This window comes from Pseudomonas sp. FP2338 (assembly GCF_030687515.1).
Classification (GTDB): Bacteria; Pseudomonadota; Gammaproteobacteria; order Pseudomonadales; family Pseudomonadaceae; genus Aquipseudomonas; species Aquipseudomonas salomonii.
The window spans coordinates 6079040-6191297 of the sequence record NZ_CP117436.1 but is presented as its reverse complement, the minus strand read 5'-3'; the positions used below and the strand labels follow the sequence as shown (position 1 = coordinate 6191297).

110 protein-coding genes and 1 other RNA gene (1 of these 111 only partly in view) are annotated in these 112258 nt (G+C 60.5%); 67 read left to right on the top strand and 44 right to left on the bottom strand.

Going from position 1 to position 112258, the window contains the following annotated elements; translation table 11 throughout:
• Positions 1 to 68: 68 nt before the first annotated feature.
• The gene (locus PSH96_RS28185; protein WP_305456500.1) at positions 69 to 1046 is read right to left on the bottom strand and encodes an NADPH:quinone oxidoreductase family protein; all 978 of its coding nucleotides are present in this window, start codon (positions 1044 to 1046) and stop codon (positions 69 to 71) included.
• Positions 1047 to 1196: 150 nt separating this feature from the next.
• Here PSH96_RS28185 and PSH96_RS28180 point away from each other — a divergent pair, with 150 nt between their 5' ends.
• Complete coding sequence (locus PSH96_RS28180) at positions 1197 to 1604, top strand: flagellar basal body-associated protein FliL (protein ID WP_056860760.1); 408 nt, start codon at positions 1197 to 1199, stop codon at positions 1602 to 1604.
• A 97-nt stretch (positions 1605 to 1701) separates the two neighbouring features.
• On the opposite strand, the gene PSH96_RS28175 is transcribed toward PSH96_RS28180, so the two are convergent.
• The 4 genes from PSH96_RS28175 to PSH96_RS28160 all read right to left on the bottom strand — a co-directional run bounded on the left by PSH96_RS28175 (position 1702) and on the right by PSH96_RS28160 (position 7089).
• Positions 1702 to 2820 carry an ABC transporter permease gene (locus PSH96_RS28175; RefSeq protein WP_305456498.1) on the bottom strand — a complete coding sequence of 373 codons (1119 nt, stop codon included), beginning with the start codon at positions 2818 to 2820 and terminating at the stop codon, positions 1702 to 1704.
• Positions 2820 to 5537: a ribosome-associated ATPase/putative transporter RbbA gene (rbbA, locus tag PSH96_RS28170; RefSeq protein WP_305456496.1), complete on the bottom strand. Its 2718-nt coding sequence runs from the start codon at positions 5535 to 5537 to the stop codon at positions 2820 to 2822. Before rbbA ends, PSH96_RS28175 begins: the two co-directional genes overlap by 1 nt.
• The gene (locus PSH96_RS28165) at positions 5534 to 6499 is read right to left on the bottom strand and encodes an HlyD family secretion protein (RefSeq protein ID WP_305456494.1); all 966 of its coding nucleotides are present in this window, start codon (positions 6497 to 6499) and stop codon (positions 5534 to 5536) included. The genes rbbA and PSH96_RS28165 overlap by 4 nt, the downstream gene beginning before the upstream one ends.
• A 140-nt stretch (positions 6500 to 6639) precedes the next feature.
• Entirely contained in the window at positions 6640 to 7089 is a 450-nt protein-coding gene (locus PSH96_RS28160) for an EVE domain-containing protein (RefSeq protein ID WP_305456492.1), read from the bottom strand.
• 194 nt (positions 7090 to 7283) lie between these two features.
• On the opposite strand from PSH96_RS28160, the gene PSH96_RS28155 reads away from it, so the two are divergent.
• Complete coding sequence (locus PSH96_RS28155) at positions 7284 to 7433, top strand: hypothetical protein (protein WP_010207387.1); 150 nt, start codon at positions 7284 to 7286, stop codon at positions 7431 to 7433.
• A 9-nt stretch (positions 7434 to 7442) separates the two neighbouring features.
• On the opposite strand, the gene PSH96_RS28150 is transcribed toward PSH96_RS28155, so the two are convergent.
• The 4 genes from PSH96_RS28150 to PSH96_RS28135 form a co-directional block, all read right to left on the bottom strand.
• Complete coding sequence (locus PSH96_RS28150; RefSeq protein ID WP_305460194.1) at positions 7443 to 8072, bottom strand: 5-formyltetrahydrofolate cyclo-ligase; 630 nt, start codon at positions 8070 to 8072, stop codon at positions 7443 to 7445.
• Positions 8073 to 8130: 58 nt separating this feature from the next.
• A non-coding RNA gene (gene ssrS / locus PSH96_RS28145) (6S RNA) lies at positions 8131 to 8309 on the bottom strand.
• Between the two features lie 30 nt (positions 8310 to 8339).
• Positions 8340 to 8657 carry a cell division protein ZapA gene (locus tag PSH96_RS28140; protein WP_003213956.1) on the bottom strand — a complete coding sequence of 106 codons (318 nt, stop codon included), beginning with the start codon at positions 8655 to 8657 and terminating at the stop codon, positions 8340 to 8342.
• Complete coding sequence (locus tag PSH96_RS28135; RefSeq protein WP_003177365.1) at positions 8654 to 8863, bottom strand: TIGR02449 family protein; 210 nt, start codon at positions 8861 to 8863, stop codon at positions 8654 to 8656. The genes PSH96_RS28140 and PSH96_RS28135 overlap by 4 nt, the downstream gene beginning before the upstream one ends.
• Before the next feature lie 138 nt (positions 8864 to 9001).
• Between PSH96_RS28135 and PSH96_RS28130 the strand changes: the two genes are divergently transcribed.
• The 9 genes from PSH96_RS28130 to gcvH all read left to right on the top strand — a co-directional run bounded on the left by PSH96_RS28130 (position 9002) and on the right by gcvH (position 18443).
• Positions 9002 to 9559, top strand: coding sequence for a YecA family protein (locus tag PSH96_RS28130; protein ID WP_017135268.1), 558 nt, complete (start codon positions 9002 to 9004; stop codon positions 9557 to 9559).
• A 20-nt stretch (positions 9560 to 9579) separates the two neighbouring features.
• Complete coding sequence (gene pepP / locus PSH96_RS28125; RefSeq protein ID WP_305456489.1) at positions 9580 to 10902, top strand: Xaa-Pro aminopeptidase; 1323 nt, start codon at positions 9580 to 9582, stop codon at positions 10900 to 10902.
• Entirely contained in the window at positions 10899 to 12086 is a 1188-nt protein-coding gene (ubiH, locus tag PSH96_RS28120) for a 2-octaprenyl-6-methoxyphenyl hydroxylase (RefSeq protein ID WP_219269957.1), read from the top strand. Before pepP ends, ubiH begins: the two co-directional genes overlap by 4 nt.
• On the top strand, positions 12079 to 12564 hold the full coding sequence (locus PSH96_RS28115; protein ID WP_058421186.1) for a DUF4442 domain-containing protein: 486 nt from the start codon (positions 12079 to 12081) through the stop codon (positions 12562 to 12564). Before ubiH ends, PSH96_RS28115 begins: the two co-directional genes overlap by 8 nt.
• A gap of 9 nt (positions 12565 to 12573) precedes the next feature.
• Positions 12574 to 13791, top strand: a complete 1218-nt coding sequence (locus PSH96_RS28110; protein WP_305460192.1) for a 2-octaprenyl-3-methyl-6-methoxy-1,4-benzoquinol hydroxylase — start codon at positions 12574 to 12576, stop codon at positions 13789 to 13791.
• Between the two features lie 160 nt (positions 13792 to 13951).
• Positions 13952 to 14956 (top strand): extracellular solute-binding protein, encoded by a 1005-nt coding sequence (locus PSH96_RS28105; RefSeq protein WP_305456484.1) that lies wholly within the window; start codon positions 13952 to 13954, stop codon positions 14954 to 14956.
• A gap of 195 nt (positions 14957 to 15151) precedes the next feature.
• Positions 15152 to 16768, top strand: a complete 1617-nt coding sequence (locus tag PSH96_RS28100; protein ID WP_065931838.1) for an iron ABC transporter permease — start codon at positions 15152 to 15154, stop codon at positions 16766 to 16768.
• 156 nt (positions 16769 to 16924) lie between these two features.
• A complete protein-coding gene (gene gcvT, locus PSH96_RS28095; RefSeq protein ID WP_305456483.1) occupies positions 16925 to 18007 on the top strand; it encodes a glycine cleavage system aminomethyltransferase GcvT in 1083 nt (360 codons plus the stop codon).
• Positions 18008 to 18059: 52 nt separating this feature from the next.
• Positions 18060 to 18443: a glycine cleavage system protein GcvH gene (gene gcvH, locus PSH96_RS28090; RefSeq protein WP_177086709.1), complete on the top strand. Its 384-nt coding sequence runs from the start codon at positions 18060 to 18062 to the stop codon at positions 18441 to 18443.
• Between the two features lie 74 nt (positions 18444 to 18517).
• On the opposite strand, the gene PSH96_RS28085 is transcribed toward gcvH, so the two are convergent.
• The 7 genes from PSH96_RS28085 to PSH96_RS28055 form a co-directional block, all read right to left on the bottom strand.
• A complete protein-coding gene (locus tag PSH96_RS28085; protein WP_305456481.1) occupies positions 18518 to 19660 on the bottom strand; it encodes a DegT/DnrJ/EryC1/StrS aminotransferase family protein in 1143 nt (380 codons plus the stop codon).
• 159 nt (positions 19661 to 19819) lie between these two features.
• Positions 19820 to 20485 (bottom strand): outer membrane protein, encoded by a 666-nt coding sequence (locus tag PSH96_RS28080; RefSeq protein ID WP_305456479.1) that lies wholly within the window; start codon positions 20483 to 20485, stop codon positions 19820 to 19822.
• 160 nt (positions 20486 to 20645) lie between these two features.
• The gene (locus PSH96_RS28075) at positions 20646 to 20960 is read right to left on the bottom strand and encodes a DUF2388 domain-containing protein (protein WP_043046966.1); all 315 of its coding nucleotides are present in this window, start codon (positions 20958 to 20960) and stop codon (positions 20646 to 20648) included.
• Between the two features lie 69 nt (positions 20961 to 21029).
• Complete coding sequence (locus PSH96_RS28070) at positions 21030 to 21476, bottom strand: NfeD family protein (RefSeq protein WP_058421192.1); 447 nt, start codon at positions 21474 to 21476, stop codon at positions 21030 to 21032.
• 10 nt (positions 21477 to 21486) lie between these two features.
• Positions 21487 to 22407 carry an SPFH domain-containing protein gene (locus tag PSH96_RS28065; RefSeq protein ID WP_053258568.1) on the bottom strand — a complete coding sequence of 307 codons (921 nt, stop codon included), beginning with the start codon at positions 22405 to 22407 and terminating at the stop codon, positions 21487 to 21489.
• Positions 22408 to 22484: 77 nt separating this feature from the next.
• A complete protein-coding gene (locus PSH96_RS28060) occupies positions 22485 to 24188 on the bottom strand; it encodes a GspE/PulE family protein (RefSeq protein ID WP_305456476.1) in 1704 nt (567 codons plus the stop codon).
• A gap of 82 nt (positions 24189 to 24270) precedes the next feature.
• Entirely contained in the window at positions 24271 to 24609 is a 339-nt protein-coding gene (locus PSH96_RS28055; RefSeq protein ID WP_122527753.1) for a hypothetical protein, read from the bottom strand.
• A 127-nt stretch (positions 24610 to 24736) separates the two neighbouring features.
• Between PSH96_RS28055 and PSH96_RS28050 the strand changes: the two genes are divergently transcribed.
• Positions 24737 to 25207, top strand: coding sequence for an Lrp/AsnC family transcriptional regulator (locus PSH96_RS28050; protein WP_305456475.1), 471 nt, complete (start codon positions 24737 to 24739; stop codon positions 25205 to 25207).
• A gap of 85 nt (positions 25208 to 25292) precedes the next feature.
• On the opposite strand, the gene PSH96_RS28045 is transcribed toward PSH96_RS28050, so the two are convergent.
• Positions 25293 to 26660 (bottom strand): inorganic triphosphatase, encoded by a 1368-nt coding sequence (locus PSH96_RS28045; protein WP_305456474.1) that lies wholly within the window; start codon positions 26658 to 26660, stop codon positions 25293 to 25295.
• A 158-nt stretch (positions 26661 to 26818) separates the two neighbouring features.
• Here PSH96_RS28045 and argE point away from each other — a divergent pair, with 158 nt between their 5' ends.
• Positions 26819 to 27967, top strand: coding sequence for an acetylornithine deacetylase (argE, locus tag PSH96_RS28040; protein WP_065931829.1), 1149 nt, complete (start codon positions 26819 to 26821; stop codon positions 27965 to 27967).
• A 135-nt stretch (positions 27968 to 28102) separates the two neighbouring features.
• Positions 28103 to 29401, top strand: coding sequence for an amino-acid N-acetyltransferase (gene argA, locus PSH96_RS28035; RefSeq protein ID WP_058421195.1), 1299 nt, complete (start codon positions 28103 to 28105; stop codon positions 29399 to 29401).
• A 134-nt stretch (positions 29402 to 29535) separates the two neighbouring features.
• On the opposite strand, the gene tauA is transcribed toward argA, so the two are convergent.
• Positions 29536 to 30522 (bottom strand): taurine ABC transporter substrate-binding protein, encoded by a 987-nt coding sequence (gene tauA / locus PSH96_RS28030; RefSeq protein ID WP_305456472.1) that lies wholly within the window; start codon positions 30520 to 30522, stop codon positions 29536 to 29538.
• Positions 30523 to 30892: 370 nt separating this feature from the next.
• On the opposite strand from tauA, the gene PSH96_RS28025 reads away from it, so the two are divergent.
• From PSH96_RS28025 to PSH96_RS27990, 8 genes are all read left to right on the top strand, one after another.
• Positions 30893 to 32248, top strand: a complete 1356-nt coding sequence (locus PSH96_RS28025; RefSeq protein WP_056860739.1) for an OprD family porin — start codon at positions 30893 to 30895, stop codon at positions 32246 to 32248.
• Positions 32249 to 32540: 292 nt separating this feature from the next.
• The gene (locus PSH96_RS28020) at positions 32541 to 33179 is read left to right on the top strand and encodes a peroxiredoxin (protein ID WP_305456471.1); all 639 of its coding nucleotides are present in this window, start codon (positions 32541 to 32543) and stop codon (positions 33177 to 33179) included.
• 316 nt (positions 33180 to 33495) lie between these two features.
• On the top strand, positions 33496 to 34089 hold the full coding sequence (gene ssuE / locus PSH96_RS28015; protein WP_056860738.1) for an NADPH-dependent FMN reductase: 594 nt from the start codon (positions 33496 to 33498) through the stop codon (positions 34087 to 34089).
• Between the two features lie 93 nt (positions 34090 to 34182).
• Entirely contained in the window at positions 34183 to 35151 is a 969-nt protein-coding gene (locus PSH96_RS28010) for a sulfonate ABC transporter substrate-binding protein (protein ID WP_305456468.1), read from the top strand.
• 25 nt (positions 35152 to 35176) lie between these two features.
• The gene (gene ssuD, locus PSH96_RS28005) at positions 35177 to 36325 is read left to right on the top strand and encodes an FMNH2-dependent alkanesulfonate monooxygenase (protein ID WP_305456466.1); all 1149 of its coding nucleotides are present in this window, start codon (positions 35177 to 35179) and stop codon (positions 36323 to 36325) included.
• 9 nt (positions 36326 to 36334) lie between these two features.
• Complete coding sequence (ssuC, locus tag PSH96_RS28000) at positions 36335 to 37123, top strand: aliphatic sulfonate ABC transporter permease SsuC (protein WP_056860735.1); 789 nt, start codon at positions 36335 to 36337, stop codon at positions 37121 to 37123.
• On the top strand, positions 37120 to 37926 hold the full coding sequence (gene ssuB, locus PSH96_RS27995) for an aliphatic sulfonates ABC transporter ATP-binding protein (RefSeq protein ID WP_056860734.1): 807 nt from the start codon (positions 37120 to 37122) through the stop codon (positions 37924 to 37926). Before ssuC ends, ssuB begins: the two co-directional genes overlap by 4 nt.
• Before the next feature lie 19 nt (positions 37927 to 37945).
• Complete coding sequence (locus tag PSH96_RS27990) at positions 37946 to 38161, top strand: molybdopterin-binding protein (RefSeq protein ID WP_003213899.1); 216 nt, start codon at positions 37946 to 37948, stop codon at positions 38159 to 38161.
• Between the two features lie 136 nt (positions 38162 to 38297).
• Here the strand turns inward: PSH96_RS27990 and PSH96_RS27985 are convergent, their stop codons facing one another.
• Positions 38298 to 38927 (bottom strand): TetR/AcrR family transcriptional regulator, encoded by a 630-nt coding sequence (locus tag PSH96_RS27985; protein WP_056860733.1) that lies wholly within the window; start codon positions 38925 to 38927, stop codon positions 38298 to 38300.
• 251 nt (positions 38928 to 39178) lie between these two features.
• Positions 39179 to 40555 (bottom strand): glutamine synthetase family protein, encoded by a 1377-nt coding sequence (locus PSH96_RS27980; protein WP_003213894.1) that lies wholly within the window; start codon positions 40553 to 40555, stop codon positions 39179 to 39181.
• Between the two features lie 278 nt (positions 40556 to 40833).
• On the opposite strand from PSH96_RS27980, the gene PSH96_RS27975 reads away from it, so the two are divergent.
• The 8 genes from PSH96_RS27975 (at position 40834) to PSH96_RS27940 (ending at position 50064) form a co-directional block, all read left to right on the top strand.
• The gene (locus PSH96_RS27975; RefSeq protein ID WP_305456464.1) at positions 40834 to 41613 is read left to right on the top strand and encodes a gamma-glutamyl-gamma-aminobutyrate hydrolase family protein; all 780 of its coding nucleotides are present in this window, start codon (positions 40834 to 40836) and stop codon (positions 41611 to 41613) included.
• Positions 41614 to 41652: 39 nt separating this feature from the next.
• Positions 41653 to 43011 (top strand): glutamine synthetase family protein, encoded by a 1359-nt coding sequence (locus PSH96_RS27970; protein ID WP_017139534.1) that lies wholly within the window; start codon positions 41653 to 41655, stop codon positions 43009 to 43011.
• A gap of 58 nt (positions 43012 to 43069) precedes the next feature.
• On the top strand, positions 43070 to 44434 hold the full coding sequence (locus tag PSH96_RS27965; protein ID WP_305456462.1) for an aspartate aminotransferase family protein: 1365 nt from the start codon (positions 43070 to 43072) through the stop codon (positions 44432 to 44434).
• Positions 44435 to 44628: 194 nt separating this feature from the next.
• Entirely contained in the window at positions 44629 to 45723 is a 1095-nt protein-coding gene (locus PSH96_RS27960; RefSeq protein WP_058421218.1) for a polyamine ABC transporter substrate-binding protein, read from the top strand.
• A gap of 240 nt (positions 45724 to 45963) precedes the next feature.
• Complete coding sequence (locus tag PSH96_RS27955) at positions 45964 to 47058, top strand: polyamine ABC transporter substrate-binding protein (protein WP_305456460.1); 1095 nt, start codon at positions 45964 to 45966, stop codon at positions 47056 to 47058.
• A gap of 65 nt (positions 47059 to 47123) precedes the next feature.
• Positions 47124 to 48266, top strand: a complete 1143-nt coding sequence (locus PSH96_RS27950) for an ABC transporter ATP-binding protein (protein ID WP_003195240.1) — start codon at positions 47124 to 47126, stop codon at positions 48264 to 48266.
• A complete protein-coding gene (locus PSH96_RS27945) occupies positions 48263 to 49183 on the top strand; it encodes an ABC transporter permease subunit (protein ID WP_017139530.1) in 921 nt (306 codons plus the stop codon). Before PSH96_RS27950 ends, PSH96_RS27945 begins: the two co-directional genes overlap by 4 nt.
• Positions 49180 to 50064 carry an ABC transporter permease subunit gene (locus tag PSH96_RS27940; RefSeq protein ID WP_056860728.1) on the top strand — a complete coding sequence of 295 codons (885 nt, stop codon included), beginning with the start codon at positions 49180 to 49182 and terminating at the stop codon, positions 50062 to 50064. The genes PSH96_RS27945 and PSH96_RS27940 overlap by 4 nt, the downstream gene beginning before the upstream one ends.
• A gap of 132 nt (positions 50065 to 50196) precedes the next feature.
• Here the strand turns inward: PSH96_RS27940 and PSH96_RS27935 are convergent, their stop codons facing one another.
• The gene (locus PSH96_RS27935; protein ID WP_133075500.1) at positions 50197 to 50838 is read right to left on the bottom strand and encodes an HD domain-containing protein; all 642 of its coding nucleotides are present in this window, start codon (positions 50836 to 50838) and stop codon (positions 50197 to 50199) included.
• A gap of 255 nt (positions 50839 to 51093) precedes the next feature.
• Here PSH96_RS27935 and PSH96_RS27930 point away from each other — a divergent pair, with 255 nt between their 5' ends.
• Positions 51094 to 52059 (top strand): GlxA family transcriptional regulator, encoded by a 966-nt coding sequence (locus PSH96_RS27930; RefSeq protein WP_305456458.1) that lies wholly within the window; start codon positions 51094 to 51096, stop codon positions 52057 to 52059.
• On the opposite strand, the gene PSH96_RS27925 is transcribed toward PSH96_RS27930, so the two are convergent.
• Positions 52037 to 52390 (bottom strand): carboxymuconolactone decarboxylase family protein, encoded by a 354-nt coding sequence (locus tag PSH96_RS27925; protein WP_058421201.1) that lies wholly within the window; start codon positions 52388 to 52390, stop codon positions 52037 to 52039. The genes PSH96_RS27930 and PSH96_RS27925 overlap by 23 nt on opposite strands.
• Before the next feature lie 99 nt (positions 52391 to 52489).
• Here PSH96_RS27925 and PSH96_RS27920 point away from each other — a divergent pair, with 99 nt between their 5' ends.
• On the top strand, positions 52490 to 53398 hold the full coding sequence (locus tag PSH96_RS27920) for an AraC family transcriptional regulator (protein ID WP_305456456.1): 909 nt from the start codon (positions 52490 to 52492) through the stop codon (positions 53396 to 53398).
• A gap of 106 nt (positions 53399 to 53504) precedes the next feature.
• On the opposite strand, the gene PSH96_RS27915 is transcribed toward PSH96_RS27920, so the two are convergent.
• A complete protein-coding gene (locus PSH96_RS27915) occupies positions 53505 to 55859 on the bottom strand; it encodes a penicillin acylase family protein (protein ID WP_305456454.1) in 2355 nt (784 codons plus the stop codon).
• A gap of 157 nt (positions 55860 to 56016) precedes the next feature.
• Between PSH96_RS27915 and PSH96_RS27910 the strand changes: the two genes are divergently transcribed.
• Positions 56017 to 57123, top strand: a complete 1107-nt coding sequence (locus tag PSH96_RS27910; RefSeq protein WP_305456452.1) for a GNAT family N-acetyltransferase — start codon at positions 56017 to 56019, stop codon at positions 57121 to 57123.
• On the top strand, positions 57120 to 57998 hold the full coding sequence (locus tag PSH96_RS27905) for a hypothetical protein (RefSeq protein ID WP_305456450.1): 879 nt from the start codon (positions 57120 to 57122) through the stop codon (positions 57996 to 57998). Before PSH96_RS27910 ends, PSH96_RS27905 begins: the two co-directional genes overlap by 4 nt.
• Here PSH96_RS27905 and PSH96_RS27900 read toward each other — a convergent pair.
• From PSH96_RS27900 to PSH96_RS27885, 4 genes are all read right to left on the bottom strand, one after another.
• On the bottom strand, positions 57976 to 59193 hold the full coding sequence (locus PSH96_RS27900) for a DegT/DnrJ/EryC1/StrS family aminotransferase (protein ID WP_305456448.1): 1218 nt from the start codon (positions 59191 to 59193) through the stop codon (positions 57976 to 57978). The two genes, PSH96_RS27905 and PSH96_RS27900, sit on opposite strands and share 23 nt — an antisense overlap.
• The gene (locus PSH96_RS27895; protein ID WP_305456446.1) at positions 59190 to 59603 is read right to left on the bottom strand and encodes a multidrug efflux SMR transporter; all 414 of its coding nucleotides are present in this window, start codon (positions 59601 to 59603) and stop codon (positions 59190 to 59192) included. The genes PSH96_RS27900 and PSH96_RS27895 overlap by 4 nt, the downstream gene beginning before the upstream one ends.
• Entirely contained in the window at positions 59603 to 59959 is a 357-nt protein-coding gene (locus PSH96_RS27890; protein ID WP_026013873.1) for an EamA family transporter, read from the bottom strand. Before PSH96_RS27890 ends, PSH96_RS27895 begins: the two co-directional genes overlap by 1 nt.
• 94 nt (positions 59960 to 60053) lie before the next feature.
• A complete protein-coding gene (locus tag PSH96_RS27885) occupies positions 60054 to 60632 on the bottom strand; it encodes a DUF6436 domain-containing protein (RefSeq protein WP_305456444.1) in 579 nt (192 codons plus the stop codon).
• A 99-nt stretch (positions 60633 to 60731) separates the two neighbouring features.
• Here PSH96_RS27885 and PSH96_RS27880 point away from each other — a divergent pair, with 99 nt between their 5' ends.
• Complete coding sequence (locus PSH96_RS27880) at positions 60732 to 61673, top strand: alpha/beta hydrolase (protein ID WP_305460189.1); 942 nt, start codon at positions 60732 to 60734, stop codon at positions 61671 to 61673.
• A 103-nt stretch (positions 61674 to 61776) separates the two neighbouring features.
• Here PSH96_RS27880 and PSH96_RS27875 read toward each other — a convergent pair whose 3' ends face one another.
• Positions 61777 to 62529 (bottom strand): DUF2059 domain-containing protein, encoded by a 753-nt coding sequence (locus PSH96_RS27875; protein WP_058421207.1) that lies wholly within the window; start codon positions 62527 to 62529, stop codon positions 61777 to 61779.
• Positions 62530 to 62660: 131 nt separating this feature from the next.
• Between PSH96_RS27875 and PSH96_RS27870 the strand changes: the two genes are divergently transcribed.
• The gene (locus PSH96_RS27870; RefSeq protein WP_305460188.1) at positions 62661 to 63293 is read left to right on the top strand and encodes a 2OG-Fe(II) oxygenase; all 633 of its coding nucleotides are present in this window, start codon (positions 62661 to 62663) and stop codon (positions 63291 to 63293) included.
• A gap of 2 nt (positions 63294 to 63295) precedes the next feature.
• Positions 63296 to 63778, top strand: coding sequence for a DUF523 domain-containing protein (locus tag PSH96_RS27865; RefSeq protein WP_305456442.1), 483 nt, complete (start codon positions 63296 to 63298; stop codon positions 63776 to 63778).
• 119 nt (positions 63779 to 63897) lie between these two features.
• Here the strand turns inward: PSH96_RS27865 and PSH96_RS27860 are convergent, their stop codons facing one another.
• Positions 63898 to 64371, bottom strand: coding sequence for a transporter substrate-binding domain-containing protein (locus PSH96_RS27860; RefSeq protein ID WP_305456441.1), 474 nt, complete (start codon positions 64369 to 64371; stop codon positions 63898 to 63900).
• 133 nt (positions 64372 to 64504) lie between these two features.
• Between PSH96_RS27860 and PSH96_RS27855 the strand changes: the two genes are divergently transcribed.
• On the top strand, positions 64505 to 64945 hold the full coding sequence (locus tag PSH96_RS27855) for a DUF4399 domain-containing protein (RefSeq protein WP_305456440.1): 441 nt from the start codon (positions 64505 to 64507) through the stop codon (positions 64943 to 64945).
• A gap of 63 nt (positions 64946 to 65008) precedes the next feature.
• Here PSH96_RS27855 and serA read toward each other — a convergent pair whose 3' ends face one another.
• Entirely contained in the window at positions 65009 to 66238 is a 1230-nt protein-coding gene (serA, locus tag PSH96_RS27850; RefSeq protein WP_065902258.1) for a phosphoglycerate dehydrogenase, read from the bottom strand.
• Between the two features lie 205 nt (positions 66239 to 66443).
• Between serA and PSH96_RS27845 the strand changes: the two genes are divergently transcribed.
• From PSH96_RS27845 to PSH96_RS27830, 4 genes are all read left to right on the top strand, one after another.
• A complete protein-coding gene (locus PSH96_RS27845; RefSeq protein ID WP_065912281.1) occupies positions 66444 to 67838 on the top strand; it encodes an FAD-binding oxidoreductase in 1395 nt (464 codons plus the stop codon).
• Between the two features lie 21 nt (positions 67839 to 67859).
• Entirely contained in the window at positions 67860 to 68525 is a 666-nt protein-coding gene (locus PSH96_RS27840; RefSeq protein ID WP_305456439.1) for a fumarylacetoacetate hydrolase family protein, read from the top strand.
• A 212-nt stretch (positions 68526 to 68737) separates the two neighbouring features.
• Entirely contained in the window at positions 68738 to 69661 is a 924-nt protein-coding gene (locus tag PSH96_RS27835; protein ID WP_305456438.1) for an SdiA-regulated domain-containing protein, read from the top strand.
• Between the two features lie 119 nt (positions 69662 to 69780).
• Positions 69781 to 70689 carry an SdiA-regulated domain-containing protein gene (locus PSH96_RS27830; RefSeq protein ID WP_305456437.1) on the top strand — a complete coding sequence of 303 codons (909 nt, stop codon included), beginning with the start codon at positions 69781 to 69783 and terminating at the stop codon, positions 70687 to 70689.
• Here PSH96_RS27830 and PSH96_RS27825 read toward each other — a convergent pair whose 3' ends face one another.
• Together PSH96_RS27825 and rpiA are read right to left on the bottom strand one after the other, a co-directional pair.
• On the bottom strand, positions 70690 to 72636 hold the full coding sequence (locus tag PSH96_RS27825) for an autotransporter domain-containing protein (protein ID WP_305456436.1): 1947 nt from the start codon (positions 72634 to 72636) through the stop codon (positions 70690 to 70692). It lies immediately after the preceding gene.
• A gap of 364 nt (positions 72637 to 73000) precedes the next feature.
• Positions 73001 to 73672, bottom strand: coding sequence for a ribose-5-phosphate isomerase RpiA (gene rpiA / locus PSH96_RS27820; protein WP_005792336.1), 672 nt, complete (start codon positions 73670 to 73672; stop codon positions 73001 to 73003).
• A gap of 137 nt (positions 73673 to 73809) precedes the next feature.
• On the opposite strand from rpiA, the gene ilvA reads away from it, so the two are divergent.
• The 4 genes from ilvA to PSH96_RS27800 are packed head-to-tail and all read left to right on the top strand — an operon-like array spanning position 73810 to position 77535.
• A complete protein-coding gene (gene ilvA / locus PSH96_RS27815) occupies positions 73810 to 75324 on the top strand; it encodes a threonine ammonia-lyase, biosynthetic (protein WP_056857657.1) in 1515 nt (504 codons plus the stop codon).
• A gap of 40 nt (positions 75325 to 75364) precedes the next feature.
• Positions 75365 to 75778: a DUF2269 family protein gene (locus PSH96_RS27810; RefSeq protein ID WP_056857658.1), complete on the top strand. Its 414-nt coding sequence runs from the start codon at positions 75365 to 75367 to the stop codon at positions 75776 to 75778.
• 4 nt (positions 75779 to 75782) lie between these two features.
• Positions 75783 to 77036: an SDR family oxidoreductase gene (locus PSH96_RS27805; protein ID WP_305456434.1), complete on the top strand. Its 1254-nt coding sequence runs from the start codon at positions 75783 to 75785 to the stop codon at positions 77034 to 77036.
• A 31-nt stretch (positions 77037 to 77067) separates the two neighbouring features.
• Positions 77068 to 77535: a DUF2269 domain-containing protein gene (locus PSH96_RS27800; RefSeq protein ID WP_017139502.1), complete on the top strand. Its 468-nt coding sequence runs from the start codon at positions 77068 to 77070 to the stop codon at positions 77533 to 77535.
• 112 nt (positions 77536 to 77647) lie between these two features.
• Here the strand turns inward: PSH96_RS27800 and PSH96_RS27795 are convergent, their stop codons facing one another.
• The gene (locus tag PSH96_RS27795) at positions 77648 to 78304 is read right to left on the bottom strand and encodes an HAD family phosphatase (protein ID WP_305456433.1); all 657 of its coding nucleotides are present in this window, start codon (positions 78302 to 78304) and stop codon (positions 77648 to 77650) included.
• 143 nt (positions 78305 to 78447) lie between these two features.
• Between PSH96_RS27795 and PSH96_RS27790 the strand changes: the two genes are divergently transcribed.
• Both PSH96_RS27790 and ptsP read left to right on the top strand, forming a co-directional pair.
• Entirely contained in the window at positions 78448 to 78927 is a 480-nt protein-coding gene (locus PSH96_RS27790) for an RNA pyrophosphohydrolase (protein ID WP_003176750.1), read from the top strand.
• 22 nt (positions 78928 to 78949) lie between these two features.
• Complete coding sequence (gene ptsP, locus PSH96_RS27785; RefSeq protein WP_017139499.1) at positions 78950 to 81229, top strand: phosphoenolpyruvate--protein phosphotransferase; 2280 nt, start codon at positions 78950 to 78952, stop codon at positions 81227 to 81229.
• A 97-nt stretch (positions 81230 to 81326) separates the two neighbouring features.
• Here the strand turns inward: ptsP and PSH96_RS27780 are convergent, their stop codons facing one another.
• Positions 81327 to 82073, bottom strand: coding sequence for an NRDE family protein (locus tag PSH96_RS27780; protein WP_305456431.1), 747 nt, complete (start codon positions 82071 to 82073; stop codon positions 81327 to 81329).
• A 229-nt stretch (positions 82074 to 82302) separates the two neighbouring features.
• Between PSH96_RS27780 and lgt the strand changes: the two genes are divergently transcribed.
• Together lgt and PSH96_RS27770 are read left to right on the top strand one after the other, a co-directional pair.
• Positions 82303 to 83115 carry a prolipoprotein diacylglyceryl transferase gene (gene lgt, locus PSH96_RS27775; RefSeq protein WP_056857664.1) on the top strand — a complete coding sequence of 271 codons (813 nt, stop codon included), beginning with the start codon at positions 82303 to 82305 and terminating at the stop codon, positions 83113 to 83115.
• A 53-nt stretch (positions 83116 to 83168) separates the two neighbouring features.
• Positions 83169 to 84002, top strand: coding sequence for a thymidylate synthase (locus PSH96_RS27770; protein ID WP_017139496.1), 834 nt, complete (start codon positions 83169 to 83171; stop codon positions 84000 to 84002).
• A gap of 139 nt (positions 84003 to 84141) precedes the next feature.
• Here the strand turns inward: PSH96_RS27770 and cadR are convergent, their stop codons facing one another.
• Entirely contained in the window at positions 84142 to 84591 is a 450-nt protein-coding gene (gene cadR / locus PSH96_RS27765) for a Cd(II)/Pb(II)-responsive transcriptional regulator (protein ID WP_305456430.1), read from the bottom strand.
• An 85-nt stretch (positions 84592 to 84676) separates the two neighbouring features.
• On the opposite strand from cadR, the gene PSH96_RS27760 reads away from it, so the two are divergent.
• From PSH96_RS27760 to PSH96_RS27700, 13 genes are all read left to right on the top strand, one after another.
• Positions 84677 to 86983 carry a heavy metal translocating P-type ATPase gene (locus tag PSH96_RS27760; protein ID WP_305456429.1) on the top strand — a complete coding sequence of 769 codons (2307 nt, stop codon included), beginning with the start codon at positions 84677 to 84679 and terminating at the stop codon, positions 86981 to 86983.
• A gap of 16 nt (positions 86984 to 86999) precedes the next feature.
• Positions 87000 to 87863, top strand: coding sequence for a LysR family transcriptional regulator (locus PSH96_RS27755; protein WP_305456428.1), 864 nt, complete (start codon positions 87000 to 87002; stop codon positions 87861 to 87863).
• A gap of 135 nt (positions 87864 to 87998) precedes the next feature.
• On the top strand, positions 87999 to 89063 hold the full coding sequence (locus PSH96_RS27750) for a putative 2-aminoethylphosphonate ABC transporter ATP-binding protein (RefSeq protein ID WP_017139492.1): 1065 nt from the start codon (positions 87999 to 88001) through the stop codon (positions 89061 to 89063).
• Position 89064: 1 nt separating this feature from the next.
• Positions 89065 to 90789 (top strand): putative 2-aminoethylphosphonate ABC transporter permease subunit, encoded by a 1725-nt coding sequence (locus tag PSH96_RS27745; RefSeq protein WP_305456427.1) that lies wholly within the window; start codon positions 89065 to 89067, stop codon positions 90787 to 90789.
• 22 nt (positions 90790 to 90811) lie between these two features.
• Positions 90812 to 91837, top strand: a complete 1026-nt coding sequence (locus PSH96_RS27740) for a putative 2-aminoethylphosphonate ABC transporter substrate-binding protein (protein ID WP_138813431.1) — start codon at positions 90812 to 90814, stop codon at positions 91835 to 91837.
• A gap of 125 nt (positions 91838 to 91962) precedes the next feature.
• Complete coding sequence (locus PSH96_RS27735) at positions 91963 to 93096, top strand: TIGR03364 family FAD-dependent oxidoreductase (RefSeq protein ID WP_305456426.1); 1134 nt, start codon at positions 91963 to 91965, stop codon at positions 93094 to 93096.
• Entirely contained in the window at positions 93096 to 93662 is a 567-nt protein-coding gene (locus PSH96_RS27730; RefSeq protein ID WP_305456425.1) for a phosphonate degradation HD-domain oxygenase, read from the top strand. Before PSH96_RS27735 ends, PSH96_RS27730 begins: the two co-directional genes overlap by 1 nt.
• A 105-nt stretch (positions 93663 to 93767) precedes the next feature.
• The gene (locus tag PSH96_RS27725) at positions 93768 to 94319 is read left to right on the top strand and encodes a hypothetical protein (RefSeq protein ID WP_305456424.1); all 552 of its coding nucleotides are present in this window, start codon (positions 93768 to 93770) and stop codon (positions 94317 to 94319) included.
• 84 nt (positions 94320 to 94403) lie between these two features.
• The gene (locus PSH96_RS27720; RefSeq protein WP_305456423.1) at positions 94404 to 94937 is read left to right on the top strand and encodes a hypothetical protein; all 534 of its coding nucleotides are present in this window, start codon (positions 94404 to 94406) and stop codon (positions 94935 to 94937) included.
• 538 nt (positions 94938 to 95475) lie between these two features.
• Positions 95476 to 96024 (top strand): hypothetical protein, encoded by a 549-nt coding sequence (locus PSH96_RS27715; RefSeq protein WP_305456422.1) that lies wholly within the window; start codon positions 95476 to 95478, stop codon positions 96022 to 96024.
• Positions 96025 to 96144: 120 nt separating this feature from the next.
• Positions 96145 to 96735, top strand: a complete 591-nt coding sequence (locus PSH96_RS27710) for a hypothetical protein (RefSeq protein ID WP_305456420.1) — start codon at positions 96145 to 96147, stop codon at positions 96733 to 96735.
• Positions 96723 to 97256 carry a hypothetical protein gene (locus PSH96_RS27705; RefSeq protein WP_305456419.1) on the top strand — a complete coding sequence of 178 codons (534 nt, stop codon included), beginning with the start codon at positions 96723 to 96725 and terminating at the stop codon, positions 97254 to 97256. Before PSH96_RS27710 ends, PSH96_RS27705 begins: the two co-directional genes overlap by 13 nt.
• Positions 97257 to 97288: 32 nt before the next feature.
• The gene (locus tag PSH96_RS27700) at positions 97289 to 97864 is read left to right on the top strand and encodes a hypothetical protein (RefSeq protein WP_305456418.1); all 576 of its coding nucleotides are present in this window, start codon (positions 97289 to 97291) and stop codon (positions 97862 to 97864) included.
• Positions 97865 to 97905: 41 nt separating this feature from the next.
• Here the strand turns inward: PSH96_RS27700 and PSH96_RS27695 are convergent, their stop codons facing one another.
• The gene (locus PSH96_RS27695) at positions 97906 to 99273 is read right to left on the bottom strand and encodes a DUF3482 domain-containing protein (protein ID WP_305460186.1); all 1368 of its coding nucleotides are present in this window, start codon (positions 99271 to 99273) and stop codon (positions 97906 to 97908) included.
• A gap of 4 nt (positions 99274 to 99277) precedes the next feature.
• The gene (locus PSH96_RS27690) at positions 99278 to 100657 is read right to left on the bottom strand and encodes a DUF2868 domain-containing protein (RefSeq protein WP_305456417.1); all 1380 of its coding nucleotides are present in this window, start codon (positions 100655 to 100657) and stop codon (positions 99278 to 99280) included.
• 69 nt (positions 100658 to 100726) lie between these two features.
• On the opposite strand from PSH96_RS27690, the gene PSH96_RS27685 reads away from it, so the two are divergent.
• Positions 100727 to 101239, top strand: coding sequence for a dihydrofolate reductase (locus tag PSH96_RS27685; RefSeq protein ID WP_305456415.1), 513 nt, complete (start codon positions 100727 to 100729; stop codon positions 101237 to 101239).
• Positions 101240 to 101359: 120 nt separating this feature from the next.
• On the opposite strand, the gene PSH96_RS27680 is transcribed toward PSH96_RS27685, so the two are convergent.
• On the bottom strand, positions 101360 to 102751 hold the full coding sequence (locus PSH96_RS27680) for an L-cystine transporter (RefSeq protein ID WP_305456414.1): 1392 nt from the start codon (positions 102749 to 102751) through the stop codon (positions 101360 to 101362).
• A 241-nt stretch (positions 102752 to 102992) separates the two neighbouring features.
• Here PSH96_RS27680 and PSH96_RS27675 point away from each other — a divergent pair, with 241 nt between their 5' ends.
• Positions 102993 to 104051: a haloacid dehalogenase-like hydrolase gene (locus PSH96_RS27675; RefSeq protein ID WP_305456413.1), complete on the top strand. Its 1059-nt coding sequence runs from the start codon at positions 102993 to 102995 to the stop codon at positions 104049 to 104051.
• A 241-nt stretch (positions 104052 to 104292) separates the two neighbouring features.
• On the opposite strand, the gene ilvD is transcribed toward PSH96_RS27675, so the two are convergent.
• From ilvD to PSH96_RS27660, 3 genes are all read right to left on the bottom strand, one after another.
• The gene (gene ilvD / locus PSH96_RS27670) at positions 104293 to 106134 is read right to left on the bottom strand and encodes a dihydroxy-acid dehydratase (RefSeq protein ID WP_017139479.1); all 1842 of its coding nucleotides are present in this window, start codon (positions 106132 to 106134) and stop codon (positions 104293 to 104295) included.
• Between the two features lie 331 nt (positions 106135 to 106465).
• Positions 106466 to 107626 (bottom strand): MFS transporter, encoded by a 1161-nt coding sequence (locus PSH96_RS27665; protein WP_305456409.1) that lies wholly within the window; start codon positions 107624 to 107626, stop codon positions 106466 to 106468.
• Positions 107627 to 107829: 203 nt separating this feature from the next.
• The gene (locus tag PSH96_RS27660) at positions 107830 to 109026 is read right to left on the bottom strand and encodes a class I SAM-dependent rRNA methyltransferase (protein WP_003213799.1); all 1197 of its coding nucleotides are present in this window, start codon (positions 109024 to 109026) and stop codon (positions 107830 to 107832) included.
• 296 nt (positions 109027 to 109322) lie between these two features.
• Between PSH96_RS27660 and PSH96_RS27655 the strand changes: the two genes are divergently transcribed.
• Together PSH96_RS27655 and mutM are read left to right on the top strand one after the other, a co-directional pair.
• On the top strand, positions 109323 to 110135 hold the full coding sequence (locus PSH96_RS27655; protein WP_305460184.1) for an HDOD domain-containing protein: 813 nt from the start codon (positions 109323 to 109325) through the stop codon (positions 110133 to 110135).
• 21 nt (positions 110136 to 110156) lie between these two features.
• Positions 110157 to 110969 carry a bifunctional DNA-formamidopyrimidine glycosylase/DNA-(apurinic or apyrimidinic site) lyase gene (gene mutM / locus PSH96_RS27650; protein ID WP_017139476.1) on the top strand — a complete coding sequence of 271 codons (813 nt, stop codon included), beginning with the start codon at positions 110157 to 110159 and terminating at the stop codon, positions 110967 to 110969.
• 123 nt (positions 110970 to 111092) lie between these two features.
• On the opposite strand, the gene PSH96_RS27645 is transcribed toward mutM, so the two are convergent.
• The 3 genes from PSH96_RS27645 to PSH96_RS27635 form a co-directional block, all read right to left on the bottom strand.
• The gene (locus PSH96_RS27645; RefSeq protein ID WP_029300613.1) at positions 111093 to 111344 is read right to left on the bottom strand and encodes a YfhL family 4Fe-4S dicluster ferredoxin; all 252 of its coding nucleotides are present in this window, start codon (positions 111342 to 111344) and stop codon (positions 111093 to 111095) included.
• A 226-nt stretch (positions 111345 to 111570) separates the two neighbouring features.
• A complete protein-coding gene (gene coaD, locus PSH96_RS27640) occupies positions 111571 to 112050 on the bottom strand; it encodes a pantetheine-phosphate adenylyltransferase (RefSeq protein ID WP_003195136.1) in 480 nt (159 codons plus the stop codon).
• 103 nt (positions 112051 to 112153) lie between these two features.
• Positions 112154 to 112258, bottom strand: the final stretch of a protein-coding gene (locus tag PSH96_RS27635; protein ID WP_305456408.1) for a GMC family oxidoreductase. Its footprint extends 1491 nt past the window's final position; only the last 105 of its 1596 coding nucleotides appear in the window; the start codon falls outside the window, past its right edge — the gene reads right to left on this strand; the stop codon is at positions 112154 to 112156.

The window sequence follows — 112258 nt, the reverse complement described above, 5'->3', positions numbered from 1 at the left end:
TATCATTTGCAGATGTGTGAGCTGACCCACCGCCATCGCAGGCAAGCCAGCTCCCACATGAACCGCATTCAGCGGGTCTGGACGACAATCTTGCCCACAGCCCTGCGTTGCCCCAGGTCATTGATCGCCTGCGCAGCCTGCTCAAGCGGATACACCTGCGACACCAACGGCTTCAACTTGCCCTCGCCATACCAGGTGAACAACTGCTGGAAGTTCGCCGCATTGTCCTGCGGCTGGCGCTGGGCGAACGAACCCCAGAACACTCCGACCACAGACGCGCCCTTGAGCAGCGCCAGGTTCACCGGCAGCTCGGGAATGCGCCCGCTGGCAAAACCCACCACCAGCAGGCGGCCGTTCCAGGCGATGCCGCGCACGGCCTGGTCAAACAGGTCGCCGCCGACGGGGTCGTAGATCACGTCGACACCATTGCCGTCGGTCAGGCGCTTGATTTCATCCTTGAGGCTGGCTTCGCTGTAGTTGATCAGTTCGTCCGCGCCGGCCGTTTTGGCTACGGCGAGTTTGTCGGCGCTGCTGGCGGCGGCAATCACCCGGGCGCCCATGGCTTTGCCGATTTCCACGGCGGCCAGGCCCACACCGCCGGAGGCGCCGAGCACCAGCAGGGTTTCGCCGGGTTGCAGGTTGGCGCGTTGTTTCAACGCATGCATCGAGGTGCCGTAGGTCATGCTGAAGGCGGCGGCGGTGTTGAAATCCATACTCGGCGGGATCGGCAGCACGTTGTAGCCCGGCACCGCGACCTGTTCGGCAAAGCTGCCCCAGCCGGTCAGGGCCATGACCCGGTCGCCGACTTTGAGGTGGCTGACCTTTTCACCCACTTCGCTGACCACCCCCGCCGCCTCGCCGCCCGGCGAGAATGGGAAGGGCGGTTTGAACTGGTACTTGCCCTCGATGATCAAGGTGTCCGGGAAATTTACCCCGGCCGCGTGCACGTCCAGCAGGATTTCGTTCTTCTTGATCGCGGGGCTGGCGATCTCTTCCAGCACCAGGGTTTCGGCGGGGCCGAAGGCTTTGCACAGCACAGCTTTCATCGGACTATTCCTTTTGGCGTCGTGGCCGATAAGTGTAGGAGGGTACGCCCGTGGGTCAACGAGCATGCCCGGCCCTGATAAGTCGCCATAAGCTTGTACTCAGCCTTGCTAGCGTTATGCTACCCGGCAACCGAATTCGAGGAATGAACTGTGAAAGCGTGGATCCTGTTGATGCTCGCCCTGACCTTGCCGATGGCAGCCCAGGCCGAAGAAGCGAAAGAAGGCGAGGCACCGAAGGTCAGCTACATCAGCCTGACCCCCCCCTTTGTGGGCAACTACGGCCTGGATGGCACGGCAAAACTGCGGGTCTACAAGGCCGACATCGCCCTGCGCGTGACCGGGCCTGAAGCGGCAGCGGCCGTCAAAGCCAACGACCCGCTGATTCGTAACCAACTGGTGGCGCTGTTTACCCAACAGACCAACGAAGCCATGAGCACGGTTGAAGGCAAAGAAAAGCTGCGCCAGGAAGCCCTGAAGCAAACCCAGCAAGTCATGAACGATGAGACTGGCAAGCCGGTGGTAGAAGACCTGCTCTTCAACAACTTGATTATCCAGTAAGTCGCTGCGCGACGATCGCGGGCAAGCCCGCTCCCACAGGTGAATGCATTCCAAATGTGGGAGCGGGCTTGCCCGCGATGGCGCCAGTACAGGCACTTCAGGACGCCAGGCTTTTACGAAACCTGGCCAACGCCACCGCAAAAAACACCAACCCGATTCCCACCAGCGCCAGCAAATCCGGCCACACCACACCCACGCCCGCATCACGAAACAAAATCGCCGCACTCAAACTCACAAAGTGCGTCGACGGTGAGCCCTGCATCACCCATTGCAACCACTCGGGCATGCTGTCCAATGGCGTGCTGCCGCCAGACAGAAGCAGCATCGGAATAATCACCGGAATTGCCAGCAACCCGAACTGCGGCGTCGAACGCGCAAGGGTGGCGAGGAAGATCCCCAGTGCCGTGCTCGCAAACAGGTACAGCGCCGTCACCAGCAAAAACAGACTCAGGGACCCGGCCAGCGGTACGCCGAGCAAGCCTTTGACTACCAGCTCCAGCGACAGCCACGTGCACAGCACCACCACCAGCATATTGCTCCAGATTTTTGCCAGCATGATTTCCAGCGCGGTCAGCGGCAGCACCAGCAAATGGTCGAGCGTGCCGTGTTCACGCTCGCGCAGCAGCGCCGTGCCGGTGAGCACGATGGCCAGGATGGTGATGTTGTTGACGATCTGGATCACCGCCAAAAACCAACCGCCTTCCAGGTTGGTGTTGAACAGCGCCCGTGTGGTCAGCTGCGCAGGCACCTTGCCCGCCGCGTCGGGTTGCCCGCCGTAGCGTTGCAACTCACGTTGGAAAATCCGGCCGATATAACCTGCGCCCATAAATGCCTGGCTCATCGCCGTGGCATCGACGTTCACCTGCACGCCTGGCTGGCGACCGGCCAACAGGTCGGCCTGGAAGTTGGCCGGTACATTGATCACGAAGGTGTACTCGCCGCTGTCCATGACCGTGTCCAATTGGTCGTAGGCCAGTGGGGCAGGCGGCTGAAACTCTGGCGGCTGCAGCGCCTCGGCCATCTGCCGCGACAGCGCGCTGTGGTCTTCATCGATAAAGGCCACGCTGGCGTTGTGCACGCCAATCACCGAACCGGCGGCGGGCATGTAGATCGCGACTGTGAAGGCGTAGGCCAGAAACAGCAGCAACACGCCGTCGTGACGCAGGCTGGTGAGTTCTTTGAGGCCCAGGCGCAGGATATGAGCGAGCTTGTGCATCAGGCCTCCTGCTTCTTGAGCATGATCAGGCTCAGCCCGGTGAACCCGACAAAAAACCCGAACAGCGCCAGGCATTGCGGCCACAACTGGCGCAGGTCCAGGGCCTTGGTGAAGGTGCCCACGGCGATATCCAGGAAGTGCCCGGCGGGGAACAACATACCCATCAGCGCGGCCGCCCCTTCCAGCGACGAGCGCGGTACGATCAACCCGGAGAACTGGATGGTCGGCAGGCTGGTGATGATCATGGTGCCGAGGATCGCCGCGATCTGGGTGCGAGTGAACGCGGAAATCAGCAGGCCCATGCTCGTCGTTGCGAGTACATACAACAGGCCGCCGACCGCCAGCGCCACGCCGCTGCCCTTGAAGGGCACGCCGAACAGCCAGCGGTTCATCGCCACCAGCAGCGCCAGGTTGACCAGGCTCACCGCCAGGTACGGCGCCTGTTTGCCCAGCAGAAACTCCAGGCGCGTCAGCGGTGTGGCGTAGAAGTTGGTGATCGACCCCAGCTCCTTTTCACGCACGATGCCCAGCGCGGTGAGCATTGCCGGGATAAACGCCAGGATCAGCGCCATCACGCCGGGGCCGATGGCGTTCACACTGACCACATCCTGGTTGTAGCGAAAGCGCGTTTCCAGCTTGGCGGCAGCTTGGGTGCTACGGGGCAGGCTGCTCAGTTCGGCCAGTTGTTGCAGATTGCCCTGGTGCACCGCTTCGACGTAGTTACGGCTGGTTTCGGCGCGAAACGGCATGCCGCCATCGATCCACGCAGCCACGGTGGGTTGGCGGCCGGCGTACAGGTCGCGGCCAAAGCCGGGCGGAATTTCCAGCGCCAGTTTGATTTCCGAACGTTGCAGGCGCCGGTGCAGTTCATTGGCATCGCGGATCGGTGCTTGTTCGGCGAAGTAGCGCGAGCTGCGGAAGGCTTCCAGGTAGGCACGGCTTTGCGGGGTCTGGTCCTGGTCGTAGACAGCGAACGCGAGGTTTTCCACGTCCAGGGAAATGCCGTAGCCGAAGATCACCATCATGAACATCGCCCCGAGCAGGGCGAAGGCCATGCGCACTTTGTCGCGCAGCAGTTCCTTGCCTTCTCGGCTGGCGACGGCCAACAGGCGCGCGATGCTGAAACCGCGTTTGCTGGTGGGCGGCGTGCTGCTTTCGCTGACGGTTTTGTTCGGCGCGGCAGGTTCGGGTTCGCCTTGGGCCTGCTCCAGACAGGTGACGAACGCGGCCTCCAATGTGTCGCCGTGGAATTGCTGTTGCAGTGCGTCGGGTGTGTCGCAAGCCAGCACTTTGCCCGCGTGCATCAGCGAGATGCGGTCGCAGCGCTGGGCTTCGTTCATAAAGTGGGTGGACAGAAAGATCGTCACGCCTTGCTCGCGGGACAACTCAACCAATAGCCGCCAGAAATCATCCCGCGCCGCCGGGTCTACGCCCGAGGTCGGTTCATCGAGGATCAGCACTTCCGGGCGATGCAGCACCGCTACCGCCAGTGACAGCCGCTGGCGCAGGCCCAGGGGTAACTCGCCGGAGGGTTGCTCGGCCACTTCACCGAGGTCGAAGCGCTGGATCAGCTCGTCAATACGCGGGCCGCTGTCGGCCTTGGGCAAGTCGAACAGTTGCGCATGCAGCACCAGGTTCTGGCGCACGCTGAGTTCGCCATACAGCGAAAAGCTTTGCGACATAAAGCCCACGCGCTTGCGCGTCGCCAGATCCTTGGCATTCACCGGGTTGCCCAGCAGCGTGGCACTGCCTTCGGTGGCCGGCATCAGCCCGGTGAGGACTTTCATGGTGGTGGTTTTGCCGCAGCCGTTGGAACCGAGAAAGCCGAAGATCTCACCGCGGCCAATTGCAAAGCTGACCTTGTTCACCGCCGTAAAATCCCCAAAGCGCAGCGTCAGGTCGTGGGCTTCGATGGCGATATCCGTGTTGCCACTTTCGCGCGGCGGGATCACCAACGGCTGGTTGTTGTGGGCGCTGTCACCCTGGAAATGAGTAAAGGCTTCATCGAGTTTGCCGCTGGGTGTAACGGCTGCCAGTTCGCGGCTCAGGCCGTCGGCGATCAGCTTGCCGCGATCGAGCATCAGGCAATGTTCGAACTGCTCGGCCTCCTCCATGTAGGCGGTGGCCACCAGCAGCGTCAGCTGTGGGCGCTCGCTGCGCACGGTGTCGACCAGCTCCCAGAAACGCCGGCGCGACAGCGGATCGACGCCGGTGGTGGGCTCGTCGAGAATCAACAAATCCGGGTCGTGGATCAGCGCGCAGCACAGGCCGAGCTTTTGTTTCATGCCGCCGGACAACTTGCCCGCCGGGCGTTCTGCGAAGCGCGCAAGGTCGGTGGCCAGCAGCAGGTTGTGCATGCGCTGCTCGCAATCGGCTTTGGACAGGCCGAACAGCGTGGCAAAGAAACGGATGTTTTCGCTGATGGACAACTCGGGATACAAGTTGCCGCCCAGGCCTTGGGGCATAAACGCGATGCGCGGGTACAGGCTATTACGATGGCGGCGATCTTCGATGGAGCCGCCGAGCACTTCGAGCTGGCCTGCCTGCAGTTTCTTAACCCCGGCGATCAGCCCCAGTAAACTCGACTTGCCCGCGCCGTCCGGGCCGATCAGCCCGCAGCGAGTGCCAGCCGGCAGGCTGAAGGCGATGTCGACCAGTGCTTGTTGCTTGCCGTAACGGTGGTGAATGCCGGTGGCGTGCAGCGCCATGCCGGTCATTGCAGGTTGGCCGGCCAGTCGATATCAGCCGTGCGCACATAACCCGCGCCGGGCATGCCCGGTTTGGCTTGCGGCACGGCGCTGGGTTGGGTCAGGCGCAGCTTGACGCGGAACACCAGTTTCTGGCGTTCGTCGCGGGTCTCCACCTCTTTGGGGGTGAATTGCGATTTGGCCGCGACGAAGCTGATTTTCGCCGGCAACGGTTGCTGGGGCAGGGCGTCGAGCAGGATGCGTGCGTCGCTGCCGACGGTGAGGCGGCCGGTGACGGAGGCGGGCAGGTACAGGTTCATGTACTGATCATTCGGGTCAATCAGCAGTAAAACTCTGCCGCCTGCGCCGAGCACTTCACCCGGTTCAGCCAGGCGCAATTGAATGATGCCGTCGATGGGCGCGCGCAGGCTGCTGTCGTCGATTTCGCTGGCGAGCTGGGCCACCTGGGCCTGGGCCGCGCCGATGGCCGCTTTCACCGCGTTGACCTGAGCCTGCGCTGCGATCACCGCGGCATTGCCGGTGTTCTGGCGTGCTTGCTGCTGGTCGATCAACTGGCTGCTGGCAAAGCCGCGCTTGTACAGCTCCTGGGTGCGTCTGAGTTCCTGGTTGGCCAGCAATTGCTCGCTTTGACGCAACTGCACGTTGGCCTCGGCGGCGGCGAAGTTTTCCTTGGCACGCAGCACTTCGGCTTCGGCCTGTGCGCGCTGGGCTTCGAGGGTGCGGGTGTCCATGCGTGCGAGCAATTGGCCTTTGAGCACCTTGTCGCCTTCATCCACGCGCACTTCGGCCAGGCGCCCGGGGATCTTGGCGGCGATCTGTACTTCGGTGGATTCCAGGCGGCCATTGCCCATGCTCAAGCCTTCGGGCAGGCGGTCCTGAGTCGATCGCCAATAACCGAACCCGCCGGCACCCAGCAACAAGGTGATCAGCGCAACGGCGAAAAGGCGCGACATAGTGTGATTCGTAGACATGACTGCATCCTGCGGCATTAGCATCCTAGTTTGACCGATACCGCCCGAAGGCTCTTGATACCGGTCAAATGAAGCGCAAGCCTAACCCTCTTGGCGTGAAGATGCTTGCATCACAGGTGTGACCGCAGGGTTCTGCCTTTTCAGCGCAGGGCGAGCACCGCTGCCCATTGTTCGGCCGTTACCGGCATCACCGACAATCGACTGCCTTTTTGCACCAGCGGCAATTCGGCGAGGGCGGTTTGTTGTTTCAGGTAGCCAAGGCCCAGCACCTTTGGAAATGTCTCGACGTGGGCCACGTTGATTGCCGTCCACGGGTTTTTCTCCGGCGTGGCTTTAGCATCGAAGTAGTGGCTTTCGGGCTCCAGCGCGGTCGGGTCCGGATAGGCTGCCTCGACAATTTTGCCGATACCGGCAATGCCCGGCTCAGGGCAGCTTGAGTGATAGAAGAAAAACTCATCACCAACGGCCATGGCTCGCAGAAAGTTGCGTGCCTGATAGTTGCGCACGCCGTCCCAGCGCGTTTCACCGAGCTTTTCCAGGCCTTTGATGGAGAGTTCATCGGGCTCGGATTTCATCAGCCAGTAGGCCATTTTTGGGCTCCTGAAAAAGGCATTGGGTAAGTTGTAAGGCAATTCCATGACAAACCGACAGTCGGTTGGCGTCAAGGTTTGCGTGTTGGGTCACGTTACCGCAGAATGCCCGCTTTTAAGCTTGGCGCAGCTGCAACGGACTACTTTGGAACGTTGTTGTCATCGTGTACGAGGTGCCTGAAGGGGGGCAATCGATGCAACGTAAACCGGATTTACTATGGATTTTGGTTATTTTGTTTGGTCTGGGCGTTGTGACCACCGGATATGCCCAGAGCTTGTGGTCGAACAAGACCGATGCACCGGTTGAACTGGCTCAGCAGCAGCCACAACCGTTCAAGCGTTAACACTTATTTTTAAAGCGTCGCTGGTTCCAGCGACGTTTCTGCGACATACCATTTTTTATCGGTGACCGTGCCAGCCAATGGCACATCCCAGCTCGCCTGCGCCAAACGTTCGACCTTCTGGCATTCATGGGCCAGGCCAAGCAACGTGGGCTTGCGCCAGTTTTTGCGCCGAGCCAGGTAGGCCAGGCTGCGGTCATAAAACCCACCGCCCATGCCCAGTCGTCCACCCACATCATCGAAACCCACCAGCGGCAACAGCACCAAGTCCAGCGCCCAGACGTTGCGCTGGCGGTTGGCATTGACGTGCGGCTCAAGGATGCGAAAACGGTTGGGCAATAACTTATCCCCAGGCCGCACGCGCTGGAACACCATCTTGGTGCGCGGCCAGGCACTGAGTACCGGCAGATAAGTGGCCTTGCCCCGGCGCTGGGCAGCGCGCAGCAGCAGGCGCGGATCGATTTCACCGTCCGTGGGTAGATATAAAGAGATATGTTTGGCCCGGCGAAACAGCGGGTGCTGTGCCAGTTGCCGATACAGGCCGTGGGCGGCCTTGCGCTGCTCGCTCGGCGTAAGCGCGCGGCGGGCTTTGCGCAACATGCGTCGAAGTTGCGGACGGGAAGGCGGCGCAGGTTCGGTCATGGTTGTTCGGCTCATAAAACAATGCCAGTCCTGAGACTGGCATTGAGTTTGGGAATTCAGGCTCCCCGACAGAGCCGCTGTCGACTTAGCCCTTGAACCCGAAAGTTCAAGGTGGAAGATGCAGTAGGCTTTAAGGCTTTCCGTCTAGCGGACATGCACACCAGCCCAACGTGCAACTTCCAGGGTAGTGCGAATCGGCTCAGGGACATCGCCGACTGGCAAACACGCCAGGGAGTGAGGCGAGTATACCTTAAACAGACGCGTCATTCAGCCCTTGGGTGGCTCTGGATCGGTAGAAAGTACCAGATCCACGCGTTCGAGCAGGTCACGCACCTGCTCGCGCGTCGAGCCGCTGGCCTGCACGTCAGGCCGTTCCTGCTTATGCAGCAGATCGTGGGTAATGTTCAGCGCGGCCATCACGGCGATACGGTCGGCGCCGATGACTTTGCCGCTGCTGCGGATTTCACGCATCTTGCCGTCCAGGTAGCGGGCAGCACTCACCAGATTGCTGCGTTCTTCCTGGGGGCAGATGATCGAATATTCTTTGTCGAGGATCTGCACGGTAACGCTATTGCTTGAACTCATGAGTCTTGCTCCAGGGCCTTCAGGCGCGAAATCATCGATTCGACCTTACGCCGGGCGATTTCGTTTTTTTCAATGAGGTGAGCGCGTTCCTCGCGCCAGGTCTTTTCCTGAGCTAATAGGAGTCCGTTTTGACTCTTAAGTTGCTCGACCCGATCAATTAGCAGTTCGAGTCTGGCCATCAGCGCTTGCAGGTCGGTGTCTTCCATTGGGTTCCACTGGATTTGTCTGATGAATGGCAACTTCAGGATAAACGATCTGACGCCCTCGATAGTCTTGGTACGTCTGCCGGTGCTAGGATACAGCGCTTCATTCTAGACATTGCGCCGTCTGGCGCCTAGCTCACCATGCCTATTCAGAACTCCCCGTACGACGCTTTTTCCAAACTGCTGAGCTCCAGCGGTCATCCTTGCTCGCCTGCCGAACTGCACGGCGTGCTGTTGGGCCGCAGCTGCACGGGTGTTGGCTTCGATGCCGACAACTGGCTGGCCGATGTGGCCGAGCTGCTGGAAACCGAACCTACCGAGAACGTGCGTAACGCACTGATCGGCCTGCAAGAGATGGTCAAGGGCGAACTGACCGGTGATGACGTCACCGTGGTCCTGCTGCTGCCGACCGACGACGCGCCGCTCACCGAGCGCGCCGCCGCACTGGGCCAATGGTGCCAGGGCTTCCTGCACGGCTTTGGCGTAAATGCCGGTGGCCTGGAGCTGAGCACCGACGCCAAAGAAGTGTTGCAAGACCTGGCTGCCATCTCCCAGGTGCAAGATGCCCTGGAAGAGTCCGAGGACGGCGAAGGCGACTATATGGAAGTGATGGAATACCTGCGTGTCGCGCCGCTGCTGCTGTTCACCGAGACCAAAAAATCCGCTGAGCCAGCCGCACCCAAGCCGTCGCTGCACTAAGCAAGGAAACCCATCTGCCCATGATTCATATCCCGAAAGCGGAATACACCCGTCGCCGCAAGGCGCTCATGGCGCAGATGGAACCCAACAGCATCGCGATCCTGCCGGCCGCCGCCGTGGCCATCCGCAACCGTGATGTCGAGCACGTCTACCGCCAGGACAGCGACTTCCAGTACCTGAGCGGCTTCCCTGAACCTGAAGCAGTGATCGTGCTGATGCCCGGTCGCCAGCATGGTGAGTACGTGCTGTTCTGCCGCGAGCGCAACGCCGAACGCGAATTGTGGGACGGCCTGCGCGCCGGCACCGAAGGCGCCATTCGCGACTTTGGCGCTGACGACGCGTTCCCCATCACCGATATCGACGACATCCTGCCCGGCCTGATCGAAGGCCGCGACCGGGTATATTCGGCCATGGGCAGCAACGCCGAATTCGACCGGCATGTGATGGAGTGGATCAACGTGATCCGTTCCAAAGCGCACTTGGGCGCCCAGCCACCGAACGAATTTGTTGCCCTGGATCATCTGCTTCACGACATGCGCCTGTATAAATCGGCGGCAGAAGTGAAGGTGATGCGCGAGGCCGCGCGGATTTCCTGCGCGGCCCACGTCAAGGCGATGCAGGCCAGCCGCGCCGGGCTGTATGAATTCAGCCTCGAAGCCGAGCTCGATTACGAGTTCCGCAAGGGCGGCGCGAAGATGCCGGCCTACGGCTCCATCGTCGCCGCCGGGCGCAACAGCTGCATCCTGCACTACCAGCAGAATGACGCGCTGCTCAAGGACGGCGACCTGGTGCTGATCGACGCCGGTTGCGAGATCGACTGCTACGCCAGCGATATCACGCGCACGTGGCCGGTCAGCGGCAAGTTTTCGCCCGAACAAAAGGCGATCTACGAGATTGTGCTGGCCTCCCAGGAAGCCGCCTTCGCCCAGATTGCGCCGAATAAACATTGGAATCAGGCCCATGAGGCGACCGTGCAGGTCATCACCGCCGGGCTGGTGAGGTTGGGGTTGTTGCAAGGTGACGTCGACGAGCTGATCGCCAGCGAAGCCTACCGTGCCTTTTATATGCACCGCGCCGGCCACTGGCTGGGCATGGATGTGCACGATGTGGGCGAATACAAAGTGGGCGGTGAATGGCGTGTGCTGGAAGTCGGCATGGCGTTGACCGTGGAGCCGGGGATTTATATTTCGCCGGACAACCAGCATGTGGCAAAGAAATGGCGTGGCATTGGCGTACGCATCGAGGACGACGTGATAGTGACCAAGCAAGGCTGTGAGATTCTGACCGGCGGCGTCCCCAAAACCGTCGCCGAGATCGAAGCGCTGATGGCGGCTGCCCGATGAGCCGGGTCAACCTGGCGATTATCGGCGGCGGCCTGGTCGGCGCCAGCCTGGCGTTGGCCTTGCAGGCCGGTGCCAAGGCGCGGGGTTGGAAGATCGTGCTGATCGAACCGTTCGCGCCGGGTGACACTTACCAGCCGAGCTACGATGCGCGTTCTTCGGCACTTTCCTACGGCGCCCGGCAGATCTATCAGCGCCTGGGTGTGTGGCAGGACATCTCCCGCCGCGCCGAGCCGATCAAGCAGATTCATGTGTCGGACCGGGGGCGGTTCTCCACTGCGCGCTTGTCAGCCATGGAAGAAGGCGTGCCGGCCCTCGGCTATGTGGTGGAAAACGCCTGGCTCGGCCAGTGCCTGTGGCAAGGCCTGGATAAAGAGGTGGTGAGCTGGCGCTGCCCGGCGGAAGTTACACGTATGGAGCCGCTGCCCGACGGCTATCGCCTGACCCTCAACGATGAAACCGTGCTGGAATGCGACCTGGCGGTATTGGCCGATGGCGGCCGCTCCGGTTTGCGCGAGCAGTTAGGTATTGGCGTGAAAACCCGCCCGTACAACCAGAGCGCGCTGATCGCCAACATCACCCCAAGCGAAGCCCACAACGGTGAGGCCTTCGAGCGTTTTACCGATGAAGGCCCGATGGCCCTGTTGCCGTTGCCGGACAACCGCTGCGCGCTGGTGTGGACACGCATCGGCATGGACGCCCAGCGTTTGGCCAACCTCGATGAGCGCAGTTTCTTGAGCGAATTGCAGGGCGTGTTCGGCTACCGCCTGGGCACCCTCAAGCAAGTCGGCGCGCGGCACCTGTACCCGCTGACGCTGGTGGAAGCTGAAGAACAAGTGCGCTCACACCTGGCGATCCTCGGCAATGCCGCCCACAGCCTGCACCCGATTGCCGGGCAGGGGTTCAACCTGTCCCTGCGCGATGCCAATGCCTTGGCCGAAGCCCTGCTGGCCGGGCCGGCGGTGCCGGGTGACTTGGCGACCTTGCAGCGCTACCGCGAAAGCCAGCATCTGGACCAGAAACTCACGGTGGGTTTCTCCGATCAAGTTACACGCCTGTTTGGCAGTGCCCAGCCGTTAGTGGCTTTGGGCCGCAACATGGGCCTGCTCGGCCTGGACCTTTTACCGCCAGCCAAACGCTGGTTTGCTCGTCAGGCCATGGGCCTGGGTACGCGCCCCGATGCGTAAGTGGTTGATCCAACGTTTGGGTAAAGCGCGGCTGTTGCGTTGGGTCATGACCCTTTATCCGCCCTATCTCGGGGCGGGGATAAGCGTGCAGCACATGAGCGCTGACTTTCGTCATGTCAAAGTGCGCATGGGCCTGGGTTGGTACAACCGCAACTATGTCGGCACGCAATTTGGCGGCAGCCTCTATTCGATGGTCGACCCGTTCTACATGTTGCTGTTGATGGAAAACCTGGGCCGCGATTACATCGTGTGGGACAAGGCCGCGAGCATCGACTTCGTGTCGCCAGGCAAAGGCCCGGTGTACGCCGAATTTTCCATCGACGACGCTTTGCTGGACGAGATTCGCCGGCAAACCCAAGGTGGCGAGAAGTACCTGCCCCACCTCAAGGTCGAGATTCATGACGGCTCCGGCACCCTGGTGGCGCGGGTCGACAAAACCCTTTACGTGCGGCGCAAGCCGCCAGCAAAGCAGGCTTAAAGCATGGACATGCGCGCAGATGTGCTGATTGTCGGGGCCGGAATGGTCGGAAGCGCCCTGGCGCTGGCGTTGCAGGGCAGTGGCCTGCAGGTGCTGCTGCTCGACGGCAGCCCGCTGAGCGTCAAGCCATTTGACCGTGAGGCGGCCTTCGAGCCACGGGTGAGCGCCTTGTCGGCCGCGAGCCAGCGCATCCTTGAGCGCCTCGGCGTGTGGGACGGCATTGTGTCGCGGCGCGCCAGCCCCTATGGCGAGATGCAAGTGTGGGACGGCAGCGGTACCGGGCAGATCCACTTCTCGGCGGCCAGTGTGCACGCCGAAGTGCTCGGGCATATTGTCGAGAACCGCGTGGTTCAGGACGCTTTGCTCGACCGCCTGCATGATTGCGACCTGGGCCTGCTGGCCAACGCCCGCCTGGAACAGATGCGCCGCTCCGGCGATGACTGGCTGTTGACCCTGGCTGACGGCCGTAAACTGCGTGCGCCGCTGGTGGTCGCCGCCGATGGCGCCAACTCCGCCGTACGCCGCCTGACCGGCACAGCGACCCGCGAGTGGGATTATTTGCATAACGCCATCGTCACCAGCGTGCGCAGCAGCCAGCCCCATCAGCGCACGGCATGGCAGCGGTTTACCGACACTGGCCCGCTGGCGTTTTTGCCACTGGTGCGCGATGGGCAGGAAGACTGGTGCTCGATCGTCTGGTCGACCACCCCGGCCGAATCCGAGCGCCTGATGGCGCTGGACGACGAGAACTTCTGCCGTGAGCTGGAGCGCGCCTTTGAAGGGCAGCTCGGCACGGTGATCAGCGCCGATCCACGTGTGTGCGTGCCATTGCGCCAACGACACGCCAAACGTTATGTGGCAGAAGGCCTGGCGTTGATTGGCGACGCGGCCCACGTGATCCACCCGCTGGCGGGGCAGGGCGTGAACCTGGGCTTCCTCGATGCGGCGGTGCTGGCCGAGGTGCTGCTGGCAGCCACCGAACGTGGTGAGCGCCTGGCTGATGTGAAGGTACTGAGCCGCTACGAACGTCGGCGCATGCCGCATAACCTGGCGCTGATGGCGGCCATGGAAGGCTTTGAGCGCCTGTTCCAGGCCGACCAGCTGCCATTGCGCTGGCTGCGCAACGCCGGGCTGAAAATGGTCGACCAGATGCCCGAAGCCAAGGCCGTCTTCGTCCGTCAGGCCCTCGGCCTGACCGGCGACCTCCCGGAACTGGCCAAACCCTGAGGGCGCCTGAGTTCCCTGTGGGAGCCGGGCTTGCCCGCGATGGGGCCATTGGCCCCAACACCAATCCCAGCCATGCAACATCTCGTAACGCCTCCACCAAGCGCTACCAAATGTGAGTCCTTATCATTTGCCCTCTTTTTGCAAATGAGAGACCGCACCCATGTTGGCACCCAAGCGCCTCCTGACTGCCCTGGCACTCACCCTTATCGGCAGCACCACCGTGCAGGCAGCCGACGAAGTCGTGGTCTACTCCTCGCGCATCGACGAACTGATCAAGCCGGTGTTCGATGCCTACACCAAAAAGACCGGCGTGCAGGTGAAGTTCATCACCGACAAGGAAGCCCCGCTGATGCAGCGCATCAAGGCCGAAGGCGAGAACGCCACCGCCGACCTGTTGCTCACCGTCGACGCCGGCAACCTTTGGCAGGCTGAACAAATGGGCATCCTGCAGCCATTCACCTCGGCGGTGATCGACAAGAATATTCCGCTGCAATACCGCTCCTCGAACCACGCCTGGACCGGCTTGAGCCTGCGCGCGCGGACCATCGCCTATTCCACTGCCCGTGTTAAGCCGGGTGACCTGACCACTTACGAAGCCCTGGCCGACAAACAATGGGAAGGCCGCCTGTGCCTGCGCACGGCGAAAAAGGTCTACAACCAGTCGCTGACCGCCACCCTGATCGAAACCCATGGTGCGGCGAAGACTGAGGAAATCGTCAAAGGCTGGGTCAACAACCTGTCCACCGACGTGTTTTCCGACGACATCGCCGTGCTGGAGGCGATCAACGCCGGGCAGTGCGACGTGGGCATCGTCAACACCTACTACTACGGTCGCCTGCACAAGCAGAAGCCGGACCTGGCGGTAAAACTGTTCTGGCCGAACCAGGGCGACCGTGGCGTGCACGTGAACCTGTCGGGCATTGGCCTGACTAAACACGCACCGCACCCGGAAGCGGCCAAGGCATTGGTGGAGTGGATGACCACGCCTGAAGCGCAGCAGATATTCGCCGACGTGAACCAGGAATTCCCGGCCAACCCGGCGGTGCCGCCATCGGCGGAAGTGGCGACGTGGGGCAAGTTCGTGGCCGATACCTTGCCGGTGGAAGTGGCAGGCAAGCGCCAGGCCGAGGCTATCCGCCTGATGGATCGCGCCGGCTGGAACTAACTACAATTTGCAGGCAAGCGCCGAACTAAATGTGGGAGCGGGCTTGTGTGGGAGCTGGCTTGCCTGCGACAGCATCACCTCGGTGCAACTGACACCCTGAGGTGATGCTATCGCGGCGGTGCGACGATTCGACAAGCCCGGCTCCCACATTGCTTTGTGTTCACCTTGAATGTTTACCACCCTGAGAGCTAGCCCTTGGCCCACCCCGCCCAACGCCGCTGGTACCTGCCGGTCTTCAGCGTCGCCGCCCTGGTGCTGCTGCCGCTGAGCGTGCTGTTGCTGTCCTGGCAAAGTATCGACGCGCAAATCTGGTCGCACCTGTGGGACACCCAGATGCCACGCCTGCTGGGCAATACACTCACCCTGGTGCTGGGCGTGGGAGTGGGGGTGACGCTGCTGGGCGTAAGCCTGGCCTGGCTGACCAGCCTCTGCGAGTTTCCTGGGCGGCGCTGGCTCGATTGGGCCTTGATGCTGCCTTTTGCCATTCCCGCCTACGTACTGGCCTTTGTGTTTGTCGGCCTGCTGGATTTCGCCGGCCCGGTACAAAGCCTGCTGCGTGAATGGTTCGGCACCGGCCTGCGGCTGCCGCGCGTGCGCTCCACCAGCGGCGTGATTATCGTGTTGGTGCTGGTGTTCTACCCCTACGTCTACCTGCTGGCACGCACGGCGTTTCTGGCCCAGGGTAAAGGCCTGATGGAAGCGGCGCGGGTGCTGGGGCAATCGCCCTGGCAGGCGTTCTGGCGCGTCGCACTGCCCATGGCGCGGCCGGCGATTGGAGCCGGCGTGGCCCTGGCCTTGATGGAAACCCTGGCGGATTTCGGCGCGGTTTCGGTGTTTAACTTCGACACCTTCACCACCGCCATCTACAAGACCTGGTACGGCTTTTTCAGCCTTTCCAGCGCCGCCCAACTCGCCAGCCTGTTGCTGCTGGTAGTGATGCTGGTGCTGTACGGCGAACGGCGTGCCCGCGGTGCCAGCCGCCCGAGCAATGAGCGGCCACGGGGCCAGGCGCTGTATCACCTGCGTGGGTTCAAGGCGGCAGCGGCCAGTACGTGGTGCGGTGTGGTGTTCGCCTGCGCCTTTGTCATCCCCCTGCTGCAACTGGTCGCGTGGTTTTGGCAGCGTGGCCGCTTTGACCTGGATGAGCGCTACACCGGCCTGATCGTCCACACCCTTTACCTGGGCGGCATTGCCGCGCTGATCACGGTCAGCGTGGCGCTGATATTGGCCTTTGCCAACCGGCTGGCGCCGACCCGGGCGATTCGCTCCGGTATCAGCCTGGCTAATGTCGGCTATGCGCTGCCGGGCTCGGTGCTGGCAGTGTCGATCATGTTGGCGTTCAGCTACCTGGACCGAGAGTTGGTGGTGCCGCTGTCGGGCTGGCTCGGCGGCGCGGGTAAACCCTTGCTGCTTGGCAGCCTGTCGGCACTGGTGCTGGCCTATCTGGTGCGCTTTCTGGCGGTGGCTTACGGGCCGTTGGAAAACAGCCTGGCGCGAATCCGCCCGTCGTTGCCGGAAGCGGCACGCAGTCTCGGGGTGAGCGGGCCACGACTGTTTTGCAAAGTGTATCTGCCGTTATTGCTGCCGGGCACGTTGAGCGCGGCGTTGCTGGTGTTCGTCGATGTGCTCAAGGAAATGCCCGCAACCTTGCTGATGCGCCCATTTGGCTGGGACACCCTGGCAGTTCGCATCTTTGAAATGACCAGTGAAGGAGAATGGGCACGAGCCTCGTTGCCGGCGCTGACCCTTGTGCTGGTGGGGCTGCTGCCGGTCATCGGCTTGATCCGCCGCTCTGCGCGGCAAATCGGTTAGGTGCCAGTCCTACGGCTTGCGGCTACAATGCGCGGCATTCGGTGCGCTTCGTCTTTCGGAGCGAGTCGCTGGGCGTGGCTGCAGGCCTTGTAATTCAAGGCGTTCAGCGCAAACAGCAGCTCCGCGCACCTTCGCCAAGCCCGGAAGGAGAAACCCATGGGACAGCGTACGCCTCTGTATGACCTGCATCTCGCCCTCGGCGCGAAAATGGTCGATTTTGGCGGTTGGGATATGCCTCTGCACTACGGCTCGCAAGTTGAAGAACACCATCAGGTGCGACGCGACTGCGGGGTGTTCGATGTATCCCATATGACCGTGATCGATGTCACCGGCCCTCAGGCCAAGGAATGGCTCCAGCACCTGCTGGCCAATGATGTCGACCGTTTGCATGGCTGCGGCCGTGCGCTCTACAGCGCCATGCTCAACGAGCAGGGCGGCGTGGTGGACGACATGATCGTCTACCGCACCGAAGCCGGTTACCGGCTGGTGGTCAACGCAGCCACCCGCGACCAGGACATGGCCTGGATGCAGGCGCAACTGGGCAGCTATTCGGTGCAACTGCAGGAGCGGTCCGAGTTGGCCATGCTCGCCATTCAGGGGCCCCATGCCCGGCAGAAAATCGCCGAGTTGGTCACCCAATCGCGCGGCACCCTGATTCATCAACTCAAACCCTTTGAAGGCCACGCTGACGGCGACTGGTTTATCGCCCGTACCGGCTATACCGGTGAAGACGGCCTGGAGATTGTCCTGCCTGCCGATCAGGCGCCGGGTTTTTTCAACGATCTGGTGGGCGCGGGTATTTCACCCATTGGCCTCGGCGCTCGCGATACCCTGCGCCTGGAAGCCGGCATGAACCTGTATGGCCAGGATATCCACCAGAAGGTTTCGCCCTTGGCGGCGAACATGGCCTGGAGCATTGCCTGGGAACCTGCCGGTCGCAACTTCATTGGCCGCAGCGCGCTGCAAGCAGAGCTGGCGGCGGGTGTGCAGTACAAATTGGTCGGGCTGGTACTGGAGGAGCGTGGGGTTTTACGCGCTCACCAAGTGGTTCGTATCGCCAATGTTGGCGAAGGGGAGATCACCAGTGGTAGTTTCTCTCCTACGCTGAGCAAATCCATTGCCCTGGCTCGCGTACCGACGGCCACTGCCGATCGGGCCGAAGTGGAAATCCGCGGCAAGTGGTACCCGGTTCGAGTGGTCAAACCGACCTTCGTACGCCATGGCAAAACCTTGATCTAACTATTTCCGGCAGGCCGAAGGCCGCTGACATTTCTTCTTGAGGACACAGATTATGAGCGATATCCCAGCTGACCTGCGTTTTGCCGAAAGTCACGAATGGGCCCGTCTGGAAGCCGACGGCACTGTGACCGTCGGGATTTCCGACCATGCACAGGAAGCGTTGGGTGATGTGGTGTTTGTTGAGCTGACGGAAGTGGGCAACGTATTTGCCGCAGCTGATCAAGCCGGTGTGGTGGAGTCGGTAAAAGCCGCCTCGGATATCTACTCGCCGATCGCCGGCGAAGTGATCGCAGTGAACGACGCCCTGAGCGGCGAGCCTGAGCTGCTGAACACCGACCCTTACGGCGCCTGGATCTTCAAGCTCAAGCCAAGCAACCCGGCCGATCTGGAAAAACTGCTGGATGCTGCGGGTTACAAAGCTGCCATCGGCGAGTAAACCCGGCACAAATCAATGTGGGAGCTGGCAAGCCAGCTCCCACAGTTGAATGTGGCAAGCCTGCGTTTTTTCGTTTAACCCGCTTTCAATACCGCTTTAACCGCCGCAACCGACCGCTCTACGTCCGCCTCTGTCATCGCTGTGAACATCGGCAACGACACGATCAAACGCCCAACACGTTCCGACACCGGGAACATGCCTTCCTTGAAACCCTGTGCCCGATACAGGCTCAGCAGGTGGATCGGCGGGTAGTGATAGCCAATACCGACGCCATGCGCCTGCATCTGTTCCATAAAGGTGGCGCGTGCCGGCTTGCCATCCTGACGCTCCGGCAACACCAGCTGGAACAGGTGCCAGTTGCTGTTTTCGAAGTCTGCCGGCGGCAGTTGTGCGCCGTATTGCGCTTCGAAATCACTGCCGAAGCATTTGAAGTAGTGGCGCGCCAGGTTCTGGCGGTTGGCGGTGATCTTCTCGATATGAGCGAACTGGCCCAGGCCGATGGCGGCGGCGATGTCGGTCATGTTGAACTTGCCGCCCAACACATCCACGTCCAGGCCGTCGAAACCCGTGCGGGTAACGCCCTGCAGGCGATATTTCTCGGCCAGTCGGGCTTCTTCGGCATTGTTCAATACCAGGCAACCGCCCTCGGAAGAGGTGATGTTCTTGTTGGCTTGGAAGCTGAAGGATACAAAGTCGCCGGTTGCGCCAATGCGTTCGCCATCCCAGCTGGAACCCAGTGCCTGGGCAGCGTCTTCGACGATACGCAGGTTGTACTTGTTGGCCAGCGCATACAGCATCGGCATGTCCAGGGGCAGGCCCGCCAGGTACACAGGAATGATCGCCTTGGTACGTGGGGTGATTGCAGCTTCCACTTGGGCCAGGTCGATATTGCGGGTAACCGGGTCGATATCGGCAAATACCGGCGTGGCGCCGACTTCCAGAATCACGTTGGCAGTGGCGACCCAGGAGATCGGCGTGGTGATGACTTCATCCCCTGGGCCAATCCCGGCGATGCGCAGGGCAATTTCCATGGTGCAGGTGCCGGAATTGAACGTCCGCACCGGCCGGCCGCCAAAGTATTCCGACAGCTGTGCTTCGAACGCCTGCACTTTTGGCCCGCTGGTGATCCAGCCCGAGCGCAGTACGTCGCCGACCGCCGAGATGGTGGCTTCATCAATGGTAGGTTTGGAAAACGGCAGAAAGGGCTGTTGGCTCATAACGACGAAGGCATCCGTTTCAGATAGGCGATGAGTAATAAACGTATCAGTACCGCATGGTTGCACGGTTCGACTGAATATAGCCTGTCACACGTGAATGAATCGTCACGTTACGAGCAAAAAAATGCCGCTGCACAAAGCGGCATTTTCGTTGGTGCCTCAGAAGGACAAGCGGGCTTCAAGGAACACATTCTGCTCTTTGAGTTTGCCTTTGAGTTGCTCATCCTTGGCATTCGCCCGGTTGACGAAGGTGTTGTAGCCGGTCTCAACCTGGCCCATGTCCACATAACGCCAGCCGGTGCCCAGGGTGAGGTTTTGACTGACTTTGGCGTCCAGGCCCAGGCCCACGCTGTAGGCGAAGTTGTACTGACGGTTGCTGGCGAACTGACGGTTGGGGTTGCCCTGGTAACCCTCGGCATCAATTTGCGCCACACCGACACCGGCCATGCCGTAGAACGACAGCCAATCGTTGATCGGAATGTTCTTGTAGCCGTTGAGCATCCAGCGCTGGCTATCGACCTCCAGTCGATTGACGTTGGCATTGAAGGGCGCCCAATAGGAATCGAACGTCGAGCTGCTACGCGTGGTGTATTCACCCTCCAATCGCCACCCGTCGGCAAAGGCGTAACCTGCGGCGAATGAGCCGGTGAAGGCTTTGCTGCTGTCCGGCGCTTCGATCTGATTCGTTACGCGCGGGCTGGTCAGCAACGAGCTGGAAAGATTCTGACGGGCACTGTTGAGCTTGGCCGAGCCATACCAGCCTTCTGCCTGGGCATAAGGTGCTGCGATAGCGGCGAGCAGTAGAAGGGAAGACAGCTTTTGCATGGTGGTCGATTCGCTTGGTGAGAAGGAATCAATAGCTTGTTGCTGCCTTGGCGAAGTGGTCGATAGGACTTTTCCTGTTTAGTCACTCTTGTGGCGTCACCGTAGGTAAAAGCAGCGCAAAAAAATGCCGCTCTCAATGAGCGGCATTTTTATAAGCGCTTTACTCGGTCACAGCATTTTTGGCGAGGATAGCGTTGGCCAATTCCATGTCCGTGGCCTTGAGGCCTGGGTTGTCCGCGCGGACTTTCTGCATGGCGGCTTCCAGGTATGGACCGCGGATGCCGCCGTCGCTGGCAACAAAGCTGCCTGCGTCGTCCTGGGCGGCGACTACCAGCTTGTGGTCCTTGAAGGTCAGGTACGTCGAGCCGGTAGTGGCGCCCGATGAAATGACATTACGCCAAAAGCTGTCGGCCATGGCTGAACCGACAGGAAGGGAAAGCACAGCGAGGGTTGCGACAGCATATTTGAGACGCATGATGGGTGACTCCGACTGGGTTATCTGAACAGTTTGATTGTAGATAGCTCAGTCGAGTTCCATCACTGACTAAACAGTTTCGACCTGTAAAATCACGCCGTCCTGACCAATGACACGGACTTGAGCGCCTACGGGGCTGTCCGGGCCAGTCGCCATCCACACGCCATCACCGACTTTTATCTTGCCCCGGCCATCGACGATGGCCTGATGCACCACAAACGTACGGCCAACCAGCTCCGAGCCACGCATGTTCAGCCCCGGCTGGTCACTGACCTTGGCACTGCTGCGCTGGCGTTTCCACCAATAGACGGCGGTCAAAATCGACAGCACGGCGAACAACAGCAGTTGCCATTCCAGCCCGAGCGGCGGCACCAGGAACTTGATCACGCCTACAGCGGCAGCGGCGATGCCCATCCATAACAGGTAACCGCCGGCGCCGAATACTTCAAGAATCAACAGTACCGTGCCCAGTGCCAGCCAATCCCAGAACGACAGATGCTGCAGGAAATCCCACATGGCAGTTGCCTCAGCCTTTCTTGTTGTCGAAAGTTGCCTTGACGATTTCGCCGATGCCGCCGACGGCGCCAATCACCTGGCTGGCTTCCAGCGGCATCAGAATGACTTTGCTGTTGTTGGCCGATGCCAGCTTGCCCAAGGCATCGATGTATTTTTGCGCGACGAAGTAGTTAACCGCCTGCACGTTGCCCGACGCGATGGCCTCGGAGACCACTTGTGTGGCACGGGCTTCGGCCTCGGCCTGACGCTCACGGGCTTCGGATTCCAGGAAAGCCGCCTGGCGACTGCCCTCGGCCTCAAGGATCTGCGCCTGTTTTTTACCTTCGGCCGTCAGGATCGCCGATGCCCGCAGGCCTTCGGCTTCCAGGATTTGCGCGCGTTTGATCCGCTCGGCTTTCATCTGGCCAGACATGGCGGCCATCAGGTCGGCAGGCGGGCTGATGTCTTTGATCTCGATGCGGGTGATCTTGATGCCCCACGGCGCTGTGGCTTCATCCACGGTGCGCAGCAGTTTTTCGTTGATGCCATCCCGTTGGCTCAGCATGGCATCCAGCTCCATGGAGCCAAGCACGGTGCGGATGTTGGTTTGCAGCAGGTTGCGGATGGCGTGCTCGAGGTTGTTGACCTCGTAGGCGGCCTGGGCGGTGTTGACCACCTGGAAGAAGCACACGGCGTCGATTTGCACGGTGGCGTTGTCGGCGGTGATCACTTCCTGCGGTGGAATATCCAGCACGCTTTCCATCACGTTCATTTTGCGACCAATGCGGTCCATGATCGGAATAATGATGTTCAGGCCAGGCTTGAGGGTGTTGGTGTAGCGGCCGAAACGCTCGACAGTCCACTGGTAGCCCTGGGGCACGACTTTAAAACCCATGAACAAGATGGCAACGGCCAAACCCACGAAAAGAAGCAGTACGGTTCCGATCTGCATAGCGATTCCCTATCTGATGGTGTCAGTGATACGACGTATGGCCGATTGTAACGGCCCAGTCACGGATAAGGACGGTTTCACGGGCCAACAATCAAATCATTTGTTTCTGAATCCCCAAGACCTCCAGGCGTTACCCGTAATACCTCTGCCAGGGTGGTCAGCCCGGCGTTCACTTTGTCGACACCGGCCATGCGCAGGCTGCGCATGCCTTGCTCCACTGAGGCCCGGCGTAGAGCCTGCACGTCGGCACCTGGGGGGATCAGTGCCTTGAGCGCCTCGTTCATCGGCATGATTTCGTAGAGCCCGGCGCGGCCTCGATAACCACTGTCACGGCATTCTGCGCAGCCGACAGCTTCATGCGCGGTGCCCGGCGCGCCCACCGCGCGTTTGCAATGAGGGCATAAAAGCCGCACCAAACGCTGCGCCATCACCCCTATAAGGGTAGCTTTGATCAAATAATGAGCAATGCCTAGCTCCTGCAACCGGCTGATGGCACTGGGCGCATCATTGGTGTGCAGCGTCGACAGCACCAGATGCCCGGTCAACGCGGCCTGAATCGCCATTTCTGCGGTTTCCCGGTCACGGATCTCACCGATCATGATGATGTCCGGGTCCTGGCGCAGCAGGGCGCGCACGCCGCTGGCGAACGTCAGGTCGATGTTGTGCTGCACCTGCATCTGGTTGAAGGCCGGTTCAATCATTTCGATCGGGTCCTCCACTGTGCACAGGTTGACCTCGCGGGTTGCCAGTTGCTTGAGCGTGGCGTAGAGGGTACTGGTCTTGCCGGAGCCGGTTGGCCCGGTGACCAGGATGATGCCGTTGGCCTGACCGGTCATGGCGTGCCAGCGCTGTTGGTCGTCGTGTGATAAACCCAACTGATCGAAATCCTTGAGCAGCACCTGTGGGTCGAAAATCCGCATCACCAGTTTTTCACCAAACGCCGTGGGCAAGGTCGAAAGGCGCAGCTCCACCTCAATGCCTGCCGGGCTTTTGGTCTTGACCCGGCCGTCCTGGGGTTTGCGTTTTTCCGCCACATTCATCCGGCCCAGGCTCTTGAGGCGGCTGACCACCGCCATCGTGACCTGAGGCGGAAACTGATACACATCGTGCAGCAGCCCGTCGATGCGAAAACGCACGCGACCCTGATCGCGGCAGGGTTCGACATGGATATCACTGGCCCGCTGCTCGAAGGCGTACTGCAACAGCCAGTCGACGATGGTGACGATATGCGCGTCATTGGCATCCGGCTCCTGATCGCTGGTGCCGAGGTTGAGCAGTTCGACGTTGCCGGCCACCGTCGCTTTTTGATCGGCGCCGCTGACGGATTTGGCCAACCGGTAGAACTCGCCGATGCAGCGTTCAATAGCCGTGGGGTTGGCGACCACGCGCTTGATCGAGCGCTTGAGCACCTGCGCCAACCCGGCTTCCCAGTCGCGGACATGGGGCTGGGCGCTGGCGACGGTGACGGTCTGCGCATCCACGGCCACCGCCAGGATCCCATGGCGCTGCGCAAAGGCATGGGACATCAGCGGCACCACGGTGGCCACGTCGATCTTGAGCGGGTCGATACGCAGATACGGCTGCCCGACGTGCGTGGCCAGCCATTGCGTCAGGGTTTCCAGGCACAGCCCATGGGCTGCAATGCCTACCAGAGGGTGTTGCCGGGTGGCGGGCGCCGTCGACAGTGAATGCGCCATCTCTGTGGTTATCAGCCCTTGCTCGAGCAGCGCCGGCAGCAACTGATGCAGTTCCAATCGGTGAGTGTGCAAGGCGGTAGGCATGGGTATTTCCTGGCAGGCGTCGGGTGTAAACCCAGGCTAGCCTGCCCCCGAACATCCACCTGCCCCGGAGTATTGCCGGCTTTTACAGGCTGGCCGCCGTCATCGCTGCAGGCCGCAGAGAATCAGCCCGCCACACCTCCAGCGAGCAGACGCTGATCAGGTTTCTAAGCTTTTCACCGATCACCTGGGCGCGGTGCCAGCTCAAACCGTCCATGACGATATCAATGTTCAACAGGTCGTCTTCACGGCTCACATTGACCTGTTGCGGAGTCAGGAACTGCAGAGCGAAATAGTTGAGCACCCGGCACAGCACGTCCGGCTCGGCCTCGGCGACGATCTGATAATGCGCCTGGCAATGGGCACTGTTGACAGCCCAGGCATCGACGCGTGCGCAGGTGTGAGTGGTTTCGACGGCGTGCATGCTGACTCTCCAAATTCGACTGGAGAAATTTTTACATTCGTCACGGGAGATTTCTTATCTAAGATGGGCTCTATCTGCGATTTATTGAATAGATCAATTCAGAATAAGCACATTCAAAGGTATTTTTATGCACAGTGAATTGGACGCCTATGACCGCCGCATCCTGGCCCTGCTGCAAGAGGATGCTTCGCTGTCCAGTGCGCAGATCGCCGAACAGGTGGGCCTGTCCCAGTCGCCGTGCTGGCGGCGTATCCAGCGGCTCAAGGAAGAAGGGGTGATTCGCGGCCAGGTCACGCTGCTGGACCGCAAGAAGATCGGCCTCAATACGCAGATTTTTGCCGAGGTCAAACTCAATGCCCACGGCCGTTCCAACTTCACCGAGTTCACCGAGGCGATTCGCGGGTTTCCGCAAGTGCTGGAGTGTTATGTGCTGATGGGCGCGGTGGATTTTCTGCTGCGGATTGTTACGTCGGACATCGAGGCGTATGAGCGGTTTTTCTTCGAGAAGCTGTCGATGGTGCCGGGGATTCAGGAGGTGAACTCGATCGTAGCCTTGTCGGAGATCAAATCCACCACCAGCCTGCCAGTCTTGCGCTGACAGGGCCTGCCTCATCGCAGGCAAGTCCGGCTCCCACATTGGAATGCATCCCCTGTGGGAGCTGGGCTTGCCCGCGATAGCGATCTTACAGGCGCAGTAAAGTCTTCCAGGCGCGGTTCTGATACACCGCAATCGCCTGGTGCATACGCGCATCCAGCGATTCATCGGTGATCGGCTGGTTGGCCAGCAGCGCCAACTTGTTCAGCTCGCCGTACAAGCGGTCCAGCTCCGGGATGTCCACCACCTGACGTGCGTTGTGCAGCCAGGCCTGGATGCGCTCGATGCGCGGCAGTTGCTCGGCCAGGTCTTCCGGTTGCTGCTGGTAGCGCTGCAATTGCAGGGCGACGGCGTCGTCGGCCAGCAGGCGTGGCAGCCAGTTGGTGATCTGCGCGGCGCCCTGGCGGTTGCCACGCACGTTGCGGTCGGCGGTCCAGGTGCGGGCCAGCAGCCAGCGCGAGGTGTTCAGCGAGAACAGGCCCCAGCGCACGTCTTCGAGTTCTTCGGCGAACTGTTCCGGCGCGGCTTTGCGGATGTCTTCATCGTCATCGCCAGCCTGCACCAGCGGGCGCCAGTCTTCCAGCAACGCGTCCAGCGCACTGCGCAGTTCGCTGGTGGATTGACGCGGCGCGGCCTGGCCGAGGCTGCCGATCAGGGCGCGCAGTTCGCCGAGGTTGTCGACCCAGTCCTGCAACAGGCGCCAGTGGCCATTGAAACGGTATTGCTCAGCCAGACGCTGGCTGCTGCCGAGCAGGTGCCACATGATCGCGGCGAAGGCATCGTCCAACGGCATTTCGGCGTGGACCTGCGGGGCCGGCAGGCTCAGCGAGTAGCTGCTGGCGTCGTACAGGCGGTAGCCGCGCTCGGCCTTGCTGATATCGCACGGCATCAGTGCCAGGGTCGCGGCCAGTTCGGCGGCCAGTTCCAGCAGGGCAGCCGGTTCGCCTTCGCGCAGTTCCAGTTCCAGCTCGCAGATTTCTTCTTTCTGCTTGCCGACCACCACATGGCCCAGGTCCAGGGCGGCTTCGATCACCACCTTGGCCTTGCCACGGCCCCAGGCGATTTCGGCGCGCTCACGCACGAAATCGGTGGTGAAAATCGGCTTGAGGGTCTTTTTGTCCAGCTCGGCCAATTGCTCGGGCCAGCACTCGCCGTCGAGTTTCTTCACATCGAGCTTGGCTTTGGGCAGGTCCCAGTTGTATTCGTTGCGTTCCGACAAGCCGGCGACGCTTTGGCCACGGGTCTTGAGGGTCTGGATGATGTCGTCACCGTCCTTGCGCAGGCGCAGGGCGACTTTGGCCTGGGCCAGGTCGCGCTCGGGGGTGTCGAAGTACTGGTTCATCAACTCACGGCGTTCCCAGCCACTTTTGTTGCGCTTTTTCAGTAGCGGGTGCTCACGCAGCGCGGCGAGGGTTTCGCGGCTGACGCGGAGCTTGATTTCGGTTTCTTTCTGCATGGCCGGAAAATCCAGGATCGGGAGCGCAGCCGGGGAAATGTGTGGCTGCCAAGGTCGTGCAGTGTACAGGACTGAGCCCGGCAACGCGCCGCAACGGTTTATTGTGTCGTGCAGATGGTTCTATAGTGGGGCTCATCCGGGAAGTTGAGAGGCTGCGCATGCCGTTACCGTCCATGAAAGAGCAATTCGCCGCATTGATTGCCGCGCCGTCGGTCAGTTGCACCCAAGCGTCTCTCGACCAGACCAACCGCCCGGTCATCGACCTGCTCGCCAGTTGGTTGGGCGACCTGGGTTTTGCCATCGATATCCAGCAAGTCAGCCCCGGCAAGTTCAACCTGCTGGCCAGTTTCGGCAGTGGCCCTGGCGGGCTGGTGCTGGCCGGGCATAGCGATACCGTGCCGTATGACGCCGCGCTGTGGAAGACCGATCCGCTCAAGCTGACGGAAGTCGACGGCCGCTGGGTAGGCTTGGGCAGCTGCGACATGAAGGGTTTTTTTGCCCTGGCCATCGAAGCCGTGCTGCCCTTGCTGGACCAACCGTTCAAACAACCTTTGCTGATCCTCGCCACCTGCGATGAAGAAAGCTCAATGTCCGGCGCTCGTGCACTGGCCGAGGCCGGGCGCCCGTTGGGCCGTGCGGCGGTGATTGGTGAGCCGACGGGGCTCAAACCGATCCGCCTGCACAAAGGCGTGATGATGGAGCGCATTGATATTCTGGGCCAAAGTGGCCATTCGTCGGACCCAAGCCTGGGCCACAGCGCCCTTGAAGCCATGCACGACGCCATCGGCGAACTGCGCGGCCTGCGCCTGGCCTGGCAGCGTGAGTACCGCAACCCGCAATTCAGCGTGCCGCAACCGACCATGAACTTTGGTTGCATCCATGGCGGCGACAACCCCAACCGTATCTGCGGCCAATGCTCGCTGGAATTCGACCTGCGGCCGTTGCCGGGCATGGACCCACAGGTGCTGCGCGCCGCCATCCGCCAGAAGCTCGAACCCTTGGCCGAGCGCCATAAAGTCAAGATCGACTACGCGCCGCTGTTCCCCGAAGTGCCGCCGTTCGAGCAGGCCGAAGACGCCGAGCTGGTGCGGGTGGCGGAACGATTGACCGGTCATCGTGCGCAAGCAGTAGCGTTCGGCACCGAAGCGCCTTATCTTCAGCGCCTTGGTTGTGAAACCCTGGTGCTTGGCCCCGGCGATATCGCCTGCGCCCACCAGCCGGGTGAATACCTCGAAATGTCACGCTTGACGCCTACAGTGCGTCTATTGCGGGAACTGATCGAACATTACTGCCTGAAACCTGCATAAATTAACCCCTGCCTATTCGTACATAGAAGGAGAGCGAGCGTGTCGCCAAGCCTGTTCCGACGATAACCATCAGCCCGCTGTGCGCTTTCACGATTCATCCTTTTTTGGCTGCTTTTTATTACAGGCCCAGGTTTTATGCCCGAATACGTCAATTGGCTTCGTCATGCTTCGCCTTACATCAACGCCCACCGCGACTGCACCTTTGTGGTCATGCTGCCCGGCGATGGCGTGGAACACCCTAACTTCGGCAATATCGTCCACGATCTGGTGCTGCTTCACAGCCTGGGTGTGCGGCTGGTGCTGGTGCACGGTTCGCGCCCGCAGATCGAAACCCGCCTTGAAGCACGCGGCCTCACCCCGGCTTACCACGAAGGCTTGCGCATCACTGATGCGGCGACCTTGGAATGTGTGATCGACGCGGTTGGGCATCTGCGCATTGCTATCGAGGCGCGCCTGTCCATGGACATGGCCTCGTCGCCGATGCAGGGCTCGCGCTTGCGCGTGGCCAGCGGCAACCTCGTCACTGCACGGCCGATCGGCGTGCTCGAAGGCGTGGACTACCACCACACCGGCGAAGTGCGCCGGGTCGACCGCAAAGGCATCAATCGCCTGCTGGACGAGCGCTCCATCGTGCTGCTGTCGCCATTGGGTTATTCGCCCACTGGCGAGATCTTCAACCTGGCCTGCGAAGACGTCGCCACCCGCGCCGCCATCGACCTGGGCGCCGACAAGCTGCTGCTGTTTGGCGCCGACCTCGGTTTGATCGATGAGCATGGCCGCCTGGTGCGTGAGTTGCGCCCGCAACAAGTGCCGGCGCACCTGCAACGTTTGGGCAACAACTATCAGGCTGAATTGCTGGATGCCGCCGCCGAGGCTTGCCGTGGCGGCGTAGGGCGCAGCCATATCGTCAGTTATGCCGAAGACGGCGCGCTGCTCACCGAGTTGTTCACCCGTGACGGCGGCGGCACCTTGGTGGCCCAGGAGCAATTCGAACTGGTGCGCGAAGCGGCGATTGAAGACGTCGGTGGCTTGCTCGACCTGATCAGCCCGCTGGAAGAGCAGGGCATTCTGGTGCGGCGTTCGCGTGAGGTGTTGGAGCGCGAGATCGAGCAGTTCAGCGTGGTCGAGCGCGAAGGCATGATCATCGCCTGTGCGGCGCTGTATCAGATCGCCGATTCGGATGCCGGTGAGCTGGCGTGCCTGGCGGTCAACCCGGAGTACCGTCACGGCGCACGCGGTGATGTGTTGCTGGAGCGCATCGAGACCCGCGCGCGGGCCCAGGGTTTGAAGACTTTGTTTGTCCTCACCACGCGTACCGCCCACTGGTTCCGCGAGCGCGGGTTTGTGCCGAGCAGCGTGGACCGCCTGCCGTCGGCGCGGGCCTCGCTGTACAACTATCAGCGTAATTCGAAGATTTTCGAGAAGGCGCTCTAACAAAACACTGAGCTGGCTTATGTGGGGGCTGGCTTGTGTGGGAGCTGGCTTGCCTGCGATGCGGGCACCTCGGTCTGTCAGGTAAACCGAGGTGATGCCATCGCAGGCAAGCCAGCTCCCACAGGTGATCGCATTTATTCAGGGATGAATTTATCGGTCACAAAGGCCGAGTAGTCCGGCAGCACCGTTTCAACCTTCCCCTGTTCCTTCAAAAACTTCGCCGTCTCCCCGATTGCCTTTGCCGTGCCGCCTTTAAGCAGCGCCTCGGTTTGCTGCGCCTGGGCATCCGGGAAGGTGGTGCCGGCCAATAGTTCAGGGATATCGGCAGCATTCGAGCCTGTCAATTTGGCGATTTTCTGCACCGGTTCGGAATCGACGGTCCAGCGGCCTTTATGGGCCGCATAGTCAGCAAAGGAATCCAGCGTGACCTTGGCAAACTTGGCCACTACGTCAGGATGTTTTTGCGCGAAATCCTTGCGCGCCACCCACACTTCGAACGTTGGCGCGCCCCACTGACCCACCTGGGCTGCGTCTGTCAGGGTTTTGCCGGTCTTGCGGATTTCCCCCAGCGCCGGTGACCACACGAACGCGCCGTCGATATCGCCACGTTTCCACGCAGCAGCAATTTCTGCTGGTTGCAGGTTCACCACTTTGACTTTTTGCGTGTCCAGGCCCCAGTGCTTCAGCGCACCAAGCAGGCTGTAATGGGAGGTCGAGACGAACGGGGTGGCGATGGTTTTACCCACCAGGTCTGCAGGTTTGTCGATGCCACTGCCAATACGCACCACCAGGGCTTCAGAAGTGTTGATCTGCGCCGATACGATAAACGCCACGATCGGTAGATTGCGTGAAGCCGCTGCTGCAAGGGGGCTGGAACCGAGATTGCCGATCTGCACATCGCCGGAGGCGATAGCGGTGACCACTTCAGGGCCGCTGTTGAAACGGCGCCAAGCGATTTTCTCGCCGATGGCCTTTTCATAGAGGCCGTCAGCCTGGGGGACTTTGCTGGGGTCGATGCCGGTTTGATAGCCGATGGTCAAATCGGCGGCTTTGACACCAAAAGAAAGTATTAGTGACACAAAAACTGTAACAAATTGACGGGAGGATGTGCGTTTGGCCATGATGGCGTCGCCTTTTTGATCGTGAGTGACGTATGCAACCGTACGTCAACACTAATCGATCTAAAAAAAGGCTGGTAAATACCCTTTAGGAATTAGCTTATGGAGCGGTTGATCTATGCTGATCAGCTCGCTGCCCGCCAAGGCTTATTCCTGAATCGTATGAAAAAGAATGAAACAATTCTTTTTGGGTGTATGAAAAACTCATTACCCTGCAGGGACCAAATCAACTGCGATTAGACGAAGGTAGTAGACACACAAGGTTACGATTGACTTGGTAGTCACTATCTGGCGCTAATCGCGCATCTGTGGATCGAGGGCGTCAGACCCGAGACCAAAGAAATACAAAAATTAGAAATGAGAGGAGCGGTACATGAAGAAGTCCACCTTGGCGTTGGCTGTGACCCTGGGCGCAATCGCTCAGCAAGCAGGCGCTGCCGGTTTTATCGAAGACAGTAAGGCCACACTGGGTCTGCGTAACTTCTACATCAACACGGATAACCGTGATGGTGCTGCAGACCCGTCCAGGAACGAAGAATGGGGCCAAGGCTTCGATCTGCGGTTCATTTCGGGCTATACCCAAGGCACGGTTCAGTTCGGCGTTGACGCAATCGGCTTGTACGGCGTGCGCCTCGATTCTGGCCGCGGCACCAGCGGTAACATCACCGGTACTTCGTCCGGCGGTACTGTGTTCCCAAGCGACGGCAATCGCGCGGTTAACGATTTCGCCAGCCTCGGTGTGACCGGTAAGGTGAAGATCTCCCAAACCGAATTGAAACTGGGTACGTTGCAGCCTAAGTTGCCAGTTATCGTGACCAACGATGGTCGTATGCTGCCGCAAACCTTCCAGGGTGGCCAGATCACTACCAACGACATCAAGGATTTGACCCTGGTTGCCGGTCAGATTGAGCATGCCAAAGGCCGTAACTCCAGCAACAACGAAGGTTTGTCGCTGGGTGGTGCCAACGGTGGCTCGAACTACACCGCAGGCAAGTTCGTCAACAAGTTCTACTATGCCGGTGGTGACTACAAACTCACCAAAGATCTGACCGCACAGTACTACTACGGCAACCTGGAAGACTTCTACAAGCAGCACTTCCTGGGTCTGACCCATAACTGGTCGATCGGCCCGGGCGTATTGAAGTCTGACCTGCGTTATTTCAACAGTTCCGACGACGGCCTGAACGGTAATACGTCTTCGTACTACACCAGCGGTAACTACAACGGTTTCCGTGCCGGTAAGGGTAAAGTCGACAACAACCTGTACAGCGGCCTTTTCCTGTACTCCGTGGCCGGCCACACCTTTGGTGGCGGTTACCAAGTCAGCAATGGCAGCAGCGACTTCCCTTGGCTGAACCAAGGTGACGGCTCGTCGGCTTACATCACTACCGACATGCAGATCCAGAAGTTCGCCCGTGCTGGCGAGCGTACCTGGCAAGCTCGTTACGCTTATGACTTCGCCAAGGTTGGCGTACCTGGCCTGACCGCTGGCGTTGTGTACCTCAAAGGTAGCAACATCGACACCATCGCGAACACTAACGCACGTACTGAAACCACCGGCCAGTCCGAGTGGGAACGCGACATCACCGTTGCCTACGTGATTCCAGAAGGCCCGCTGAAAAACCTCGGCGTTGCCTGGAAAAACGCAATGTGGCGTACCGACCTGGCGAACACCCGTTCCCAGGACGAAAACCGTCTGATCGTCAGCTACTCGCTGCCACTGTTCTAGTCGCGTGAAGCTGTTGTAAGACTGTAAACCTTGCCCGGCGCAACGCCGGGCAAGGTGTCTTGCTTTTCAAGTCGGGCTCAACCCCCGCAAGCCCTTCCTGAAACCCCTCTTTTTACAGCGTCTCAAGGCCTTCTCGAACCTTGAAACCGATGTTGATCCTCGCCCGTTCCCAAGTCCAATGAACAGATTTTTAATATTCCTTTATCGTCTAGATAAATCGATATTTATTCTTTTTAAATAATCGGCAACCCATGCACAGTGGGCTCCATAAGCACTCACCAGGAGCCACACCATGAGCCTACGATTGGGCGACATCGCCCCCGACTTTGAACAGGATTCCAGCGCCGGCAAGATTCGTTTCCACGAATGGCTGGGCGATAGCTGGGGCGTGTTGTTTTCCCATCCGGCGGACTTCACTCCGGTGTGCACCACGGAGCTGGGCTTTACCGCCAAGCTCAAGGACGAATTCGCCCAGCGCGGCGTCAAGGTCATTGCCCTGTCGGTCGACCCGGTGGACTCACACCACAAATGGATCGAAGACATCAACGAAACCCAGAACACTGTCGTCAACTTCCCGATCCTGGCCGATGCCGATCGCAAGGTGTCGGACCTCTACGACCTGATCCACCCGAATGCCAGTGACACGCTCACCGTGCGTTCCTTGTTCGTGATCGACCCGAACAAGAAGATCCGCCTGACCATCACTTACCCGGCCAGTACCGGCCGTAACTTCCACGAAATCCTGCGGGTCATCGACTCGTTGCAGCTGACCGACAACCACAAGGTCGCCACGCCCGCCAACTGGCAGGACGGCGATGAAGTGGTGATTGTGCCGTCGCTCAAGGACGAGGAAGAGATCAAGAAGCGCTTTCCGAAGGGTTACCGTGCGGTGAAACCGTACCTGCGCCTCACCCCACAGCCCAATCGCTGAAGCTGAGATCGCCATCGCGGGCAAGCCCGGCTCCCACAGTTGACCGCATTCCCCTGTGGGAGCCGGGCCTGCCCGCGATGGCGATGGTGCATGCGCCACAGAACCTGAGTTGAAACCGAATCACATAGCAGGGGTTTTCAGGCCGTTTCGACGGCCTTTTTTTTCGCCTTGAGATTAATAATCTACATATGCATTTATAGAATAAACAAATGAAAAAATAAGATTTAAAGATATATAAATATGCTGATAGGGTCTGTTCCATCTTGGCGACATCGCCACCCAGCGAACCGCCGACACTTGCCCAAGGAATACCTGCATGCTGGTCGTAACACTTGGAGGCAGCCCCAGCCAGCGTTCGCGCTCCGGGGTCTTGCTGGAAAAAACCCGTCAGTGGCTGCAAGACAAAGGCGTGGAAGTGGTGAGTTATCAGATACGGGACTTCCCGGCCGAAGACTTGCTGCACGCCCGCTTCGACAGCCCCAAAGTCATCGATCTGTTGCAGCAAATCGCCAATGCCGACGGCTTGGTCATCGCCACGCCGGTGTACAAGGCCTCGTTTTCCGGCGCGCTGAAAACCGTACTCGACCTGCTGCCCGAACGCGCCCTGGCCCACAAGATCGTGTTGCCGATGGCCACCGGCGGCAGCATCGCCCACATGCTGGCGGTGGACTACGCCTTGAAGCCGGTGTTATCGGCCCTCAAGGCCCAGGAATTGCTCCACGGTATCTTTGCCGAAGACAGCCAGATCGCTTACGCCGAAGGCAGTGCCCAGGCGCAACTGGTGCCGGTGCTTGAACAGCGTTTGCACGAGGCCCTCGAGACGCTCTATGGCGCCATGGCCCGTCGCCCCAAACCGCTGGACCCGAATGTGTTGAATGAACGTTTGTTAAGTGCTCGCTGGAGCATTTAGCCGTATCGGAATTTGTAGTACTCACCTTACTCAGCCGCCAACGGCCAAGCAGGTGCAGCCAACCCCCTCATCGCATTATTTGGAGAGAGCGCCATGCGCACTGTCATCTTGCGTCGTGGTCTGGTCGCACTGTTTGCTGCGGCTGTGTCCTTCGGCGCCATTGTTCAAGCCCAGGCCGCCGAGACGCTGCGGATCGGTTATCAGAAGTACGGCACGCTGGTGCTGCTCAAAGCCAAGGGCTCGCTGGAAAAACGCCTGGCCGCCCAGGGCGTGCAAGTGCAATGGACCGAATTCCCCGGTGGCCCGCAGTTGCTCGAAGGCCTGAACGTCGGCGCGATCGACTTTGGCGTCACCGGCGAGACTCCACCGGTGTTCGCCCAGGCGGCGGGCGCAGATTTGCTCTACGTCGCCTACGAGCCGCCCGCGCCGACCAGTGAAGCGATCCTGGTGCCCAAGGATTCGACGATCAAATCGGTGGCCGAGCTCAAGGGCAAGAAAATCGTGCTCAACAAAGGCTCCAACGTGCACTACCTGTTGGTACGTGCCCTGGAAGATGCCGGCCTCAAATACACCGACGTGCAAACCATCTTCCTGCCACCCGCCGATGCCCGCGCCGCGTTCGAACGTGGCAGCGTTGACGCCTGGGTGATCTGGGACCCGTACCAGGCCGCCGCCGAGAAACAGCTGCAAGCCCGCACCCTGCGTGACGGCACCGGCATTGCCGACAACCATCAGTTCTACCTGGCCACCAAGCCTTACGCCACGCAGCACCCGGACGTGATCAAGGCGCTGGTGGAAGAAGTGCGCGCCGTGGGCGAGTGGTCCAAGGCCAACCCCCAGGAAGTGACCGAACAAGTCGCACCACTGCTCGGCTTGCCGGCGGACATCACCCTGACCTCGGTCAAGCGCCAAGGCTACGGCGCGCTGTTCCTGACCCCGGAAGTGGTCGCCGCCCAGCAGAAAATCGCCGACACCTTCTACCAGCTCAAATTGATCCCCAAACCCTTGAGCATCAAGGACGTGATCTGGACTCCATCCGCCGCCGTCGCCAAAGCGCCGTAATCCGACTTCTTCAGGAGACAACTCCATGAGCCTCAATATTTTCTGGTTTCTGCCTACCCACGGCGACGGCCATTACCTTGGCACCGCCGAAGGCGCCCGCGCCGTCGACCACGGTTATCTGCAGCAAGTGGCCCAGGCGGCTGACCGCCTGGGTTTCGGCGGAGTGCTGATTCCTACCGGCCGCTCCTGCGAAGACTCGTGGCTGGTGGCCGCCTCGCTGATCCCGGTAACCCAGCGGCTGAAATTCCTTGTCGCGCTGCGCCCCGGCATCATCTCCCCGACGGTGGCGGCGCGTCAGGCCGCGACCCTGGACCGTTTGTCCGGCGGGCGCGCTTTGTTCAACCTGGTCACCGGCGGTGATCCGGAAGAGCTGGCTGGCGATGGCTTGTTCCTCAGCCACGAAGAGCGCTACCAGGCCTCGGTGGAATTCACCCGCATCTGGCGCCGCGTGCTGGAAGGCGAAACCGTGGATTACGACGGCCAACACATCAGCGTCAAAGGCGCCAAATTGCTCTATCCGCCGATCCAGCAGCCACGTCCGCCGCTGTACTTCGGTGGCTCTTCTGAAGCCGCCCAGGACCTGGCAGCCGAACAGGTGGAAATGGTGTTGACCTGGGGCGAACCACCGGCCGCCGTCGCGGAAAAAATCGAACAGGTGCGCGCCAAGGCGGCAAAACTTGGACGCACTGTGCGCTTCGGTATTCGACTGCATGTCATCGTGCGCGAAACCAACGAAGAAGCGTGGAAAGCCGCCGACAAACTGATTTCCCATCTGGATGACGAAACCATCGCCCGCGCCCAGGCATCCCTGGCGCGTTTCGACTCGGTTGGCCAGCAGCGTATGGCCGCTTTGCACGGTGGCAACCGCGACAACCTCGAAGTCAGCCCTAACCTGTGGGCCGGCGTCGGCCTGGTGCGCGGCGGTGCCGGCACCGCACTGGTGGGTGACGGCCCAACCGTGGCGGCGCGGGTCAAGGAATACGCGGCGCTGGGCATCGACACTTTTATCTTCTCCGGTTACCCACACCTGGAAGAGTCGTATCGGGTTGCCGAACTGTTGTTCCCGCACCTGGATATCGAGCGTCCCGAGCTGCCGAAAAGCGCCGGTTACGTCAGCCCGTTCGGCGAAATGGTCGCCAACGACATTCTTCCCAAAGCTGCGTCGCAGAGCTGAGGCGTAGCCATGAACTATGAAAAATTAAGCCATCGCGTTGCGCCTTGGGTGCTGCCGATTCTGTTGTTGGCGGTGTGGCAGCTGTCGGTGTCGGCGGGCTGGTTGTCGACGCGCATTTTGCCGGCGCCCAGTGCGGTGATTGAAGCTGGGGTCAACCTGGTACGCAGCGGTGAGATCTGGACGCACCTGGCCATCAGCGGCTGGCGTGCGGGCCTGGGCTTCGTGATCGGTGGCAGCATCGGTTTGGCCCTGGGCTTTATCACCGGCCTGTCGAAGTGGGGCGAGCGCCTGCTGGACAGCTCGGTGCAGATGATCCGCAACGTGCCGCACCTGGCGCTGATTCCGCTGGTGATTTTGTGGTTCGGCATTGATGAGACGGCGAAGATTTTCCTGGTCGCCCTCGGCACGCTGTTCCCGATCTACCTGAACACCTACCACGGCATCCGCAACGTCGACCCGGCGCTGGTGGAAATGTCGCGCAGCTATGGTCTGTCGGGTTTCAGCCTGTTCTGGCAAGTGATCCTGCCGGGCGCTTTGCCTTCGATTCTGGTGGGCGTGCGCTTCGCCCTGGGCTTTATGTGGTTGACGCTGATCGTGGCGGAAACCATCTCGGCCAGTTCCGGCATCGGTTACCTGGCCATGAACGCCCGCGAATTCCTGCAAACCGACGTGGTGGTACTGGCGATTGTGCTGTACGCCATCCTCGGCAAGCTCGCCGACCTCGCGGCGCGTGGCCTGGAACGTGTGTGGCTGCGCTGGCATCCGGCTTACCAAGTGAATAAAGGAGGTGCGGCATGACCGCTCAACAACCTCCGCGCCTGCTCAAGGGCATCCCGCTGGCGGTGCGCAAATTGCGCAAGGCCTTTGGTGCGCGGGAAGTACTCAAAGAGATTGATCTGCACATTCCGGCTGGCCAGTTCGTGGCCGTGGTCGGCCGCAGCGGCTGCGGCAAAAGTACCTTGCTGCGTCTGCTCGCAGGCCTGGATAAAGCCAGTGGCGGCGAGCTGCTGGCCGGCTCCGCGCCGCTGAACGAGGCGATTGAAGACACGCGGCTGATGTTCCAGGAAGCGCGTCTGCTGCCGTGGAAAAAGATCATCGACAACGTGGGCCTTGGCCTCAAGGGCAACTGGCGCCCCAAGGCGTTGGAAGCGCTGGAAGCGGTGGGTTTGGCCGAGCGTGCCAATGAATGGCCGGCGGCCTTGTCCGGCGGCCAGAAGCAGCGTGTGGCCCTGGCTCGCGCGTTGATTCACCAGCCGCGCCTGCTATTGCTCGACGAACCTTTGGGCGCGCTGGACGCACTGACCCGCATCGAGATGCAGCAACTGATTGAAAACCTCTGGCAGAAGCACGGCTTTACCGTGTTGCTGGTCACCCACGACGTCAGCGAAGCCGTGGCGATTGCCGACCGCGTGATCCTGATCGAAGACGGCGAAATCGGCCTCGACCTGATCGTCGATCTACCGCGCCCACGCGCCAGGGGCTCACATCGCCTGGCCGCGCTGGAAGCCGAAGTGCTTAACCGGGTGCTGTCGCTGCCAGGCTCGCCGCCGGAACCTGAACCTGTTTCACCGCTGCCTACGCAATTGCGTTGGGCTCAATAACTCATAGAGGAAAACCACCATGACTATCAAAGCCATCAACGTACGTAACCAGTTCAAAGGCACCATCAAGGAAATCGTCGAAGGCGACGTGCTGTCGGAAATCGACGTGCAGACCGCGTCCGGCATCGTGACTTCGGTGATCACTACCCGCTCGGTCAAAGAGCTGGAACTGGTGATCGGCAGCGAAGTGATTGCCTTTGTGAAGTCCACCGAGGTGTCGATCGCCAAGTTGTGATCGAATTCTGCGGTGCTCTTGATGCCGCCTTCGCGAGCAAGCCCGCTCCCACATTTGACCGAGTTCCAACTATGGAATGCATTCAAATGTGGGAGCGGGCTTGCTCGCGAAGAGGCCGGTGCAGCCACCACAAGGCTCAGCGCTTAGGCAAATACGCCGGCAAATAAAGCCCCACATACGCATCAAACACCCTCATCCCTTCCTCGGCCATGCGCGGCGTAATCTGCCCATGCTGATGCACCGAACGCGCGTACACGCGGTCGCTCAACTCCAGCGCCAGCGCGAACACATCGACGTCGGTGGGCAAGGTCGGCACTTCGAAGTGGCGGTTGAACACTTCAAGCATCAAATCCCCCAACTCCAAATCATGCTGACGGTCCGCCTGGGTCACTTCGGCAAGCCCGTGTTGCGCCAGGATCAACTGACGTGCAGCCGCGTCGTTGCTGTAGATGCTGAGCATGCGCTGCTCGACGATAGAGGACAGGTCGCGCCACACCTTGAGTGAATCATGCTCGATAGGCGCCTGGATCGCGGCGCGAAAAGCCGCATGTACATCGGCAGTCAGCGCTTCCAGCAATGCCGGCACGCTGGCGAAAAAGTGATACACCGACGACGGCGGGATCTGCGCCCGTTCGGCCACGCTGTAGATCGACAAGCTCGCCACACCTTCGCTCGCCAATAATGTGCGAGCGGCGTCGAGGATCGCATCGATCCGGGCCTGGCTGCGGGCGCGGGGTTTGCGAGGGGCGGCGGGGCGGGTGGGCATGGAAGTCTCCTACAAGGCAGAGCGCATTGTACGCAGAGCCACTGGATGATCCATACCTTGTGGCGAGGGAGCTTGCTCCCGCTGGGCTGCGCAGCAGACCCAAAACCATCGCCCCCGGTTCTGCCTGGAGGAACTCGGTGATCTTATTGGGGCCGCTTCGCTGCCCAGCGGGAGCAAGCTCCCTCGCCACAACAGCCAAAAAAAATGCCGCAGGCCATAAAGCCTGCGGCATTCTTTAAAACTGCAACTGCTTACACAGTATGCAGGTACCAGTTGTACTCAAGGTCGGAGATGGAGTGTTCAAACTCTTCCAGCTCACTTTCCTTACAGGCGACGAAGATATCGATGTACTTGGGATCGATGTACTTGGCCATCACCTCGCTGTCGTCCAACTCACGCAATGCATCACGCAGGTTGTTCGGCAGGCTCTGTTCGTTCTGCTCGTAGCTGTTGCCTTCCACCGGAGCACCAGGCTCGATCTTGTTGGTCAGACCGTGGTGCACGCCCGCCAGGACCGAAGCCATCAGCAGGTAAGGGTTGGCGTCGGCACCGGCCACGCGGTGTTCGATACGCACGGCATCGGACGAGCCGGTGGGTACGCGAATCGCCACAGTGCGGTTGTCCAGGCCCCAGCACGGCGAGTTCGGCACGTAGAACTGTGCGCCGAAACGACGGTAGGAGTTGACGTTGGGGCACAGGAACGCCATTTGGGCGGGCAGGGTCTCGAGCACACCGCCGATCGCGTGACGCAGTGCGGCGTTCTGCTCGGGATCCTCGCTGGCAAAAATGTTCTTGCCGTCCTTGTCCAAAATGGAGATGTGTACGTGTAAACCGTTGCCTGCCTGGCCTGGGTAAGGCTTGGCCATGAAGGTGGTGTCCATCTCATGGTCGTAGGCGATGTTCTTGATCAGGCGCTTGAGCAGTACCGCGTAGTCGCAAGCCTTGATCGGGTCGGCGACGTGGTGCAGGTTCACTTCGAACTGCGCCGGGGCACTTTCCTTGACGATGGCGTCAGCCGGGATGCCTTGCTCTTTGGCACCTTCCAGAATGTCCTGGAGGCAGTCGACATATTCGTCGAGGTCGTCGATCAGGTAGACCTGTGTCGAGTGCGGGCGTTTGCCGGAGATCGGCGAGCGGGGCGGTTGTGGGCGGCCGTTCACGTTCTCCTGGTCGATCAGGTAGAACTCAAGCTCGAAGGCGGCGCAGATGGTCAGGCCAAGATCGTCAAATTTGCTTACAACTTGGCGGAGCACTTCGCGAGGATCGGCGAAGAAAGGTTCACCTTCAAGTTCGTGCATGGTCATCAGCAGTTGCGCGGTGGGGCGCTTTTGCCAGGGTTCATTGCACAGGGTGTCGGGGATTGGATAACAGATTCGGTCAGCATCACCGATGTCCAGACCCAGGCCGGTGCTTTCCACCGTCGAGCCGTTGATATCCAGGGCAAATAAAGAGGCAGGCAGGTTAATGCCCTTCTCGTAAACCTTGTGGAGGCTGGTGCGTTCGATGCGCTTACCGCGCACCACACCATTCATATCCGCAATTAGAAGGTCTACGTACAGAACCTCAGGATGATCCTTAAGGAACGCGTTCGCTTCGTTAAGCTGAACGGCACGCGGGGGTACCGACATGATGCAACACCTTTGTTGTTAAAAATATCAATCATTGATCTTTTCTGGTTTCAGTCAACCCGAACGGCATGCCGAAGTCAAGCAAGGCCTTTTTTGCCCTAAAAAAGCGCCCTGAGGCCTTTTTTGGGGCTTTTTGGGGCGGTTTTTTGGGTTTAGAGGGCTTGGGACTAGCAGGCTAAAGCGGGCCGTGTTGTATTTTTTACGGGGGTGTTGTGTAAAAAAATGAACAAGGCTAAGCTCGATTCAAACCCATAACAGCAATAATACCGGGGTGCTTCATGTCTCGCCTGCCGTTAATCGGCGTCACCGCCTGCTCCAAACAGGTCGGTTTGCATGCTTATCACATCAGTGGCGACAAGTATGTCCGTGCAGTCGCAGTCGCTGCCAAGGGCTTGCCATTGATCATTCCATCCTTGGGCGATCTGCTCGACCCGGCCAATATTCTTGACGGCCTGGATGGCATTCTCTTTACCGGCTCCCCCTCCAATATCGAACCCTTTCACTACGACGGTCCGGCCAGTGCGTCCGGGACTGCTCATGATTCTGCACGCGACCAGACCACATTGCCGCTGCTGCGTGCCGCGATTGCGGCAGGCGTGCCGGTGCTGGGCATCTGCCGTGGCTTTCAGGAAATGAACGTGGCCTTTGGCGGCAGCCTGCACCAGAAGGTTCATGAAGTGCCGGGCATGATGGATCACCGCGAAGACGACACCCAGCCGCTGGACGTCCAGTACGGCCCGGCGCACGCCGTGGCGATTACCCCCAATGGGGTATTGGCAGGTCTGGATTTGCCGCCGACGATTCAGGTCAACTCGATTCATAGCCAGGGCGTTGACCGCCTGGCGCCGGGTATGCAGGTCGAAGCGACCGCACCCGATGGGTTGATCGAAGCTTTTTCTTACACGTCGGGCAAGGCTTTTGCTTTAGGAGTGCAATGGCACCCCGAATGGCAGGTAAGCTCTAACCCGCACTACCTCGCGATCTTCCAGGCCTTTGGCTCGGCTTGTCGAAAGCGGGCGATGCAACGCGACGCGGATGCTGCGTCAACCAACGCCTGACCTTTAATGGATGTCAGGAAACACAGCCCAGAGGCATTTATGAGTAACAACCTCGACCAGCTCACCGATTGGTTGAAAGACCACAAGATCACAGAAGTCGAATGCATGATTGGCGACCTCACGGGCATCACCCGGGGCAAGATCTCGCCGACCAACAAGTTCATCGCCGAAAAAGGCATGCGCCTGCCCGAGAGCGTTCTGTTGCAGACCGTGACCGGCGACTATGTCGAAGACGACATCTATTACGAATTGCTCGACCCGGCCGACATCGACATGATCTGCCGCCCCGACCAGAACGCGGTATTCCTGGTGCCTTGGGCCATCGAGCCCACCGCCCAGGTGATCCACGACACCTACGACAAGCAAGGCAACCCCATCGAGCTGTCGCCGCGCAACGTGCTCAAGAAGGTACTCAAGCTCTATTCCGACAGGGGCTGGCAGCCGATCGTGGCGCCGGAGATGGAGTTCTACCTGACCAAGCGCTGCGAAGACCCGGACTTCCCGCTGCAACCGCCGATTGGCCGTTCCGGTCGCCCGGAAACCGGTCGCCAGTCCTTCTCTATAGAAGCCGCCAACGAATTCGACCCGTTGTTCGAAGACGTCTACGACTGGTGCGAACTGCAGGAACTGGACCTCGACACCCTGATCCACGAGGACGGCACGGCGCAGATGGAAATCAACTTCCGTCACGGCGATGCCCTGTCCCTGGCCGACCAGATCCTGGTGTTCAAGCGCACCATGCGTGAAGCCGCGCTCAAGCACAACGTGGCTGCCACCTTTATGGCCAAGCCGATGACCGGCGAGCCGGGCAGCGCGATGCACTTGCACCAGAGCATCATCGACATCGCCACCGGCAAGAACGTCTTCTCCAATGAAGACGGGACCATGAGCCAGCTGTTCCTCAACCACATTGGCGGCCTGCAGAAGTTCATCCCTGAATTGCTGCCGCTGTTTGCCCCCAACGTGAACTCGTTCCGCCGCTTCCTGCCCGACACCTCGGCGCCAGTGAATGTGGAGTGGGGCGAAGAAAACCGCACCGTCGGCCTGCGCGTACCGGATGCCGGCCCGCAGAACCGCCGCGTCGAAAACCGCCTGCCGGGCGCCGATGCCAACCCGTACCTGGCGATTGCCGCCAGCTTGCTGTGTGGCTACATCGGCATGGTCGAAGGCCATAACCCCAGCGCACCCGTGGTGGGCCGTGGTTACGAGCGTCGCAACCTGCGCCTGCCGTTGACCATCGAAGACGCCCTGGAGCGTATGGAAAACAGCAAGACCATCGAGAAGTACCTGGGGCAGAAATTCATCACAGGCTACGTCGCGGTCAAGCGGGCCGAGCATGAAAACTTCAAGCGCGTGATCAGTTCGTGGGAGCGGGAATTCCTGCTCTTCGCCGTCTGATGCGCCGGGCGCGTGGGGCAACCCACGCGCCCTTCACCGAAAAGTCTAGGAGACCGGTATGTCCAGCAACAACCCGCAAACCCGTGAATGGCAAGCCTTGAGCAATGATCACCACCTGGCGCCGTTCAGCGACTTCAAGCAATTGAAAGAGAAAGGCCCACGGATCATCACCAAAGCCCACGGCGTTTACCTGTGGGACAGCGAAGGCAACAAGATCCTCGACGGCATGGCCGGCCTGTGGTGCGTGGCGATCGGTTACGGTCGCGACGAGCTGGCTGACGCCGCCGCCAAACAAATGAAAGAACTGCCTTACTACAACCTGTTCTTCCAGACCGCGCACCCGCCGGTGCTGGAGTTGGCCAAAGTCATTGCCGATGTTGCGCCTGCCGGCATGAACCACGTGTTCTTTACCGGTTCCGGCTCCGAAGGCAACGACACCATGCTGCGCATGGTCCGCCACTACTGGGCGGTCAAAGGCCAGCCGAACAAGAAAACCATCATCAGCCGCAAGAATGGCTACCACGGCTCCACCGTGGCCGGCGCCAGCCTGGGCGGCATGACTTATATGCATGAACAGGGCGACTTGCCGATCCCGGGCATCACCCACATCGCCCAGCCGTACTGGTATGGCGAAGGCGGCGACATGAGCCCGGAAGAGTTCGGGGTCTGGGCTGCCAACCAGCTGGAGGAAAAGATTCTGGAGTTGGGCGTGGACAACGTCGGGGCCTTTATTGCCGAGCCGATCCAGGGTGCCGGTGGCGTGATCGTGCCGCCTGAGACCTACTGGCCGCGCATCAAGGAAATCCTCGCCAAGTACGACATCCTGTTCGTCGCCGACGAAGTGATCTGCGGTTTCGGCCGTACCGGCGAATGGTTTGGCAGCGATTTCTACGACCTCAAGCCACACATGATGACCATCGCCAAGGGTCTGACCTCGGGTTACATCCCCATGGGCGGCCTGATCGTGCACGACGACGTGGTTGCCGTGCTCAACGAAGGCGGCGATTTCAACCACGGCTTCACCTATTCCGGTCACCCGGTGGCCGCCGCCGTGGCCCTGGAAAACATCCGCATCATGCGTGATGAAAAAATCATTAAGCGTGTGCACGAAGAAGCGGCACCGTATTTGCAAAAGCGTCTGAGGGAACTGGCTGACCACCCGCTGGTGGGTGAAGTGCGCGGTGTGGGCATGCTCGGGGCGATTGAGCTGGTGCAGGACAAGGCCACGCGCAAACGTTACGAAGGCCGTGGTGTGGGCATGATCTGCCGCACGTTCTGCTTCGAGAATGGCCTGATCATGCGCGCCGTGGGCGACACCATGATCATTTCGCCGCCGCTGGTGATCAGCAATGCGGAAATCGACGAGCTGGTGACCAAGGCTCGCCATTGCCTGGACCTGACTTTGGCGGCATTGCAGGGCTAAGTGCTAGGCTCAGAACGCAGCGGCTTTCGGGCGCTGCATTCTGAGCAGCTATAAATGAGGCTTTGGTTGAAAGCCGGCCTCGGAACTTGCCAGACTGTCGCCCTGTTTTGTTGCCCTTTAACGGGCCGCTTAACACTGTAAGAACGTGGCCCAAAAAAGAAAAATTGGAGCATCACCAAATGAAGGCATTAGGTTTGAAGAACGCTGGCAAGACCCTCCTCGCCTTGTCCCTGTTGGGCGCAATGGCGGGCGCGGCCCAGGCAGACGATAAAGTCCTGCACGTGTACAACTGGTCCGACTACATTGCACCGGACACCATCGCCAACTTTGAAAAAGAGTCCGGCATCAAGGTGGTGTACGACGTTTTTGACAGCAACGAGACCCTCGAAGCCAAGTTGCTGGCAGGCAAGTCCGGTTACGACATCGTCGTGCCGTCGAACAACTTCCTCGCCAAGCAGATCAAGGCCGGTGTCTATCAGGAGCTGGACAAGTCCAAGCTGACTAACTACGACAACCTGAACAAATCCCTGCTTAAAGCCGTGTCCATCAGCGACCCGGACAACAAGCACGCCTTCCCGTACATGTGGGGCTCGATCGGCATCGGCTACAACCCGGAGAAGGTCAAGGCTGCACTGGGTATCGACAAGATCGACTCGTGGGACGTGCTGCTCAAGCCTGAGAACATCGCCAAGCTCAAAAGCTGTGGTGTGAGCTTCCTTGATTCGCCCACCGAAATGCTGCCGGTGGCACTGCACTACCTGGGCCTGCCGACCGACACCCAGAAGAAAGCTGACCTCAAGCAAGCTGAAGACCTGTTCCTCAAGCTGCGCCCATCGATCGGCTACTTCCACTCGTCCAAGTACATCTCGGACCTGGCCAACGGCAACATCTGCGTAGCCGTGGGTTACTCGGGTGACATCCAGCAGGCCAAGTCCCGCGCGGCTGAAGCCGGTGGCAAGGTCAAGGTTGCCTACGACATTCCGAAAGAAGGTGCCGGTAGCTTCTTCGACATGGTCGCCATCCCTAAAGATGCCGAAAACGTCGACGCCGCCTACAAGTTCATGAACTACCTGCTCAAGCCGGAAGTCATGGCCTCGATCACCAACAGCGTGCGTTTCCCGAACGGTAACGAGAAGGCTACCGCGCTGGTCGACAAAGACATCACCAGCGACCCGGGCATCTACCCGCCAGCCGATGTGCAGGCCAAGCTCTACGCCATTGCTGACTTGCCGGCTGCAACCCAGCGTGAAATGACACGCAGCTGGACCAAGATCAAGTCTGGTAAGTAAGCCTTAAAAGCTGTGGGAGTGGCTTGTGTGGGAGCGGGCTTGCTCGCGAAGACGGTGTGTCAGCCAGCGGATGTATCAACTGATACTCCGCTTTCGCGAGCAAGCCCGCTCCCACATAGCCCGTTCACACAAATTAAATGACAGAAAGTTTTGCCGGATCGGTTTATCGAGGGTAAGTTGCGCGCCGGTTTTGTTGCCGGGCAACAACTTTAAGGCCCAACTATTTAAGAGGACCTCCACTTGCCAATTTCTTTATTTCGCAAAGCCATGCTGGTGGGTGCAGGTATCACGCTGGCTGTGAGCGTGCAGGCCGCACCGACGGTGCATATTTATAACTGGTCGGACTACATTGGCCCGGACACCCTGGCCAATTTTGAAAAGGCGACTGGCATCAAGCCCGTGTATGACGTGTTTGATTCCAACGAAACCCTGGAAGGCAAGTTGCTCGCCGGTCGTACCGGTTACGACGTGGTGGTGCCGTCCAACCACTTTCTCGGCAAGCAGATCAAGGCCGGGGCGTTCCAGAAGCTCGACAAATCATTGCTGACTCACTATTCCAACCTGGACCCGGTGCTGCTCAAGCGCCTGGAAAAGAACGATCCGGGTAACCAGTACGCCGTACCGTACCTGTGGGGCACCAACGGCATCGGTTACAACGTCGACAAAGTCAAAGAAGTGCTGGGCGTCGACCATATCGACTCCTGGGCCATGCTGTTCGAACCGGAGAACATGAAGAAGCTCGCCACCTGTGGCGTTTCGTTCATGGACTCGGCCGATGAAATGCTGCCGGCGGTGCTCAACTACATGGGCCTGAACCCCAACAGCACCAACCCCGAAGACTACAAGAAGGCCGAAGCGAAGCTGCTCAAAGTGCGGCCCTACGTGACCTATTTCCATTCTTCCAAATACATCTCGGACCTGGCCAACGGCAACATTTGCGTGGCGGCCGGTTTCTCCGGTGATGTGTTCCAGGCCAAGGCCCGTGCGGCCGAGGCTGGCAAAGGCGTAAACATCGCCTACACGATTCCCAAAGAAGGCGGCAATTTGTGGTTTGACGTGCTGGCGATCCCGGCGGATGCCACCAACGTCAAAGAGGCCCACGCCTTCATCAACTATTTACTGCAACCTGAGGTGATCGCTCAGGTCAGTGATCAAGTCGGTTATGCCAACCCTAACCCAGGGGCGGACAAGCTGATGGAGCAATCGATACGCACTGACGCAGCGGTTTACCCACCGCAGGCGGTTCTCGACCGGACGTTCGTCAACTTCGAGCTACCCCCGAAAGTGCAGCGTTTAATGACCCGTAGCTGGACCAAGGTCAAGACGGGCAAGTAAAGCTCAAACTATCCAAGGTTTCGCCCGTCTTGGGCGAACCTCAAATTTTGTTGGGAGTTTCGTAAATGGCAGTTGCCTCCGGCGCCTATAAGAAAGCCCTCGAGGGCGACCAGACACCGAAAAAGGTGTTGGTCAAAATCGACCGGGTCACGAAGAAGTTCGACGAGACGATTGCCGTGGACGATGTGTCCCTGGAAATCAAAAAAGGTGAGATCTTCGCCTTGCTCGGCGGCTCGGGTTCGGGCAAATCCACCCTGCTGCGCATGCTCGCAGGCTTCGAGCGCCCAACGGAAGGTCGCATCTACCTCGACGGTGTGGACATCACCGACATGCCGCCCTACGAGCGGCCGATCAACATGATGTTCCAGTCCTACGCCTTGTTCCCACACATGACCGTGGCGCAGAACATCGCCTTCGGCCTGCAACAGGACAAGATTCCCAAGGCTGAAGTCGACGCCCGCGTGGCCGAGATGCTCAAGCTGGTGCAGATGAGCCAGTACGCCAAGCGCAAGCCGCACCAGCTGTCCGGTGGCCAGCGCCAGCGTGTGGCGTTGGCACGTTCCCTGGCCAAGCGCCCGAAACTGCTGCTGCTCGATGAGCCGATGGGCGCGTTGGACAAAAAACTGCGTTCGCAGATGCAGCTGGAACTGGTGGAAATCATCGAGCGCGTGGGCGTGACCTGCGTGATGGTGACCCACGACCAGGAAGAGGCCATGACCATGGCCGAGCGCATCGCGATCATGCACTTGGGCTGGATCGCGCAAATCGGCAGCCCGATCGACATCTACGAAACCCCAACCAGCCGCCTGGTGTGCGAGTTCATCGGCAACGTCAATATCTTCGACACCCAGGTGGTGGACGACGCCGAAGGCCACGCGGTGCTCAAGTGCCCGGACCTGGACCGCGACATCTACGTGGGCTACGGCATCGCCACCTCGGTGGAAGACAAGTCGGTGACCTACGCGATTCGCCCGGAAAAACTGCTGGTCACCACCGAAATGCCGACCTGTGAACACAACTGGTCCAGCGGCAAGGTGCACGACATCGCCTACCTGGGCGGCCATTCGGTGTTCTACGTGGAACTGCCGAGCGGCAAGCTGGTGCAGTCTTTCGTGGCCAACGCCGAACGCCGTGGCCAGCGCCCAACCTGGGGTGACCAGGTGTACGTGTGGTGGGAAGACGACAGCGGCGTGGTACTTCGCTCATGAACATGAAGAAGTTCAAACGCCAGCTGCAACGAATAACACCCGGTGGCCGGCATGTGGTCATCGGGATCCCTTTCCTCTGGCTGTTCCTGTTTTTTGCGCTGCCGTTCTTCATCGTCCTGAAGATCAGCTTTGCCGAAGCCGACGTGGCGATCCCGCCTTACACCGAGATCTACACCTTCGTTGAGCAAAAGCTGCAATTGGTGCTCAACCTGGGCAACTACGCGATGCTCGGCGACGATGAGTTGTACATCGCCGCCTACCTGGGCTCGCTGAAGATGGCGTTTTTCAGCACGATTTTGTGCCTGTTGATCGGCTACCCGATGGCCTATGCCATTGCCAGCGCGCGCAAAGAGATGCAGACCGTGCTGGTGCTGCTGATCATGATGCCGACCTGGACCGCGATCCTGATCCGCGTGTACGCGTGGATGGGCATCCTCAGCAATAACGGGTTGCTCAACGGCTTCCTGATGTCCATCGGGCTGATCAACGAGCCGCTGCAGATTCTCAACACCAACATTGCGGTGTATATCGGCGTGGTCTATTCGTACCTGCCGTTCATGATCCTGCCGTTGTACGCCAACCTGGTCAAACACGACCAGAGCCTGCTGGAAGCCGCATCGGACCTGGGTTCGAGCACCTTCAACAGCTTCTGGAAAATCACCGTGCCGCTGTCCAAGAACGGCATCATCGCCGGTTGCATGCTGGTGTTTATCCCGGTGGTGGGCGAGTTCGTGATTCCTGAACTGCTCGGCGGCCCGGAAACCCTGATGATCGGTAAAGTGCTGTGGCAAGAATTCTTCAACAACCGTGACTGGCCGGTGGCGTCTGCCCTGGCGGTGGTGATGCTGGCGATCCTGATCGTGCCGATCATCCTGTTCAACCGCAGCCAAGCCAAAGAGATGGAGGGCAAGATATGAAGCGCTTCAGTTTCTCGAGTTTCATGCTGGTGGCGGGGTTGCTGTTTATCTACCTGCCGATGCTGATCCTGGTGATCTACTCGTTCAACGAATCCAAACTGGTGACAGTGTGGGGCGGTTGGTCGATCAAGTGGTACGTGGGCCTGCTGGACAATACCCAGTTGATGGGCTCGGTGGCGCGCTCGCTGGAAATTGCCTGCTACACCGCCGTTGCGGCGGTGGCACTGGGGACGCTGGCGGCGTTCGTGCTGACCCGTATCAGCCACTTCAAGGGCCGCACGCTGTTCGGCGGCCTGGTGACCGCGCCATTGGTGATGCCCGAAGTGATCACTGGTCTGTCGCTGTTGCTGCTGTTCGTGGCCATGGCGCAGATGATCGGCTGGCCCCAGGAACGTGGCATCGTCACCATCTGGATCGCCCACACCACGTTCTGTGCGGCGTATGTGGCGGTCGTGGTGTCGGCGCGCTTGCGTGAGCTGGACCTGTCGATCGAAGAAGCGGCGATGGATTTGGGCGCACGGCCCTGGAAGGTGTTCTTCCTGATCACCATCCCGATGATCGCGCCGTCGCTGGCAGCGGGCGGCATGATGTCGTTCGCGCTGTCGCTGGACGACCTGGTATTGGCCAGCTTCGTGTCGGGGCCGGGTTCGACTACGTTGCCGATGGAAGTGTTCTCGGCAGTACGTCTGGGGGTTAAACCCGAGATCAACGCCGTGGCCAGCCTGATTCTGCTGGCGGTGTCGTTGGTGACCTTCCTGGTGTGGTTCTTCAGCCGTCGGGCCGAAGAGATGCGCAAGAAGGCGATCCAACAAGCCATCGAAGAAGCGGCGGCGGACGGTTGGCAGCAACCGGACAAGCGCCGGGCGCCTGCACCGGTCTAACTGACGGAACGCGGTAAAAAATGTGGGAGCTGGCTTGCCTGCGATGAGGCCGTGCCAGTCGACTCATCTGTCGACTGATACACCGCTATCGCAGGCAAGCCAGCTCCCACATTTGATTGCATTTCAGGTCAACTATGCAGTCCAGGGCGATTTGCGAATCACCTCGACAAAGTTCATCGGCTTGAACCCCGGCTCCTGATCCACCAGCACATCGGTCTTCACGTTGCCAAACGTGGTCTGCGGACGATGGCGCAAGCCGTCGGCGAACGCGCAGATGATGCACTCCTTGAACCCTTCGCCGCGTGGATGCGCATGCACCACGGCTTCGCGCTGCACGCTGGAAAAGGCGGCGTAGTCCATGCCCAGCACGTCCATCTCAACGCCTGCAGTCACCAGTGCCACAGTCGGGCGCAAGTGCTGCGGCACGCCCGGCGTGGTGTGCAGGGCGATCGACAACCAGACTTGTTCGATATCGTCATCGCTCAGCCCGTAAGGCTTGAGGAACGCGGCCGCTGCGTTGGCGCCGTCCACTTCGAACCGCTCGTTGTCACTGCGATGGCCTTCGACCAGGCCCAGGTCGTGGAACATCGCGCCGACGTAAAGCAGCTCCGGGTTGTAGGCCAGTTGCTTGCGCTCACCGCTCAACGCACCGAACAGAAACACCCGGCGCGAGTGGTGGTAAAGCAAGTCGGACTCGACGTCGCGGATGTATTCGGTGGTGGCCTTGGCCAGGGCGCTGTCCGGGATCTGGATGCCGGCGATGGTGGTGCTCATGGTCGTTCTCCTCAACAAAGCGCCGGGGGTGGCGCCGATGAGTGAAGTCTGGTCGCGTGCCCGCGATGGGGCTATCGCGGCGAGGGTGCAATGTCGGCCAATGTGGCTCGATATCAAGCCACATGCGGTCAAATGTGGGAGCTGGCTTGCCTGCGATGCTGGCGACTCGGTCTGTCAGTTAGACTGAGGGGATGCCATCGCAGGCAAGCCAGCTCCCACAGGGCTTTGTGTTCCTCCAGTAGAAGGTGTGTGTTCATGGGCAAAACCGTCGCCATCCTGATCTTCCCCGGCGTCCAGTCACTGGACGTGACCGGCCCCATGGACGTGTTCTGCGAGGCCAACCGTTTCCTGCCGCCCGAAGAGCATTATCAGCTTGAAGTGATCGGCCTGGGCCACGGCGCCATGGCAGCCTCCAACGGCCTGGCATTGCAGGCCCATCGGCACTACCTCGACGCCCTGCAAGCCTATGACCTGCTACTGGTCGCCGGCGGCCCGCAGCTGCCCTTCGAGGATTTCGGCGCCCAGTTTGATGACTGGCTACGCGGCGCCGCCGCCCGCGCACAGCGTTTCGGCTCAATCTGCAATGGCGCCTTCATGCTGGCCCGTGCCGGATTGCTGGATGGCAAAACCGTCACCACCCATTGGAACGACGCCGCCGACCTGGCGCGTCTGTGCCCCTCGGCCCAGGTCGATGCCGACCGCCTCTACGTGCAGGACGGCAATCTCTACACCTCGGCGGGCGTCACGGCCGGCATCGACCTGTCGCTGTTCCTGCTGGCCCAGGACCACGGCCCGGAAGTCGCGCTGAGCGTGGCCAAGCGCCTGGTGGTGTTCACTCAGCGCTCGGGCGGGCAGTCGCAGTTCAGCCCGTTCCTCACGCCCCACGCCGAAAGCACCTCGGCGGTGGCGTTGGTGCAGTTGTACGTGCTGGCGAACCTGACCGGGGATTTGGGCATTGCCGATCTGGCCAGGGCTGCGAATATGAGTGCACGCAATTTTTCCCGGGTGTTTGCCCGTGAAGCGCGCATAACCCCCGCCGAGTTTGTCGAGCGAGCGCGAGTGGATGCGGCGCGGGTGATGCTCGAAAGCAGCCCCGCACCGCTGAAAACCGTGGCCTACCAATGCGGCTTTCGTGACGCCCAGCACATGCGCAGTGTGTTCAACCGCCGGCTGGGCGTGACGCCGCAACAGTTCCGGCTTAACTTTGCGGCGCCGGTGTGAGCGTGTCGTAGGCTTCCAGCGCGCGCAGCGAATAGATGTACGCAGCACCGGCATTCAGCGAGATGGCGGTCGCCAGGGTGGCGGCGACTTCTTCGCGGGTCGCGCCGGCCTTGATCGCCGCGTCGGCATGCGCGGCGATACAGCCGTCGCAGCGCGTGGTGATGGCCACGGCGATGGAAATCAGCTCACGGGTCTTGGCGTCGAGTACGTTGTTTTCCTCGGCAGCCTCGCCCAGCGCCATGTAGGCTTTGACCATCTTCGGGTTGCTCTTGCCCAGCGCGCCAAAGGTTTTATTCACGTTAGCAAGCAAGTTGGACCAGTTATTGAACATTGCGGTAACTCCTGAACGGGTTGGGTGTGAAGCCAGTGTGCGCGGTTCAGGTTTGGCGCTTTTGTTCGATCCACTCACCTTTTTGACCGATGCTCGCAAATGAACTCCATCGACACCCTGATTGCGTTGGCCAACCTGCGCGGCAGCCTGGACCTGCGCTGCCAGTTCCAGGGCGCGTGGGCCATGGACCACGAGCCTGAGCCGCTGGGCGTGGCGCCGTATCACATTGTGCTGGCGGGCACCTGCCATGCCGAGTTGTCGGGCGGCCAGCAGGTGACGCTGGCGGAGGGCGACATTCTGTTGATGCCGGGTGGCGCGACACACCTGGTGCGCAGCCAGGGCGCGCGGGTAAAACCGGTGGCGCAGACCGTCATCGAGGGCGGCCTGTTGCCGATCCACCGCCTGGGCGGTGAGCAACCGGACGTGGACATGCTCTGCGGCAGCTTTCGCTACAACCGCCAGTCGTTGTTGTTCGGTGCGTTGCCGGACTACCTGGTGGTGTCCAGCCGCCAGTGGCAGGGCGATGGGCAATTGGCAGCGCTGATTGCCTTGTTGCGCAGCGAAGCGGACGGCCAGCAACTGGGCGCACGCTCGTTTATCGACGCGCTGTCGCAGGCCTTGTTCACCCTGATCCTGCGCACCTGGCTGACCCGCCAGGCGCCGGTGGCGGGCACCTTCGCCTTGCTCGCCGACAAACGCCTGAGCAAAGCCTGGCAGGCGATGCTGGCCGAGCCCGGCCATGAGTGGACCATCGACAGCCTGGCGGCGGCAGCCACCATGTCGCGGGCCACCTTCATGCGGGCGTTTGTGAAAGTCGCGGGCGTGTCGCCGTGGGTGCTGCTGACGCAGCTGCGCATGGAGCTGGCGTTCAACCTGCTGCGCCAATCACGCCTGAGCCTGCTGGATATCGCGGCGCAGGTGGGTTACCAGTCCCAGGCGGCGTTCAGCAAGAAGTTCAAGGAAACCTACGGCGAGGCGCCAGGGCGCATGCGGGCGAACACAGACTAACTGCGATAGCATCAACTCGGTCTGCCTGATGGACCGAGTTGATGCTATCGCAGGCAAGCCAGCTCCCACACAAGCCAATTCCCACATTGATCGGGTTTACAGGCTGTTACCGGGCTGGCAACAGCTTCAGCGTGCCACGGGTATTCGCCGTCACCTCTTCCTCACTGAAATGCGCCTGCTCGTACCCGCCCTCGATATAGGTTTCCGCCTGGTCGCCATAGTGCGAATCAAGCGGCACTCCGCTTTGCCCCACAGGGTTGATGGTCAACGCATGGGCCGGGTCGGCGAAGTCGATCAGGCGCCGGGTCGACGGACCATAGGTCACGGGCCACGGCGCAGGGCCGATCATGGCCGATTGGTTATTCGGCACTTCGTGGGTGCCCGGCGCCGGGAACGGGCCGACGTTGAAAATCTTGTCCAACGGCTTCTGCATGCCCAGCGGGTGACCATGGGTCAGGGTGTGGGCCTTGCCCCACTGCCATTGCGACGGGTCATCGCCAAAGGTGGCCTTGAGGTGCGCCAGGCTGTTGTCCCAGGCGAGTTTTACCGTGTCGGCGCGCTTGCCGTTCCACCATGGCGAGTCCGCTGAGGCGGCCAGGCGTGGCAATGCGGCGTCGATCACCCGCGTGGTGATCAGGGTTTTGAACATCGCGTTGCCCAGTTTCGGGTGGAAGGCCGCGTCGGTGAGGTTGAACAGGAACTGGTTGAACAGCGTGGCACTGGTGGAGTCCAGCGGGTAGTCGCCTTTCCAGCTTGCGAGCTGCTCCACCAGTTTCAACTGCGCCGGGTCCTTGACCACTTCACGCAGCACCGGCAACAGCGGCGCCAGCAGGCGTGGGCCGTAGGCGGTGGTGGTACCCAATTGCAAGGCCTGACTGTTGTTCACGTCCCACTTCACGCTTTTGTCGCTCAACTGCGTGTTCAACTGCTGGCCGCGGTCGGCGAGGTTGTAGTAACCGGGGATCTCCATGCCAGTGGGCGAGGCCGGCTGGGCGTTGGCCGACACCACATAACCACGGGCCGGGTTTTCTTCCTGCGGGTTGGCGCTGAAGGGGTAGAAGCCCAGCTTGTCGGCCTGGGCGGTGCTGCCGTCGAGAATGAATGCCGGGTTGACGCCGGCCGGGCGGATTGGCAACTGCGCCGCCGCCCACCAGCCGATATCGCCCTTGGCATTGGCCCACACGATATTCAGGCCCGGCGCCGAAACCTTCGCGGCGGCGGCGCGCACCTTGGCCAGGGTGTCGGCGCGGTTGAGCTCGTAGAAACCTTCGAGGATAGGGTTTTCGGTGTCGAGGAACGCCCACCACATGGCAATCGGCGTGCTGCCGGCATTCTCGCCCAACACATCATTGATGATCGGACCGTGGGGCGACTGACGCAGGGTGAGCGTCACCGGCGCCTGGCCCTTGACTGCAATCTGCTGTTCGCTGCTGGTCAGATTGACCCATTGGCCGTGGTACCAGACCTGGTTGGGGTTGTCCGGGTTGACCTTTTCGGCGATCAAGTCGAGGTCATCGTTCTGGAACATGGTCAGGCTCCAGCCGAAATCCAGGTTGTGCCCCAAAAACGCCACCGGCACCAGTGCGTTGTGATAGCCGTACAACTCAAAGCCCGGCGCCGACAGCTGCGCCTCGTACCACACCGACGGCACCGAGAAACGAATATGCGGGTCGCCGGCCAGCAACGGCTTGCCACTTTTAGTGCGGCTGCCGCTGATGGCCCAGGCGTTGCTGCCTTCGAACTGCGGCAAGCCGTTATCGGCCAGGGCCTTGTCGCTCAAGGCGGCGAGGGCACCGAGGGATTTCCAGTCGCCGGCAGCCAGGTTGAGGGCGCCCTTGGGTTGCCAGTCGAGGTCGAAGACTTTCAGGTAGTCGCTGCCCAACTGGTCGCGCACGTAAGTCAGCAGCGGCTCGGTACGAAACGCGGCCGCAAAGCTGTAGGCCATATACCCGGCAACGCTGATGGTGTCCTCGGCGGTAAAGCGTCGTTTAGGGATGCCCAGTACGTCAAACTCCATGGGGCTGGCGTGGCTGTCCTGATATTGGTTGATGCCGTCCAGGTAGGCTTGCAAGGCCTTCCAGGCTGCCGAGTCGTGATCCATGTGCTCGACGTAACTCAAGGCGCGCTCGCGAATGCGCAGGCTGCGAAACAGCTTGTCGGTCTCCAGCACCTTCGGCCCCAGCACTTCGGCCAGCTCGCCACGGGCCAGGCGCCGCATGATCTCCATCTGGAACAGCCGGTCCTGGGCATGCACATAGCCCAGGGCGCGGTACAGGTCGGTCTCGTTCTCGGCGCGAATGTGCGGCACGCCACGGTCGTCATAACGCACCGTGACGGCGCCTTGCAGGTTGGCCAGTGTCTCGGTGCCCTGGCGGGTCGGTTGCTTGCTGTAGACATACCAGCCAGCGCCGGCCAAGAGGGCGGCAATCAGGATAGCGAGCACGGTCAGGCTGCGTTTCATGGACGGTCCTTGAGTCAGTCACCTTGAAGGTCAACGGAGTCTAATCGGTTTGGCGAGGGCTGCGGGAAATGCTGATATGCCGCAGCGACAGCCGAGGTTCAAGTGCAGAATGTGTCGAGTCGCTACTATTGCGCCGGTCATCTTTGAGCTTTTTTCCATGACTTGCGCCACGCCACCTATCCCAGACTCCAGCCGCGCCGAGGTTGCCTACGCGTGCTGTCTGGAAGCGCCCTCGTTGATCGGCCGGTTTTTGCAGCACCCGCCAAAGGGCTTTGACGCGCGGCTGTCCGCCCAGGGCCTGCCGTACTTCTTCACGCCATTCGACCTGCTGACGACGGCTGAAGACGAGTTCGTGAACCGTGTGCGCGGCTGGCCCGGGTTTGGTCTTTGGAATGCGTGGCTGCGCATCGACAGCTGCTTTGTCGGCACCACGGTCAGCGAATATTCGCCATTGCCCCGCAACGTACCGCCCCAGGACCTCGCGCAGTGGCTGCAAGAAGAGTGCGCACCGCAGCGCAAACTCATGGTCGTCAAAGATGTGCCCTGCGACTCGCCGCTGCTGAGCGAGGCGGATAACCGCTACGCCCAAGCCTTGATCGAGGACTGCACCCGGCGCGGCTTTATCAGCCTGGAAGGCCAGGCGCTGGCCTATGTGCCGATCAACTTCAGCAACATCGACGAGTACCTGGCGCGTTTGTCCCACAGCCGTCGGCGCAATATCCGACGCAAACTGCGCAGCCGCGAAGCGTTGCGGGTGGAAGTCCTCGACACTGGCGATGCGCGCTTTAACGATGAGGCGTGGCTTGCGCAGTTGTACGGCCTGTACAAGGCGGTGTACGACCAGAGCGAGATTCACTTTGACCTGCTCACCGCGGAATTTTTCAGCAGCCTGCTACGCGATGCGGGCAGCAGCGGGCGGGTGTTCTGTTACTGGCACTGCGACGAACTGATCGGCTACAACCTGTGCTACGTAGAGGGCGACAAGCTGCTCGACAAGTACATCGGGCTCAACTATCCGCAGGCGTTGGAGTTCAACCTGTACTTCGTCAGCTGGTTTGTGAACCTGGAATACGCCGTGGCCAATGGGCTGAAATTTTACGTGGCGGGCTGGACCGATCCGCAGGTCAAGGCCAGCCTCGGCGCCGACTTCACGTTCACCCGCCACTTGGTCTGGATCCGCAACCCGCTGCTGCGCAAGCTCGGCAACCGTTTCCGCCATTACTTTGAAAGCGATGCGCAGTGGCAGCAGGAGAAACCCGAATGAGCCAGGACCGCGCACCGCTGATCCTCGATTTCGACAGTGCCGTGAGTGACATTCCCGGCGCGATCACCCTGCCCATGCAGGCCTGGCAGGAAAAAATCCGCTTCGGTTGCCGCTGGGCGCAGTTCAAGGAACTGGAAACCGCCCTGCACACGCAGATGCCCAGGGATTATGGCTGTGTGTTCACCGGCAGCGGCGATTATCACCACCTCAGCCAACTGCTGCTGAACCGCCTGCCGACGCAGCAGAAATTTCAGCTGATCATCTGCGACAACCACCCCGACAACATGCGCTACCCGTTCGGCATCCATTGTGGCTCATGGGTTTACTGGGCCAGCCGCTTGCCCCAGGTCGAGCATGTGCATGTGCTGGGCATCGGTTCGCAGGATATCGGCCTGGGCCACGCCTGGGAGAATCACTGGTCGCCGCTGCTCAAACGCAAGTTGACCTACTGGAACGTCAACGTCGACACGCGCTGGATGAACTGGATCGGCGCCGGGCGCAGCAACCGTGCGTTCAGCAACGCCGATGAGCTGATGCGTGCGTTCCTGGCGCAGTTCGACCGTTCGCTGCCGGTTTACCTGTCCATCGACAAAGACGTGCTGAGCCCCGAAGTGGTCAACACCAATTGGGACCAGGGCGAGTTCCTGGAGCAGCATCTGAACGACCTGATCGACGCTTGCCAGCGCCGGATCATCGGTGCGGACATCACCGGCGATGTCTCGGCTTACCACTATGAGAGCAGGTTCAAACGCTGGTTGAGTGCCTCCGATGGCCAGGAAGAACTGCCGCCGGCGCAGGTGCAGATTTGGCAAGCACAGCAGAACGAGTTGAATGGCCGGCTGGTGGCCCGTATCAATCAGGGGTGGCGACAATAACTTTGAGCTGGGCGAATACGCGTTCGAAGTGTTCGTCCGTTAGCCAATGGCTGTTGCTGATCGACAGTGTGCGGCTGGCAAACGCCTGGGCCTGGCTAATGTCGCCGCCCGGTTGCAGCAAAGGGGCGACGGCGGGGTAGTCCGGCAAGGTGTGGATAAACAGGCGCGTCACGCCCAGCCCGGCCGTCCACAGTTGCGCCATGGCGGCATCACGCGCCTGTGCGGTCGGCATCAGCACCATCAAAAACGGCCAGGTGCCTTGCTGCCCCAGCCGGTCCATGATCACCGAGACGCCGGGCAAGTCATTCAAACGTGCTGCCCGGCGCAAGGCGCGGGTACGGCCTTGCTGCAAGTAGTCGGGCAAGCGCGCCAGTGCGGCGGCGCCGACCTTCTGCCGATAACCGCCGAGGCGGTGCAACGGGATATCGTTGATCGAAAAATCATCGCCCACGGCGCCTACTTCGTCGCCCTGTGCCAGCGCCGTGCGCAAGGCGTTGCCATACACGTAGTGCAAGCCGCGCGGTTGGTAAAGCAGCGCGTAAGCCCAGAGTTCGGCGCTGCGTTGCAGCTCCCGGCGCAGGCTGAAGGGCAGGTCCTGCGCGCACTGGCGGTGCAATGCCTGGTGCAGCACCGGGTCGCGGCTGAACAGCACGCCGCCTTCGGCCGTGGTCAGGCCTTTGCCGAATGCCAGGCTGAAAAACCCCACGTCGCCTTTAAGCCCGACGCTGCGGCCATCGTCGAGGGCGCCCAACGCCTGGGCGGCGTCTTCGATGACCGCGGCGCCGACTGATTCGGCAAGACGCTTGGCGACGTCTACATCGGCCACGCGCCCGGCCAGGTGGGTGACCACCACGGCCAGGGTGCTGTCGTCGCACAGTTGCTTGAGGTGTTGCTCGTCGAGGTCAATGCTGGCGGGCTGCAAATCACAGGGCACCACCCGCAACGGCGGGCAGTAATGCGCGGCCAAGGCCACCAGCGGGCAGGTGTACGCCGGCACAATCAGCCGGGTGCGGCCGGGCATGCGCTGCTGCAACACGCGCAGGGCGATGATCAGCGCGGCGGTACCGGAGCAGGGCAGTGCAGGCAGTGGAATCGAAAACTGGCGGGCCAGCGACTGGGCGAGGTCGCCCGATAAACTGAGCAAATCCCGCGCGCGCAAGGGCAGGCCAGCGGTGGGCGGGATTTCCTTGTTCATGACACCAGTGGCTGCGAAGGTTCGGCCTCGACGGTTTTGCTCTCTTTGTCTTCACTGCGCGCCAGGCACAGGATGCCCGCGATGATCAGTGCGCCGCCGATGATTTTCGGCCAGGTCAGGGTGTCATCGAACAGCCAGACCGAGATCAGCGTCACGCTGATCAACTCCAGGTGCGAGGCCGCAAACGCCGGGCCTACCGGGGCGTATTTGAGCAAAGTCATCCAGGTAAAAAACGCGCCGATATAGCCGGCAAAGGCGCCGTAGATCCACGGTGCGCCAAACACCCGGGCCAGCCACGCGACGTCCATGGTCAACGGTTCGGCATGCACCGAGGCAAATTTGAAACTGACCTGCGCCAAGGTGTCGAAAATGATCAGCGCGAGAAAACCCAGGATATAAAAACGTTTCATCATTCAAACCCTACGACGGTCACGCCACAGGCGATCAGCATGATGCCGATCAACCGCCATTTACTCAGGCTTTCCTTGAACAGGAAGCGCCCGGCAATCATGATCACCACAATGTTGATCGAGCCCAGCATCACGCCGACCGACAACGGCACCAGCGTGAGAAACGCCAGCCACAATACGAATTCAAAGACATAGCAGATCACCCCAAGCCAGATCCACGGGCGCTTGAGCATGTGTTTCCAGTGGGCGAGGCCGTCATGCTCGGCGCTGGCCGAGGCGGCGGCTTTGAACGCCAGTTGGCCGGACGTATCGACGATAACGTTGAGCATCCAGAGGATGATGGTTAACTGGCTCATGGAGTCTCGTGTCTGCTTGCAATGTCACTGGACGCTTACAATACAGGAGCCTGCCGGCGGGGTGACTGGAGTTTGCCGGTCGAACAGCCAGCGTTCAGTTTGACGCCTTGCTCCACTGGCAATAGCAGCCCACCGCCAGGGTGTGAGTGGCATCGACGTCGCGCCCGGCCTCCAGGGCTTTGAGGATAGGCTCGATAAAACTGTTGCTCGAGTTGCACGTCAGCCCTTCGCTGTACGGCCCGAAATACGCGAGTTTGCCACTGCGATCCCAAATGCCAACGGCCGGAGTCGCCGGCACTTGGTCGGCGCCGAGCAGGGCATCGAGCGGTTTCATTTTGCGCAAATTGTCGGGCAGTTGGCCGTGGCTGCCGGCCTTTTGCAGGGCATAAAACTCGACGCCCTGGGGCGCGTATTGCTCGATCAGTTCGCCCAGGTGCTGCTGGTTGCCGACGTTGCAGGGGCAGGCCGGGTCCCAGAAGTGCACCAGGCGAATCGGGCCTGGGCCTGCCAGTTCGGCGGGCAGGCGCAGGGCATCACCGGAAAACACCGCAGTGTGTTCGCTGAATGCGCGTAAATAGCGGCCCTGGAACCAGTCATATGCCGCCCACAGCACGCCGGCGCAGATGACCAACAGCAGGCCGGCAAACAAGGCAGAGCGGTAGGGTTGTCGCATTCGGAACTATCCTCGAAGGTCGCGTAGCTTGCCATGCTTGCCCTGACAGATGAATATCGCAGCTCGATATTCATCTTCACCGTCAGTCTGGAAGCCTTTATGCCTGTGAGTTTTGACCCCGATCATCTGCGCGAGAGCTTGCGGCCGCTGGTGGATGCGCAACCGCTCAGCGCCGAGGCGCGGGTCTACCAGCGTTTCTATGGGCTGGACCTGGCGGCGCGCAAAGTACCCGTCGTAAGCCGTTTGGGTCGTTTTGAGGTGGATGGCTTCCAGGTGGTAGCGCAGGTGTGGTGGCCGGCGGCGCCGGTGGCGACAATGTTCATGTACCACGGCTTCTACGACCATATGGGCCTGTACCGGCATGTGGTGGACTGGGCGCTGGATCAAGGTTTTGTGGTGGTCGCCTGCGACTTGCCGGGCCACGGGCTTTCCAGTGGCGCGCGCGCCAGCATTGACGATTTTGCGGTGTACCAGGACGTGGTGCAGGCGCTGTTTGCGCAGGCCCACAGCTTGCAACTGCCGCAACCGTGGCACCTGTTCGGGCAAAGCACCGGCGGCGCGGTGGTGGTGGACCATCTGCTCAACCACGGCGCCGACAGCCCGGCCCAAGGCAAGACCTTCCTGCTCTCGCCCCTGGTACGGCCGCGTGCGTGGGGTTGGTCGCAGGTCAGCTATTACCTGCTGCGCCCGTTCGTCAAAGGCATTGCACGACGGTTCAGCGAGAACACCCACGATCCCAAATTCAAACCCTTTCTGGAAGCTGATCCGTTACAGCCGCGCCAATTGCCGACCGCTTGGGTGGGCGCGCTGGCGCGTTGGATCAAACGCATCGAAGCCGCGCCGCAAAGCCCACGGCGGCCGGTGATCGTGCAGGGTGAGGAAGACATGACGGTGGACTGGCAGCACAACTTGCAGGTGCTGCGGAGCAAGTTCGACCAGCCGCAGGTGTTGATGCTGCCGCGTGGTCGGCATCACTTGGCCAATGAGATTCCTGAGATTCGCGAAGAGTACTTCGAATTCCTCACCGACCAACTGAAGTAACACCGTTCAAATGTGGGAGCTGGCTTGCCTGCGATAGCGGTGTTAACTGACACGCCGCCATCGCAGGCAAGCCAGCTCCCACACAAGCCTGTTTCCACATTACTTATTGCGTCAGGCTTGAAGTGCTCTGGCCGACCGCCAACCCTGCACGAATCGCCGCCAGCGCCGCCTTGTAATACGCCCGGCCTTCAGGCGACTCGGCGAACGTAGCGAACTCCTCCAGCTCCGGGTCGGACAAATCTCGGTAGACGTAAAGGAGCGTGTTGTTCAGGTCATTGCCGATCTGCTGCATCAGCCGCTCACGCTGACCGTTCAACATGCCTTGCGCCTGACCGCCGCCCAACAGGCCGGGAATCATCTGGCTCAAGCTGTCGGCCGCCACGCCGGCAATCGCCAGGCTGACTTCCGCACCGGCTTCGCGGGCCGGCAGCGCCTGGGCCAGGTGGCCGATGATCAGGCTGCGGGTGGCGTCGGCTTCAATGTGCGGCAGGCCCTTGGCATTTTTCGCCAGTTGGTCGCGGCGCGTGGCCAGCAGTTCGGCGGCGACGATTTTGCGACCCAATGGTGACTGGAAAAACGCCAGGGCCGGTTTCGGATCCGTCAGGTTTTTGCGCAATTGCGCCTCGGCCCGCTGATCCATGGCCTGGGCGGCGAAGCGTTTATTGCTGTTGTCCACCAGCGCCTGGTACACCGCCGGCGGCAGGCTATTGCGGTAGCGTTGCTGGGCGGCACTGAGGGCGTCATTGAAATGCGCACGTTGTTCGGCCCAGCCGGCGACCTTGTACAACTGGTCATGGCCGTCTGCCCAAGCGGGCAAAACGCAGAACATCAGCAAGGAAAAAAACAAACGACGCATAGGGACTCCTGTCAGTCGGCCACTATTGTCCGTGTCGGGCGTAGGATTTGTCGAGAAATCCTATCAGTCACCTGACTAAAGTGTGTTCAGACGCTCGGCGGCTCTGTCGGATTCATAGGCGTATGGATACTATGCGCGCCATGCAAATATCCCTCGAACACCCGCTGCTGCAACGCATCGTCGACGACCTGGCCGAAAAAGGTTGGTCGCAGCAGAACGGCTTCCTGCCCCAGGCTCTGACCCTGGAGTTGGCGGCTGAGTGCCGTAAACGTGCGGCTGAGGGTGAATTGGCTCCGGCGGCTGTAGGACGCGGACCCGCGCAGGAGATACGCGAGGGCATTCGCGGTGACCATATCCAGTGGCTGGAGGAGGGCGACGCCGCTGTCTGCGAGACCTACATGAGCGTGATGGACAGCCTGCGCCTGGCCATGAACTGCAGCCTGTTCCTGGGCCTGGAAGATTTCGAAAGCCACTTCGCGATGTACCCGCCAGGGGCGTTTTACCTCAAGCACCTGGACCGTTTTCGCGACGATGACCGGCGCATGGTCTCGGCAGTGGTTTATTTGAATGAGGCCTGGTTGCCTGAGCATGGCGGCCAGTTGCGCATGTACCTCAAGGGCGGCGTGGAATACGATGTGGTGCCCACCGGCGGTAGCCTGGTGGTGTTCCTGTCGGGGGAGGTGCCCCACGAAGTCCTGCCCGCCACGCGTGAACGCCTGTCCCTGACCGGCTGGTTTCGCCGACGCGGTAACGAGCCGTTTTAAACATGGAAAAGATTCTGATCAGTCGCTGCCTGCTCGGGCACAAGGTGCGCTACGACGGTGGCGCCAGCGGCCCCTTCGATCAATTGGCGGCCTGGCAGGCCGAAGGCCGCGTGGTTGCGATCTGCCCGGAAGTGTCAGGCGGTTTGCCGACACCGCGGCCTCCCGCTGAGATCGCCGGCGGGCAGGGTATAGATGTATGGGAAGGGCGTGCGCAAGTGCTGACGGCCGAGGGCGAAAACTTCAGCGCCGCCTTCCTCGACGGCGCCCGCCAGGCCCTGGCGTTGGCGCAGCGGCATAACATCCGCATCGCGATTCTCAAGGCCAATAGCCCGTCCTGCGGCAACCTGCTGACCTATGACGGCACCTTCAGCGGCGTAAAGGTCAGCGGCGAAGGCGTGACCGCGGCGCTGCTCAAGCGCCATGGCGTGCGGGTGTTCAGTGAGCTGGAGTTGCCCGAGGCGGCAATTGCCCTGGCACAACTTTGAGGTTCAACCCAGATCAAATGTGGGAGCTGGCTTGCCTGCGATAGCGGTCTTGCAGCCAGCTCATCTGCTGACTGACTCACCGCCATCGCAGGCAAGCCAGCTCCCACAACGACTGTGTTTCACTCAGGTGCAAACCACTTCTGCGTCAGCGCCTTCAAGCGGCCATCGGCCTTCACCCGCTGCAATGCATTGTCCAGGCTGCTTTTGAATGCCGGGTTGCCCTTTTGGAATGGAATGGCCAGCTCAGGTGTATGCTTATAGGCCTCACTGAAATCGAACCGATCCTGCAGCGCGGCAGTCATAGCGATATGGTTAATAGCCACGTCGAACTTGCCGCTTTCCACACCCGGCAACAGGTCGGCGTCATCGACGGTGATGAACGAGGGGCGAACCTCCATTTCCTTGGCTAATTGTTCACCCAACTCCACTTCAAAACCGGTTAGCTTGTCACCGTCCTTGAAGTTGTAAGGCGGGGTGTTGGCCTCCAGGGCAATGCGCAGTTCGCCGCGATCAAACACGTCATCGATCAGTTCGGCGTGAGCCAGTGGGCTCAACAGAGGCAGTAAAAGTACAAGGCCAGGCACAAAGCGCATGGTCGCTCCTAAAGAATTTGTGCGTGCGAGGCGCCATTGAGCATCGCTTGCTATGGTGTTGAGTGCCTTGGACAGCAATTTGTCGCGAAGTTGTCATAACCCTACAGATTTCACCGTAAAACTGGAGAAGCGAATGAAAGCCCTTTTGTCCCGTGCAACCCTGGCCAGCCTCTTGCTGGGTGCTTCGATGTTGGCCACAGCTGCCGACGGTATCCCGCGCAGCGCGCCACCGGAAGGCGCCAAAGTCTTTATCGTGTCGCCCAAAGACGGCGCCACCGTCGATAAAACCTTCACTGTGAAGTTCGGCATGGAAGGCCTGAAACTGGCCCCGGCCACCAGCCAGGACCCAGGCACCGGCCACCACCACCTGCTGATCGACCAGAAAGAACTGCCGGACGCCAGCGTGCCGATCCCGGCCACCGACACCGTGATCCACTACGGCAAGGCCCAGACCGAAACCGAGCTGACCCTCACCCCAGGCAAGCACACCTTGCAACTGGTAGCCGGCGACAAACTGCACATGCAGTTCAACCCGACTGTAGCCTCCAAAGTCATCACGGTTACCGTCAAGTAAGATTTGTTCAGACAAAAAAAGGGAGCCTCGAAAGGCTCCCTTTTTTGTGCAGCGTTCAAAGCGTTAGAACAACACGCGGCTACGAATAGTGCCGTTGATGTGCTGCAGCTTCTCTTGCGCCAGGTCCGAGTACTCGGCGTCGACGTCGATCACCACGTAGCCAACCTTCTCGTTGGTCTGCAGGAACTGACCGGAGATGTTGATGCCGTTTTCCGCGAAGACCTTGTTGATCTCCATCATCACGCCAGGAATGTTCTGGTGGATGTGCAGCAGACGGTGCTTGCCAGGGTGAGCCGGCAGCGCCACTTCGGGGAAGTTGACCGAAGACACCGAGGTACCGTTGTCGCTGTACTTGACCAGCTTTTCCGACACTTCCAGGCCGATATTGGCTTGGGCTTCAGCGGTGGAGCCGCCGATGTGCGGCGTCAGGATCACGTTGTCCAGGCCACGCAGCGGGCTTTCGAAGATGTCGTCGTTAGAGCGTGGCTCTACCGGGAACACGTCGATAGCGGCGCCGATCAGGTGCTTGTCCTTGATCGCGTCGGCCAGGGCGTCCAGCTCAACCACAGTGCCACGTGCCGCGTTGATCAGGATGCCGCCCTTCTTGATGGCGCGGATTTCCTTCTCGCCGATCATCCACTGGGTTTCAGCGGTTTCCGGTACGTGCAGGGTGACGATGTCAGACATGCCCAGCAGCTCGGTCAGGCTCGCCACCTGGGTGGCGTTGCCCAACGGCAGCTTGGTCAGGGTGTCGTAGAAGAACACCTGCATGCCTAAGCCTTCGGCCAGTACCGACAGCTGCGTGCCGATCGAGCCGTAACCGACGATACCCAGCTTCTTGCCACGGATTTCGAAGGAGTTGGCCGCGCTTTTGATCCAGCCGCCACGGTGGCAGGAAGCGTTTTTCTCAGGAATGCCGCGCAGCAACAGGATCGCCTCGGCCAGCACCAGTTCCGCAACGGAACGGGTGTTGGAGTACGGAGCGTTGAACACCGCGATGCCGCGCTCGCGCGCAGCATTAAGGTCGACCTGGTTGGTGCCGATGCAGAAACAGCCGACGGCCACGAGTTTTTTGGCGTGGTCGAAGATCTCTTCGGTCAGCTGAGTGCGGGAGCGAATGCCGATAAAGTGCGCGTCGGCGATCTTTTCCTTTAACTGGGCTTCCGGCAGAGAACTGGTGATGTACTCAATGCTGGAGTACCCAGCGGCTTTCAGTACGTCGACAGCCGATGGGTGGACGCCTTCCAGAAGAAGGAACTTGATCTTGCTCTTATCGAGAGAAGTCTTGCTCATCTGCGTAAACCTGTATCCCGGAGAAAAATGGCAGGGAATCGAGCAGCGCAAGCTGACCCGGACGGCAGGAAAGCCGTCACCGCAGAAACGCCCTTGGGCTCTGTCCTGCGGGGGCGGTATGCTAGCATACGTGCCCCGCTAAACACCCATTCCTGCGACGTGAAGCGTTCTCAGGATGACCATGAATTGTTCGAGAGTTCCGTCGATGACCCATCCTGCCCTGATTGATGAGCTAAAGACCCTGGTTGAGCCCGGCAAAGTGCTGACCGATGCAGACTCCCTGGAGGCTTACGGCAAGGATTGGACCAAGCACTTCGCCCCCGCGCCGACCGCTATCGTGTTCCCCAAGACCATCGAGCAGGTGCAGGCCATCGTCCGTTGGGCCAATGAACACAAGGTGGCGCTGGTGCCATCGGGCGGGCGTACCGGCCTGTCGGCCGCTGCGGTGGCGGCCAATGGCGAAGTGGTCGTCTCGTTCGACTACATGAACCAGATCCTCGACGTGAACCTCACCGACCGCACCGCCGTGTGCCAGCCGGGCGTGGTCACCAAGCAACTGCAGAACGTCGCCGAAGAAAAAGGCCTGTACTACCCGGTGGACTTCGCTTCGTCGGGTTCGAGCCAGATTGGCGGCAATATCGGCACCAATGCCGGCGGGATCAAGGTGATTCGCTACGGCATGACCCGCAACTGGGTGGCCGGCATGAAGGTGGTCACCGGCAAGGGTGACGTGCTGGAACTGAACCGCGACCTGATCAAGAACGCCACCGGCTACGACATGCGCCAGCTGTTTATAGGCGCCGAAGGTACGTTGGGCTTTGTGGTCGAAGCCACCATGCGCCTGGACCGTGCGCCGAAAAACCTCACCGCCATGGTACTCGGCACCACTGATTTCGACTCGATCATGCCGGTATTGCACGCGTTCCAGAGCAAGCTGGACCTGACTGCCTTTGAGTTCTTCTCCGACAAAGCCCTGGCCAAGGTCATGGGCCGTGGCGACGTGCCGGCGCCGTTTGAAACCGACTGCCCGTTCTACGCGCTGCTGGAATTTGAAGCCACCACCGAAGAGGTCGCCAACCACGCTCTGGAAACCTTCGAGCATTGCGTGGAGCAGGGTTGGGTGCTGGACGGCGTGATGAGCCAGAGCGAAACCCAACTGCACAACCTGTGGAAACTGCGCGAGTACATCTCCGAGACCATTTCCCACTGGACGCCGTACAAGAACGACATTTCGGTCACCGTCTCCAAAGTACCGGCGTTTTTGAAGGAAATTGATGCGATCGTCGGCGAACACTACCCTGACTTCGAAATCGTGTGGTTCGGCCACATCGGCGACGGCAACCTGCACCTGAACATCCTCAAGCCGGAAAACCTGAGCAAGGACGAGTTCTTCGCCAAGTGCGCTACCGTCAACAAGTGGGTGTTCGAGACCGTCCAGAAGTACAACGGCTCGATCTCCGCCGAACACGGCGTGGGCATGACCAAGCGCGATTACCTGACTTACAGCCGTTCCCCGGTTGAAATCGAATACATGAAAGCAGTGAAAGCGGTGTTCGACCCGAACGGGATCATGAACCCTGGCAAGATCTTCGCTGTTTAACCGCCCTGAAGGAGTCGTTTCATGAGCTACCAGCACAAGTATGTCGACGGCACCAACATCCACTTTTCCCTGGGCAAAGTGGTGTGCATCGGGCGTAACTACGCCGAACACGCCAAGGAACTGGACAACCCGGTGCCGACCGAGCCGTTGCTGTTCATCAAGCCGGGCAGTTGCGTGGTTGCGCTGGAAGGCGGTTTCGCCATTCCGACCGAACGCGGTTCGGTGCACTACGAAGCGGAAATCGCGGTATTGATCGGCAAACCCTTGTCGACCAAGCCCAGCCGTGAAGAAGTGCTGGATGCCATTTCCGGCTTCGCTCCGGCCCTGGATTTGACCCTGCGCGACAAGCAGGCCGAGCTGAAAGCCAAAGGCTTGCCGTGGGAAATCGCCAAGTCCTTCGATGGCGCCGCCGTGATTGCCCCCTTTGTGGTCAGCAGCACCTTTGCCGACGTGACCGATATCGGCATTCGCCTGACCATCAACGGCGAAGTGCGTCAGGACGGCAACAGCTCGCAGATGCTCAACCCGATCGTCCCGATGATCCAGCACATGGCCGGCTGCTTCTCGCTGCAGGCGGGCGACGTGATCCTCACCGGCACTCCAGCCGGTGTAGGCCCGTTGAATGTCGGCGATGAGCTGGTGCTGGAATTGGGTGGCGGCAGCCGCTTCGAAAGCGTCGTTCGCTAAGCACCAGGCAAAACGGTCAAAAATGTGGGAGCGGGCTTGTGTGGGAGCTGGCTCCCACACAAATCTGCTCCCACATTTGTTTGTGTACGTCCTCAAAATCCGAGGCGTTTTGCATTTTTTTCACACGCCATCCGGATAATCACCAGCCTCCTGCGCGCGGGCTTGTTGATCCTGTGCTATCACCTAAAGCTGACTCTGCGGAAAAGCGCTCAATGGCCGTGTCCCTGCCTACCCTCACTTCCAAGCCCCGTTCACGTTTTGCCCTGCGTTGGTATTCCTGGCTGTTTCTGGTCGGGGCCATTGTTTACGGCATTGCCTGGGCGATGCACTGGGACGACCGTGGGGTGCTGTGGCTCGCTGAGCGCTTCGAAACCCCTGCCGAACGCCAGGCCAGCGTCTGGCTGCCGGATTACCATGCGGTGATCGATGGCAAATTGCTGCCGGGCATGGAAAAGGATGAGGCTTCCGACCTGTCCTACAACCCGCAGACCAAAACCCTGTTTTCCGTGATGGGCAAAAACCCTTTCCTGGTTGAGCTGAACCTGCAAGGCGACGTGCTGCGCAAGATGCCGCTCAACGGTTGGAGCAATCCGGAAGGCGTGACAGTGATGGAAAACGGCCTGATGGCTATTGTCGACGAGCGCATGCACACCCTGAGTGTGGTGAACGTTGACGCCAGCACTCAGCAACTGAACTATGCCGACTTCAAGCACTATGACCTGGGCCCCTCAAAGGACCAGAACAAGGCATTTGAAGGCGTGACCTGGGATAAGCGCAACCAGCAGGTCGTGCTCGGCGAAGAGCGCCCACCGGCGCTGTTCACCTGGAAAAGCGATGGCGCCACGCTGACCGGCGATAAGCAGAAGGTCGCCAGCACCGAGCTGGACATGCGCAATCTCTCGGCCTTGGCCGTCGACCCGCGCACCGGGCATTTGCTGGCGTTGTCGGCCGATTCCCACCTGCTGCTGGAGCTGGACGAGCACGGCGAGCAAGTCAGCTTCATGACCCTGCTCGGTGGCTTCAATGGCCTGAAAAATACCATCCCGCGTGCTGAAGGTGTGACCATGGACGAAGCCGGCACCTTGTACATGGTCAGTGAACCGAATCTGTTCTATCGTTTCGAGAAGCAGAAATAGCCGACGATTACGTCGGATACTTCGCTATCAGCGGCATTCGCCAGACAGTCGACTGCGTTTAAGTTTAAATTCAGACGGGCGTGATACTTATTCGCCACTTTTTGACTTGAGCTTGCCTGATGCGTCGACTCGCCCGCCCCAAACCCGCGTTTTTTACCCTGTTGCTGCTCGCCCTGGTGATTGCCGGGGCGGTCGCGCAGAACTTTCGCTTGTTCGAGCGGGCCTGGTTCAACCTTCAACACTGGCGCCATCCTGTCGATGAACGCTCCATTGGCCTGAATGATTACCGGGTCAGCCTGGAAGCCAAGGTTATCGAAGGGCTCGACGATGATGTCTCGGCCCTCACGTACGACCCGATACGCAAAAGCCTGTTTACGGTGACCAACAAAAACGCCGAGCTGATCGAGCTGTCGCTGGACGGCAGGATCCTGCGGCGCATCCCGTTGGTGGGCTTTGGCGATGCCGAGGCGGTGGAGTTCATCAGTGACAACATTTATGTGATCAGCGATGAAGCCCAGCAGCGGCTGATCAAGGTGCACGTGAATGACGACACCCAATTTCTCGACGCCGCCGATGCGGAGCAGATGACCCTGGGCGTACACCTTGGCGGCAATAAGGGTTTCGAGGGGCTGGCTTACGACTCGGTGGGCAAGCGCCTGTTCGTGGCCAAGGAGCGCGACCCGATGCTGATTTACGAGGTACACGGGTTTCCCCACTTCAAACCGGAAAAAACCTACTCGGTGCATGTGATCAACAACCCCAAGCGCGATGCCGGGTTGTTTGTGCGTGACCTGTCGAGCCTGCAGTACGACGAGCGCAGCGGACATTTGCTGGCGCTGTCGGATGAGTCGTTCCTGGTTTTGGAGCTGGACATCAACGGTCGCCCGTTGAGCAGTCTTTCCCTGCTCAATGGGCGCCATGGCCTGAAAAAACGTGTGCCTCAGGCCGAAGGGATCGCCATGGATGACGAGGGCTCGCTGTACCTGGTCAGCGAGCCGAACCTGTTTTATGTGTTCAAAAAGCCCTGATCAAAACATCCATTGCACGCCCAGGGAGTAGCCGGTCTGGCTGCCCTCGGCATGCCCAAGGCGGCTGTTGACCTCGGCGTACACACCCAGCTGCGGGGTGATCGCCAACTGGCTGCCGATTTGTGCGCGGCCAAAGCTCTTGTCCACGGAACCCAGCTTGGCGGTGCGTGCCTGGCCATCGGCGCGGGCGGTCAATCGCAGGTCATCGAGGCGCCCGTCAGCCAGTTCCTTGACCCAGGCGATGTCGCCGTAAGGCAGCAGGCTTAAGCCATAGGGCAGGGCGACGGCACCGCGCACGCGCCAGCCGAGGCTGGCTTCCAGGGAATCGAAAGACTGTTCTTCGTACTCCAGCGCCGTGCGCAGGTTCTGTTTCTCGTGGAATTTATCGATGCGCGAGTGGCTGTAATCCAGCCCGGCGAACGGCCCGCTCTTGATTGCGCCGAAGTCGAAGTCATAACCGCCGAGTACGCGCGCGCCCAAGGACAGCGCGTCGGTATTGCCGCTCAGTTGCTGATTGAGCAGCACCGGCCCGCCATTGGCCTGGATCAGCAGGTTGCGCTTGGCCTCAAAACGCGTATGGCCGACGCTCACATCGCCCGCCAGCCAGCTTGGCCCGCCATCGTTGAGCAAGGCATAGACCGCGGCCTGCCAGGTGTCACTGTCGAGTTTGCCGCGTTGCTCGAGCTTGTCACGACCATTGAGGTAACTGAGGCTGGCGCCGATGTTCAGGTTGGAGGTGAGCTGATAGTCGCCCAAGGCGTGCACGCCCAGGCGTCGGGCGTCACGGTTGAGCGAGCTGTCGAAGCCGCTGTCGGGGGTGTATTCGCCGTCCATGCCGATTTCGCCGTCGAAGCTTCCGACCTCACGGCTGGCTGCTTGCAAGGTCAACCAACGGCGATCATGCAGGCGCACCATGGCCTGATGCTGGCGTTGCAGGTTGTCCTGCATATTGCGTGCAACGGCGCCGCCCGAGGCGGTCGAGGCCAGCAGGTCGGCGTTGGTCAGCTCCAGCACCAGGCGGCTGAGCAGGCGCGAGTAATCGCGCAGGCGTTGGTCGATGCGTTCCTGGCCGAAGGCATTGGTCAGCACGGTTTTGTTGTCTTCTGCCGGGTCGTGCCAGGTGGAACCGCCGGGGATTTTCGGGTTGTTGGTCTGGGTGTAGCCGTCCAGATCGCCCAGCTCCCAGTTGGTGGCTTCGATGTACAAAATCGGGATATTCAGCGGTTCGAACGGCTCGCCATCACTGCAGCAGCCCGTGCCTTTGGGGTATTGCGCGTCCAGGCCGGGGTTGGTGAACAATGGAATGTTCAATTCCTTGGCGATCTGGAAGGTGTGTTCGCGCAGCGATGCCAGCGCGGGGTTGGCGGTGCTGTTCTGGCCGGCGTGGGCGTACATCATGTCGCCGGTGATCAGGCTGTCGAGGTTGATCATCGCCAGCATGTTCGCGCGTTGGCTGGCGCTGAGTGAGTCGACAAAGGCCTTGGAGCCGCGCAGGCCTTCTTCTTCGGCGCCGAAGGCGACCACTTGCAGGCCGTTTTCCAGCTGCAAACCGCCAAGGTTCTTCGCCACTTCGGTCAGCACGCTGGCGCCGGAGCCGTTGTCGTCCAGGCCTTGCAGGGTCGGGCGGCCAAAGTAGGTGTCAAAGTGCGCGCCAATCACCACGTATTGCGGTTTAGTGCCGGCAGCATAGGCCACCACGTTTTGCGAGGCACGGCTGCCGTTGTTCCAGGTGAAGTTCTGGCGACTGAGGCTGTAGGCCGAACCCATCTGGCTTTGCATCCAATCCGCCGCGCCGGCGAAATTGGCCGTGCCGCGATACCGGCCGGGGTAATCGTTGATCAGCTTTTCCAGGGTGGTATTGGCGTGCTGGCCGTAATCGTAGGCCTGGGTTTGTGCCGACAGCAGGCTGCCGACCACGCTGATCGCGAGGGCTAGGGGCTTTATCACAAGGTCTTCCTTGAGGTGATTGAGGTTTTCCAGCCCAGACCCTTTGCACAATGCGCGCCTCATTCCCTGGGCGAGCGCGAAGTGGCGCATTGTTAAACGCGTGGGTCGCCTGGCTGTAATTTGTAACGGATTTGATACCAATAAAGGCGTGGGATGCCGTGACGTGGCGCACGGTTTTGGGCGGGGGTGCTGCGAAAAGTAGCGGTTTTGTTACATGGATCTTCTAAACGATGAGGCCTCCTGTGGGAGCTGGCTTGTGTGGGAGCCGGGCTTGCCCGCGATGCAGACGCCTCAGTCTTTAAGTCAGACCGAGGTGATGCTATCGCAGGCAAGCCAGCTCCCACATAAAGCCAGGCCGTGCGTTTTAGGCTTTAAGGGTTTTAACGCCTTCAGAAGTACCCAACAGCAACACATCCGCCGGGCGCGCCGCGAACAGGCCATTGGTCACCACGCCGACGATCGCATTGATCTGCGTCTCCAGCTCCACCGGATTGGTGATCTGCATGTTGAACACATCAATGATGATATTGCCGTTGTCGGTCAACACGCCTTCGCGGTACACCGGGTCGCCGCCCAGTTTCACCAGCTCGCGGGCCACGTGGCTGCGGGCCATCGGGATGACTTCCACCGGCAGCGGGAAGGCGCCGAGCACCGGCACCAGCTTGCTGGCGTCGGCGATGCAGATAAAGGTCTTGGCCACGGCTGCAACGATCTTCTCGCGGGTCAGGGCTGCGCCGCCGCCTTTGATCAGGTTCAGGTGCTCATCGCTTTCATCGGCGCCGTCGACGTAGAACTCCAGGTCGCTCACGGTATTGAGCTCGTACACCGGAATGCCATGGCCTTTGAGGCGCGCGGCGGTGGCTTCGGAGCTGGCCACGGCGCCATCGAATGCGCCCTTGTGCTGGGCCAGCGCGTCGATAAAGCAGTTGGCGGTGGAGCCGGTGCCGACACCGACGATGCTTTTATCGTCGAGTTTAGGAAGGATTAAATCGACGGCGGCTTGGGCCACTGCCTGTTTGAGTTGATCCTGGGTCATGCGGGCTCCGGAACGGGCGGGGAGTTATCGAGGGCGGCGAGTATAACCCAACAAAACCTCGGGATTCGTGTGGTCGCCCGGCCAAAAGCCGGGTTAGACTCCTTGGCCCTGCCCAACTCGCCCAGTGATTCCCGCCGATGCTTGAACAGTACGTCAAAAAGATCCTTACCTCGCGCGTTTACGACGTTGCCGTAGAAACCCCCTTGCAGACCGCTCGCCAGCTCTCCGAGCGGCTGGGCAACAAGGTCTGGCTCAAGCGTGAAGACTTGCAGCCGGTGTTCTCGTTCAAGATTCGCGGTGCCTACAACAAACTCACGCAACTGAGCGCCGAAGAACGCGCGCGCGGTGTGGTCACCGCCTCGGCGGGCAACCACGCCCAGGGCCTGGCCCTGGCGGCCAAGGTGCTGGGGGTGAAAGCCACCATCGTGATGCCCAAGACCACTCCGGAAATCAAGGTTGAAGGCGTGCGCTCGCGGGGCGGCAAAGTGGTGCTGCACGGTGATTCTTTCCCGGAAGCCCTGGCCTACTCGCTCAAACTGGTCGACGAAAAAGGTTACGTCTACATTCACCCCTACGATGATCCGCACACCATTGCCGGGCAGGGCACCGTGGCGATGGAGATTCTGCGCCAGCACCCTGGGCCTTTGGACGCGATTTTCGTACCCGTGGGCGGCGGCGGCCTGATCGCCGGGATTGCGGCGTATGTGAAATACCTGCGCCCGGAAATCAAGATCATCGGCGTCGAGCCGGACGACTCCAACTGCCTGCAAGCCGCCATGGCCGCAGGCGAGCGCGTAGTGCTGCCGACCGTCGGCATCTTTGCTGATGGCGTGGCGGTAGCGCAGATCGGCCAGCACACCTTTGATATCTGCAAAGACTATGTAGACGAAGTAATCACCGTCAGCACCGACGAAATCTGCGCGGCCATCAAGGACATCTACGACGACACCCGCTCCATCACCGAGCCTGCGGGCGCGCTGGGCGTAGCGGGCATCAAGAAATACGTGGAAACCCGTGGCGTGACCGGGCAGACCCTGGTGGCCATCGACTCCGGCGCCAACGTCAACTTCGACCGCCTGCGCCATGTGGCCGAGCGCGCCGAACTGGGTGAAGGCCGCGAAGCCATCATCGCCGTGACCATCCCCGAGCAGCCGGGCAGCTTCAAAGCGTTCTGCGAGGCCGTGGGCAAGCGCCAGATCACCGAATTCAATTACCGCTACCACTCCGGCCGCGAGGCGCACATCTTCGTGGGTGTGCAGACTCATCCGGAAAACGACCCGCGCAGCGCGTTGATCGCCAGCCTCACCAGTCAGGGTTTCCCAGTGCTGGACCTGACCGAAAACGAGCTGGCCAAGTTGCACATTCGCCATATGGTTGGCGGGCATGCGGCCAAAGTCAGCGACGAGCTGGTGTTTCGCTTCGAGTTCCCCGAGCGTCCGGGCGCGCTGTTCAACTTTCTTAACAAATTAGGCGGGCGCTGGAACATCTCGATGTTCCACTATCGCAACCACGGCGCAGCCGACGGCCGTGTGGTCGCAGGCCTGCAAGTGCCGGCGGACGAGCGCCACCTGGTGCCGGCTGCGTTGGCAGAAATCGGCTACCCGTATTGGGATGAAAGCGAAAACCCGGCTTACCAGCTGTTCCTCGGTTGAGCGACTACGCTGACTGGGCGGCCTTTAAGGAATCAAGACCATGGAAACGCTGACCACCCTCAAGGTTATTCACATCACCGCCACCGTGTTGCTGTTGCTCAGCGGCCTCGGGCTGGCGGTACTGGCCTGGCGCAAACGCAGCGCCGGCCCGACGGTTACCGTGCAGCGCCCGTGGGCGTTCGTGTGGTTGCTGATGGGGGTTTGCGTGGTCAGCATGCCGTTCACCGGCTGGTGGCTGGTGCATCTGCTCGGCTGGCCGCTGGGGCAAACCTGGATTTTGGGTTCCAGCATTCTCTACACCGTGGCCGCGCTGGCGTGGTTCTGGCTGGTGGCGCGGCTTAATCGCCTGCGTAAGGGCGAGGGCGGTAGCCTGAATTTCACCCTGGTGCTGGCGGTGGTCAGCCTGGTGGGGTTTGTAGCGATTGCCGGGTTGATGGGCGCCAAGCCGGTTTAACGGGATGAATATTCTGCTTGTCGGCGCCACCGGTTTTGTCGGTGGCCACTTGCTGCGCGCTCTGCAGCAGGCCGGGCACGGTGTGATCGCGACGTGTCGCAAGCCTGTAAATCAGGGCTGGGCAGGGGTGCAATGGCAGGCGCTGGATGTGGGCCGGTTGGCTGCCGACCCAGGTTGCTGGGTGTTTCCTGAGTCGGTCGATTTAGTCATCAATGCGGCGGGGTTGCTGAGCGTGGATGCGGCTGAGCTGAGCCGTGTCCAGGATCAGGGCGCCCGCGCGCTGTTTGATCTGGCCGCCCATCACGGTGTGCGAGTGTTGCAGATCTCTGCCCTCGGCGCCTCAGCGCAATCGGATGTGCCATTTCTGGCCAGCAAAGGCGCTGCTGACGACTATCTGCTGAGCGTTGGCGTACCCGCCGTGGTGCTGCGGCCTTCGCTGGTGGTGGGCGAGGGGGGCGCCAGCAGCGCCTGGTTGGCGGGGCTGTCGCCCTGGCCGCTGATTCCATTGCTGGACCTCAACGCTCAACTGCAGCCGGTGCATATCGACGACCTGGTCGGCGCGGTGCTGGCCGTGTTACGCCAGTGGCCTGCCGAATCATTGGTACTGCCGGTGGTGGGGCCCGCGCCGATGCGGCTCGCTCAAGTCATTGATCACCTGCGTGTCGCTCAAGGCTGGCGCGCCGGCCGATTCCTGCAAGCGCCATTGTTGGGGTTGGGCGGCTGGCTGGGTGATCGCCTGGGCTGGCGCGCCTTGAACTCACAAAGCATTGCCCTGGCTCAGCGGGATAACGTCGCCGACCCCGAGGTGCTGGCGTCGGTCTGCGGCTACACCGCCGCGCCGCTAGCCTCACGTCTGCAAGGTTGGCCCACGGCGGCCCAAAGCAGCCAGCGCACCATTCGCCCGCTGATGCTGGCGGTATTGGTGCTGATCTGGCTGGGTACGGCGGCGGTTTGCGTTGGGCCGGGTTACGCCTGGGGCCTGCGCATCATGGCCGAGGCCGGTGTTCAGGGCTCTTGGGCGACAGTGGCCGTGATCGCCGGGGCGGTGTGTGATGGCCTGTTGGGCCTGGGGTTGCTGGTTGCGCGCTGGCGCAGGTCGGCGCTGATCCTGCAATTACTGTTGATGGGCGGCTATACCGTGATTATCAGCATAGTCCTGCCCCATTACTGGTTTGATCCTTACGCGGCAGTCGCCAAAAATCTGGTACTCATGGTGGCGACCCTTTGGCTCCTCTGGACCGAGCCCTCTCTGGACTGAAACTTTTTCGACTTTCGACCGAGCCCCGCCGATGAACGCTTACCTGCTGTTGAAAACCCTGCATATCCTGTCCTCGACCATCCTGTTCGGCCTGGGTGCGGGCTCGGCGTATTACGCTTTGCGCGCCTGGCGCAGCGGCAAGGTTGAAGTGATCGCGGTAACCTTCAAACACCTGGTGTTCGCGGATTGGGCATTTACCACGACCACGGCGGTTTTTCAGCCGTTGAGTGGCATCGGCCTGATGTACTTGGCGGGCTGGTCGATGCAGCAGAGCTGGTTGCAGTGGACGTTCGCATTGTATGTGCTGGCGGGTGTCTGCTGGCTGCCGGTGGTGTGGCTGCAGATTCGTGTGCACAAGATGGCGGAGCAGGCGCTACGCGATGGCACGGCGATGCCGATCAAGGCCGCGACCTATATGCGCTGGTGGTTTGGCCTGGGCTGGCCGGCGTTTCTGGCGTTTCTGGTGATTTTCTATTTGATGGTGGCCAAGCCGGTTTAGGGCTTGGGATCGAGGTGACTTCATCGCAGGCAAGCCAGCGCCCACATGTTGACCACATTCTCATGTAGGAACTCGGTCAAATGTGGGAGCTGGCTTGCCTGCGATCGCTTTATCAGCCGCGCAGGGTAATCACCGGCCAGCCACGCTTCTCGGCTTCGGCGCGCAAATTCGGGTCCGGGTCCACCGCCACCGCATGCGTCACCTGCTCCAGCAGCGGCAAGTCATTCATCGAATCGCTATAAAAGTAGCTGTCTGCCAGGCTGTACCCGGTTTCTTCCAGCCAGCGGTTCAAGCGCGTCACTTTGCCTTCGCGAAAGCATGGGATATCCGTGCTGCGCCCGGTATACCGGCCATTTTCCATCTCGCACTCGGTGGCGATCAGGGTTTGAACCCCCAGCAACTCGGCAATCGGCGCGGTCACGAAGCGGTTGGTGGCGGTGATGATCACCAGTTTGTCACCGGCAGCGCGGTGCTTGGCCAGCAGCTCGGCGGCGAGCGGCAGCATCAGTGGGGCGATGCAGTCGCGCATGAAGTCGCGGTGCCATTCGTCCAGTTGGGCCATCTCCGTGCGGCCGAGGATTTCCAGGCTGAAGTTCAGGTAGGCGGCGTTGTCGAGTTTGCCGGCCAGGTAATCCTGGTAGAACTCGTCGTTGCGGGCTTTGTAGGCCACCGGGTCAAGAATCCCACGCTCACACAGGTAATCGCCCCACGCGTGATCGCTGTCACCGCCGAGAAGCGTGTTGTCCAAGTCGAATAAAGCCAGGCGCATTGCAGTTACTCGCTGAAAAGTCTGTAAAAAGGCGTCCAGAATACGGTCTTTTCACAAGAGTGCACATAAGGTAAGAAGCCTCGTTGCCGCTGGAACAACCTTTGTGGAACAATGCGGCGACATGCGTTTGCGAGGTTGTTGCCGTGATCGACCCCGATGGTTTCCGTCCTAATGTCGGGATTATTCTTACGAATGATGCCGGACAGGTGCTATGGGCTCGCCGAATCAACCAAGATGCCTGGCAGTTTCCTCAAGGTGGAATCAACCCCGACGAAACCCCTGAAGACGCCTTGTACCGTGAGTTGAATGAAGAAGTCGGCCTTGAGCGCGAAGATGTGCAAATTCTGGCCTGTACCCGTGGCTGGTTGCGCTATCGTTTGCCGCAACGCCTGGTGCGTACCCACAGCCAACCGCTGTGCATCGGCCAGAAGCAGAAATGGTTTCTTTTGCGCCTGATCTCCAACGAGCAGCGGGTGCGGATGGATTTGACCGGTAAACCGGAGTTCGATGGCTGGCGTTGGGTCAGCTATTGGTACCCGTTGGGCCAGGTGGTGACATTCAAGCGCGAGGTTTATCGTCGCGCTCTCAAAGAGCTTGCCCCGCGCCTTTTAGCGCGCGACTGACGACGGAGTTCGACCCCGAGCCATGCTCAATACGCTGCGCAAGATCGTCCAGGAAGTTAACTCCGCCAAGGATCTCAAGGCGGCGTTGGGGATTATTGTGTTGCGCGTCAAGGAAGCCATGGGCAGCCAGGTCTGCTCGGTTTACCTGCTGGACCCAGAGACCAACCGTTTTGTGCTGATGGCCACCGAGGGCTTGAACAAGCGCTCTATCGGCAAGGTCAGCATGGCGCCCAATGAAGGTCTGGTGGGCCTGGTGGGGACGCGTGAAGAACCCCTGAACCTTGAAAACGCGGCCGATCACCCGCGTTATCGCTACTTTGCCGAAACCGGCGAAGAGCGCTACGCCTCGTTCCTCGGCGCACCGATCATTCACCATCGCCGCGTTGTCGGCGTGTTGGTCATCCAGCAAAAAGAGCGTCGCCAGTTCGACGAAGGTGAAGAAGCCTTCCTCGTGACCATGAGCGCGCAGCTTGCCGGGGTTATTGCCCACGCCGAGGCGACGGGCTCGATCCGAGGCCTGGGCCGTCAGGGCAAGGGCATCCAGGAAGCCAAGTTCGTCGGCGTGCCGGGTTCGCCGGGCGCTGCGGTCGGTACGGCCGTGGTCATGCTGCCACCGGCCGACCTCGATGTGGTGCCGGACAAGACCGTCGATGACATCGACGCTGAAATCAAACTGTTCAAGACCGCTCTGGAAGGCGTGCGCGCCGACATGCGCAACCTCTCGACCAAGCTGGCCACGCAACTGCGCCCCGAAGAGCGCGCGCTGTTCGACGTGTACCAGATGATGCTCGACGACGCGTCCCTGGGTAATGAAGTCAAAACCGTGATCAAGACGGGCCAGTGGGCACAGGGCGCGCTGCGCCAGGTGGTCACCGATCACGTCAACCGTTTCGAACTGATGGACGACGCCTACCTGCGTGAGCGCGCCTCGGATGTGCGCGACCTCGGCCGCCGTCTGCTGGCCTACCTGCAGGAAGACCGCACCACCAACCTGGTCTACCCCGACAACACCATCCTGATCAGTGAAGAACTGACCGCCACCATGCTCGGCGAAGTGCCGGAAGGCAAACTGGTGGGTTTGGTGTCGGTACTGGGTTCGGGTAACTCCCACGTCGCGATTCTGGCTCGAGCCATGGGTATTCCGACGGTGATGGGCCTGGTGGACCTGCCGTATTCCAAGGTCGACGGCATCGACATGATCGTCGACGGCCATCGTGGCGAAGTCTTTACCAACCCCAGCGAGCTGCTGCGCAAGCAATACGCCGAGGTGGTGGAAGAAGAGAAACAACTGGCGCTGGGCCTCGACTCGCTGCGCGAGCTGCCGTGCGTCACCCTCGACGGTCACCGCGTGCCGCTGCTGGTCAACACCGGCTTGCTGGCCGATGTGGCCCGGGCGCAACAGCGCGGCGCTGAAGGCGTGGGGCTGTACCGCACCGAAGTGCCGTTCATGATCAACCAGCGTTTTCCGAGTGAGAAGGAGCAACTGGCGATTTATCGCGAGCAATTGTCCGCCTTCCACCCGTTGCCGGTGACGATGCGCAGCCTGGACATCGGCGGCGACAAGTCACTGTCGTATTTCCCGATCAAGGAAGACAACCCTTTCCTTGGCTGGCGCGGTATTCGTGTAACCCTCGACCATCCTGAAATTTTCCTGGTCCAGACCCGCGCCATGCTCAAGGCCAGCGAAGGTCTGAACAACCTGCGCATCCTGCTGCCGATGATCTCCGGCACGCACGAGCTGGAAGAAGCGCTGCATCTTATCCACCGCGCCTGGGGCGAAGTGCGCGACGAAGGGGCCGACGTACCGATGCCGCCGATTGGCGTGATGATCGAAATCCCGGCGGCGGTGTACCAGGCCAAAGAACTGGCGCGGCAGGTGGACTTCCTCTCGGTCGGCTCTAACGACCTGACCCAGTACCTGCTGGCCGTGGACCGCAATAACCCACGGGTGGCCGACCTTTACGACTACCTGCACCCGGCGGTGCTGCAAGCCCTGCAGCATGTGGTGCGCGACGCCCATGCCGAAGGCAAGCCGGTGAGCATCTGCGGCGAAATGGCCGGTGACCCGGCGGCGGCGGTGCTGTTGATGGCGATGGGCTTTGACAGCTTGTCGATGAACGCCACCAACTTGCCGAAGGTGAAGTGGATGCTGCGTCAGGTTGAACTGAGCATGGCCAAGGACTTACTGGCGGAGTTGATGACCATCGACAACCCGCAAGTTATCCACAGCTCGCTGCAGTTGGCGCTGAAGAACCTGGGGCTGACGCGGATGATCAACCCGGCATCTGCAAAAACCCTCTAGCCCGCTATCGCAGGCAAGCCAGCTCGCACATTTGACTGTGTTCACAGTTCAAAATGTGGGAGCTGGCTTGCCTGCGATGACGGCAGCCCAAGCGCCATCAAATGTTCAGTTCGACCTCTCCCAGCCGACCACCCAACGGCCCAAAACTACGCTCCACCATCTGCCGCGTCCCATCCGCATTCACAATCAGCGCCGTACTCGCCCGCGTCCCATAACTGGGGCTGGCGATAAACACGCTGGAGAGCAGGCTCTCGGTCGCCAACCCCACGCCGGTGTCCGGCAAGTCGGCAAACGGCGCAGTCTGCGGGTCGCTCAAAATATCCAGCAAGGCCTGCGGCTGTGGGTTCTCCAACAATTCACTCAACGCCGCCCTGGCCTTGAGCAATTTGGGCCAGGGCGTATTCAGCCCGGCATTCGACAGCCCATAAACCCCAGCCTCCAGCCGCGTAGGCTCGGTCTCGTTGGCGTTGTAATGCCACAGCTCATCCCGCGTGCCCACCAGCAGGTTAAAGCCGGAATATTCAATCGAACGGCCGTTAACATCGGCCAGATAGTCGTCAATTGGCAGCGATCCACTGAGAAAGCGCGCCACCAACTCCCCGCGGGACTTGCGCGCCGGTGGCTGGTGCGGGTCACGAATATTGGTCAGCGCAGCAAAGCGCCCGTCCGCGTTTACGCCAAGCCAGGTGCCACCGGCTTCCTGGTCGCGACCGGCGTAGACATGCGGCGCATCCGGCCACTGAGCCAGCGGCAGGCTGGGGCGGGCGTAGAACTCATCACGGTTGGCCGCGACGATCAGCGGCTGGGCGTGGCCCGGCCGCCAGGCGAAAACAATCAGGCACATAGGCGTTCCCTTTGTGTTTTGCTCACTCTACCCATACAACGGATGGCTATCCATCGTATCGAAGTTGGGCCGAGCGCCTTCCATCCGTTAACATGCCGGGCTATCGGGCGCGTGTTGATTTTTAATTTTGAAACGGCGGCTTAATTTGAAATTGCGGCTGTAACGCAGGCTTAATCCCACACCGGCATGGTCCGGTGCGCCATGACTAATGATTTAACGAGGAGTCGCAATGCTGCCTTACCCGCAGATCAACCCGGTGGCCGTGGCCATCGGTCCGCTGCAAATCCATTGGTACGGGTTGATGTACCTGATCGGCATCGGCGGTGCCTGGCTGCTGGCCTCCCGGCGCCTGAACCGTTTTGACCCGACCTGGACCAAGGAGAAGCTCTCCGACATGGTGTTCTGGATGTCGATGGGCGTCATCGTCGGCGGACGCCTCGGGTATGTGCTGTTCTACGATCTTCCGGCCTATATCGCCAACCCGACACTGATTTTCGAGGTGTGGAAGGGCGGCATGGCGTTCCACGGCGGCTTTGTCGGCGTGATGATCGCCGCGTGGTGGTTCGGCCGCCGCAACGGCAAGTCGTTCTTCCAGCTGATGGACTTCGTCGCACCATTCGTGCCGATCGGCCTGGGTGCCGGGCGCATCGGTAACTTCATCAATGCCGAGTTGTGGGGCAAGCCGACCGACGTGCCGTGGGCCATGGTGTTTCCACCCTTCAGCGACCCGGCACAACTGCCGCGCCATCCGTCGCAGCTCTACCAGTTCGCCCTGGAAGGTGTGGCGCTGTTCCTGATTCTTTATATCTTCTCGCGCAAGCCACGCCCAACCATGGCGGTTTCCGGCATGTTTGCGTTGTTCTACGGGATCTTCCGCTTCATCGTCGAGTTCGTCCGCGTGCCGGATGCGCAGCTGGGCTACCTGGCGTGGGGTTGGCTGACCATGGGTCAGATCCTCAGCATGCCGATGATCCTGGCGGGCCTGGGCCTGCTGTGGTGGGCATACAATCGCCCGCAAGGCATCAAGAACGCCGCGCTTTAAATTCGAATGCCGAGGCTTTTGCGAGCCTCGGCTTCTTTGATACGGGTAAAAACATGAAGCAATATCTCGAACTACTGAACGACGTCGTGACCAATGGATTGACCAAGGGCGATCGCACCGGCACCGGCACCAAAGCCGTGTTTGCCCGTCAGTATCGGCATAACTTGGCCGACGGCTTCCCGCTGCTGACCACCAAGAAGCTTCATTTCAAAAGCATCGCCAACGAATTGATCTGGATGTTGAGTGGCAACACCAACATCAAGTGGCTGAACGAAAACGGCGTGAAAATCTGGGATGAATGGGCCACTGAAGACGGCGACCTTGGCCCGGTGTACGGCGAGCAGTGGACCGCCTGGCCCACCAAGGACGGCGGCACCATCAACCAGATCGACTACATGGTCGACACGTTGAAGAACAACCCCAACAGCCGTCGCATCCTGTTCCACGGCTGGAACGTCGAATACCTGCCGGACGAAACCAAGAGCCCGCAGGAAAACGCGCGCAACGGCAAGCAGGCACTGCCGCCGTGCCACCTGCTGTACCAGGCGTTTGTGCATGACGGCCATCTGTCGATGCAGTTGTACATCCGCAGCTCCGATGTATTCCTCGGCCTGCCGTACAACACCGCCGCGCTGGCGTTGCTGACCCATATGCTGGCCCAGCAATGCGACCTGATCCCGCACGAGATCATCGTCACCACCGGTGACACCCACGCCTATAGCAACCATATGGAACAGATCCGCACCCAGTTGGCGCGCACGCCGAAGAAGCTGCCGGAACTGGTGATCAAGCGTAAGCCTGCGTCGATCTATGACTACAAGTTCGAAGACTTCGAGATTGTGGGCTACGACGCCGATCCGAGTATTAAAGCCGACGTCGCCATCTAAAGACCGCCTCGGTCAAATGTGGCAACTGGCTTATGTGGGAGCTGGCTTGCCTGCGATAGCGGAGTATCAGGCGATACAAATGCCTCTGATCCACCGCTATCGCAGGCAAGCCAGCTCCCACAGTTGTTCTGCGTGCGCCTTAATGCCCGTGGCTTCTGCCCACATGTGAAGGCTGCGCCTCGCTGGCCGCCACACTGCCGCTGACTTCCAGCCGCTGCAAAATCCCGCACTGGTCCAGATCCGGCCCGCCGCCGCAGCGTTGGCGCAGGTCGAGCAATTGCACCTGCAACGCCAACAGCCCATCGATGCGCGCTTTTACATGGTGGATATGCTCGTCGATCAACGCATTCACACTCTCGCACTGGTCCTGAGGGCTGTCGCGCAGCCCCAGCAGGCTGCGGATTTCTTCAAGCGTCATGTCCAGGCTGCGGCAGTTGCGGATAAAGATCAGCCGCTCGGTGTGCGCCTGTGTGTACACGCGATAGTTGGCATCGGTGCGCGCCGGGGGCGGCAGCAGGCCTTCTTTCTCGTAATAACGGATGGTTTCCACCTGACAATCGGTCAGTTTGGCCAATTCGCCGATCTTCATCGCAGCAATCTCCAAATGGGTGCTTGACCCTATAGTGGCTACAGGGTCTTTACTTGGCAACAGGCACCTTTACGGACGCGACAGAATGAGCGATTCCATCCACACCCCGAAAAAACATGATCACCCCCACGACCATGCTCATGATCACAGCCATGACCACGGCCACGAACACAGCCACGACCACGGCGCCAAGCTGACGCCGGTCAAACAGCATGAGCATGGCGGTCATGGCGATTCCTGCTGTTCCAGCAAGGCAGCGCCCGCTGTGGTTACGCTGAGCGAAGCGCCGACAGCCGGCTCGCGCCTGAGCACTTTCCGCATCGAAGCCATGGACTGCCCCACCGAACAGACGCTGATCCAGAACAAACTGGGCAAGCTCGCCGGCGTGCAGCAGCTGGAATTCAACCTGATCAATCGCATTCTCGGCGTCACCCATGACCTGCCGAGCACTGCGCCGATCATCGCGGCGATCAAATCCATCGGCATGCAGGCCGACCCTATCGAAGAGGGTACGCCTGCTGCCGCACCGCCTGCCAAGAAGCATTGGTGGCCGTTGGCGGTGTCCGGCGTAGGCGCGTTGGGCGCCGAAGTGCTGCATTTCACCGGCGTGGCGCCGACCTGGGTAATTGCCCTGGTGGCACTGGTATCGATCCTCAGCGGCGGCCTCACCACCTATAAAAAGGGCTGGATCGCCCTGAAAAATCTCAACCTGAACATCAACGCGCTGATGAGCATCGCGGTGACTGGCGCGATCCTGATCGGCCAGTGGCCGGAAGCGGCCATGGTGATGTTCCTGTTCACGGTAGCCGAGCTGATCGAAGCCAAGTCCCTGGACCGTGCACGTAACGCCATCAGTGGCCTGATGCAAATGACGCCGGAACAGGCCACGGTACAGCAGGCCGACGGTTCATGGCTTGAACAGGAGGTAAAAAGCATTGAGTTGGGCGCCATCGTGCGGGTAAAACCCGGCGAGCGCATTGGCTTGGACGGGGAAGTCACCGCCGGCCAATCCACCATCGATCAGGCGCCGATTACCGGTGAAAGCCTGCCGATTGAAAAGACCGTGGGCGATAAGGTCTTCGCCGGCACCATCAACCAGGCTGGCTCTCTTGAGTACAAGGTCACCGCGGCGGCCAACAATTCCACCCTGGCGCGCATCATTCACGCGGTGGAACAGGCCCAGGGCGCGCGGGCGCCGACCCAGCGCTTTGTCGACAGCTTCTCGAAGATCTACACCCCGGCAGTCTTCCTGTTTGCCTTGGGCGTGGCGATTATCCCGCCGCTGTTCATGGCCGGCGTGTGGTTCGACTGGATCTACCGCGCCCTCGTATTGCTGGTGGTCGCTTGCCCATGCGCCCTGGTGATTTCCACTCCGGTGACCATCGTCAGTGGCCTGGCGGCTGCGGCGCGCAAGGGCATCCTGATCAAGGGCGGCGTGTACCTGGAGGGCGGTTACAAACTCGACTACCTGGCCCTCGACAAGACCGGCACCATCACCCACGGCAAACCGGTGCAAACCGATTACCTGGCGCTGTTCCCCAACGTCGAAGACAGCGCGCCCGCCCTGGCGGCCAGCCTGGCCGGGCGTTCCGACCACCCGGTGTCGCTGGCCATCGCCAAGGCAGCTGTGGATAAAAACTTGCCAAGCCACGTTGTGGATAACTTCGAGGCGCTGCCAGGTCGCGGTGTGCGTGGCGACATCAACGGCGAAACCTACCACTTGGGCAACCACCGTCTGGTGGAGGACCTGGGCCTGTGCTCGCCGGCGCTGGAAGAAAAGCTGTTCGCCCTGGAAAAACAAGGCAAGTCCGTGGTGCTGCTGCTCGACAAGTCCGGCCCGCTGGCGTTGTTCGCCGTGGCTGACACGGTAAAAGACAGCAGCCGCGAAGCCATCCAGCAACTGCACGAACTGGGCATCAAGACCCTGATGCTCACCGGCGACAACACCCACACCGCCCAGGCGATTGCGGCGCAGGTTGGCATCGATCAGGCCCAGGGCGACCTGTTGCCCACCGACAAACTGCAAGCCATCGAAACCCTCTACGGCCAAGGCCGCCGGGTGGGCATGGTCGGCGACGGCATCAACGACGCTCCGGCGCTGGCGCGCGCCGAAATCGGCTTTGCGATGGCTGCAGCCGGCACCGACACGGCAATCGAGACCGCCGACGTCGCGTTGATGGACGATGACCTGCGCAAGATTCCGGCATTCATTCGTCTGTCGCGGCAAACGTCGAGTATCCTCAAGCAGAACATCGCCCTGGCGTTGGTGATCAAGGCGATCTTCCTGGCAGTTACTTTCCTGGGCATGGCCACCATGTGGATGGCGGTATTCGCGGACATGGGCGTGAGCCTGCTGGTGGTGTTCAATGGTCTGCGCCTGTTGCGCAAATAGACGATGAGAGGGCGGTGTGCTGAGTGCTGAGTTAAAGGCGTTTTTTATGGTCGCCCGCCTGGGCAGCATTACCCAGGCGGCGAAAAAACTCGGCTTGAGCCAGCCCACCGTCACCACCCAGATTCGCAACCTGGAAAGCCAGTACGGCGTTGAACTGTTCTACCGCGGCGGGCGCCGCCTCACCGTCAGCGACGACGGCTCGCGCTTGCTGCCGATGGTCAAGACGCTGTTGCAGCAGGAAGCCGATATCGAGTTTTTCCTGCGCAATACCGGCCAGGTCCAGGGCGCCCTAAGGATTGCCGCCACGGCGCCGTACTACATCCTCGATCTGGTCAAAGCCTTTCGCGAGCGTCTGCCCCATGTGGACGTCTCGGTGGAAATCGGCAATTCCCAACAGGTGCTCGAAGCACTGGACGATTATCGCGTCGACGTTGCGGCCTCCTCGCAACTGCTCGAAGACCCACGCCTGATCCGCCGCGTGCTGGGCACCGACCCGCTGGTGCTGGCGGTGCATCGCAATCATCCCCTGGCCAAGCTTGAACATGTGCCGCTGAGCGCGCTGGCCGGGCATACCTTGCTGATGCGCGAAGCCGGCTCCACCACGCGGCGGTTGACTGAAGAGATGTTGCAGGGCGCTGGCGTGAGTTACGGGCCGTTACTGGAAATCGGCAGCCGTGAGTCGATTCGCGAGGCGGTGTTGCGCAATATCGGCATCAGCATCATCGCCCGCCAGGAAGTGCCCCATGACCCGCACCTGCGGGTGCTGACCATCGAGAATGCACCGCAGATTCCCGAGTATTTGTACTGCCTCAAGGAGCGCAAAGGCGCACGGTTGCCGGCAGCGTTTCTGGGGTTGGCGCAGGAAATGTCGCCGCTCTGAGTTTGTCGCGCCACAAGGGGAGCCGGTCCTACACAAATCCACCAATACCACTATCACCCCCTTTTGCCTTTCTGCCACAAGAGGGACGCATTGCCCGCCTAGCATGGCCTTCATCAGTTTGATGAGGTGCCATGCATGAACACAGCCCTGACCCAACCCGGTGCGCCAATGAAGGTGCGCGGTATCCAGAAACGCTTCGGCGCCTTCACCGCGCTGGACAACGTCTCCCTGGAAGTCGCTGCCGGCGAGCTGGTGTGCCTGCTGGGCCCGTCCGGCTGCGGCAAGACCACTTTGCTGCGCTGCATCGCCGGCCTGGAGCGCCAGGACAGCGGTGAGCTTTACCTGGGCAACCGTGATGTATCCCTGCTGCCGCCGCAGGCGCGGGACTACGGCATTCTGTTCCAGTCCTACGCGCTGTTTCCCAACCTGACCGTCGAAGCGAACATCGGCTATGGCCTCACCGGCAGTGGCCGCGACGAAGTGCGCAAGCGCGTCGGGCAGATGCTCGAACTGGTCGGTCTGGTCGGCAGCGAAAAAAAGTACCCCGGCCAACTCTCCGGCGGTCAGCAACAGCGCGTGGCCCTGGCCCGTGCCCTGGCGCCTGCGCCGTCATTGCTGCTGCTCGACGAACCCATGTCGGCCCTCGACGCCCGTGTGCGTGAGCATCTGTGCACCGAGCTGCGCCAACTGCAACGGCGCCTGGGCATCACCACGCTGATGGTCACCCACAACCAGGACGAGGCCATGCTGATGGCCGACCGTATCGCCGTGATGAACAACGGCAAGGTCGAGCAGTACGCCACGCCCCAGGAAATCTACGACCGCCCGGCCACGCCGTTTGTGGCGGAGTTTGTCGGCCAGGGCAACTGGCTGCCGTTCAGTCGCAGCAGCGACAGCCATGCCCAGGTCGGCGGCCTGCACATGCGCCTGGATGACAGCGCCAGCAAAGCCAAGTCCGGCCGCTTGTTCTGCCGCCCGGAAGCCATCAGCGTCAACCCGCTGGTGCATGAAGAAAACCTGTTTCCAGCCAAGGTCCGCGAGATCACCTTTCTCGGCAACCGCTGCCGCATGAGCTTTGAGCTGGAGCAATTGCCCGGCCACCCACTGTTGGCCGAACTGGCCCCCGAAGCCATGCCGCGCCTGGGCGCGCAGGATATCTGGGTGGCTTTGCCGCCGCGCAGCCTGCAGGTGTTTGCCTGAGATGGCTGCTGATATGAGTCTGCCGATACCCGACCACGTGGCTCGTCAGGTTTCCCGCGCTGAGCTTGGCGACCGCATTTTTGTGGTCGGCGGCAAACTGCTTTGGTTACTCCTGTTGGGCATTGCGGTGTTGTTGCCGTTGCTGGCGATCTTCTGGCGCGGCTTCAGCAGCGAAGCCGGGCAGGGCGGCGGCCTGGTCGCGGCGCGGGAGCTGGTGACCAGCGAAAACTTCCATTGGCTGTTGGGCAATAGCCTGAAAGTGTCCCTCAGCGTGGCGGCTATTGTCGTACCGCTGGCCTACCTGTTTGCCTACGCACTGCAACGCACGCTGATCCCCGGCAAGCCGATCTGGCGCGGCCTGTCACTGCTGCCATTGATGGCCCCGTCGATGTTGCCGGGTATTGCGCTGGTCTATCTGTTCGGCAACCAGGGCATGTTGCGTGGTTTGCTCTCGGACAATATCTACGGCTTCTGGGGCATTGTGCTGGGTGAAGTGATCTACACCTTCCCACATGCCTTGATGATTCTGCTGTCGGCGCTGTCCCTGGCGGATGCGCGCCTGTTCGATGCCGCCTCCAGCATGGGCGCAAGCTCCGCCAGGGCGTTTCGCAGCATTACCTGGCCGGCCACGCGTCAGGCGGTATTCGCGGCGTTTTGCCTGGTGTTCACCCTGACCATCACCGACTTCGGCGTGCCCGTGGTGGTGGGTGGCGATTATCAGGTGCTGGCGCTGGAAGCCTACAAGGCGGTGGTCGGCCAGCAACAGTTCGGTCGCGGCGCCTTGATCGGCATGGTGTTGCTGTTGCCGGCGCTGTTCAGCTTTGCTGTGGATGCCTGGCTGCGCCGCCGTCATGGTGACGCCATGAGCGGCCGCGCCCAGGTGTTCCTGCCGGCGCCGTCACGCTTAAGAGATGGCTGCTACCTGGCGATTGTGTTGTTGATCTGCGCCGTGTTGCTGCTGGTGTTCGGCATGGCGGTGTACTCCTCGCTGGTGAAGTTCTGGCCGTACAACCTCTCTCTATCGCTCAATCACTACCAGTTTGAAGACACGGCCGGCGGCGGCTGGCTGGCCTATCGCAACAGCCTGACCATGGCCCTGTGCACTGCGCTGATCGGCAGTGTGCTGATCTTCACCGGCGCCTACCTGATGGAAAAGACCAAGGGCCAGAAAGGCCTGAACCTGGCGCTGCGCATTCTCAGCTTTGTGCCGATGGCTGTGCCGGGCTTGGTGCTGGGCCTGGGTTACGTGTTCTTCTTCAACCTCAACGGCAACCCGCTGCACGTGTTCTACGGCACCATGACCTTGCTGGTGGTGTGCACCATCGCGCACTACCTGACCACCGCGCAAATGACCGCAACCACCGCGCTGCGCCAGTTGGATGCCGAGTTCGAAGCCGCCGCGCTGTCCCTCAAGGCACCGCTGTACCGCCACTATCTGCGTGTCACCGTGCCGATCTGCCTGCCCGCGTTACTGGACATTGTGCGCTACCTGTTTGTGTCGGCGATGACCACCGTGTCCGCCGCGATCTTCCTCTACAGCCCCGACACCATCCTCGCCGCCGTCGCCGTGTTGAACATGGACGACGCCGGCAATGTGGGCGGCGCTGCGGCCATGTCGACCCTGATCCTGTTCACGTCGGCCGGCGTCTCGCTGCTGCTGGCGTGGGCCTCACGTGGCGCCTTGCGCCGCTCTCAAGCCTGGCGCCAAACCGCGCCCGGCCAATAAAAATCCCTGAAGGAGGTGCTCCATGTTCAAGCCCTTGGCCCTGGCCGCTGCTCTGCTCAGCGCATTCAGCCTGAATGCCTTTGCCGCCAAAACCGAATTGACGGTGTACACGGCCCTCGAAGCCGAGCAGTTGAAGACCTACAAGCAGGCCTTCGAAAAAGCCAACCCGGATATCGATATCAAGTGGGTGCGTGACTCCACCGGCATCATCACCGCCAAGCTGCTGGCCGAAAAAGCCCGGCCCCAGGCGGATGTGGTGTGGGGGCTGGCCGCGTCCAGCCTGGCGATCCTCGACCAGCAAGGCATGCTGGATAACTACGCGCCCAAGGACTTGGACAAGATCGGCAAAAACTACCGCGACGCCGCCAACCCTCCGGCCTGGGTGGGCATGGACGTGTGGGCCGCGACCATCTGCTTCAACACCGTCGAAGCCGAGAAACAGGGCCTGACCAAGCCGGTGAGCTGGCAAGACCTGACCAAGCCTGAGTACAAGGGCAAGATCGTGATGCCCAACCCGGCATCGTCCGGCACCGGCTTTCTGGATGTGAGCGCCTGGCTGCAGACCTTCGGCGAGAAGCAGGGCTGGCAGTACATGGACGACCTGCACCAGAACATCGGCCAGTACGTTCACTCCGGTTCCAAGCCTTGCAAACTGGCGGCTTCCGGGGAATTCCCGATCGGTATTTCGTTTGAATACCCGGCCGTGCAACTCAAACGCCAAGGCGCGCCGCTGGACATTATTCTGCCCAAGGAAGGCTTGGGCTGGGACATCGAAGCGACTGCCGTGATCAAGGGCACCAGCCACGCCGATGCAGCGAAGAAACTGGCCGACTTCTCCGCCAGCCCCGCGGCGATGGAGCTGTACAAAGACAACTTCGCCGTTCTCGCTCAGCCGGGTATCGCCAAGCCGCAGACCGAATTGCCGGCTGACTACGAGCAGCGTCTGATCAAGAACGACTTCGCCTGGGCCTCGAAAAACCGCGACAGCATCCTGACCGAATGGCGCAAGCGCTATGACGGCAAGTCGGAGAAGGTAGCGGGTCAGTAAGGTTTTCGTTAGGGCTGATGGCCTCTTCGCAGGCAAGCCAGCTCCCACATTTAATCGGGTTCGCAAATCAAAATGTGGGAGCTGGATTGCCTGCGATAGTGGCTTCACATTCAGGACATATCTTCATGACACACCACAGCGACCTGCTGATCATCGGCGCCGGCATCCTCGGCCTGTCCCACGCCTACGCCGCCGCCAAACGCGGCCTCAAGGTCAAGGTCTTCGAGCGCAGCGCCACACCGCTGGGCGCCTCCGTGCGCAACTTCGGCCAGGCACTGGTCACCGGCCAACCCCCTGGGCCGATGCTCGACCTGGCACGGGAAAGCCGCGACATCTGGGCGCACTGGGCACAGGTGGCCGGTATCCAGCTCAAGCGCAACGGCTCCTACCTGTTCGCCCGCACCGAAGCCGAAGAGCACCTGCTGGAAGCCTTCTGCGCCGGCCGGGGGCAGGAGCACGGCTACAACGTCGAGCTGCTGCAAGGCGCGGCGATGAAAGACCTGTATGGCGGCCAGTTCCGCCATCATCGCGCGGCGCTGCATGGCAAGGATGATCAGCAACTGTATTCGCGCGAGGCGATCCCGGCGCTGATCCATTATCTGGCCCAGGAACTGAAGGTGCAGTTTTACTTCTCCACCCTGGTGCGTGACGTTGAGCCTGGCCAAGTGCACACCACCGCAGGCAGTTTTCGCGGCGAGCAAGTGGTCGTGTGCTCCGGCCATGACTACCAGACCTTGCTGGCGGAACCGATGGCCGAACTCAACCCGAGCATCTGCCGCCTGCAAATGCTGCGGGCCCGGCCTGCGCTCAACCTGAACCTGCAACACGCATTGCTCACGGGCCTTAGTTGCGTGCACTACGGCGCGTTTGCCGACTTGCCGGAAGCCGCGCCAGTGCAGGCACAGATCCTGCGCGAAGCGCCGCATTTACAAGAACACGGCATTCACTTGCTGATCAGCCCGACGCCCCATGGCGAGCTGATCATCGGCGACTCCCATGACTACGGCAGCGATGCATCGCCGTTCAATGCCGAGCAAGTCGATGACTGGCTGATCGAGCTGGCGGAGCAGACGCTGGGCTGCAAAATCCAGGTGGTGGAACGCTGGCAGGGTGTTTATGGCTCACGCGGCCCGGCACCGTTTTCCTTCCTGCGTGCGGCGCCGGGCGTGAGCGCGGCGTTGATGCATTCCGGCGTAGGCATGAGCGTGGGACCGGCGATGGCCGAGCGAAATATCACAGCATTGTGGGGGAGCGCATGATGAACCCGGACCAGGTCATCGCCGAAGTCTTCGGCTTGTACGAACAGCACGGTGCGGCCGATTACATCGGTGAGCCGGTGTCGCAGATCGAGCACATGTCCCAGGCCGCGCAGTTGGCCATGGCCGAAGGCTTCGACGATGAGGTAGTACTGGCCGCGTTTTTCCACGACATCGGGCACCTCTGCGGCCAGGGCGGCGAGAACATGGGCGGTTATGGCGTGGTCAGCCACGAGCGGCTAGGCGCGGATTATCTGCGCCGCGCAGGTTTCAGCGAGCGCATGGCCAAGCTGGTGGAGTATCACGTGCAGGCCAAGCGCTACCTGACCTTCAGCCAGCCGGACTACTACGCGCGCTTGAGCGAAGCCAGTCGCCGTACCTTGGGTTATCAGGGGGGCGTGATGACAGCCGCAGAGGCGCGGGCCTTTGAGCAAGACCCGCTCTGCCACGTCAGCCTGCGCATGCGCCACTGGGATGAGCAGGCCAAGCACATGCACGTGCCCGTAGTCGACTTGGAACTGCTGAAAGCCAAGGCCCGTGGCCTGCTGGCAGCCGGTGTCGGCACTTAACACGCCTGTCGGCGCTCTTTCGTACCGGCGGTTCAGACGCCATGAACTCTTAAATGACCAAGACCTGGAATAGCCTTGGGTCTTGCCCATTTTTGAGACATTCCCATGCGTTATTTAAAAGCGACCGCTCAGGACCGCAGCGGTAACGGTAAGGCTGATACCGTCATCGTGCACTTTTATGAGCGCCAGGCCGGCGAGCCGGATGCATTGAGGCATGAAGCCCTGGCGGTGGACATGGACGGCGACTCGGTGATCGATGTGCAGTGCGCCGGTGATATCAACCGTGATGGGCAGAGCACCATTCGAGATAAACAACTGTTAAAGACATTTGCCAATGCGTTTTTAAAATTCGGTTGGTTCAATAAAGGTGGCAGTTCCCAGCGCACGTTGAGCGTGTATGTGGACCATTACGATAAGAAAGGCAAACCCAATGCCATCAAGCTGCAACTCCACGATTTGCTGGGCGGGGTTCGCAAAGAGAGCCTGACGTGCAGCGCCGCAGCGTATGACGCTGACAGCGATGGTGTGCTTGAGACCTTTACCAATAGTGATATCGATGGGAACGGTATCGCCGATAAAGTGGATAAAGAATGGATGCGAGTGCTGGGCACCCTTTTTCTGGAGATGCGGTGGTACGACACTAACACCAGCACTTGAAGTCGACTGGAAGTCAAGATGAAGGGCTGGCATCAATAGTGCGTCACTCAGTAAAGCGTTGAAGTTATTAAGGGAGTCGTGCAGATGCGTTATTTGAAAGTTGTTGTAAAAGACCAGAGTTCCAATGCTCAGGCAGACACGGTGAATCTTTTCTTTACGCAGCGTAATCCAAAGCTGCCGGACGAGGTGGTGCGTACAGCGACGGCTGTTGATACCTCGGCTGACGGCCTGGTCGATTATCAAATCACTGGAGACATTGATGGCGACCGTATTGTTTCAGGCCTGCAGGATAGGGAACTGCTCAAGCAGTTTGCTAACAGTGTGTTGAAGTTGAGTTGGCTCAGCCGACCTTCAATGCCGAACCGCTCTATCAATGTTTACGTGAGTCGTTTCGACACGGTGACCAACCCTGTTGAAATACGATTGGATTTCTATCAGCGTGAGAAGCCGATGATGGGCAAGGAGCAATTGATGCTTAGCCTTACCGCGTGTGGCGACCCTGCAAAGGGGGAGATGCGACTGGATGAGGAAATGCTCCCCACCGACCTGTTCGATACCGTTGATCAAGAGGCTCTGCAGCGTATGGTCAAGACGTACCTGAAGTTTAACTGGCGTTAAGGGGCAGGTGTTGTTGCACCTTCTTACGTTGGCCGCAGGCGTTGAGCACTGGATAGGGAGCGACGTTTTAAATAGCCTAGGGTGTATTGTTTTTCAGGGCGTTAACCCTGCGTGATTTAAAGTGTATGCCCAGGATCGATTTGGAAAAGGCCACGCCAATGTGGTCAGACTTCGATTTATAAAAAAGTGCTTGCGGTCGTGCTGTTCTGCTTAACAAGGCGGTTGCGGTGGACTTCTCCCGAGACGGCATGCCGGATACTGTTTGTTTGCACATGCATGAAGGAACAGATGAGGCGTCCCGAAAAACGCGGTTGCCTTGAACGCAGTCTGTGACGTTGATAATAATGGCCGCCCGGATTGGAGCATTTACTCTGATGTCAACCGGGAGGGTGTTGTCAATGCCAGTGATCTGATAATAGTGCAGCCATTGGCCGATAGGTTTCTTAAGTTTAGTTGGTAAACGCCTGACACCGGTTTTGTGTAGCGAACGGGTGGTTGATACCTATTGATCAGTTTTTTAATTGCAACCGAGATAAGTATGCGTTATTTAAAAGTCGCCGCTCAAGACCGCAGCGGTAATCGACGCCCAGATACCGTGTTTCTACATTTCTATGAACGGGGTGCTGCTGGGTTTGACGAGGTGGTTCATGAAGCATTTGTCGTTGATATGGATGGCGATGCCAGCGTGGATCTGCAGACGGTTGTGGACATCGAGGTGGATGGCAAGAGCACCGTCATCGACAGCCACATGATCAAGACGTTTGCTAACACCTTTCTTAAACTGAACTGGTTTAATTACGGTGAAAGTTGGAAGCGCACGTTGGTCATCATCGCCATCCATGAGTACGAAAAACGCCCGCCCAACGGTGTGCAACTCAACTTTCTGGACCGGCGCAGTACGGGGCGTAAACCAACGTTGGCTTATCAAGCCTCAGCCTTTGATGGCTACGGGAATGGCGTCCTGGAGTGGTTTACCCATACCGATGTGGATAAAAACGGCGTAGTTGATCAGGCAGACAAAGCGCTGATCCGTTCCTTGTGCAGTAGTTTCCTTGGGTTCAAATGGTACAAAGACAACAGCGTTTGACTTACGTCTGCCGATAACAGCTAGCGTGAATTCATACGTTCAGTCCAGAAGCGTCGCCTAGCGACGCTTTTGCCGGCTTCATTACTCTCGTGTGACTTCAGCCACGCAAGAGAACAGGTGATGCATTATTTGAAAGCTACCGCACAGGACCGCAGCGGCAATGGCATGGCCGACACGGTCATTCTGCATTTTTACGAACGTCATGCCACGGGAGTCGATGAGCTGGTTCATGAAGCTGTCGCAGTGGATATCGATGCTGATGAGAACGTGGACTTTCAGTTCTGCGGTGATATCAACTTTGACGGTAAAAGCGATGTTCTCGATAGCTGGTTGCTCAAGGCGTTTGCCAATACGTTCCTGAGGCTCAACTGGTTTAACGAGGGCGAGCGTTGGCGGCGCACGCTGGCAATCGTCGCGATACAGAACGATGCCAAAGACCCTCCCAGCGGCGTGCAGTTGAATTTCCTGGACCGCCGCAGCCCACTGCGTAAACCCGTATTGGTCTATCAGGCCGCCGGCTACGATGCCGACGGTAACGGCGTATTGGAGTCTTTCAGCGCTACCGACGTAGACCGAAACGGTGTCGCTGACAAAGACGACAAAGCGTTGATCCGATCCATGTGCAACAACTTCCTTGCGTTCAAATGGTATGACCGGTCTCGCCCGAGCTTGAGTGAGCGCAAACCAGGAGTGGATCAATGCGCTACTTGAAAGTCATTGCCCAGGACCGCGCAAACAGTGGGCAGGCCGATGCGGTACTTCTGAATTTCTATGAGCAACGTGACGATGCGCAAGACGACGTGTTGCTTAACCAAGCTATTGCGACGGCGCGCATCGCGGGCGGCAAGCTGGATTGCACAGTGGGTGACGTGAATAACAACGGCCGAGAAACCTCCGTCGATCAGCGCCTGTTGGGCATCTTCGCCAATAACTACCTCAAGTTGAAGTGGCTCAACCAAGGCCATGGCGTGGAACGCTACATGAAGGCCTTTGCCAGGGATCTTCATGCTGACGGCTCGCCTGACTCAGTACACCTGGAATTACATCAACGCGAGGGCGTGAGCGGCGGTAAAACCTTAGTCAGTTGGCATGCGGCATTCGACACGGATAACAACGGCTTGCTGGAAAGCATCGTCTACGGTGACGCCGACCAGAACCAGCGTGTGGACGCGGCCGACCGGGCTGTCATTGAGTCCTTGGCCAATGTGTTCTTGAAATTCAACTGGAAGTGAGAACGTCCGTCTCAGTAGAAAGGAATCAATCAATGCGCTACTTAAAAGTTTTTGCGCAGGACCGAACAGGGGTTGGCCGGGCAGATACGGTGTTGCTTCAGTTCTACCAAAGCACACCAGGCATTCAAGACAGCTTGATCCATCATGCCGTGGCCTACGACTTCCCAACCGATGGGAAAATCGACTACAGCAGAGGGGATGTGACGAATGACGGTCGGGAAAGCCGACTGGATAAAGTGTTGTTGGACCGGTTTGCCTCTGCCTATTTGAAGCTCAACTGGTTTAATCCTGGGACCACTTCAACGCGCTACATGAAATTTTTTTCCGAAGACTTCTACAAAGACGGCACGCCCGACACGGTGCGCCTGCACGTGCAGGAGGGCGCGGGGAATACTCACCCACACACACTGGTCGCCTGGAATGCCGCTTATGATTTTGATAACGACCAAGTGCTCGAATGGAACATTCATTTCGATATCAACCATGACGGTGTGATCGACGACCTTGATCGGCGTTTGGTCCACCAGTTGGCTGAGCTGTACCTGCTGTTCAGCTGGCACGAACCGCAAACCTTTGAGGTCAAGGTCTTGGATATCCCGGCCTCATGAGCCATGGGCCAGGTGCAACGCAGATCAATGGGCGCTCGCTGTCACTCATCCTTGAGTGACAGCGCCAATACATGAATCTGCTCCTGACGTTCAGCCTGGCTAAGCTTTGGCTGGGCGTTGAGGCACGACCATTGCGGGTAGGCACGGGCTTTGTGTAAAGCGTCCGGTAATTTGCCTGCACGCCAGGTTTGGTCTTGAGGCGTGTCGACCTTGATGCTGTGCATCGCCGCATGGCCGCGTAAATTCAGGGCCTTGAGCAATTGACGTTGGCGCAGGGCGAGCAGGCGCAGCACGCTGTCGTCGACGGTCAGCTCGCGCTGGCCCTTGATCTTGCCCAGCAGGCGGCTGCCGTAGCTGCGTGCGGTTTGCAGCGCGCCACCGGCGATCGCCCCGGCGAGGGCCGCCGCGCCCAGGGTCAGGCCGCCCACCAATAGGTCCACGCCCGCCCCGGCGGCAGCACCTGCAGCGATCCCGCCACCGACGCGCACGCCAAGTTGCTTGAGGGTTTGCGGATTGAACAAATCATCGCCCCAGCGCCCGTCCAGCAGCGGCAAGTCGCTGGCGGCGGCGTCCTGCGGGCGGAAGCCGAACAGTTTGAGCAGCGCTTCCACACACTTTTGCTCGCGCTGGCGCACAGCCTTGCGCAAGTCGCTGATGGCTTGCTGTTCATCCTCTGTGACCACGCTGCGTCGGCACGCGGCGCAGTCGATCAACAACTCGGCGATCAAGCGTGCAGCGCTTTGCTGGCGGGCCTGGCGCTGGGCTTGCTGATCGAGGATCAGGCGTTCCAATTGCGGCCGTGCGTTTTCCAGCAACAGGGCCAGGCTTTCATACAAGCGGCGTTCGCCGTCTTCCGGCGGTGCCACGCTGTCGAAGCGCACCAGCGCATGCAGGCCGAGGCGGGCCAGGGCTTCGCGCCAGTCCGGCTCGCGGTGGTCGCTGCTGCTGACGAAGTTGAGCACCGGCAGCAACGGCTTGCCGCAACTGGCCAGCACTTGCAGCTCGTCGCGGTACTTGGCCAGCACCGGTTCGCGGGCGTCGATCACGTACAAACCGGCGTCCGAGGCCAGCAGTTGGCGCAGTACTTTGGCTTCCTGTTCGAAACGCTGGCGGGCTTCGCTGCCTTCCAGGAACCGCGCCAGGCGAGCCGGGCCATCAAGGCGCTCGCCGGGTCGGTCCAGGCGTTCGAGGTAATCGAGCAGGGCGATGGCATCTTCCAGGCCGGGTGTGTCGTACAGCTCCAGCAAGGCTTCGCCATCGACTGACAGGCGCGCGCCTTCCACATGCCGCGTGGTGCTGGGGCGATGGGAGACTTCGCCAAAGCCCACATCGCGGGTCAGCGTGCGCAGCAGCGAGGTCTTGCCGACATTGGTGTGGCCGACCACGGCGAGCTTCAGTGGTTTAGTCAGCGGTTTAGTCATGACCGGTCTCCAGCCAGCTCAGCGGCGCACAGTCGGCGAACGGCAGCTCCAGCTGTTGCAGCGCGGCGTGCCAGTCGCCCAGGCGCTCGGCGTCCAGCGCCTGGCCGGGTGGCGCTTGCAACAGCCATACGCGGGTGGCGGTGGCGCTGCGGGCCAGCTCGGCGATCAGCGCCAGGCTGCCGCGATCCGGCGAGCGGCGCGGGTCACAGGCGATGGCCAGGCGTGCGGGCGGGAAGCGCGTGAGTTGTTCCAGCAGTTTGTTGCGCGATTCACGGCTGTCGAGGATGCCGGCGTTTTTGATGCTGCTCGGCAGCTTGGGCGGCCACGGGTGCTGATCGTCGAGTTCGATGGCCACCAGCAGGGCGCCGTCGCTTTCCAGTTCGCTGATGCCGCCAGTGACGTGGTGCAGTTGTTCGGGCGCGGCGTCGTTGACGCCCAGCCGTTCACTGCTGGGCATCAGGCGTTCGCGCAACTGGCTGTAGCCGGGCAGGTTGAGGTCCAGGCGCAACGCAGCGCGCCCGCGTTTCCAGCGCCACAGGCACAGCAGCGCGAGGAGCAATCGGGGCAGCAGGCCGTACACCAGCAGCACGCCTACCAGCCACGCGGCCCAGGCCTGGCGGGCGCTTTCGATATTCAGCGCCGAGTCGCCGCTGGCGCGGATCATCTCCACCGTCGGCACATTAAAGCCCAGCAAGGCGGGCAGGCTGCCGAGGGCTTGGGTCACGCAAACAAAGGTATCGGCGCCGAGGATGGTGGTTTCCCACACAAAACCGTAGCGCCGCGTGGCCAGCAGTGTCAGCAGAATCACCAGGGCGCTGAGCAAGGCCAACAACCACAGGCTGTTGACCAGCACACCCACGGCCCAACGGTTGAGTTTCTGGCGCTGCAACAACAGCAGCAAGGCTGGCGCCAATTGCGCGGCTTTGGCATCGCGGGCAAATTTTTCGCTGAGCCATAACCACAGTCGCCCGAGGCTGGCGCTGTGTTCACCGGCTAACAGCAAGCCCAAGGCCCAGCTGATTAACAGGATCAGGTTCAAGCCGAGCAGGCTGCCCAGGGCCCAGAACACATTCACCGGCGTCAGGCCATTACCCAGGGCGGCAAAGGCCAGCCCGGCACCACTGATCACGGCGACTACCGCCAGCAGCGCCAACGCCAAACGCGCGCCTTGCAGCCAGCGGGTGAGGGCGGCAGTCAGCCCATCGCGCTCGGCCAGGTGCAGGGCGCGCTGTTGGATGCGCGTGGGCAAATCGCCACCGGCCGTGCGGGCCAGGCGGTTGGCTTCCAGGTCTTCCAAAGGGCCTGCGTGTTCTTCGCGCAGGCGCACGGTTTCGGTCAGCCAAAGTTTATGCAGCGGGTTCAGAGCAGTCACGCGCCGTCCTGTTGAGCAAGTGAGCTTGGAGCATAACCGCAGACTCGTGGCTCTGGTATTCTCGTCGGCATGAAAAAAACACTCCCTTTAAGCCTGATCGCAGCCCTCGGTGAAAACCGCGTGATCGGCGTCGACAACAGCATGCCCTGGCATTTGCCGGGGGATTTCAAATATTTCAAGGCCACCACGCTCGGCAAGCCGATCATCATGGGGCGCAAGACCTGGGATTCCCTGGGCCGACCGTTGCCGGGGCGCCTGAACATTGTGGTCAGCCGTCAGACCGGCTTGGCGCTGGAAGGTGCGGAAGTTTTTCCGTCACTGGACGCGGCGGTTGAGCGCGCTGAAGCCTGGGCGCTGGAACAGGGCGTGGATGAGCTGATGCTGATCGGCGGTGCGCAGTTGTATGCGCAAGGGCTGCAGCAGGCGGATCGCCTGTATTTGACGCGGGTGGCGTTGAGCCCGGAAGGCGATGCGTGGTTTCCGGAGTTTGATTTGAACCAGTGGAAGCTGGTTTCAAACCTGGAGAATCCAGCTGAAGGTGATAAGCCGGCGTACAACTTCGAAGTCTGGGAAAAAGCCTAAAGATCTGGCGCGCTTAATGTGGCGAGGGAGCTTACTCCCGCTGGAGAGCGAAGCGCTCCCAAGATTCTTGGGCCGCTACGCAGCCCAGCGGGAGCAAGCTCCCTCGCCACAGAGGCAGTGTTAAACCTGCGCTAATTCAGCATGCTCATCAGCATCCAGCAGCGCTTTATCCGTCTGCCCCATGATCTGGCTGGTAATCGCCCCGGCGGTCATCGAACCATTCACGTTCAACGCCGTGCGGCCCATGTCGATCAGCGGCTCCACGGAAATCAGCAGCGCCACCAGTGACACCGGCAAGCCCATCGCCGGCAGCACGATCAGTGCGGCGAAGGTCGCACCGCCGCCCACGCCTGCCACACCGGCCGAACTCAAGGTCACAATCGCCACCAGCGTCGCGATCCACAGTGGGTCCAGCGGGTTGATGCCCACGGTCGGTGCAACCATCACCGCCAGCATGGCCGGATAGAGACCGGCGCAACCGTTCTGGCCGATGGTCGCGCCAAACGAGGCGGCAAACCCGGCGATGGATTGCGGAATGCCCAGGCGACGGGTCTGCGCTTCAATGCTCAGCGGAATGGCGGCTGCGCTGGAGCGGCTGGTGAACGCAAATGTCAGCACCGGCCACACTTTGCGGAAGAACCGCAGCGGGTTGATCCCGGCCAGCGACAGCAGCAGGCCGTGCACCACAAACATCAAGCCCAGCGCCAGGTAAGACACCACCACAAAACTGCCGAGCTTGATGATGTCTTGCAGGTTGGAGCCGGCGACTACCTTGGTCATCAGCGCCAATACACCGTAGGGCGTCAGCTTCATCACCAGGCGCACCAGGCGCATTACCCAGGCTTGCAGGGTGTCGATGGCGCTGAGCACTTTCTGGCCTTTTTCCACGTCATCCTTGAGCAGTTGCAGCGCGGCAACCCCCAGGAATGCAGCGAAAATCACCACGCTGATGATCGACGTCGGCTTGGCGCGCGCCAGGTCGGCAAACGGGTTGGCCGGCACGAACGACAGCAGCAACTGCGGGATATTCAGGTCGGCTACCTTGCCGGCGTAATCGCTCTGGATCACTTGCAGGCGTGCCATTTCCTGGGTGCCGGCCACCAAGCCTTCGGCGGTGAGGCCGAACAGGTTGGTCAGGCCGATACCGATCAGCGCCGCAATCGCGGTGGTGAACAGGAGCGTGCCGATGGTCAGGAAGCTGATCTTGCCCAGGGACGAGGCGTTGTGCAGGCGCGCCACAGCACTGAGGATCGAGGCGAACACCAGCGGGATCACGATCATCTGCAGCAGTTGCACGTAGCCATTGCCGACCAGATCAAACCAACTGATCGAGGCCTTTAGCACGGGGTTGCCGTCACCATAAAGGGTGTGCAAAGCCGCGCCGAACACCACGCCCAGTACGAGGGCAAACAGCACCTTCTTGGCGAGGCTCCAGTTGGTGTGACGGGTTTGTGCCAGGCCCAACAACAGGGCCACGAACACCAGTAAGTTGAGAATCAGGGGCAGATTCATTGAAGCTCCGTTGAGAAGGCAGCCAATCGCGCGAGCCTGCGATTGCGAACCGGGAAGCCTAACAGTTTGAAATATATTGATTTAATACCAATATGGAATGGTCACTGTCGTTTTTGGAATAAGCATTTGGCGCTCAGGCACATGCCCTTGGCGTTATCACGACGCAAGCGGTCGTGCTCGGGCGATAACTGTCATACAGATTTGTTAGCGTCGATGTCTTTCACTCAGGGATAAAACGCTTATGAAGCTTGCGCCAAAACTGCTTGCCGCCGCCTTCTGCCTCGGCCTCGTCAGCCAGGCATTTGCCGCCACCGAGTTGAAACACTGGCCGGCGCCCGCCGCCGAGCAACTGAACAAGATGATCGCCGCGAATGCCAACAAGGGTAACTTCGCGGTGTTCGACATGGACAACACCAGTTACCGCTACGACCTCGAAGAGTCCTTGCTGCCCTACATGGAAAACAAGGGCCTGATCACCCGCGAGAGCATGGACCCGTCCCTGAAGCTCATGCCGTTCAAGGACACCGCCGACCACAAGGAAAGCCTGTTCAGCTACTACTATCGCCTCTGCGAAGTCGACGACATGGTCTGCTACCCGTGGGTTGCGCAGATTTTCTCGGGCTTCACCCTCAAGGAACTCAAGGTCCAGGTAGATGAGCTGATGGCTTCCGGCAAGCCGGTGCCGGTCACCTACTTTGAAGGCGACGTGGTGAAGAAATCCGAGGTGCAGCCGCCGAAAGTCTTCACCGGCCAGGCCGAGCTGTACAACAAGCTGATGGAAAACGGCATCGAGGTGTATGTGATGACCGCCGCGTCCGAGGAGCTGGTGCGCATGGTCGCCGCCGATCCGAAGTACGGCTACAACGTCAAACCCGAGAACGTCATCGGCGTGAGCACCTTGCTCAAAGACCGCAAGACTGGCGAGCTGACCACGGCGCGTAAGCAGATCACTGCGGGCAAATATGACGAGAAGGCCAACCTGGGCCTCGAACTCACCCCCTACCTGTGGACTCCGGCGACCTGGATGGCCGGCAAGCACGCAGCGATCCTCACCTACATCGACGAATGGAAAAAGCCGGTGATCGTCGGCGGCGACACGCCTTCCAGCGATGGCTACATGCTGTTCCACGATGTGGACGTGGCCAAAGGCGGTGTTCACTTGTGGATCAACCGCAAGGACAAATACATGACCCAACTCAACGGGATGATGGCGAAGCACGCGGCGGCGCAGGCCAAGGAAGGGTTGCCGGTGACGGCGGACAAGAACTGGGTGATCGTCAAGCCGGAAGAGATTCAGTAAGACCGAGTCGCCTGCTTCGCGAGCAAGCCCGCTCCCACATTCGATCGCATTCTCAAGTTGGAACTCGGTCAACTGTGGGAGCGGGCTTGCCTGCGATAGCGCTCGGTCAGGCTCAGAGAGGCAAGCTGACACACCGCCATCGCAGGCAAGCCAGCTCCCACAGTTGATCTCCATTGTTTGATGGAGGTTTATCAGGCAAAAAAATGCCCCGCACGTGGCGGGGCATTTTTATGGGCGGGGCTTACAGGCCGTCGAGCATCGCCTTGTTACGCACAGCACCTTTGTCGGCACTGGTGGCCAACAGGGCGTAGGCCTTCAGCGCGGTGGTGACTTTGCGCGGACGCTTCTCCACCGGCTTCCAGCCTTTCTTGTCCTGCTCGACGCGGCGCGCGGCCAGTTCTTCGTCGCTGATCAGCAGGTTGATCGAGCGGTTCGGAATGTCGATCAGCACCTTGTCGCCATCCTGTACCAGACCGATCGCGCCGCCGGCAGCAGCTTCCGGCGAAGCGTGGCCGATGGACAGGCCCGAAGTCCCGCCAGAGAAACGCCCGTCGGTCAGCAAGGCGCAGGCTTTGCCCAGGCCCTTGGACTTCAGGTAGGACGTCGGGTAGAGCATCTCCTGCATACCCGGGCCGCCTTTCGGGCCTTCGTAGCGGATGATCACGATGTCGCCTTCTTTCACTTCGTCGGCGAGGATGCCGCGCACCGAGCTGTCCTGGCTTTCGTAGATCTTGGCGCGGCCTTCGAACACATGGATGGATTCATCCACACCGGCGGTTTTCACCACGCAGCCGTCGAGGGCAATGTTGCCGTACAGCACGGCCAGGCCGCCTTCTTGCGAGTAGGCGTGCTCGACACTGCGGATGCAGCCGTTTTCACGGTCGTCGTCCAGGGTTTCCCAACGGGTCGACTGGCTGAACGCGGTCTGGGTCGGAATGCCCGCCGGGCCAGCCTTGAAGAAATGATGCACCGCTTCGTCGTCAGTCTGGGTGATGTCCCACTTAGCGATGCCTTCGGCCAGGGATTTGCTGTGCACGGTCGGCAGGTCGGTGTGCAACAGACCGCCACGGGCCAGCGAACCGAGGATCGAGAAGATCCCGCCGGCGCGGTGCACGTCTTCCATGTGGTACTTCTGGATGTTCGGCGCGACTTTGCACAGTTGCGGCACGTGGCGGGACAGGCGGTCGATGTCGCGCAGGTCGAAGTCGATCTCGGCTTCTTGCGCCGCGGCCAGCAAGTGCAGGATGGTGTTGGTGGAACCGCCCATGGCGATGTCCAGGGTCATGGCGTTTTCGAACGCCTTGAAGTTGGCGATATTGCGCGGCAACACCGACTCATCGTTCTCGGTGTAGTAACGCTTGCACAGCTCGACGATGGTGCGGCCAGCCTGCAGGAACAGCTGTTCGCGGTCGCTGTGGGTGGCCAGGGTGGAGCCGTTGCCCGGCAAGGCCAGGCCCAGGGCTTCCACCAGGCAGTTCATCGAGTTGGCGGTGAACATGCCGGAGCACGAACCGCAGGTCGGGCAGGCGCTGCGCTCGTATTCCGCGACCTTCTCGTCGGACGCGCTGGAATCGGCGGCGATGACCATGGCGTCGACCAGGTCGAGGCCGTGGGAAGCGAGCTTGGTCTTGCCGGCTTCCATCGGGCCGCCGGAGACGAAGATCACCGGGATGTTCAGGCGCAGGGCGGCCATCAACATGCCAGGGGTGATCTTGTCGCAGTTGGAGATGCACACGATGGCGTCGGCGCAGTGGGCGTTGACCATGTATTCCACGGAGTCGGCGATGATCTCGCGGCTCGGCAGGGAATACAGCATGCCGTCATGGCCCATGGCGATGCCGTCATCCACGGCGATGGTGTTGAATTCCTTGGCTACGCCACCGGCGCGTTCGATTTCGCGGGCGACCAGTTGGCCCAGGTCCTTGAGGTGGACGTGGCCCGGTACGAACTGGGTGAACGAGTTGGCAATCGCGATGATCGGCTTCTTGAAGTCGTCATCTTTCATCCCCGTGGCACGCCACAGTGCGCGGGCGCCGGCCATGTTGCGGCCATGGGTGGATGTTTTCGAGCGGTAATCTGGCATGGAGCACTCCGGGCGGCTAATCAGGTAACTACTAATCAGGTACTACTGGGGAGTGAGCTTCTATTGACGTCTGGAGCACCCGAAAAATGGCCGTGGTGTCCAAAAGTTGCCACTCGCGTCGCGGGATCGCCGCTTGCTTGGGCCTTGAGCTCATAAACCCGCCGGGGGATGACTGGCGATGAATAGGCCGATTCTACACCGCTGGTGGCTGGAGGGAATGGCCGTCTGTGGCGAGGGCGCTTACTCCCGCTCAGTGGCAAACCGGTTCGGGCCTTTTTGGGAGCGCTTCGCACCCCAGCGCAAGCAAGCTTGCTCGCCACAGTGGAGGGCGCTAACGCCCGGTTCGCGCATTCGCCCACCAGCCCCACAGGCTGAAAACCATGAAGCTTGCGGCGATGGTCGTCAGCAAGTGCGTGCCGGTTTGAGCGAGTGCGGCGCTGCTGACGGCGGCGGTGAGGAACATGATGCTGTTGCCTGCCGATGCCGCCGTGCCTGCGCTGCTTGAGAACAACAGCATTGCCGCCGAGATGGCCGCCGGTCGAACCAGTGTTACGGCCAGGGCGCTGATCAGCATTGGGATCAACAAGGTAATGGTGGTGATGGCTTCAAAGCAGATGATCAGCAGGAGCAATGCCCCCGCGACCAGCAATAAACCGAGGCCGATGTTGATCTGCCGGGACAGTGAAATGCGCTTTTGCAGATACGAAGCCGCCACGCCGCCGAGCAAATAGGCCACGCCGTACACCATCAGCACCAAGGCGTACTGGTATTCGGAGAGTTTCAGCGCATCCATGAAAATCAACGGCGTCACGCTGATCAGCGCGAAGTAGCAGGCAAACACCAGTGCGGCGATCCACCAGTAGCGCAGGAAGTTTTTGTTGCTGGCGACGGCTTTAAGCGTGCCAATGATCGACACCGGCGCGCGGTACGGGCCGGCGGACCTGGAAGGCAAGATGCACAACGCATGGATCAACATGCCCAGTGCCATCAGCGCAAAGCCGTAGAAGCTGCCTTGCCAGTCGAAGGTGGTTTGCAGCCAGGAGCCGATCAGCGGCGAGAGCGCCACAAACGAACCGCTAAGGGTCATGTAATACAGGCGTACGCGGGCGCGGTCCTGCTCTTCGAACAGGTCTTCGACCAGTGCATGGCCCAGTACGAAAAAGCCGCAGCCCATGGCCTGCACGCAGCGAAACAGCAGGAAGGTCAGGTAGTCGGACGCGAACGCGCAACCCATCGCGCCGAGGATCGACAGCGTAATGCAGCCGATCAGCACTTCCTTGCGGCCCCATTTATCCGACAGCGGGCCTGCAATCAATTGGGAAATTGAAAACACCAGCGTGAACAGACTGATCGACAGTGCGATTTCTGCGGTAGGTGTGTCGAACCTGGCAGCCAGCGCGGGAAACGAGGGCAGCAGAATGTTAATCGGGAAGAAACTGATCAGGGAAATGCAGGTGATGAGAATGAAGCGGGAGAGGTAGGGCCCAGACATTGTTTTTGTTTTCCGGAGTAATTCCAGAAACCGATACTAGTCTGCGAAATGTGGAATTCAATCAAAACCGTTGAAGGATGGCTTGCGCCGGAAAAATGTGGGAGCGGGCTTGCCCGCGATGGCTGAGTGTCAGTCAACAAACTCATCAACAGGTCCACCGCTATCGCAGGCAAGCCAGCTCCCACATTTGATCTGCGTGTTGCTTAGCTATTAGGCAACAACCGGCACGTAATGCTCTTGATGTACCGCGTCTCGGCAATCGCCGGGTGCACCGGATGGTCCGGGCCCTGGCCGCCGCGTTCGAGCATCTGGATATTGCGGTCCAGGTGGCGGGCGCTGGTCAGCAGGATGTTTTGCAGGTCGTCTTCCGGCAGGTGCATCGAGCAAGAGGCGCTGACCAGGATGCCGTCCTTGCTGAGCAGGCGCATGGCTTGCTCGTTCAGGCGGCGGTAGGCGCCTTCGCCGTTTTTCATGTCTTTTTTGCGTTTGATGAAGGCCGGTGGGTCGGCAACGATCACGTCGAAGCGTTCTTCGCTGGCTTTCAGTTCCTTCAGGGCTTCGAACACGTCGCCTTCGATGCAGGTCATCTTCTCGGCAACACCGTTCAGCGCAGCGTTGCGCTCAACACCGTCGAGGGCGAAGGCCGAGGCGTCGACGCAGAACACTTCACTGGCACCGAACGCTGCAGCTTGCACGCCCCAGCCGCCGATGTAGCTGTACAGGTCGAGTACGCGTTTGCCTTTGGCATACGGGGCCAGGCGGGCGCGGTTCATGCGGTGGTCGTAGAACCAGCCGGTTTTCTGGCCCTGGATCACCGGGGCTTCGAATTTCACGCCGTTTTCTTCCAGCGCAACCCACTCCGGCACCAGGCCGAACACGGTTTCGACGTAGCGGTTGAGGCCTTCGGCGTCGCGCGCGGCGGAGTCGTTCTTGAACAGGATGCCGCTTGGCTTGAGCACTTGGGTCAACGCGGCGATCACGTCTTCCTTATGGGCTTCCATGGTTGCCGAGGCGATCTGTACCACCAGGATGTCGCCGAAACGGTCGACCACCAGGCCCGGCAACAGGTCGGAATCACCGTAGACCAGGCGGTAGAACGGCTTGTCGAACAGGCGGTCACGCAGGGACAGCGCGACGTTGATGCGGTGCACCAGCAGCGATTTATCCAGCGGCAACTTGATGTCGCGCGACAGCAGACGGGCGCAGATCAGGTTGTTCGGGCTCATGGCCACGATGCCCAAAGTCTTGCCGCCGGCCGCTTCCAGGATAGCCTGGTCGCCTGCCTGGAAGCCGTGAAGTGGGGTGGCGGCCACGTCGATTTCGTTGCTGTAGACCCACAGGTGGCCGTTGCGCAAACGACGATCGGCGTTGGCTTTGAGACGCAGGCTTGGCAGGGACATGACGTCGCTCCGGAAAAAAGAGCGGGAGTATACCCTGTTGTGCCGTGCTAGGCGGAGCCGCCGGACATGTGGGAGCGGGCTTGCTCGCGAATGCGTTGGGTCAGTACCGGATGAGCTGGCTGACCCACCGCTTTCGCGAGCAAGCCCGCTCCCACATTTGATCCCGTTTCAATCCGGTTTTTGAGGTGTCGGTCAGCTTCCCATAGAGGTTAGAATTCACGCCTAGTCCAGAGTGTGTATTTATGTCCCCAGAGCTTTCCGCCGAGCAGATCCAACAGGCCCTGCAAGGCATCAGCGTGCCGCCTCAACCGCAAATCATGGTGGATTTGCAGATGGAGCAGTACATGCCCGACCCGGACCTGGAAGTGATCGCGCGGTTGATCTCCCAGGACCCGGGCCTGTCCGGCGCGCTGCTGAAGATCGTCAACTCGCCGTATTACGGCCTGAGCAACAAGATCGCCTCGATCCAGCGGGCGGTGAACCTGCTGGGCAGTCGCTCGGTCATCAACCTGATCAACGCGCAGTCGATCAAGGGCGAGATGAGTGACGACACCATCGTTACTCTCAACCGCTTCTGGGACACCGCCCAGGACGTGGCCATGACCTGCCTGACCCTGGCCAAGCGCACCGGTTCGCAAGCGGTCGACGAGGCCTATGCCTTGGGCCTGTTCCACGATTGCGGCGTGCCGCTGATGCTCAAGCGCTTCCCCAATTACATGGCGGTGCTGGAGCAGGCGTATGCCAATGCCGGCCCGGATTGCCGGGTGGTCGACACCGAGAACAACGCGTTCAACACCAACCATGCCGTGGTCGGCTACTACACCGCCAAATCCTGGCGCCTGCCGGAGCATGTGACCGACGCGATCGCCAACCACCACAATGCCCTGGCGATTTTCAGCGATGAGTCATCGCGCAACCCGCAACTTAAAAACCTGTTGGCGATCCTCAAGATGGCCGAGCACATCTGCTCGTCCTGCCGCGTGCTGGGTAACCAGTCGGCGGACCATGAGTGGGATGCCATCGGCCATCTGGTGCTGGATTACGTGGGCCTGTCGGACTACGACTTTGAAAGCCTGAAGCTGTCCATTCGCGAACTGGGCGCCCACTGATCCTTTAATCAAGAGGTACACATGCCCGAGTTACCCGAAGTCGAAACGACCCGTCGCGGGATTGCGCCGCATTTGGAAGGCCAACGCGTCAGCCGTGTGGTGGTGCGTGAGCGGCGCCTGCGCTGGCCGATCCCGGAAGACCTGGATGTGCGCCTGTCGGGGCAGCGCATCGTGCTGGTGGAGCGGCGGGCCAAGTACCTGTTGATCAATGCTGAAGTGGGCACGTTGATCAGCCATTTGGGGATGTCGGGCAATTTGCGCTTGGTGGAGGTCGGTTTGCCGGCGCTCAAGCATGAGCATGTGGATATCGAGCTGGAGTCTGGCCTGGCGCTGCGCTACACCGACCCTCGGCGTTTCGGTGCGATGCTCTGGAGCCAGGACCCGCACAACCACGAACTGCTGCTGCGCCTGGGGCCGGAGCCGTTGACCGACCTGTTTGATGGCGAGCGTCTGTTCCAGCTCTCGCGTGGCAAGTCGATGGCGGTGAAGCCGTTCATCATGGACAACGCGGTGGTGGTGGGCGTGGGCAATATCTACGCGACGGAAGCGTTGTTTGCGGCGGGGATAGATCCGCGTCGGGCTGCGGGCGGTATCTCGCGCGGGCGCTACTTGAAGCTGGCGATCGAGATCAAGCGCGTGCTGGCGGCGGCTATCGAGCGGGGCGGCACCACGTTGCGGGACTTTATCGGCGGCGACGGGCAACCGGGGTATTTCCAGCAGGAGTTGTACGTCTACGGCCGGGGTGGCGAGGCGTGCAAGGTCTGCGGGAGCGAGTTACGCAATGTGGTGCTGGGGCAGCGGGCGAGTGTGTTTTGCCCCAAGTGCCAGAGCTGAGTGCCGGGTGATGGCTGATGTCGCCATCGCAGGCAAGCCAGTTCCCACATTTGAATGTATTCACAACTCTAAATGTGGGAGCTGGCTTGCCTGCGATGAGGCCTTTACAGGTAGTAAATAACTTCAGGCCTTGCCGGTAATCAACCGGTACTTCTCCATCAACTGCTCTTCAGTCTCAGGCCGTGCCTCATCCAGCGGAATGCAATCCACCGGGCACACTTGCTGGCACTGAGGTTCGTCGTAGTGGCCGACGCACTGGGTGCACAGGTTGGGGTCGATCACGTAGATCTCTTCGCCCTGGGAAATCGCAGCGTTCGGGCACTCGGGTTCGCAGACGTCGCAGTTGATGCAATCGTCGGTGATGATCAAGGACATGGAAACTCCTGCCAGGGCTGTCAGCCAGGGCATCTGAAAACTAATGCGCGCAATTGTGCCGCATTGGCGCCCGCAGTGCGAGCGTGTGGCAAGCCCGAATGTCGGTCGTTGCCTCTGTGGCGAGGGAGCTTGCTCCCGTTGGGGCGCGGAGCGGCCCCGCTTTGCTCGAAACCATTGGGACTGCTGCGCAGTCCAGCGGGAGCAAGCTCCCTCGCCACAAAGAGCCTTACTTCTTGAAGCGCAGGGTCAGCGCATCGGCCACGGCGGGATGCACGAATTTGGTGATATCTCCGCCCAAAGCGGCAATTTCACGCACCAACGTCGAGGAAATGAATGAGTAACGCTCAGACGGCGTGAGGAACAGGCTTTCCACGTCCGGCGCCAGTTGGCGGTTCATGTTGGCCAGCTGGAATTCGTATTCGAAATCCGACACCGCGCGCAGACCACGCAGGAACACATTGGCGTTCTGCTCTTTGGCGAAGTGCGCGAGCAACGTGGAAAAGCCCACCACTTCCACGTTGGGCAGGTGCTTGGTGACCTCCTGCGCCAGCTCCACGCGCTGTTCCAGGGGAAACAGCGGGTTTTTCTTGGGGCTGGCCGCGACCGCGATGATCACATGGTCGAACAAGCGAGACGCACGTTCGACCAGATCGCCATGGCCTTTGGTAATCGGGTCGAAGGTTCCTGGGTACAACACTCGGTTCATCGCGTCGTCCTGGCGGAGTCCGTTGGGGAACCGGATGGTATCGCAGCATGCCCGGTGGGCCAAGTCGACTTATGTAGATAGATACCGTGAATACCCGGTTTTTTCATGCCGTTTTCAGACGTTCGGCCAATGCCGTCGCCAGTTGCGCAGTCAGCCCGTACACCGATAATTGCGGGTTGGCGCCAATGCTGGTGGGGAACAGCGAGCC

Excerpts from the sequence above, each read along its gene's own strand:
- PSH96_RS28185 (WP_305456500.1), bottom strand. The coding sequence starts at position 1,046 with ATGAAAGCTGTGCTGTGCAAAGCCTTCGGCCCCGCCGAAACCCTGGTG.
- PSH96_RS28175 (WP_305456498.1), bottom strand. The coding sequence starts at position 2,820 with ATGCACAAGCTCGCTCATATCCTGCGCCTGGGCCTCAAAGAACTCACC.
- rbbA (WP_305456496.1), bottom strand. The coding sequence starts at position 5,537 with ATGACCGGCATGGCGCTGCACGCCACCGGCATTCACCACCGTTACGGC.
- PSH96_RS28165 (WP_305456494.1), bottom strand. The coding sequence starts at position 6,499 with ATGTCTACGAATCACACTATGTCGCGCCTTTTCGCCGTTGCGCTGATC.
- PSH96_RS28160 (WP_305456492.1), bottom strand. The coding sequence starts at position 7,089 with ATGGCCTACTGGCTGATGAAATCCGAGCCCGATGAACTCTCCATCAAA.
- PSH96_RS28155 (WP_010207387.1), top strand. The coding sequence starts at position 7,284 with ATGCAACGTAAACCGGATTTACTATGGATTTTGGTTATTTTGTTTGGT.
- PSH96_RS28150 (WP_305460194.1), bottom strand. The coding sequence starts at position 8,072 with ATGACCGAACCTGCGCCGCCTTCCCGTCCGCAACTTCGACGCATGTTG.
- PSH96_RS28140 (WP_003213956.1), bottom strand. The coding sequence starts at position 8,657 with ATGAGTTCAAGCAATAGCGTTACCGTGCAGATCCTCGACAAAGAATAT.
- PSH96_RS28135 (WP_003177365.1), bottom strand. The coding sequence starts at position 8,863 with ATGGAAGACACCGACCTGCAAGCGCTGATGGCCAGACTCGAACTGCTA.
- PSH96_RS28130 (WP_017135268.1), top strand. The coding sequence starts at position 9,002 with ATGCCTATTCAGAACTCCCCGTACGACGCTTTTTCCAAACTGCTGAGC.
- pepP (WP_305456489.1), top strand. The coding sequence starts at position 9,580 with ATGATTCATATCCCGAAAGCGGAATACACCCGTCGCCGCAAGGCGCTC.
- ubiH (WP_219269957.1), top strand. The coding sequence starts at position 10,899 with ATGAGCCGGGTCAACCTGGCGATTATCGGCGGCGGCCTGGTCGGCGCC.
- PSH96_RS28115 (WP_058421186.1), top strand. The coding sequence starts at position 12,079 with ATGCGTAAGTGGTTGATCCAACGTTTGGGTAAAGCGCGGCTGTTGCGT.
- PSH96_RS28110 (WP_305460192.1), top strand. The coding sequence starts at position 12,574 with ATGCGCGCAGATGTGCTGATTGTCGGGGCCGGAATGGTCGGAAGCGCC.
- PSH96_RS28105 (WP_305456484.1), top strand. The coding sequence starts at position 13,952 with ATGTTGGCACCCAAGCGCCTCCTGACTGCCCTGGCACTCACCCTTATC.
- gcvT (WP_305456483.1), top strand. The coding sequence starts at position 16,925 with ATGGGACAGCGTACGCCTCTGTATGACCTGCATCTCGCCCTCGGCGCG.
- gcvH (WP_177086709.1), top strand. The coding sequence starts at position 18,060 with ATGAGCGATATCCCAGCTGACCTGCGTTTTGCCGAAAGTCACGAATGG.
- PSH96_RS28085 (WP_305456481.1), bottom strand. The coding sequence starts at position 19,660 with ATGAGCCAACAGCCCTTTCTGCCGTTTTCCAAACCTACCATTGATGAA.
- PSH96_RS28080 (WP_305456479.1), bottom strand. The coding sequence starts at position 20,485 with ATGCAAAAGCTGTCTTCCCTTCTACTGCTCGCCGCTATCGCAGCACCT.
- PSH96_RS28075 (WP_043046966.1), bottom strand. The coding sequence starts at position 20,960 with ATGCGTCTCAAATATGCTGTCGCAACCCTCGCTGTGCTTTCCCTTCCT.
- PSH96_RS28070 (WP_058421192.1), bottom strand. The coding sequence starts at position 21,476 with ATGTGGGATTTCCTGCAGCATCTGTCGTTCTGGGATTGGCTGGCACTG.
- PSH96_RS28065 (WP_053258568.1), bottom strand. The coding sequence starts at position 22,407 with ATGCAGATCGGAACCGTACTGCTTCTTTTCGTGGGTTTGGCCGTTGCC.
- PSH96_RS28060 (WP_305456476.1), bottom strand. The coding sequence starts at position 24,188 with ATGCCTACCGCCTTGCACACTCACCGATTGGAACTGCATCAGTTGCTG.
- PSH96_RS28055 (WP_122527753.1), bottom strand. The coding sequence starts at position 24,609 with ATGCACGCCGTCGAAACCACTCACACCTGCGCACGCGTCGATGCCTGG.
- PSH96_RS28050 (WP_305456475.1), top strand. The coding sequence starts at position 24,737 with ATGCACAGTGAATTGGACGCCTATGACCGCCGCATCCTGGCCCTGCTG.
- PSH96_RS28045 (WP_305456474.1), bottom strand. The coding sequence starts at position 26,660 with ATGCAGAAAGAAACCGAAATCAAGCTCCGCGTCAGCCGCGAAACCCTC.
- argE (WP_065931829.1), top strand. The coding sequence starts at position 26,819 with ATGCCGTTACCGTCCATGAAAGAGCAATTCGCCGCATTGATTGCCGCG.
- argA (WP_058421195.1), top strand. The coding sequence starts at position 28,103 with ATGCCCGAATACGTCAATTGGCTTCGTCATGCTTCGCCTTACATCAAC.
- tauA (WP_305456472.1), bottom strand. The coding sequence starts at position 30,522 with ATGGCCAAACGCACATCCTCCCGTCAATTTGTTACAGTTTTTGTGTCA.
- PSH96_RS28025 (WP_056860739.1), top strand. The coding sequence starts at position 30,893 with ATGAAGAAGTCCACCTTGGCGTTGGCTGTGACCCTGGGCGCAATCGCT.
- PSH96_RS28020 (WP_305456471.1), top strand. The coding sequence starts at position 32,541 with ATGAGCCTACGATTGGGCGACATCGCCCCCGACTTTGAACAGGATTCC.
- ssuE (WP_056860738.1), top strand. The coding sequence starts at position 33,496 with ATGCTGGTCGTAACACTTGGAGGCAGCCCCAGCCAGCGTTCGCGCTCC.
- PSH96_RS28010 (WP_305456468.1), top strand. The coding sequence starts at position 34,183 with ATGCGCACTGTCATCTTGCGTCGTGGTCTGGTCGCACTGTTTGCTGCG.
- ssuD (WP_305456466.1), top strand. The coding sequence starts at position 35,177 with ATGAGCCTCAATATTTTCTGGTTTCTGCCTACCCACGGCGACGGCCAT.
- ssuC (WP_056860735.1), top strand. The coding sequence starts at position 36,335 with ATGAACTATGAAAAATTAAGCCATCGCGTTGCGCCTTGGGTGCTGCCG.
- ssuB (WP_056860734.1), top strand. The coding sequence starts at position 37,120 with ATGACCGCTCAACAACCTCCGCGCCTGCTCAAGGGCATCCCGCTGGCG.
- PSH96_RS27990 (WP_003213899.1), top strand. The coding sequence starts at position 37,946 with ATGACTATCAAAGCCATCAACGTACGTAACCAGTTCAAAGGCACCATC.
- PSH96_RS27985 (WP_056860733.1), bottom strand. The coding sequence starts at position 38,927 with ATGCCCACCCGCCCCGCCGCCCCTCGCAAACCCCGCGCCCGCAGCCAG.
- PSH96_RS27980 (WP_003213894.1), bottom strand. The coding sequence starts at position 40,555 with ATGTCGGTACCCCCGCGTGCCGTTCAGCTTAACGAAGCGAACGCGTTC.
- PSH96_RS27975 (WP_305456464.1), top strand. The coding sequence starts at position 40,834 with ATGTCTCGCCTGCCGTTAATCGGCGTCACCGCCTGCTCCAAACAGGTC.
- PSH96_RS27970 (WP_017139534.1), top strand. The coding sequence starts at position 41,653 with ATGAGTAACAACCTCGACCAGCTCACCGATTGGTTGAAAGACCACAAG.
- PSH96_RS27965 (WP_305456462.1), top strand. The coding sequence starts at position 43,070 with ATGTCCAGCAACAACCCGCAAACCCGTGAATGGCAAGCCTTGAGCAAT.
- PSH96_RS27950 (WP_003195240.1), top strand. The coding sequence starts at position 47,124 with ATGGCAGTTGCCTCCGGCGCCTATAAGAAAGCCCTCGAGGGCGACCAG.
- PSH96_RS27945 (WP_017139530.1), top strand. The coding sequence starts at position 48,263 with ATGAACATGAAGAAGTTCAAACGCCAGCTGCAACGAATAACACCCGGT.
- PSH96_RS27940 (WP_056860728.1), top strand. The coding sequence starts at position 49,180 with ATGAAGCGCTTCAGTTTCTCGAGTTTCATGCTGGTGGCGGGGTTGCTG.
- PSH96_RS27935 (WP_133075500.1), bottom strand. The coding sequence starts at position 50,838 with ATGAGCACCACCATCGCCGGCATCCAGATCCCGGACAGCGCCCTGGCC.
- PSH96_RS27930 (WP_305456458.1), top strand. The coding sequence starts at position 51,094 with ATGGGCAAAACCGTCGCCATCCTGATCTTCCCCGGCGTCCAGTCACTG.
- PSH96_RS27925 (WP_058421201.1), bottom strand. The coding sequence starts at position 52,390 with ATGTTCAATAACTGGTCCAACTTGCTTGCTAACGTGAATAAAACCTTT.
- PSH96_RS27920 (WP_305456456.1), top strand. The coding sequence starts at position 52,490 with ATGAACTCCATCGACACCCTGATTGCGTTGGCCAACCTGCGCGGCAGC.
- PSH96_RS27915 (WP_305456454.1), bottom strand. The coding sequence starts at position 55,859 with ATGAAACGCAGCCTGACCGTGCTCGCTATCCTGATTGCCGCCCTCTTG.
- PSH96_RS27910 (WP_305456452.1), top strand. The coding sequence starts at position 56,017 with ATGACTTGCGCCACGCCACCTATCCCAGACTCCAGCCGCGCCGAGGTT.
- PSH96_RS27905 (WP_305456450.1), top strand. The coding sequence starts at position 57,120 with ATGAGCCAGGACCGCGCACCGCTGATCCTCGATTTCGACAGTGCCGTG.
- PSH96_RS27900 (WP_305456448.1), bottom strand. The coding sequence starts at position 59,193 with ATGAACAAGGAAATCCCGCCCACCGCTGGCCTGCCCTTGCGCGCGCGG.
- PSH96_RS27895 (WP_305456446.1), bottom strand. The coding sequence starts at position 59,603 with ATGAAACGTTTTTATATCCTGGGTTTTCTCGCGCTGATCATTTTCGAC.
- PSH96_RS27890 (WP_026013873.1), bottom strand. The coding sequence starts at position 59,959 with ATGAGCCAGTTAACCATCATCCTCTGGATGCTCAACGTTATCGTCGAT.
- PSH96_RS27885 (WP_305456444.1), bottom strand. The coding sequence starts at position 60,632 with ATGCGACAACCCTACCGCTCTGCCTTGTTTGCCGGCCTGCTGTTGGTC.
- PSH96_RS27880 (WP_305460189.1), top strand. The coding sequence starts at position 60,732 with ATGCCTGTGAGTTTTGACCCCGATCATCTGCGCGAGAGCTTGCGGCCG.
- PSH96_RS27875 (WP_058421207.1), bottom strand. The coding sequence starts at position 62,529 with ATGCGTCGTTTGTTTTTTTCCTTGCTGATGTTCTGCGTTTTGCCCGCT.
- PSH96_RS27870 (WP_305460188.1), top strand. The coding sequence starts at position 62,661 with ATGCGCGCCATGCAAATATCCCTCGAACACCCGCTGCTGCAACGCATC.
- PSH96_RS27865 (WP_305456442.1), top strand. The coding sequence starts at position 63,296 with ATGGAAAAGATTCTGATCAGTCGCTGCCTGCTCGGGCACAAGGTGCGC.
- PSH96_RS27860 (WP_305456441.1), bottom strand. The coding sequence starts at position 64,371 with ATGCGCTTTGTGCCTGGCCTTGTACTTTTACTGCCTCTGTTGAGCCCA.
- PSH96_RS27855 (WP_305456440.1), top strand. The coding sequence starts at position 64,505 with ATGAAAGCCCTTTTGTCCCGTGCAACCCTGGCCAGCCTCTTGCTGGGT.
- serA (WP_065902258.1), bottom strand. The coding sequence starts at position 66,238 with ATGAGCAAGACTTCTCTCGATAAGAGCAAGATCAAGTTCCTTCTTCTG.
- PSH96_RS27845 (WP_065912281.1), top strand. The coding sequence starts at position 66,444 with ATGACCCATCCTGCCCTGATTGATGAGCTAAAGACCCTGGTTGAGCCC.
- PSH96_RS27840 (WP_305456439.1), top strand. The coding sequence starts at position 67,860 with ATGAGCTACCAGCACAAGTATGTCGACGGCACCAACATCCACTTTTCC.
- PSH96_RS27835 (WP_305456438.1), top strand. The coding sequence starts at position 68,738 with ATGGCCGTGTCCCTGCCTACCCTCACTTCCAAGCCCCGTTCACGTTTT.
- PSH96_RS27830 (WP_305456437.1), top strand. The coding sequence starts at position 69,781 with ATGCGTCGACTCGCCCGCCCCAAACCCGCGTTTTTTACCCTGTTGCTG.
- rpiA (WP_005792336.1), bottom strand. The coding sequence starts at position 73,672 with ATGACCCAGGATCAACTCAAACAGGCAGTGGCCCAAGCCGCCGTCGAT.
- ilvA (WP_056857657.1), top strand. The coding sequence starts at position 73,810 with ATGCTTGAACAGTACGTCAAAAAGATCCTTACCTCGCGCGTTTACGAC.
- PSH96_RS27810 (WP_056857658.1), top strand. The coding sequence starts at position 75,365 with ATGGAAACGCTGACCACCCTCAAGGTTATTCACATCACCGCCACCGTG.
- PSH96_RS27805 (WP_305456434.1), top strand. The coding sequence starts at position 75,783 with ATGAATATTCTGCTTGTCGGCGCCACCGGTTTTGTCGGTGGCCACTTG.
- PSH96_RS27800 (WP_017139502.1), top strand. The coding sequence starts at position 77,068 with ATGAACGCTTACCTGCTGTTGAAAACCCTGCATATCCTGTCCTCGACC.
- PSH96_RS27795 (WP_305456433.1), bottom strand. The coding sequence starts at position 78,304 with ATGCGCCTGGCTTTATTCGACTTGGACAACACGCTTCTCGGCGGTGAC.
- ptsP (WP_017139499.1), top strand. The coding sequence starts at position 78,950 with ATGCTCAATACGCTGCGCAAGATCGTCCAGGAAGTTAACTCCGCCAAG.
- PSH96_RS27780 (WP_305456431.1), bottom strand. The coding sequence starts at position 82,073 with ATGTGCCTGATTGTTTTCGCCTGGCGGCCGGGCCACGCCCAGCCGCTG.
- lgt (WP_056857664.1), top strand. The coding sequence starts at position 82,303 with ATGCTGCCTTACCCGCAGATCAACCCGGTGGCCGTGGCCATCGGTCCG.
- PSH96_RS27770 (WP_017139496.1), top strand. The coding sequence starts at position 83,169 with ATGAAGCAATATCTCGAACTACTGAACGACGTCGTGACCAATGGATTG.
- cadR (WP_305456430.1), bottom strand. The coding sequence starts at position 84,591 with ATGAAGATCGGCGAATTGGCCAAACTGACCGATTGTCAGGTGGAAACC.
- PSH96_RS27760 (WP_305456429.1), top strand. The coding sequence starts at position 84,677 with ATGAGCGATTCCATCCACACCCCGAAAAAACATGATCACCCCCACGAC.
- PSH96_RS27750 (WP_017139492.1), top strand. The coding sequence starts at position 87,999 with ATGAACACAGCCCTGACCCAACCCGGTGCGCCAATGAAGGTGCGCGGT.
- PSH96_RS27745 (WP_305456427.1), top strand. The coding sequence starts at position 89,065 with ATGGCTGCTGATATGAGTCTGCCGATACCCGACCACGTGGCTCGTCAG.
- PSH96_RS27740 (WP_138813431.1), top strand. The coding sequence starts at position 90,812 with ATGTTCAAGCCCTTGGCCCTGGCCGCTGCTCTGCTCAGCGCATTCAGC.
- PSH96_RS27735 (WP_305456426.1), top strand. The coding sequence starts at position 91,963 with ATGACACACCACAGCGACCTGCTGATCATCGGCGCCGGCATCCTCGGC.
- PSH96_RS27730 (WP_305456425.1), top strand. The coding sequence starts at position 93,096 with ATGAACCCGGACCAGGTCATCGCCGAAGTCTTCGGCTTGTACGAACAG.
- PSH96_RS27725 (WP_305456424.1), top strand. The coding sequence starts at position 93,768 with ATGCGTTATTTAAAAGCGACCGCTCAGGACCGCAGCGGTAACGGTAAG.
- PSH96_RS27720 (WP_305456423.1), top strand. The coding sequence starts at position 94,404 with ATGCGTTATTTGAAAGTTGTTGTAAAAGACCAGAGTTCCAATGCTCAG.
- PSH96_RS27715 (WP_305456422.1), top strand. The coding sequence starts at position 95,476 with ATGCGTTATTTAAAAGTCGCCGCTCAAGACCGCAGCGGTAATCGACGC.
- PSH96_RS27710 (WP_305456420.1), top strand. The coding sequence starts at position 96,145 with ATGCATTATTTGAAAGCTACCGCACAGGACCGCAGCGGCAATGGCATG.
- PSH96_RS27705 (WP_305456419.1), top strand. The coding sequence starts at position 96,723 with ATGCGCTACTTGAAAGTCATTGCCCAGGACCGCGCAAACAGTGGGCAG.
- PSH96_RS27700 (WP_305456418.1), top strand. The coding sequence starts at position 97,289 with ATGCGCTACTTAAAAGTTTTTGCGCAGGACCGAACAGGGGTTGGCCGG.
- PSH96_RS27685 (WP_305456415.1), top strand. The coding sequence starts at position 100,727 with ATGAAAAAAACACTCCCTTTAAGCCTGATCGCAGCCCTCGGTGAAAAC.
- PSH96_RS27680 (WP_305456414.1), bottom strand. The coding sequence starts at position 102,751 with ATGAATCTGCCCCTGATTCTCAACTTACTGGTGTTCGTGGCCCTGTTG.
- PSH96_RS27675 (WP_305456413.1), top strand. The coding sequence starts at position 102,993 with ATGAAGCTTGCGCCAAAACTGCTTGCCGCCGCCTTCTGCCTCGGCCTC.
- ilvD (WP_017139479.1), bottom strand. The coding sequence starts at position 106,134 with ATGCCAGATTACCGCTCGAAAACATCCACCCATGGCCGCAACATGGCC.
- PSH96_RS27665 (WP_305456409.1), bottom strand. The coding sequence starts at position 107,626 with ATGTCTGGGCCCTACCTCTCCCGCTTCATTCTCATCACCTGCATTTCC.
- PSH96_RS27660 (WP_003213799.1), bottom strand. The coding sequence starts at position 109,026 with ATGTCCCTGCCAAGCCTGCGTCTCAAAGCCAACGCCGATCGTCGTTTG.
- mutM (WP_017139476.1), top strand. The coding sequence starts at position 110,157 with ATGCCCGAGTTACCCGAAGTCGAAACGACCCGTCGCGGGATTGCGCCG.
- PSH96_RS27645 (WP_029300613.1), bottom strand. The coding sequence starts at position 111,344 with ATGTCCTTGATCATCACCGACGATTGCATCAACTGCGACGTCTGCGAA.
- coaD (WP_003195136.1), bottom strand. The coding sequence starts at position 112,050 with ATGAACCGAGTGTTGTACCCAGGAACCTTCGACCCGATTACCAAAGGC.